This window comes from Mesorhizobium sp. M0227, from assembly GCF_040321855.1.
In the GTDB taxonomy this organism is placed as follows: Bacteria; Pseudomonadota; Alphaproteobacteria; order Rhizobiales; family Rhizobiaceae; genus Mesorhizobium.
In genome coordinates this window covers 286,012-400,733 of the sequence record NZ_JAMYSJ010000001.1, presented here as the reverse complement: position 1 = coordinate 400,733, position 114,722 = coordinate 286,012, and the positions used below count along the sequence as shown (strand labels likewise).

General features: G+C 62.9%; 103 protein-coding genes (2 of these 103 only partly in view). 43 read left to right on the top strand and 60 right to left on the bottom strand.

The features are described 5' to 3' along the window. On the top strand, window positions 1-285 hold the final stretch of the coding sequence (locus NKJ00_RS01755; protein ID WP_128302361.1) for a Tim44 domain-containing protein. 702 nt of this gene lie to the left of the window's left edge; the window shows 285 of its 987 coding nt (coding positions 703-987); its start codon lies beyond the left edge, outside the window; the stop codon is at window positions 283-285. 49 nt (window positions 286-334) lie between these two features. On the opposite strand, the gene NKJ00_RS01750 is transcribed toward NKJ00_RS01755, so the two are convergent. Next, window positions 335-1,435, bottom strand: coding sequence for a lactonase family protein (locus NKJ00_RS01750; RefSeq protein ID WP_352609314.1), 1,101 nt, complete (start codon window positions 1,433-1,435; stop codon window positions 335-337). A gap of 199 nt (window positions 1,436-1,634) precedes the next feature. Here NKJ00_RS01750 and NKJ00_RS01745 point away from each other — a divergent pair, with 199 nt between their 5' ends. The 8 genes from NKJ00_RS01745 (at window position 1,635) to NKJ00_RS01710 (ending at window position 9,203) form a co-directional block, all read left to right on the top strand. After that, window positions 1,635-2,186, top strand: coding sequence for a MaoC family dehydratase (locus NKJ00_RS01745; protein ID WP_023808855.1), 552 nt, complete (start codon window positions 1,635-1,637; stop codon window positions 2,184-2,186). Window position 2,187: 1 nt separating this feature from the next. Then, window positions 2,188-3,348 carry a CaiB/BaiF CoA transferase family protein gene (locus NKJ00_RS01740; RefSeq protein WP_023808856.1) on the top strand — a complete coding sequence of 387 codons (1,161 nt, stop codon included), beginning with the start codon at window positions 2,188-2,190 and terminating at the stop codon, window positions 3,346-3,348. Next, complete coding sequence (locus NKJ00_RS01735) at window positions 3,345-4,514, top strand: extracellular solute-binding protein (RefSeq protein WP_352628479.1); 1,170 nt, start codon at window positions 3,345-3,347, stop codon at window positions 4,512-4,514. Before NKJ00_RS01740 ends, NKJ00_RS01735 begins: the two co-directional genes overlap by 4 nt. Before the next feature lie 26 nt (window positions 4,515-4,540). Further along, entirely contained in the window at window positions 4,541-5,728 is a 1,188-nt protein-coding gene (locus tag NKJ00_RS01730) for an ABC transporter substrate-binding protein (RefSeq protein WP_023808858.1), read from the top strand. 66 nt (window positions 5,729-5,794) lie between these two features. Then, on the top strand, window positions 5,795-6,532 hold the full coding sequence (locus NKJ00_RS01725; protein WP_352440084.1) for an ATP-binding cassette domain-containing protein: 738 nt from the start codon (window positions 5,795-5,797) through the stop codon (window positions 6,530-6,532). After that, window positions 6,525-7,283, top strand: a complete 759-nt coding sequence (locus tag NKJ00_RS01720) for an ATP-binding cassette domain-containing protein (RefSeq protein WP_023808860.1) — start codon at window positions 6,525-6,527, stop codon at window positions 7,281-7,283. Before NKJ00_RS01725 ends, NKJ00_RS01720 begins: the two co-directional genes overlap by 8 nt. Continuing rightward, window positions 7,280-8,230, top strand: a complete 951-nt coding sequence (locus NKJ00_RS01715) for an ABC transporter permease (protein WP_023808861.1) — start codon at window positions 7,280-7,282, stop codon at window positions 8,228-8,230. Before NKJ00_RS01720 ends, NKJ00_RS01715 begins: the two co-directional genes overlap by 4 nt. Before the next feature lies 1 nt (window position 8,231). Continuing rightward, a complete protein-coding gene (locus NKJ00_RS01710) occupies window positions 8,232-9,203 on the top strand; it encodes an ABC transporter permease (protein WP_352628477.1) in 972 nt (323 codons plus the stop codon). Window positions 9,204-9,212: 9 nt separating this feature from the next. Here the strand turns inward: NKJ00_RS01710 and NKJ00_RS01705 are convergent, their stop codons facing one another. After that, window positions 9,213-10,052 (bottom strand): amidohydrolase family protein, encoded by an 840-nt coding sequence (locus NKJ00_RS01705; RefSeq protein ID WP_352609312.1) that lies wholly within the window; start codon window positions 10,050-10,052, stop codon window positions 9,213-9,215. Between the two features lie 65 nt (window positions 10,053-10,117). Then, on the bottom strand, window positions 10,118-10,903 hold the full coding sequence (locus NKJ00_RS01700) for an IclR family transcriptional regulator (RefSeq protein WP_023808863.1): 786 nt from the start codon (window positions 10,901-10,903) through the stop codon (window positions 10,118-10,120). Window positions 10,904-11,072: 169 nt separating this feature from the next. Here NKJ00_RS01700 and NKJ00_RS01695 point away from each other — a divergent pair, with 169 nt between their 5' ends. The 8 genes from NKJ00_RS01695 (at window position 11,073) to NKJ00_RS01660 (ending at window position 18,368) form a co-directional block, all read left to right on the top strand. After that, on the top strand, window positions 11,073-12,392 hold the full coding sequence (locus NKJ00_RS01695; protein WP_023808864.1) for an ABC transporter substrate-binding protein: 1,320 nt from the start codon (window positions 11,073-11,075) through the stop codon (window positions 12,390-12,392). A 133-nt stretch (window positions 12,393-12,525) separates the two neighbouring features. Next, window positions 12,526-13,422, top strand: a complete 897-nt coding sequence (locus NKJ00_RS01690; protein ID WP_023808865.1) for a carbohydrate ABC transporter permease — start codon at window positions 12,526-12,528, stop codon at window positions 13,420-13,422. Beyond that, complete coding sequence (locus NKJ00_RS01685; RefSeq protein ID WP_023808866.1) at window positions 13,422-14,288, top strand: carbohydrate ABC transporter permease; 867 nt, start codon at window positions 13,422-13,424, stop codon at window positions 14,286-14,288. Before NKJ00_RS01690 ends, NKJ00_RS01685 begins: the two co-directional genes overlap by 1 nt. Window positions 14,289-14,292: 4 nt before the next feature. Further along, a complete protein-coding gene (locus tag NKJ00_RS01680; protein WP_352628475.1) occupies window positions 14,293-15,390 on the top strand; it encodes an ABC transporter ATP-binding protein in 1,098 nt (365 codons plus the stop codon). A gap of 5 nt (window positions 15,391-15,395) precedes the next feature. Continuing rightward, the gene (locus tag NKJ00_RS01675; RefSeq protein ID WP_023808868.1) at window positions 15,396-16,508 is read left to right on the top strand and encodes a mandelate racemase/muconate lactonizing enzyme family protein; all 1,113 of its coding nucleotides are present in this window, start codon (window positions 15,396-15,398) and stop codon (window positions 16,506-16,508) included. 9 nt (window positions 16,509-16,517) lie between these two features. After that, on the top strand, window positions 16,518-16,847 hold the full coding sequence (locus NKJ00_RS01670) for an L-rhamnose mutarotase (protein WP_023808869.1): 330 nt from the start codon (window positions 16,518-16,520) through the stop codon (window positions 16,845-16,847). After that, window positions 16,840-17,916 carry a Gfo/Idh/MocA family protein gene (locus NKJ00_RS01665; RefSeq protein WP_128302350.1) on the top strand — a complete coding sequence of 359 codons (1,077 nt, stop codon included), beginning with the start codon at window positions 16,840-16,842 and terminating at the stop codon, window positions 17,914-17,916. The genes NKJ00_RS01670 and NKJ00_RS01665 overlap by 8 nt, the downstream gene beginning before the upstream one ends. Then, window positions 17,916-18,368, top strand: a complete 453-nt coding sequence (locus NKJ00_RS01660) for a MaoC/PaaZ C-terminal domain-containing protein (protein WP_128302349.1) — start codon at window positions 17,916-17,918, stop codon at window positions 18,366-18,368. Before NKJ00_RS01665 ends, NKJ00_RS01660 begins: the two co-directional genes overlap by 1 nt. A gap of 29 nt (window positions 18,369-18,397) precedes the next feature. On the opposite strand, the gene NKJ00_RS01655 is transcribed toward NKJ00_RS01660, so the two are convergent. The 5 genes from NKJ00_RS01655 to NKJ00_RS01635 form a co-directional block, all read right to left on the bottom strand. Then, a complete protein-coding gene (locus tag NKJ00_RS01655) occupies window positions 18,398-19,036 on the bottom strand; it encodes a GntR family transcriptional regulator (RefSeq protein WP_502895155.1) in 639 nt (212 codons plus the stop codon). Between the two features lie 244 nt (window positions 19,037-19,280). Beyond that, entirely contained in the window at window positions 19,281-19,862 is a 582-nt protein-coding gene (locus NKJ00_RS01650; protein WP_023808873.1) for a hypothetical protein, read from the bottom strand. Between the two features lies 1 nt (window position 19,863). Beyond that, window positions 19,864-21,546 (bottom strand): SWIM zinc finger family protein, encoded by a 1,683-nt coding sequence (locus NKJ00_RS01645; protein ID WP_352628473.1) that lies wholly within the window; start codon window positions 21,544-21,546, stop codon window positions 19,864-19,866. Further along, window positions 21,543-21,947 carry a DUF3024 domain-containing protein gene (locus tag NKJ00_RS01640; RefSeq protein ID WP_245273055.1) on the bottom strand — a complete coding sequence of 135 codons (405 nt, stop codon included), beginning with the start codon at window positions 21,945-21,947 and terminating at the stop codon, window positions 21,543-21,545. Before NKJ00_RS01640 ends, NKJ00_RS01645 begins: the two co-directional genes overlap by 4 nt. A 119-nt stretch (window positions 21,948-22,066) precedes the next feature. Further along, entirely contained in the window at window positions 22,067-23,497 is a 1,431-nt protein-coding gene (locus tag NKJ00_RS01635) for a DHA2 family efflux MFS transporter permease subunit (protein WP_245486006.1), read from the bottom strand. A gap of 395 nt (window positions 23,498-23,892) precedes the next feature. Here NKJ00_RS01635 and NKJ00_RS01630 point away from each other — a divergent pair, with 395 nt between their 5' ends. Beyond that, window positions 23,893-24,909, top strand: a complete 1,017-nt coding sequence (locus NKJ00_RS01630) for a Zn-dependent oxidoreductase (RefSeq protein ID WP_128302346.1) — start codon at window positions 23,893-23,895, stop codon at window positions 24,907-24,909. 6 nt (window positions 24,910-24,915) lie between these two features. Here NKJ00_RS01630 and NKJ00_RS01625 read toward each other — a convergent pair whose 3' ends face one another. From NKJ00_RS01625 to NKJ00_RS01600, 6 genes are all read right to left on the bottom strand, one after another. Beyond that, window positions 24,916-25,620, bottom strand: coding sequence for a cyclase family protein (locus NKJ00_RS01625; RefSeq protein WP_352628470.1), 705 nt, complete (start codon window positions 25,618-25,620; stop codon window positions 24,916-24,918). Next, a complete protein-coding gene (locus tag NKJ00_RS01620; protein WP_023808879.1) occupies window positions 25,617-26,555 on the bottom strand; it encodes an ABC transporter permease in 939 nt (312 codons plus the stop codon). The genes NKJ00_RS01625 and NKJ00_RS01620 overlap by 4 nt, the downstream gene beginning before the upstream one ends. Then, window positions 26,552-27,457, bottom strand: coding sequence for an ABC transporter permease (locus tag NKJ00_RS01615; RefSeq protein ID WP_031212319.1), 906 nt, complete (start codon window positions 27,455-27,457; stop codon window positions 26,552-26,554). The genes NKJ00_RS01620 and NKJ00_RS01615 overlap by 4 nt, the downstream gene beginning before the upstream one ends. A gap of 61 nt (window positions 27,458-27,518) precedes the next feature. Continuing rightward, window positions 27,519-29,009 carry a sugar ABC transporter ATP-binding protein gene (locus NKJ00_RS01610; RefSeq protein WP_023808881.1) on the bottom strand — a complete coding sequence of 497 codons (1,491 nt, stop codon included), beginning with the start codon at window positions 29,007-29,009 and terminating at the stop codon, window positions 27,519-27,521. Window positions 29,010-29,022: 13 nt separating this feature from the next. Beyond that, a complete protein-coding gene (locus NKJ00_RS01605) occupies window positions 29,023-30,099 on the bottom strand; it encodes an ABC transporter substrate-binding protein (protein ID WP_023808882.1) in 1,077 nt (358 codons plus the stop codon). Window positions 30,100-30,161: 62 nt separating this feature from the next. Further along, window positions 30,162-31,409 carry an enolase C-terminal domain-like protein gene (locus NKJ00_RS01600; RefSeq protein ID WP_023808883.1) on the bottom strand — a complete coding sequence of 416 codons (1,248 nt, stop codon included), beginning with the start codon at window positions 31,407-31,409 and terminating at the stop codon, window positions 30,162-30,164. A 149-nt stretch (window positions 31,410-31,558) separates the two neighbouring features. On the opposite strand from NKJ00_RS01600, the gene NKJ00_RS01595 reads away from it, so the two are divergent. Continuing rightward, window positions 31,559-32,320: a GntR family transcriptional regulator gene (locus tag NKJ00_RS01595; protein WP_128302340.1), complete on the top strand. Its 762-nt coding sequence runs from the start codon at window positions 31,559-31,561 to the stop codon at window positions 32,318-32,320. Window positions 32,321-32,395: 75 nt separating this feature from the next. Here NKJ00_RS01595 and NKJ00_RS01590 read toward each other — a convergent pair whose 3' ends face one another. The 7 genes from NKJ00_RS01590 to NKJ00_RS01560 all read right to left on the bottom strand — a co-directional run bounded on the left by NKJ00_RS01590 (window position 32,396) and on the right by NKJ00_RS01560 (window position 40,867). Further along, window positions 32,396-33,274: an SMP-30/gluconolactonase/LRE family protein gene (locus NKJ00_RS01590; protein ID WP_023808885.1), complete on the bottom strand. Its 879-nt coding sequence runs from the start codon at window positions 33,272-33,274 to the stop codon at window positions 32,396-32,398. 34 nt (window positions 33,275-33,308) lie between these two features. Further along, window positions 33,309-34,271 carry a 3,5-dioxohexanoate:acetyl-CoA acetone transferase gene (gene kce / locus NKJ00_RS01585; protein WP_023808886.1) on the bottom strand — a complete coding sequence of 321 codons (963 nt, stop codon included), beginning with the start codon at window positions 34,269-34,271 and terminating at the stop codon, window positions 33,309-33,311. Next, complete coding sequence (locus NKJ00_RS01580; protein ID WP_023808887.1) at window positions 34,268-35,215, bottom strand: 3-hydroxyacyl-CoA dehydrogenase; 948 nt, start codon at window positions 35,213-35,215, stop codon at window positions 34,268-34,270. The genes kce and NKJ00_RS01580 overlap by 4 nt, the downstream gene beginning before the upstream one ends. 10 nt (window positions 35,216-35,225) lie before the next feature. After that, window positions 35,226-36,032, bottom strand: coding sequence for an SDR family oxidoreductase (locus NKJ00_RS01575; RefSeq protein WP_292694483.1), 807 nt, complete (start codon window positions 36,030-36,032; stop codon window positions 35,226-35,228). A gap of 13 nt (window positions 36,033-36,045) precedes the next feature. Further along, window positions 36,046-38,130, bottom strand: coding sequence for an ABC transporter permease subunit (locus tag NKJ00_RS01570; RefSeq protein WP_352609310.1), 2,085 nt, complete (start codon window positions 38,128-38,130; stop codon window positions 36,046-36,048). After that, a complete protein-coding gene (locus NKJ00_RS01565) occupies window positions 38,127-39,659 on the bottom strand; it encodes a sugar ABC transporter ATP-binding protein (protein WP_352609309.1) in 1,533 nt (510 codons plus the stop codon). The genes NKJ00_RS01570 and NKJ00_RS01565 overlap by 4 nt, the downstream gene beginning before the upstream one ends. Window positions 39,660-39,739: 80 nt before the next feature. Beyond that, a complete protein-coding gene (locus NKJ00_RS01560; RefSeq protein WP_023808891.1) occupies window positions 39,740-40,867 on the bottom strand; it encodes a sugar ABC transporter substrate-binding protein in 1,128 nt (375 codons plus the stop codon). A 218-nt stretch (window positions 40,868-41,085) separates the two neighbouring features. Here NKJ00_RS01560 and NKJ00_RS01555 point away from each other — a divergent pair, with 218 nt between their 5' ends. From NKJ00_RS01555 to apnL, 8 genes are all read left to right on the top strand, one after another. Continuing rightward, window positions 41,086-41,760, top strand: a complete 675-nt coding sequence (locus NKJ00_RS01555) for a GntR family transcriptional regulator (protein WP_013533053.1) — start codon at window positions 41,086-41,088, stop codon at window positions 41,758-41,760. Between the two features lie 290 nt (window positions 41,761-42,050). Further along, a complete protein-coding gene (locus NKJ00_RS01550; RefSeq protein ID WP_023808892.1) occupies window positions 42,051-42,878 on the top strand; it encodes a phosphogluconate dehydrogenase C-terminal domain-containing protein in 828 nt (275 codons plus the stop codon). 327 nt (window positions 42,879-43,205) lie between these two features. Beyond that, window positions 43,206-44,147: a D-ribose ABC transporter substrate-binding protein gene (locus NKJ00_RS01545; protein WP_352609308.1), complete on the top strand. Its 942-nt coding sequence runs from the start codon at window positions 43,206-43,208 to the stop codon at window positions 44,145-44,147. A 95-nt stretch (window positions 44,148-44,242) separates the two neighbouring features. Then, window positions 44,243-44,887 carry a DUF2291 family protein gene (locus NKJ00_RS01540; protein WP_352609307.1) on the top strand — a complete coding sequence of 215 codons (645 nt, stop codon included), beginning with the start codon at window positions 44,243-44,245 and terminating at the stop codon, window positions 44,885-44,887. Further along, on the top strand, window positions 44,884-46,440 hold the full coding sequence (locus NKJ00_RS01535; RefSeq protein WP_023808895.1) for a sugar ABC transporter ATP-binding protein: 1,557 nt from the start codon (window positions 44,884-44,886) through the stop codon (window positions 46,438-46,440). Before NKJ00_RS01540 ends, NKJ00_RS01535 begins: the two co-directional genes overlap by 4 nt. Continuing rightward, a complete protein-coding gene (locus tag NKJ00_RS01530; RefSeq protein ID WP_023808896.1) occupies window positions 46,433-47,497 on the top strand; it encodes an ABC transporter permease in 1,065 nt (354 codons plus the stop codon). The genes NKJ00_RS01535 and NKJ00_RS01530 overlap by 8 nt, the downstream gene beginning before the upstream one ends. A gap of 2 nt (window positions 47,498-47,499) precedes the next feature. Then, window positions 47,500-48,534, top strand: coding sequence for a Gfo/Idh/MocA family protein (locus tag NKJ00_RS01525; protein WP_352628468.1), 1,035 nt, complete (start codon window positions 47,500-47,502; stop codon window positions 48,532-48,534). Then, window positions 48,531-50,369, top strand: a complete 1,839-nt coding sequence (gene apnL / locus NKJ00_RS01520; protein ID WP_352628466.1) for a D-apionate lactonase — start codon at window positions 48,531-48,533, stop codon at window positions 50,367-50,369. Before NKJ00_RS01525 ends, apnL begins: the two co-directional genes overlap by 4 nt. 2 nt (window positions 50,370-50,371) lie before the next feature. Here the strand turns inward: apnL and NKJ00_RS01515 are convergent, their stop codons facing one another. Continuing rightward, window positions 50,372-51,085, bottom strand: a complete 714-nt coding sequence (locus tag NKJ00_RS01515) for a transcriptional regulator NanR (RefSeq protein WP_352440098.1) — start codon at window positions 51,083-51,085, stop codon at window positions 50,372-50,374. Between the two features lie 185 nt (window positions 51,086-51,270). On the opposite strand from NKJ00_RS01515, the gene oiaX reads away from it, so the two are divergent. From oiaX to dhaL, 4 genes are all read left to right on the top strand, one after another. After that, entirely contained in the window at window positions 51,271-52,521 is a 1,251-nt protein-coding gene (gene oiaX, locus NKJ00_RS01510; protein ID WP_023808900.1) for a 3-oxo-isoapionate-4-phosphate decarboxylase OiaX, read from the top strand. A gap of 4 nt (window positions 52,522-52,525) precedes the next feature. Beyond that, window positions 52,526-53,860 (top strand): four-carbon acid sugar kinase family protein, encoded by a 1,335-nt coding sequence (locus NKJ00_RS01505; protein ID WP_023808901.1) that lies wholly within the window; start codon window positions 52,526-52,528, stop codon window positions 53,858-53,860. 131 nt (window positions 53,861-53,991) lie between these two features. After that, on the top strand, window positions 53,992-54,999 hold the full coding sequence (locus NKJ00_RS01500) for a dihydroxyacetone kinase subunit DhaK (protein ID WP_352628464.1): 1,008 nt from the start codon (window positions 53,992-53,994) through the stop codon (window positions 54,997-54,999). Between the two features lie 27 nt (window positions 55,000-55,026). After that, the gene (gene dhaL / locus NKJ00_RS01495; RefSeq protein WP_352628462.1) at window positions 55,027-55,668 is read left to right on the top strand and encodes a dihydroxyacetone kinase subunit DhaL; all 642 of its coding nucleotides are present in this window, start codon (window positions 55,027-55,029) and stop codon (window positions 55,666-55,668) included. A gap of 20 nt (window positions 55,669-55,688) precedes the next feature. On the opposite strand, the gene derI is transcribed toward dhaL, so the two are convergent. The 34 genes from derI to NKJ00_RS01325 form a co-directional block, all read right to left on the bottom strand. After that, window positions 55,689-56,126: a D-erythrulose-4-phosphate isomerase gene (gene derI, locus NKJ00_RS01490; protein WP_013533067.1), complete on the bottom strand. Its 438-nt coding sequence runs from the start codon at window positions 56,124-56,126 to the stop codon at window positions 55,689-55,691. A gap of 33 nt (window positions 56,127-56,159) precedes the next feature. Next, on the bottom strand, window positions 56,160-56,927 hold the full coding sequence (locus NKJ00_RS01485) for a triose-phosphate isomerase (protein WP_023808904.1): 768 nt from the start codon (window positions 56,925-56,927) through the stop codon (window positions 56,160-56,162). 66 nt (window positions 56,928-56,993) lie between these two features. Then, window positions 56,994-57,932, bottom strand: a complete 939-nt coding sequence (locus tag NKJ00_RS01480; protein WP_352628461.1) for a sugar phosphate isomerase/epimerase family protein — start codon at window positions 57,930-57,932, stop codon at window positions 56,994-56,996. Next, window positions 57,932-59,449, bottom strand: coding sequence for a glycerol-3-phosphate dehydrogenase (locus tag NKJ00_RS01475; protein ID WP_352628459.1), 1,518 nt, complete (start codon window positions 59,447-59,449; stop codon window positions 57,932-57,934). The genes NKJ00_RS01480 and NKJ00_RS01475 overlap by 1 nt, the downstream gene beginning before the upstream one ends. Then, entirely contained in the window at window positions 59,446-61,005 is a 1,560-nt protein-coding gene (locus tag NKJ00_RS01470) for an FGGY-family carbohydrate kinase (protein ID WP_352628457.1), read from the bottom strand. Before NKJ00_RS01470 ends, NKJ00_RS01475 begins: the two co-directional genes overlap by 4 nt. A 95-nt stretch (window positions 61,006-61,100) precedes the next feature. Continuing rightward, the gene (locus tag NKJ00_RS01465) at window positions 61,101-62,042 is read right to left on the bottom strand and encodes a D-ribose ABC transporter substrate-binding protein (protein ID WP_013533072.1); all 942 of its coding nucleotides are present in this window, start codon (window positions 62,040-62,042) and stop codon (window positions 61,101-61,103) included. A 38-nt stretch (window positions 62,043-62,080) separates the two neighbouring features. Beyond that, complete coding sequence (locus NKJ00_RS01460; RefSeq protein ID WP_128302320.1) at window positions 62,081-63,214, bottom strand: ABC transporter permease; 1,134 nt, start codon at window positions 63,212-63,214, stop codon at window positions 62,081-62,083. A 26-nt stretch (window positions 63,215-63,240) separates the two neighbouring features. After that, window positions 63,241-64,782, bottom strand: a complete 1,542-nt coding sequence (locus NKJ00_RS01455) for a sugar ABC transporter ATP-binding protein (RefSeq protein ID WP_352628455.1) — start codon at window positions 64,780-64,782, stop codon at window positions 63,241-63,243. Continuing rightward, a complete protein-coding gene (locus tag NKJ00_RS01450; RefSeq protein ID WP_352628454.1) occupies window positions 64,779-65,435 on the bottom strand; it encodes a DUF2291 family protein in 657 nt (218 codons plus the stop codon). Before NKJ00_RS01450 ends, NKJ00_RS01455 begins: the two co-directional genes overlap by 4 nt. 33 nt (window positions 65,436-65,468) lie before the next feature. Then, complete coding sequence (locus NKJ00_RS01445) at window positions 65,469-66,479, bottom strand: sugar-binding transcriptional regulator (protein ID WP_352609302.1); 1,011 nt, start codon at window positions 66,477-66,479, stop codon at window positions 65,469-65,471. A 423-nt stretch (window positions 66,480-66,902) separates the two neighbouring features. Next, on the bottom strand, window positions 66,903-68,615 hold the full coding sequence (locus tag NKJ00_RS01440) for a glycerol-3-phosphate dehydrogenase/oxidase (protein WP_502895791.1): 1,713 nt from the start codon (window positions 68,613-68,615) through the stop codon (window positions 66,903-66,905). Then, window positions 68,612-69,388, bottom strand: a complete 777-nt coding sequence (locus NKJ00_RS01435; RefSeq protein ID WP_352609301.1) for a DeoR/GlpR family DNA-binding transcription regulator — start codon at window positions 69,386-69,388, stop codon at window positions 68,612-68,614. The genes NKJ00_RS01440 and NKJ00_RS01435 overlap by 4 nt, the downstream gene beginning before the upstream one ends. Then, complete coding sequence (locus tag NKJ00_RS01430) at window positions 69,385-70,920, bottom strand: FGGY-family carbohydrate kinase (protein WP_352609300.1); 1,536 nt, start codon at window positions 70,918-70,920, stop codon at window positions 69,385-69,387. Before NKJ00_RS01430 ends, NKJ00_RS01435 begins: the two co-directional genes overlap by 4 nt. A gap of 390 nt (window positions 70,921-71,310) precedes the next feature. Beyond that, the gene (locus tag NKJ00_RS01425; RefSeq protein WP_352609299.1) at window positions 71,311-71,841 is read right to left on the bottom strand and encodes a flavin reductase family protein; all 531 of its coding nucleotides are present in this window, start codon (window positions 71,839-71,841) and stop codon (window positions 71,311-71,313) included. 81 nt (window positions 71,842-71,922) lie between these two features. Beyond that, the gene (locus NKJ00_RS01420) at window positions 71,923-73,143 is read right to left on the bottom strand and encodes an acyl-CoA dehydrogenase family protein (RefSeq protein ID WP_128302315.1); all 1,221 of its coding nucleotides are present in this window, start codon (window positions 73,141-73,143) and stop codon (window positions 71,923-71,925) included. Window positions 73,144-73,169: 26 nt separating this feature from the next. Beyond that, on the bottom strand, window positions 73,170-73,958 hold the full coding sequence (locus NKJ00_RS01415; protein WP_352609298.1) for an alpha/beta fold hydrolase: 789 nt from the start codon (window positions 73,956-73,958) through the stop codon (window positions 73,170-73,172). 11 nt (window positions 73,959-73,969) lie between these two features. Next, window positions 73,970-74,986, bottom strand: a complete 1,017-nt coding sequence (locus NKJ00_RS01410; protein ID WP_128302313.1) for a zinc-dependent alcohol dehydrogenase — start codon at window positions 74,984-74,986, stop codon at window positions 73,970-73,972. 14 nt (window positions 74,987-75,000) lie between these two features. Then, a complete protein-coding gene (locus tag NKJ00_RS01405; RefSeq protein ID WP_352440104.1) occupies window positions 75,001-76,026 on the bottom strand; it encodes a branched-chain amino acid ABC transporter permease in 1,026 nt (341 codons plus the stop codon). Continuing rightward, window positions 76,023-76,886 (bottom strand): branched-chain amino acid ABC transporter permease, encoded by an 864-nt coding sequence (locus tag NKJ00_RS01400; RefSeq protein WP_352609297.1) that lies wholly within the window; start codon window positions 76,884-76,886, stop codon window positions 76,023-76,025. Before NKJ00_RS01400 ends, NKJ00_RS01405 begins: the two co-directional genes overlap by 4 nt. Further along, complete coding sequence (locus NKJ00_RS01395) at window positions 76,873-77,601, bottom strand: ABC transporter ATP-binding protein (protein ID WP_128302310.1); 729 nt, start codon at window positions 77,599-77,601, stop codon at window positions 76,873-76,875. The genes NKJ00_RS01400 and NKJ00_RS01395 overlap by 14 nt, the downstream gene beginning before the upstream one ends. Then, window positions 77,598-78,326 carry an ABC transporter ATP-binding protein gene (locus NKJ00_RS01390; RefSeq protein ID WP_352440119.1) on the bottom strand — a complete coding sequence of 243 codons (729 nt, stop codon included), beginning with the start codon at window positions 78,324-78,326 and terminating at the stop codon, window positions 77,598-77,600. The genes NKJ00_RS01395 and NKJ00_RS01390 overlap by 4 nt, the downstream gene beginning before the upstream one ends. A 25-nt stretch (window positions 78,327-78,351) precedes the next feature. Beyond that, window positions 78,352-79,659, bottom strand: coding sequence for an ABC transporter substrate-binding protein (locus NKJ00_RS01385; RefSeq protein WP_128302308.1), 1,308 nt, complete (start codon window positions 79,657-79,659; stop codon window positions 78,352-78,354). Window positions 79,660-79,722: 63 nt separating this feature from the next. After that, on the bottom strand, window positions 79,723-80,541 hold the full coding sequence (locus tag NKJ00_RS01380; RefSeq protein ID WP_128302307.1) for an SDR family NAD(P)-dependent oxidoreductase: 819 nt from the start codon (window positions 80,539-80,541) through the stop codon (window positions 79,723-79,725). Beyond that, on the bottom strand, window positions 80,541-81,431 hold the full coding sequence (locus tag NKJ00_RS01375) for an intradiol ring-cleavage dioxygenase (protein ID WP_128302306.1): 891 nt from the start codon (window positions 81,429-81,431) through the stop codon (window positions 80,541-80,543). Before NKJ00_RS01375 ends, NKJ00_RS01380 begins: the two co-directional genes overlap by 1 nt. A gap of 10 nt (window positions 81,432-81,441) precedes the next feature. Then, complete coding sequence (locus tag NKJ00_RS01370) at window positions 81,442-83,196, bottom strand: FAD-dependent oxidoreductase (RefSeq protein ID WP_128302305.1); 1,755 nt, start codon at window positions 83,194-83,196, stop codon at window positions 81,442-81,444. Continuing rightward, window positions 83,196-84,245, bottom strand: a complete 1,050-nt coding sequence (locus tag NKJ00_RS01365; RefSeq protein ID WP_023808928.1) for a branched-chain amino acid ABC transporter permease — start codon at window positions 84,243-84,245, stop codon at window positions 83,196-83,198. Before NKJ00_RS01365 ends, NKJ00_RS01370 begins: the two co-directional genes overlap by 1 nt. Before the next feature lie 7 nt (window positions 84,246-84,252). Continuing rightward, window positions 84,253-85,116, bottom strand: coding sequence for a branched-chain amino acid ABC transporter permease (locus NKJ00_RS01360; protein WP_352556025.1), 864 nt, complete (start codon window positions 85,114-85,116; stop codon window positions 84,253-84,255). A 67-nt stretch (window positions 85,117-85,183) separates the two neighbouring features. Then, on the bottom strand, window positions 85,184-85,885 hold the full coding sequence (locus NKJ00_RS01355) for an ABC transporter ATP-binding protein (protein WP_352628452.1): 702 nt from the start codon (window positions 85,883-85,885) through the stop codon (window positions 85,184-85,186). Next, window positions 85,885-86,601, bottom strand: a complete 717-nt coding sequence (locus tag NKJ00_RS01350) for an ABC transporter ATP-binding protein (protein WP_352556029.1) — start codon at window positions 86,599-86,601, stop codon at window positions 85,885-85,887. Before NKJ00_RS01350 ends, NKJ00_RS01355 begins: the two co-directional genes overlap by 1 nt. A gap of 59 nt (window positions 86,602-86,660) precedes the next feature. Next, window positions 86,661-87,935 (bottom strand): ABC transporter substrate-binding protein, encoded by a 1,275-nt coding sequence (locus tag NKJ00_RS01345; RefSeq protein WP_352628450.1) that lies wholly within the window; start codon window positions 87,933-87,935, stop codon window positions 86,661-86,663. A 27-nt stretch (window positions 87,936-87,962) separates the two neighbouring features. Beyond that, on the bottom strand, window positions 87,963-89,027 hold the full coding sequence (locus tag NKJ00_RS01340; protein ID WP_502895790.1) for a maleylacetate reductase: 1,065 nt from the start codon (window positions 89,025-89,027) through the stop codon (window positions 87,963-87,965). After that, window positions 89,024-89,683, bottom strand: coding sequence for an alpha/beta hydrolase (locus tag NKJ00_RS01335; protein WP_023808934.1), 660 nt, complete (start codon window positions 89,681-89,683; stop codon window positions 89,024-89,026). Before NKJ00_RS01335 ends, NKJ00_RS01340 begins: the two co-directional genes overlap by 4 nt. After that, window positions 89,680-90,639 carry a VOC family protein gene (locus tag NKJ00_RS01330; protein WP_023808935.1) on the bottom strand — a complete coding sequence of 320 codons (960 nt, stop codon included), beginning with the start codon at window positions 90,637-90,639 and terminating at the stop codon, window positions 89,680-89,682. Before NKJ00_RS01330 ends, NKJ00_RS01335 begins: the two co-directional genes overlap by 4 nt. Window positions 90,640-90,642: 3 nt before the next feature. Further along, complete coding sequence (locus NKJ00_RS01325; RefSeq protein WP_023808936.1) at window positions 90,643-91,548, bottom strand: dioxygenase family protein; 906 nt, start codon at window positions 91,546-91,548, stop codon at window positions 90,643-90,645. A 93-nt stretch (window positions 91,549-91,641) separates the two neighbouring features. Between NKJ00_RS01325 and NKJ00_RS01320 the strand changes: the two genes are divergently transcribed. Together NKJ00_RS01320 and NKJ00_RS01315 are read left to right on the top strand one after the other, a co-directional pair. Beyond that, window positions 91,642-92,592 (top strand): LysR family transcriptional regulator, encoded by a 951-nt coding sequence (locus NKJ00_RS01320; RefSeq protein WP_023808937.1) that lies wholly within the window; start codon window positions 91,642-91,644, stop codon window positions 92,590-92,592. Between the two features lie 504 nt (window positions 92,593-93,096). After that, a complete protein-coding gene (locus NKJ00_RS01315; protein WP_352628448.1) occupies window positions 93,097-94,122 on the top strand; it encodes an NAD-dependent epimerase in 1,026 nt (341 codons plus the stop codon). A gap of 399 nt (window positions 94,123-94,521) precedes the next feature. On the opposite strand, the gene NKJ00_RS01310 is transcribed toward NKJ00_RS01315, so the two are convergent. Beyond that, window positions 94,522-95,898, bottom strand: a complete 1,377-nt coding sequence (locus tag NKJ00_RS01310; RefSeq protein WP_023808938.1) for an HlyD family type I secretion periplasmic adaptor subunit — start codon at window positions 95,896-95,898, stop codon at window positions 94,522-94,524. Continuing rightward, window positions 95,891-97,642, bottom strand: coding sequence for a type I secretion system permease/ATPase (locus tag NKJ00_RS01305; RefSeq protein WP_031212338.1), 1,752 nt, complete (start codon window positions 97,640-97,642; stop codon window positions 95,891-95,893). The genes NKJ00_RS01310 and NKJ00_RS01305 overlap by 8 nt, the downstream gene beginning before the upstream one ends. Before the next feature lie 562 nt (window positions 97,643-98,204). On the opposite strand from NKJ00_RS01305, the gene NKJ00_RS01300 reads away from it, so the two are divergent. The 7 genes from NKJ00_RS01300 to NKJ00_RS01270 all read left to right on the top strand — a co-directional run bounded on the left by NKJ00_RS01300 (window position 98,205) and on the right by NKJ00_RS01270 (window position 109,619). Beyond that, window positions 98,205-99,824 carry a calcium-binding protein gene (locus tag NKJ00_RS01300; protein WP_352628446.1) on the top strand — a complete coding sequence of 540 codons (1,620 nt, stop codon included), beginning with the start codon at window positions 98,205-98,207 and terminating at the stop codon, window positions 99,822-99,824. A 512-nt stretch (window positions 99,825-100,336) separates the two neighbouring features. Further along, window positions 100,337-101,545: a glycosyltransferase family 4 protein gene (locus tag NKJ00_RS01295; RefSeq protein WP_023808941.1), complete on the top strand. Its 1,209-nt coding sequence runs from the start codon at window positions 100,337-100,339 to the stop codon at window positions 101,543-101,545. Beyond that, complete coding sequence (locus tag NKJ00_RS01290; RefSeq protein WP_352440666.1) at window positions 101,542-102,801, top strand: O-antigen ligase family protein; 1,260 nt, start codon at window positions 101,542-101,544, stop codon at window positions 102,799-102,801. Before NKJ00_RS01295 ends, NKJ00_RS01290 begins: the two co-directional genes overlap by 4 nt. Further along, entirely contained in the window at window positions 102,801-104,798 is a 1,998-nt protein-coding gene (asnB, locus tag NKJ00_RS01285) for an asparagine synthase (glutamine-hydrolyzing) (protein WP_352440667.1), read from the top strand. The genes NKJ00_RS01290 and asnB overlap by 1 nt, the downstream gene beginning before the upstream one ends. A 1-nt stretch (window position 104,799) precedes the next feature. Further along, on the top strand, window positions 104,800-107,031 hold the full coding sequence (locus NKJ00_RS01280) for a GumC family protein (RefSeq protein ID WP_023808944.1): 2,232 nt from the start codon (window positions 104,800-104,802) through the stop codon (window positions 107,029-107,031). Window positions 107,032-107,331: 300 nt separating this feature from the next. Next, a complete protein-coding gene (locus NKJ00_RS01275) occupies window positions 107,332-108,582 on the top strand; it encodes an oligosaccharide flippase family protein (protein ID WP_245486033.1) in 1,251 nt (416 codons plus the stop codon). Beyond that, window positions 108,579-109,619: a glycosyltransferase family 2 protein gene (locus tag NKJ00_RS01270; RefSeq protein ID WP_023808946.1), complete on the top strand. Its 1,041-nt coding sequence runs from the start codon at window positions 108,579-108,581 to the stop codon at window positions 109,617-109,619. Before NKJ00_RS01275 ends, NKJ00_RS01270 begins: the two co-directional genes overlap by 4 nt. A gap of 82 nt (window positions 109,620-109,701) precedes the next feature. Here the strand turns inward: NKJ00_RS01270 and NKJ00_RS01265 are convergent, their stop codons facing one another. Continuing rightward, window positions 109,702-110,409 carry a helix-turn-helix transcriptional regulator gene (locus tag NKJ00_RS01265; protein ID WP_031212340.1) on the bottom strand — a complete coding sequence of 236 codons (708 nt, stop codon included), beginning with the start codon at window positions 110,407-110,409 and terminating at the stop codon, window positions 109,702-109,704. Window positions 110,410-110,619: 210 nt separating this feature from the next. Between NKJ00_RS01265 and NKJ00_RS01260 the strand changes: the two genes are divergently transcribed. Then, window positions 110,620-112,362 carry a PAS domain-containing protein gene (locus NKJ00_RS01260; protein ID WP_023808948.1) on the top strand — a complete coding sequence of 581 codons (1,743 nt, stop codon included), beginning with the start codon at window positions 110,620-110,622 and terminating at the stop codon, window positions 112,360-112,362. Here the strand turns inward: NKJ00_RS01260 and NKJ00_RS01255 are convergent. Then, window positions 112,355-113,029, bottom strand: coding sequence for a LuxR C-terminal-related transcriptional regulator (locus NKJ00_RS01255; RefSeq protein WP_023808949.1), 675 nt, complete (start codon window positions 113,027-113,029; stop codon window positions 112,355-112,357). The genes NKJ00_RS01260 and NKJ00_RS01255 overlap by 8 nt on opposite strands. A 507-nt stretch (window positions 113,030-113,536) precedes the next feature. On the opposite strand from NKJ00_RS01255, the gene NKJ00_RS01250 reads away from it, so the two are divergent. Then, the gene (locus NKJ00_RS01250; protein WP_023808950.1) at window positions 113,537-114,259 is read left to right on the top strand and encodes a nucleotidyltransferase family protein; all 723 of its coding nucleotides are present in this window, start codon (window positions 113,537-113,539) and stop codon (window positions 114,257-114,259) included. Between the two features lie 39 nt (window positions 114,260-114,298). Then, window positions 114,299-114,722, top strand: partial view of a DegT/DnrJ/EryC1/StrS family aminotransferase gene (locus NKJ00_RS01245; protein ID WP_023808951.1) — the beginning only. It continues 713 nt past the right edge of the window; only the first 424 of its 1,137 coding nucleotides appear in the window; the start codon lies at window positions 114,299-114,301; its stop codon lies off the right edge, out of view.

Here is a 114,722-nt window from a genome sequence, read left to right as displayed (position 1 = left end):
TCCTATCTGTCGGAAGAACTGGCCGACAACGCCCAGAAAGGTCTCAGGAACGAGGTAACGGACATCACCTTGCTGCAGGCCGACGTCGCTGAAAGCTGGCGCGAGGATGACCGCGACTATGCCACGGCCGCATTGCGCTACGAGTCTCGTGACGTGACGCGCGAACGGGCCAGCGGCAAGGTCGTCGAAGGCGACGAAGACCATTCGACAGAGACGACCGAGCTGTGGACCTTCGTGCGTGAGAATGGATCGAGCTGGAAGCTCTCCGCAATACAGCAGGCTTGAGCCCGGCCGGTTTCGCCCGAGGCCTCGATGCGGATGTGGTTGCGGTCGTTTAGCGCACGATCTTGACGCACATCGGCGTGCCGATCTCGATGGCGCGCCCGGTGTCGATCAGCATGCCGCTGTCGGCGTCGCGCGCGAAGATCGAGATGCGGTCGGCATTCTGGTTGGCCGAGAACAAATGGCCGCCTGACGGCGTCAACGCCAGGTTGCGCGGCGTCGCACCGCCGCAAGGGACATAGCCGACCAGGCTCAGCGCGCCGGTGTTCTGGTCGACCGCCATGATGACGACGCTGTCATGGCCGCGGTTGGAACCGTAGACAAAGCGGCCATCCGGCGACATCTGGATATCGGCGCAATGATTGCTGTCGCGCGCCTCGGCCGGCACCGCCGGCTTTGCGTCGATGATGGACAGCTTGCCTGATGCCTCGTCCAGCGCCATCGAGACAATGGTCGAATCCAGCTCGTTCATGACAAAGACGAAGCGTCCGTTCGGATGCAACGCAAGATGGCGCGGACCGGCGCCCGGCGGCAGAGCGGATTCAGCGAGCTTGCTGAGCTCGCCATCTCGCCCGATGCGGTAGGACACCAGCCGGTCGATGCCGAGGTCGGCGACGATAGCCATGCCACCACCGGCAATGGTTTCGGTGACGCTGTGGGCATGCGAGCGTTCCTGCCGCGCCGCATTCGGGCCGGTGCCGGAATGCGATACGCTGGCCAGCGGCGCCGACAGCGCGCCGTCCTTTTCGAAACCATAAACCGCCACGGCACAATCCGGACCGCCCTCGCCCATGCCATAGTTGGCGACCAGCAGCCTCGTCCCGTCGCGGGTGATGGTGTTGTGGGCGGTGATGCTGCCGAGCGACGGCTGCTTGTTCAGATAAATGAGCGTACCAGAAGCTCGATCGAAGCTGTAGGCGGAGACGGTGCCCTCGCGCCAGGTGAAGACTTCCGAATTGGCATAGATGTGCGAGCCGTCTGGCGTCACCGACAGGAATGTCGGATTGTCGACATCGTTGGTCTCGGCCAGTTTTCGTGTTTCCAGCGTCGTCTCGTCAAAGCTGTAGACGCCGAGACCGACGCCCCGAGCGCCCTGAAAATACGGCGCCTCGCGGTTCAGGCTGCCGACAAAGACCAGACAATCCTTGCGCATGATTTCCTCCCCTGCCCGCCTGCGCTTCGGCGCGCGGGAGCAGCCAAAATTTCGCCTGTTCACGCTTGCAACGCAACCCCATATGTGAAAATACTATTTACAAAAGAAGATTGACGGGAGGAGACGTCTTGCATTTCGACGCCTTGATGCGTTTTCCGGCAGCTGTGACGTGCCCCATACAAGGCTGGCGGTGCCGGCCATGAACGATTTCGCGCCCACCGTCGGTGTCGCCTCGACGCATCCCAAGAACATGCCTGGGGATCACGCCGCGCTGCCGGTGTGGAACGCCGAAAACTGGTTCTATGAGGATTGGCCGGTCGGGCAGAAGATCCGCTCGTTGCGACGGACCATGGCCGAAGGCGATAGCCATTTGTTCAACACGCTGGTGCTCGACATCCACCCCTATGTGCAGGACCAGATATTTGCCGAGAGCGAAGGCGTTTTCGGCAAGCGGCTGATCGCCGGCGCCTTTGTCTTCTCGGCTGGCCTCGGCCTGGTCGCCACCAATTGCGTCAACGCCTTTTCCTATGGCTACGACAAGCTCCGTTTCATAAAGCCTGTCTTCATTGGCGACACGATCTATTCGATCCGCTCCAACCTCGACAAGAAGCCCCGCTACAAGGAGATGGGGCTGATCCGCGCCAGCTATGAGGTTTTCAAGGGCGAAGGCGAGCTCGTTCTCTATTGCGAGCATCTGCAGACGGTGAAGTACCGCAACCCGGCCGACTTCGTCGGCAAGACGGAGAAATAGCATGCCGGCAGCAGCCGAATTGCCGCTCGCCGGTCTCGTCGTCGTCGACATGAGCCAGTTCCTGTCGGGCCCGTACTGCTCACTCAGGCTGCTCGATCTCGGCGCCCGCGTGATCAAGATCGAGCGTCCGGATGGCGGCGACCTGTCGCGCCGGCTCTATCTCAGCGACACCGAGATCGGCGGCGATTCCACCATCTTCCACGCCATCAACCGGGCCAAGGAAAGTCTTGCCATCGACCTCAAGAACGAGGCCGATCTCGAAGCGTTGCGCGGCCTCCTGGCCAGGGCTGACGTGCTGATCCAGAATTTCCGGCCGGGCGTCATCGAACGGCTCGGCCTGGACTATGAAGCGGTCCGCAAGATCAACCCGCGGCTGGTCTATGCTTCGATCAGCGGCTATGGCGAGGATGGGCCATGGGTCAAACGGCCCGGCCAGGATCTCTTGGCGCAGGCGCGTTCCGGCGTGATGTGGCTGAACGGCGACGAGGATCAGGGACCGGTGCCGTTCGGCCTCGCCATCGGCGACATGCTGGCTGGTGCCGCCTGTGCGCAGGGCATTCTGGCCGCACTGGTGCGGCGCGGCATCACCGGTCAGGGCAGCCATATCGAAACCAGCCTGCTGGAAGCGCTGGTCGATTTCCAGTTCGAGGTGCTGACGACGCATCTCAATGACGGCCGCCGGCTGCCCAGGCGCTCCAGCTTCCGCAGCGCGCATGCCTATCTGTCGGCGCCTTACGGTGTCTACCCGGCCAAGGACGGCTATCTCGCCATCGCTATGACGCCGATCCCCAAGCTGGCCGACCTCTTGTCGCTCAGCGAGTTGGCACCCTATCGCGACAAGCCTGCATCGTGGTTCACCGCGCGCGACGACATCAAGGCGATCATCGCGCAGCGGATCGCCACCAAAACCATCGACGAATGGCTTGATATCCTCGAGCCGGCCGACATCTGGTGCGCCAAGGTACTGACCTGGCCCGAGATGCTGGCAAGCGAGGGGTTTCAATCGCTCGATATGCTGCAGACGGTGACGCGCGAGGATGACGTCTCGATCCTCACGACGAGTTCGCCGCTCCGGGTCGATGGCATCAGGGCCAAGGTCGATCGGGCGGCGCCGCGCATCGGCGAGCACAGTGCCGCCATCCGCGCGGAGTTCGGCCTGTGAGCGTGCCCAAGCTCAAAGGCATGACCTGGAGCCATCCGCGTGGCTACGATCCGATGGTCGCCTGCTCGGCGCTGTGGCAGCAGAAGACCGGTATTGCCATCGAATGGGACAAGCGCTCGCTGCAGGATTTCGAATCCTTCCCGGTCGAGGAACTGGCGCGCGCCTGTGATCTCATCGTCATCGACCATCCGCATGTCGGCCAGATCACGGCCGAAGGCTGCCTGGAGCCGCTGGATGTCGCCGGACGCGAGGCGGAACGCACGGCCCTTGCCTCGGGCAGCGTCGGCCAGTCCTATCCGAGCTACAACTGGCAAGGACGGCAATGGGCTTTCCCGATCGATGCGGCAACCCAGGTCCAGGCATGGCGGCCGGATGCGATCGAGGCGCCACCGGCGCGCTGGAGCGAGGTGCTCGATCTCGCCCGGCAAGGCCGTGTGCTGCTGCCGCTGCGGCCGCCTCACGTGTTGATGGTGTTTTACACATTCGCAGGCAATCTCGGCCGTCCTTGCACCACCGATCCATCCCACGATCTCATTGATGTTGACGCCGGTAGCGAAGTGTTTGAAGCAATGCGCGAGATTGCAGCGCTCGTTGATCCGGCTTGCTTGGAGATGGATCCGATTGCCGTCTCGGAGCGCATGGCGGAGGCCGGTTCCAGGTTCGTCTGCGCGCCACTGATCTATGGCTATGTTTCCTATGCGACGACTGGCTTTCGGGCGAACCGGCTGGCCTTTGCCGATGTTCCGGTCATCGGTTCCGGCGGCCCGATCGGTTCGGCGCTCGGCGGCACCGGCATAGCCGTATCAGCCTTTTCCAAAGCCAGGGATGCCGCGATCAACTTTGCCTATTGGGTCTCGAGCGGCGATGTCCAGCGCGGCGCCTATGCCGCCGCCGGCGGCCAGCCCGGCCATGCAGCGGCCTGGGAAGATCAGGCCGTCAATGAAGCGACCGGCAATTTCTACCGGGACACGCGCGCGACACTGGCGGGTGCATGGGTGCGGCCGCGCCATGACGGCTACATGGCGTTCCAGCAGGCCGCGTCCGAACGCATCCTTTCCGGCATGACCTTCCGGCATCAAGCCCGACAGGTCGTTGCCGATCTCAATCGCCTGTTTCGGGAGAGTTCCCCGGTGCAGGTGTCCGGCGCTGCCGGTGGAGGAGCCTGAACCAAACCGAACGGAGGAGAACAAGAATGACAGGAATGATCCGCGGCCTGCTGGCCGCAACGGCGCTTGCCTCGCTTGCAACGGCCGCCTTTGCACAGGATGTGCAAGGCGTCATCGGTGGACTGCCGACCGAACTCAAGGCGCAGTATGACGGAGCGCCCCAGAAGGTATTGCCTTCGGCCTGGGAGAATTTCAACGCGCCGCCAAAGCCGTGGAAATGGTGCCACTCGGAATCCTACCAGGGCAACCCGTGGCGGGTCACGGTGACCAAGGAGTTGAAGCGTCTTGTCGACGGGCTGATCGCCGACGGCACCGTCTCCAGCTTCGAGGTGTCGGATTCCAACAATGATGCCAGCCAGCAGATCAACCAGATCCGCGCCTTCATCGACAAGAAATGCTCTATCATCACGTCGGTGCCGGGCTCGGCGACGGCGCTCGACGATGCCATCGACGCTGCCGCCAAGGCCGGCATTCCGTTCATCACCGCCGCCGGCTCGGTGACCAGCCCGAACGCCATCAATGTCGATTCCAACTATGCGCGCTGGGGCTATGACATGATGACGGCGATCGGCAAGGCGCAGCCGGACGGCGCCAGCATCCTTCTGGTCGAAGGCATCGCCGGCCACCCGATCGTGGTCCAGGAACGCCAGGGCGCGGACAAGGCGCTGGCGGAAAATCCGAAGCTGAAGATCTCGCGCAACGTCAACGGCAACTGGACAGCCAACGTCACCAAGACCGTGGTGCTGCAGGCGATCGCCACCAACCCGGCGCCGATCGATGCGGTGTGGACGACAGGCAGCGAAAGCCGCGTCGTCGCCGAAGCCTTCGCGGAAGCCGGCCGGCCGGCGCCATTGATCACCGGCTCGATCACCGGGGACGCGCTGGGCTACTGGAAGGCCAACCCCGACAAGTACCGCTTCGAAGGCCATGCGGTGCTGCCGCACTGGACCGCGCAAACACTGTTCCGCGTCGGCGAGCGCATGCTCGACGGCCAGAAGCCGAAGCTGAACACGCTGCTGATCCCGATCCCGCCTGTCCACACCGCCGATCTCGGTGCCTGGTACAAGGACTGCATGACGACGGATGCCGTGTCGATCTTCCCGATCCCGCCGAAAGATCCGATGCCGGAGGAATGGCTCGACGCCTATTTCTCGAACCCGGCGCCGACCAAGGGCTGGGATTATTCGAAGGTGCCCGATGCCTGTGCAAAGTGACGCCTGCTAGTCTCTCAGCAGGCCGGCTCCTTTCAGGGAGCCGGCCTGCCAGCATCGAAACGCGACATGCTTGAAATCAAAACCATATCCAAACGCTATGGCGAGACGATCGCGCTCGCGGACGCATCGATCGCGTTTCGGGCGGGAACCATCCACACCATCCTGGGCGAGAACGGTTCGGGCAAGAGCACGATGGTCAAGCTGCTGTCCGGCATCGTCCAGCCGGACAATGGCGCGATCCTGCTGCACGGCAAGCCGTTTTCGGGTGCCAAGCCCTCGGCCTTCCAGGCGCAAGGTTTTGCCACGGTGTTCCAGGAGGTGCTGATCGCGCCGGACTGCAGCGTCATCGATAACATCCTGCTCGGCCTCGACGGGCTGGTCCGGCGCGCTGTTCCCCGCAACGAGCGCCGTGACCGGGCGAAAGCCGCGCTGAAGCGCTTCGCGGTTACCGACGTCCCCCTCGACAAGCCAGCCGGCCTGCTGCCGCTTGCCGCGCAGCAATTGGTCGTTCTCGCCCGCGCGATCGTGCGCAACCCAAAGATCCTGATCCTCGACGAGGTCACCGCCGCGCTCGACTTCGCCGATCGCGAATCCGTCTTTTCCCTGATGCGCGCGCTGGCCGGCGAAGGCTGCCTGATCCTGTTCATCACCCACCGCATGGACGAGGTGATGTCGCTGTCGGATCGCATCTCGATCCTGCGCGGCGGCAGCGTCGTGCGCACCGAGGAGCGCGGCGCTTCGACGCCGGCTGAACTTCTCAAGGCGATGGCGCCACGCACGGCGGCGGAGCTGCAGCATGGCTGATCGCGCCGCCCTCGATTTTGGTGGTCTTGCCGTTCGGGACCTTGTCATCGCGCCCGGCGCCAGCCCGATCACGCAGGCAATCGCTCCGGGTGAGATCGTCGGGCTTGCCGGTCTCGATGGTCATGGCCAGGAGCTGTTTCTCAAGATGCTTGCCGGCCTGGAACCGCCCCATGGCGGCTCGATCGAACTCGGTTCATCGGATGCCTCCCGAAAGATTACCGGGTTTCGCAAGGCTGTCGCCAGCGGCATCGCCTATTTGCCGCGCGACCGACGCGCCAACGGCATTTTCCCGACACAGTCGGTGCTCGACAATTTCGCCGTCTCGACCTTGTCGCGCGACACGCGGCTCGGGCTAATCAGCCCGTCGGCACGCAAGGCGCGCTACGACTTCTATCGCGAAAAACTCTCGATAGTGGCGCCCCGGCCCGATGCGCCGATCACCACTCTTTCGGGCGGCAACCAGCAGAAGGTGCTGTTGGCGCGTGCCTTGGCGCTGGAGCCCGCGATCCTGCTCCTCAACGATCCGACGCGTGGCGTCGACGTGGCGACGCGGCATGTGCTCTACGACGTGTTTCGCGGGCTGGCGTCCGACGGCATGGGGCTCGTCATCCTATCCAGTGAAATCGAGGAGATTCTTCTCCTGTGCCAGCGCGTGCTGGTGTTCCGTGAGAATGAAGTCGCGGCCGAGATCTCTGGCGACGCGCTCACCACCGACAGCGTGATATCAGCCATGTTCGGACGTGCGGCATGAACCCTGTTGCGCGCCTCCTGTCCCTTGGGCGAAATTTCGGCTTCGCGGTGGTGCTGCTGGTCGTGCTGCTTGCGATCAATCTTATCCTCAGCCCCGGGCGGTTCCAGCCGGGTTCCTGGGGCGCGCTGGTCGGATTGGCGGCGCCCTTGATCGGTGCGGCCATTGCGTCCACGCCTGTCATCCTCGCCGGGCGTGGCGGAATCGACATCTCGGTCGGGCCATTGATGGGCTTCGTCAACGCTTTGACGATCCAGGTGCTGTTCCTCGGCACCGGCATCTCATCGCCCCCGGTGCTCGTTCCGGCTGCATTGCTCGTCGGGGCGCTGGTGGGTGCTGCGAACGGCTTTCTGGCGACAATCGTGCGCATTCAGCCGATCGTCGCGACGCTCGGCACCTATCTGATCCTCACCGGCGTGACGTTAACAATCCTGCCGGCGCCGATCGGTCCCGCACCGGCCTGGCTCAAGGCACTGTCCGGTCCGCTGTCGATGCTGCCGCTGGCGGCGATGTTCATCGTCTGGTGGCTGGTGCGGCGCACCCCTTACTACGACCAGCTTATGGCGGTGGGCAGCGACGACCGTGCCGCCTACACCGCCGGCGTCGATGTCACGCGCGTGCGCTTCATCGCCTATATCATGACCGGCATCCTTGGCGGCTGCGCCGGATTGATGCTGACCGCGCTGATCGGCTCCGCCGATCCGAACATCGGGCCAACTTACACACTGATCGCCATCGCCGCGGTAGCGCTCGGCGGCGTCAGCCTTGCAGGCGGCCGTGGTGGGGTGGCGGGTGCCGCCATCGGCGCCATCGACATCTTCCTGCTGCAAAGCGTGCTGACGACGTTCAACGTCTCGACCTTCGTGCTGCAGATCGCCTACGGCGCGATCCTGGTGCTGGCCGTGATGCTGACAGCGCTGCAGGAACGTCTTGCTATGGGGAGACGCTGACATGGTTTTGCGCCAAAACCTCTTCGCCACAACCAACGCTCGCGTCGTCGGCGCCTTCTGCGTCGCCGCCCTTCTGCATCTCGCCGGCACGATCCTCATTCCTGGCTACTCCGCGCCGTTTGCCATACGCGCCATGCTGGTGCTCGCCTCGCTGCTCGCCGTGGCCTCGATCGGGCAGACGCTGGTCGTCATCATGGGCGGCATCGACCTGTCGATCCCTTTCGTCATTGGCTTTGCCAATGTCGTGGCGGCGCAGCTTTATGGCGATGGCTGGCATTTTGTCCTGGTCTGCGGCCTCGTCAGCGTACTGGCGATCATCATCGGCGGGCTGAACGGGCTGATCTCGCGCAGCCTCGACATCCAGCCGCTCATCGTCACGCTCGGCATCGGCATGGTCGTGCAAGGGCTGGTGCTGTTGTGGACGGCGGGTTTCCCGTCAGGCTCCGCACCGCAAGCGGTATCCAGCTTCGTCTCGATCGGCGGATCGGCCGGACCGCTGCCGGTGCCGTGGCTGGTGCCGAGCCTTGTCGTGCTGGCGGCACTCGTCGTCCTGGTGCTGGAGCGAACGCCCTATGGCCGCCGGCTTTACGCGCTGGGCAGCAATCCGGGCGCGGCGCCGCTGGCGCTGATTGACCCGGTTCGCATGTGGGTCATCACCTATGCGGCAAGCGCTTTCTTCGCCGCCGTGGCAGGAGTGCTGCTGCTCGGCTTCACCGGTTCGGCCTATGGCGATGTCGGCCAGCCCTATCTGTTCCAGACCATCGCAGCCGTTGTCGTAGGAGGTGCAGCACTTGTCGGCGGCCGGGGAAGCTATCTCGGCACGATCGCCGGCGTGCTGGTGCTGACCGAGATCAACACGCTGCTGATCGGCCTCGGCTTCCAGCCCGCAGCGGTGCAGGCCGCGCTCGGCTTCGTCATCGTGCTGCTGGTTTCGCTCTATGGCCGCGAACGGCACGTCTCGACAACCATCTGAAAGGACCAGTCAGTCGAGCCGCCACAGCTTGCGGGCATTGCCGGACAACAGCCTGTCGCGCTCGGAGATGCTGCAGCCCGAGAGCAGTGCATGGGTCGCCGCCACCCAGGTCGACAGACCGCCGCCTAGCGTGCAGACCGGCCAGTCGCTGCCCCAGACGACACGGTCCCAGCCGAATGAATTGATGGTGTGCTCGACGTACGGCCGCAACGTCTCAACCGTCCAGCTGCCGGCATCGGCATAGGCGACGACACCGGAGATTTTGGCCATGACATTCGGGCGCCGGGCGATGTCGCTCATATGCTCGCGCCATGGATGTTCGCTCTTGCCTTTGATGTCGGGGACGCCGCAATGGTCGAGGACGAACGTCACATCGGGTGCCAGGTCGGCAAGCACGATCGCCCTGGGGATCTGGTGCGGCAGCACGACGAGATCGAAGGTCAGGCCGGTGCCGCCAAGCCGCTTTATGCTGGCGCGAAACACCGCACCTTCCGAGAGCTCGTCGGGCACGACGTGGAGGACGCGGCGAAAGCCTTTTACGAACGGGTTTGCCCGCTGCCGTTCGAGATAGGCCGCGAAGTCCCCTTCCTCAGGACGGCAGGACGCGATCACCCCGGCCAGCATGCTGCTGGGCTGCCGTGACAGGCCTTCGACCCGAGCGGTTTCAGCCTCGATGTCGGCCGCATCGACATCGACCTCCATATGCAGCACGCGCTCGACGCCGACACGCTGCGCCTCCACGGCGTAGTCCTCATAGGAGAAATCGCGGTTGAGCGCCGGCACGCCGGCGAGCCAGGGATAGCGCAGGGCCGAGCGATCGATGAGATGCAGATGGGTATCGATGATCATGGTGAGGCTCCTCCCTCTGGCTTTTCAAATCATCTCACGGGGGAATTCTTCATTCAAATAAGAATTCACACCGATGAGCCTACTGCTGATCCAGCAAGGTGCGACAGCTTTTCACACGTTGCCAGCAACAGTTCGATCGTCCTGGTGATGTCGGGCGCGGAAGGCGCGTTGACCACCGTGATGTAGGGAATCGACAGCGCGGCGATCGCCTTGCCGTCGGAACTGCGCACCGGGGCGGACAGGTTGAAGACGCCGGCTGTCTGCATCGAGGCCATCATCTCGTAGCCACGGTCGCGGATCTGGTCGAGACGGGTGAAGAACTCGGTCGATTGCGCCGTCTTGTCGGTGCTGCGGACGTGTTCGGAAATCATCATCTGGCGCTCTTCCGGTGAGCGGAAAGCGAGCAGCACATGTCCCGAGCCGGTGTCGAACAGACTGATATGGGAGCCGACCCGGATCGATATGCCCCAGTAGTTCGGTGCTTCTTGCTGGCCGATGACGACGGCAGAACCGCGATCAAAAACAACGAGTTGGTTGGCCTGCTGCGATGTCTCGGCAAGCTCACGCATCAGCGGCGTCGCATAGGAGACCAGCCGCCGAACCGGCGCGTGCAACTGTGCCAGACCGAACAGCTTGAGCGTCAGCGAATAGCGGTCGCCGTCGAGCCTGGTGACATAGCCGCGCCGCACCAGCCGGTCGAGCATACGGTAGAATTCGTTGGGGCTGCGGTCGAGTTTCTTGGCGATTTCTGCCTGGGTCAGGCCGCCGTCGACGCCCGCCAGCAGTTCAAGGATATCGAGCCCCTTGTCGAGCGCCGGCGCGCGATAGCGCTCGTCTTCGCTGTCGTCCATGGGCTCATCCTCCAGTGAATTTCACCCTTCATATATGCAGGAACGTGCGCGGCGGAAACAAATTTCGCCTTGACGTGTCTATGAATGTTTTGTTTGTATATGAATGTAGCACTTCTTGTCATCAGACGAGTTGCGGTCGCCGCGGAGGCGGCACCAAGGGAGGATACCGATGAACAGACTGCTGTCCGGCGTGTGCGCCGGTGCATTGTTGCTCGCGTCAGGTGCGGGCGCTGCCCTTGCCGGCGACCTGCCCGGCAAGTTCGAAGGCGTGACCGTCGACGTGAAGCTGATCGGCGGCCAGCAATATGAAAAGCTCTACGAGCGCATTCCCGAATGGGAGAAGGCGACCGGCGCCAAGGTCAACATCCTGACCAAGAAGAACGGCTTCGACATCGACAAGGAGCTCAAGTCCGACATCGCCTCGGGCAGCACCAACTGGTGCGTCGGCTGGAACCATTCGTCCTTTGCGCCGCAATATACGGGCCTTTACACCGACCTCAGCAAATTGCTGCCCAAGGAAGAGATCGACGCTTTCGTGCCGTCGACGATCACGTCCGCAACCATCGACGGCAAGCTGGAGATGCTGCCGCGTGCGCAGTTCGACGTTTCGGCGCTCTACTACCAGAAGAGCCTGTACGAGAACGCCGACAACAAGACCAAGTTCAAGGCGAAGTACGGCTATGATTTGGTGCCGCCGGACACCTGGAAGGAAGTGACCGACCAGGCCCAGTTCTTCGCCAACCCACCCAATTTCTACGGCACGCAGTTCGCCGGCAAGGAAGAGGCGATCAACGGCCGCTTCTACGAGATGGTTGTCGCTGAAGGCGGCGAGTATCTCGACAAGGACGGCAAGCTGGTCTTCAATTCCGAGGCCGGCATCCGGGCGCTCGACTGGTTCGTCAACCTCTACAAGGCCAAGGCCGTACCGGCCGGAACCACCAACTATCTCTGGGACGATCTCGGCCAGGGCTTTGCGTCCGGCACCGTCGCCATCAACCTGGACTGGCCGGGCTGGGCTGGCTTCTTCAACGATCCGAAGTCGTCGAAGGTCGCCGGCAATGTCGGCGTGAAAGTCGCGCCGAAGGGCTCGTCCGGCAAACGCACCGGCTGGTCGGGTTTCCATGGCTTCTCGGTGACCGAGAATTGCCCCAACAAGGAGGCCGCGGCTTCCCTGGTGTGGTGGCTGACCAACGAAGACAGCCAGAAGCTCGAGGCCGCCGCAGGCCCGCTGCCGACCCGCACCGCGGTGTGGGACTGGGATTTGAAGCAGGCCGAAAACGATCCTTACAAGAAGGAGGTTCTTACCGCCTTCCAGGAAGAGGCCAAGCACGCGTTTGCCGTGCCGCAGACGCCTGAATGGATCGAGATCTCGAACGCCGTCTATCCCGAATTGCAGGCGGCGATCCTCGGTGACAAGACCTCCAAGCAGGCACTGGACGATGCGGCCGCCAAGGCGACGCAAATCCTCCAGGACGCCGGCAAGCTCTAGAAACGGGCTCCCAAGGCTGCCTCCCCCATCGGAAATGGGGGAGGCGATCGTGTTTCGCGGCCAGCGATTTACGCTAACCCATCGCCCCCGGCCCACTCACGGCCGTCCAAATGCAAACACCTCAAGGATTCTGATGAAGGGCTTCAAGCCATCCGCGCCATTCCTGCTGCTGCTTCCGGCCATGATCGTGCTGGCGGCGGTTGTCGTTGTGCCGTTGCTGTTGTCCCTTTACTCCAGCTTCACGCCGTTCCGCCTGACGCGGCCCGAAACGTTCTACGTCTTCATCGGCATCCGGAACTATCTTTCGATCCTGTCCAACACTGATTTCTGGTGGGCGTTCGGTCGCACGGTGCTGCTGCTGACCATCGCGCTCAATCTCGAAATGCTGCTTGGCCTTGGGCTTGCCATGCTGGTCGAGAAAGCGACACGCGGCCAGCGCATCCTGCGCACGCTGATGATGTTTCCGATGATGTTTTCGCCGATCCTGGTCGGCTTTCAGTTCAAGTTTATGTTCAACGACAATATCGGCCTGGTGAACAATGCGCTGCAGTCGCTCGGCATCACGCAAGACGCCATACCGTGGCTGATCGAGGGCCATCTCGCCTTCATCGCCATCTCGATCGCCGAGATCTGGTCGTCGACGGCGATCTTCGCCATCCTGATCCTCGCCGGCCTGCTCGCCATGCCCAAGGAGCCGATCGAGGCGGCGCGGGTCGACGGCTGCACGCCGTGGCAGACATTCCGCTATGTGACGTGGCCGTTCGTCATGCCTTTCGCGTACATCGCCATGACCATTCGCTCGCTCGACGTCGCGCGCGCCTATGACATCGTCAAGATCATGACCGATGGCGGACCGGCGGGCCGCACCGAACTGCTATGGACCCTGGTGGCCCGCACCGCCTACAGCGACGGGCGCATGGGCATGGCCAACGCCATGGCCTATTTCTCGATCCTGCTGTCGATCGCCTTCACTGTCTACTTCTTCAACAAGCTCGCCGCGGCGCGCACGCAGATCGGTGCGGAGTGGTGATGGACGAGAATTCTTCCGCCCGCCTGAAGCGCCGGCTGCTGGGCGTCGTCTATCGCATCGGCCTGTTCCTGGCGATGCTGACCATCTGCCTGCCGGGCCTGTGGATCGTCATCTCGTCGCTGCGGCCGGCGGTCGAGATCATGGCCAAGCCACCGGTGTGGATCCCTCAGGAGATCTCGTTCGACGCTTATGTCGCCATGTTCTCAGGCATCGGCAAGGGCGGCATCCCTGTCATCGAATATTTCCGCAACTCGCTGATCATCTCGGTGACCTCGACAGTCATTGCGGTGGCCATCGGCATGGCCGGCGGCTATGCCTTCGCGCGCTACCGCTTCCGCGGCAAATCCAGCGTCTTCCTCAGCCTGATGCTGACGCGCACCGTGCCGGGCATTGCGCTCTCGCTACCGCTGTTCTTCCTCTATGTGCGGCTTGGCATCATCGACACGCATTTCGGGCTGATCCTTGCCTATGTCGCGCTCAACGTGCCGTTCACCATCTGGCTGATCGACGGCTTCTTCCGCCAGGTGCCCAAGGACCTCGCGGAGGCGGCGCAGATCGATGGCTGCACGCGCTGGCAGGCGTTCTGGCAGGTCGAGTTCCCGCTTGCCGGACCGGGCATCGCTTCGGCCGCCATCTTCGCCTTCCTGACCTGCTGGAACGAGTTCGCGCTGGCCTCGCAGCTGACCCGCTCGGTGAGCGCCAAGACGCTGCCGGTCGGCCTGCTCGATTACACGGCCGAGTTCACCATCGATTGGCGTGGCATGTGCGCGCTGGCCGTGGTGATGATCATTCCGGCGCTCACCCTCACCTACGTCGTCCAGAAACACCTTGTCGGCGGCCTGACCTCCGGCGCGGTGAAAGGCTGATACCATGGCAACCGTTACCCTCACCAAGCTGACCAAGCGCTACGGCAACATCGGGATCGTGCACGGCATCGATCTCGACATCGCCGACCGCGAATTCATCGCGCTGGTCGGCCCGTCCGGCTGCGGCAAGTCGACGACGCTGCGCATGATCGCCGGGCTGGAAGAGATCAGTGCCGGCTCGATCGAGATCGGCGGGCGCGTCGTCAACGACCTGCCGCCGCGCTCGCGCAACATCTCGATGGTGTTCCAGTCCTATGCGCTCTATCCGCACATGACGGTGCGCGAGAATCTCGGCTTCTCGCTGAAGATCGCCGGTGCCGCCAAGGAAGACATGGACCGCCGTGTCGCCGAGGCCTCGGCCATTCTTGGCCTCGACACACTGCTGGACCGACGCCCCTCGCAACTCTCCGGCGGTCAGCGCCAGCGCGTCGCCATGGGCCGCGCCATCGTGCGCGATCCTGACGTCTTCCTGTTCGACGAGCCGCTTTCCAATCTCGACGCCAAATTACGCACGCAGATGCGCACCGAGATCAAGAAGCTTCATGCCAAGGTGCAATCGACGGTGATCTACGTCACCCATGATCAGGTCGAGGCGATGACGCTTGCCGACCGCATCGTCATCATGCGCGACGGCCATATCGAACAAGTCGGCACGCCCGACGAGGTGTTCCGGCAGCCGGCGACGCGCTTCGTCGCAGGCTTCATCGGCTCGCCGCCGATGAACCTGCATGAAGCCACGATCGATGATGGCCAGATGGTTTTCGCCAGCGGCGAAAAGCTGCCGCTGCCCGCCCAGTTCAATACCAACGTCGCCACCGGCGACAAGGTCGTGTTCGGGCTGCGGCCGGACGACATCTATCCGACCGGCCATGGCATCAGCTCCGGTGGTGCGGCCGATGTCCACCAGATCGAACTGCCGATCACGGTCACCGAACCGCTCGGCAACGAGACACTGGTGTTCGTCGAATTCAACGGTACGGACTGGGTGTCGCGCATGCTGAACCCGAGGCCACTGCGGCCGGGCGAGCGGGTCGCCATGAGCCTCGACATGTCGCAGGCGCACCTGTTTGCCACCGAGACCGGAAAGACATTGCGGAGCTGATCGGCATGGCCAAAATTGAGAAAGTCGACCTTCGGATGGTGGACCTTGTGCCCAAGGTCAAGCGCACCGACGCCATCCAGAGCTTCGTCAGCCAGGAAACGCCTATCGTCACCATCACCGATTCCGACGGTGCGGTCGGCACCGGCTACAGCTACACGATCGGCACCGGCGGCTCGTCGGTGATGCGGCTTTTGTCCGACCATCTGGTGCCGCGCCTGATCGGCCGCGACCCCGACATGATCGAGGCAATCTGGCACGATCTCGAATTCGCCACGCATGCCACGACCATCGGCGCCATCACCGCCATCGCCATCGCGGCCATCGATACAGCACTGTGGGACCTACGGGCAAAGAAGCAGAACCTGCCTTTGTGGAAGCTGGCCGGCGGCGCCAAGGACCGCTGCCCGCTGTACACGACCGAAGGCGGCTGGCTGCACATCGAGACGCAGGCGCTGGTCGACGATGCGCTGGCCGCCAAGGCCAAGGGCTTTCGCGGCTCGAAGGTGAAGATCGGCAGGCCGCACGGCTCGGAAGATCTGGCGCGCCTGTCGGCGGTGCGCAAGGCGGTCGGCGACGGCTACGAGATCATGACCGACGCCAATCAGGGCTTTTCGGTCGACGAGGCGATCCGGCGCGCGGCAAGATTACGCGACCTCGACCTCGCCTGGATCGAGGAGCCACTGCCGGCCGACGACATTGACGGGCATGTGCGGTTGTCGAACTCGACGCCGACGCCGATTGCCATCGGCGAGTCGCTCTACTCCATTCGCCATTTTCGCGAGTACATGCAGAAAGGCGCCTGCTCGATCGTGCAGGTCGATGTCGGCCGCATCGGCGGCATCACGCCCTGGCTCAAGATCGCGCACGCGGCGGAGGCCTTCGACATTCCGGTCTGCCCGCATTTCCTGATGGAGCTGCATGTCAGCCTGACCTGCGCTGTTCAGAACGGCCGATATGTCGAGTACATTCCGCAACTCGACCAGTTGACCGGCAAGCGCCTCCGCATCGAGGATGGCCAGGCGCTGGCGCCCGACGAACCCGGCATCGGCATCGATTGGGACTGGGACGCGGTCAAGGCCATGAGCATCGCCGAATTCACCACGGCGATCACGAAATAGGAGAATGATATGCAGCGGATGGGAATGGTTCTGGGGCTGAAGCCGGAAAAGGTCGAGGAGTATGTCCGCCTCCATGCCGCCGTCTGGCCCGACGTGCTGGCCATGATCTCCGCCTGCAACATCAAGAACTACTCGATCTACCTGAAGCGGCCGGAGAACGTGCTGTTCAGCACCTTCGAATACCACGGCAGCGACTACGAGGCCGACATGGCGAAGATGGCGGCCGATCCGAAGACGCAGGAATGGTGGGCGGTCTGCATGCCGTGCCAGGAGCCGCTGGCGACGCGCAAAGAGGGCGAGTGGTGGGCCGAGATGGATGAGGTCTTCCATCATGACTGAAGGCGGTTTCGACCCTGCCTTGCTCGTTCAATCCTGGCCAAAACCCTCCAAGCCCCGGCAGATCGTCACCTTCGGCGCCGGATCGATCGTCGGCGACGCGCATTTCCCGGCCTACCGGAAGGCCGGCTTTCCGGTTGCCGGGCTTTATGATCCTGATCATACCAGGGCCGAAAAGCTGGCCAGCCAATGGGGCGTGACGGCCTTTGGGTCGGTCGAAGAAGCTGCTGCCGTCGAGGGCGCGATCTTCGACCTTGCCACCCCGCCGTCGCGTCATGCCGATGTGCTGAAGTCCTTGCCTGATGGCGCGGTGGCGCTGATCCAGAAGCCGATGGGCAGCAATCTTGCCGAGGCGACCGCGATCCTCGAGATCTGCCGCGCCCGGAAGCTGCACGCAGCGGTGAACTTCCAATTGCGCTTCGCGCCGATGATGCTGGCGCTCCAAGATGCCGTCGGCAAGGGCTGGCTCGGCGAGATCGTCGACTTCGATGCCTGGCTGGCGCTGGCGACACCGTGGCAGCTTTGGGAATTCCTGCTCAAGGCGCCGCGCGTCGAGATCGCCATGCATTCGATCCACTATCTCGACCTGATCAGGCAATTGCTCGGCGACCCCAAGGGCGTGCACGCTAAGACGCTCGGCCATCCCAATCATGCCGTGGCGCAGACGCGCACCAGCGCCATTCTCGACTATGGCAACACCATGCGCTGCGCGCTGTCGATCAACCACGACCACAAGTTCGGCCGCCGGCACCAAGCCTGCGAGTTCCGCATCTGCGGCACCGAGGGAGCTGCCTATCTCAAGTTGGGTCTCAACCTCGATTATCCCACAGGTGAGCCGGATGTGCTGGAAATCTATCCGAAAGGCGGGACGGACTGGATCGCAGTGCCCTTGGCCGGCGAGTGGTTTCCCGACGCCTTCGTCGGCCGCATGGCCAATGTCCAGCGTTTTGCCACCGGAGAAGATGCTACGCTGATCAGCCCGGTCGAGGACGCGTGGAGCACGATGGCGCTGGTCGAGGCGGCGTATCAGTCGAGTGCGGCACCGGCGACGCCGATTGCGGAAAGACCCTGATGGAACGGATTCAGTATTTCGAAGACTATGAGATTGGCGCGTCGCGCCTGACCAGCGGCCGCACCATCACCGAGACCGACTTCATCGTCCATGCCGGCCACACCGGCGATTTCTTCCCGCACCACATGGACGCCGAGTTCATGAAGACGACGCCATTCGGCCAGCGCATCGCGCACGGCACGCTGGTGTTCTCGGTCGGCATCGGGCTGACGGCAACCGTCATCAATCCTGTTGCCTTTTCCTATGGCTATGACCGGCTGCGCTTCATCAAGCCGGTGTTCATCGGCGACACGATCCGGACGCGCACGACAATTACGGCCAGGGAAGACGACCCGAAGAGGCCGGGGGCGGGACGGGTGATCGAACGCTGCGAGGTGATCAACCAGCGCGGCGAAGTGGTGCTGGCGGCCGACCACATCTACATCGTCGAACGCAGGCCGGCGCAGGGCTGAAGCCCATCGCATGCCCATGAGCCACGCCGTCAGGATTCTCGCGACAGGCCATCTTCCCTGATCGCGCGGACCAGCGTCTCGCTTCCTTCGCGAAGATGCTGCCTCAGAATGCTTATGGCCCTGTCGCCGTCGCGCCGCCGGCAGGCGGCCAGCAGCTCGCGATGCTCCGTCTGCGAGCGGCTGCGATAGTCCAGGTTCGACAGCAGGATGCGGACGTAGCGATCGGCGGCATTGTGGTGCGCCTCGATCAGGCCGAGCAATCGATGGTTGCCACAGGCATCGTAGAGAGCCAGATGAAAGGCACGGTTCAGCGCACCCCATCGGCCGACATTGCGCTCCGCGTCGATCTGGTCGAGCACCTGTTCGGCCTCGTCGAACTTCGCGCCGGAGAGGCTGGGTACCGAAAGCCGGAGCGCCTCGCTTTCGAGCAGCTCGCGTAGCGCGTAGATTTCACTGATCTCGGCGCCGTCCATCCGGGCGACCTGCGCGCCTTTTGTGGGATGAATGGAAACAATACCTTCGGCTTCCAATTGGCGAAGGGCGTCACGAATTGGCATGCGGCTGAAGCCAAACTGCTCGGCCAATTCATCCTGGCGCAGCGGCGTGCCCGCCCTGATGGTTCCACTGGCAATCGCTTCGCGCAGGACATTGGCGACCTGTTCGGCCACGGTCCGCGGCCCCTGCATCACGCTTTCCGCAAATCCTCGCAATCGATGCTCCCCGTTTTCACACAGCATCGAGCCTAATTGAAAAACCCATGCGGATATAGGTATGCCCGTATACACACTGCCCGCGCCAAGCAGACTTCCTCCGCAAGACGCCACCCGCCTCCGCAAGGCAACGTCCCGATTCGCGCATATGAGACGATCGTCTGAAGCACTGAAGGCGCGGCTCGCCCAGCCCTGCGGGCTTTCAGCCAGTCTGCGGCAGGTCAAGCGCGGAGCGCATCCGCCCGACACCACGCTTGTAGAGCATCGCGCCTTGAGCTGGGGCGAGCAGATCAGCATGCGGCGTGAAGTCGGCAACGCACTTGTTGAAGGCGATCTCGCCACACCCGGGAACCAGGCAGTCGAGCTTTCCCTTCGGACACTGACTGAACTTGCAGAGCCGGCCCAGATATCTGTCGCTGCCGGGTTCGATCAGAAAAACGTCTAGCTGGTGATCGGCAACGCTGATCCCTGTTCCCTTCTCAAACGCCTCACGCAGGGCAAGAGCGGCGGCGCGACGCAGTTCGCCTAGACGAGCCTGCGAGTCAAGCCAAAGCGCCAGGTCGAGATCGCTACATTCATGCCAGACCTCGATCCGAGCGCGCCGGAATTCGCTGAAGCGCGGCACCTCTTTCCAAAGCGGCTTCGCGACAGAGCCGATAACGGCCACCGCCCCCACCTCTCGAAAACGCGTCCAAGCATCGGTGACGACATCCGCCGCCGCGCGGAACTGCTGCTGGCGTTCCAGCATGTAGCGATTTTGCTCGTCAATCGCCGCGCGCCGCATGTCAGGCCAACAGTTTCATGAAATTGCGCTTGCGGCCGAAGCGGTCTTTCACATCCGCCAGATACGCGGCATGTTCGGACGCGCCGCGCAGGCCGGCCATACGGCCGATCAGGGTTGACGCTTCTGCATAGGCGCCGTTACCGCCAAACTGGGCCAGTTGGTTTACGCGTTCCGCATAGATCTTCAGTGCCTCGCGCGGATGCGTGGCTTCACTGACCTGCGCGAGCTTTTCCTTCAGTCCTTCGGAAGCGCCATGTGCGCGCGTGTTCGCCCACGCCAGATCAAACTGCTTCTCCTCAATCAAGATGCTGATGAGCAGATCGGCCGGATAATGCCAGGCGGACGGCTTCTCGCGCGCTAGCCTGGACTGGAGGCGCTTGATTACTCGATCGCGCGTCGCCGTGCCCGTCTTGCACAGCCGTTGATACAGTCCGAAGCTCGGTGCCTTCTCGAATGCGCGCCACAGATGCGCTTCGGCGTCCGCATCGCGACCGGCCGTGGTCAGCAGGTCGACTACAAAGGAAATGAGCCGCTCGTCGGGTCGATCATCCTCGAACACCCACAGGCCGTCCTCGGCCCTGCGCAAAGCCTCTTCGGCGCGACCGTGCGAGAGGCAGAATTTGGCGACTTGCAGATAGGCTTGCTGTGAGGACAGATGCTTGGCGCGAAGGGCGATGCGTGCCTCGAGGTCGCCATCGCGGTCAGCAAAGAAGTCGAGGATTTCCTGCAGCCTGAAATGGTCGCCGGACAGTCCGTGACCTATCCGATTCTTGCCGGCGGTTGCGGGCAGTTCATTCCAGGCTTCGTTGGCCAGGCGACGGTATTCGGCCAATCCTTCCTCGCCGAGGATATCGCCATAGCGCTCAGCCGCGCCACCGAAGGTGTCGTAGCCACCATTCATCTCGCGCGCGAACAGGTCACGCGCCAGGGACAAGGGTTCGCAAGGCGCCTCCGAGACAGCGTTGCAGTGAATTTCGCATGCCCGGTCGAGAAGTGGGGCGCAATGGCCATCGGAATCGTCCACGACCTCGATGGCAGCCTCGATCCGATCGATGGCTCGCATAGCGAGCCGTATAACGATGCCCGCATGCTTGCTCGAGACCGAGGCGATCACATCGAGCGCCTCGTCCACACCTTGGGCCCAGTCGGGCGCCTCGCGGTAATCTATGAAGCCATTCGTGGCGGTTGCGCCGTCGATCATCTTGCCGAGACGCGCCTCGATGGCCGCCTCGTCGCCGTCTTGCGTAGTCAGCGTGGCCATTTCCAGCCTACGCAACAGGATAGGATCGCGCTCGACGACATCCATGATCATATCGACAAGCGCCGCCTTGTTCTTGCCTTCCAGATGTTCGCGTATACGCGTGAACACATCGATGCTTTGCGCTTCCGTGTCGCTGCCCATCGCGTTTGCCGCCAGCGCCGTCGCCACCAAATGCTTGCAATAGCCCCAGTCGCCGAAGGCGCGGCAGGAACACGAACCGTCGACCGACTCGCCACGCCCCGTCAGTTCAACACGGTAGTCCTCCGTGCCGGCAACCTGCGCCAGCACGCGCTTGGGCCCAACGGTCAGCAGTTGCACCAGCCCGTCACGCCAGTAGGCCTCGCCGCGCGAGTACACCTTGGTGCCGACAAGATCGCGCAGGGCATCGACATCGAAACGGGGTCGGCTGTTCTTGCGGTTCATAGTGGCGGCTGGAGCCTCGAGTCAGCCGAGATGAGACGCAGGGCTTCGTCCAACGTAACGGTCGCATGCAGCCGCCCACATGCTCCGGTGTGCCTGTGCCACATGAGGTCGAACCGGGTCTCGGCGAGATGCTCCTCCACATGATCGAGCCGGGCGAAGGGAGCGTTGAATTCTTCACCGTCATCCGAACGGTAGCGCGCTGAGAAACCGTATTTGCTTCCTCGCCACTTGCCGAAAATGTCTAGCGGATGGTCGAGCCGATTCGGCTGGCCGTGGATGAACCGAGGCTTCAGAACCTCGGCGATGAAACGCTCGCAAGTGGCAGCCATGGCCAGCTTCTCGTCAGCCGAAGGCTTCTTAACCCACACCATCGCGTTTTCCCGTTTCGCCAGCGCGATCATTTCCCACTATCCGCCGCCAAGAGCGCTGTGGGGCTGCCCTCAGCCATACGGTATCGCCGTTCATGATAATCGACCGATCCGGCGAGGCAATCCTTTTTGAACGCAGAATGCATCTGGCATCATTTGCGAGAATTACCCGATCGAACATGACCGCTGACCTGCACGCCGTCCTCGGCACGCAGGTACAGGAAGCCGGGGACGGACAGCAACGGGATGACCGCGGTCAGCAGGAACACCTGGTGGAAGCGTTCCGCTGTCACGATGTGGGTTTCTCCTGCGACAAGGCCCAGCACCATGGCGGCGATCGAAACGCCCAGGGAAACGCTGAGTTGCTGCAGGACGCCGCCGAGACTGGTGGCGCGGCTGAGCTTGTCGGCCGGCAGGTCGGCGTAGGAAAGCGTGTTGGAGGTCATGAACTGCGCCGACCGGATGACCCCGAAGACAAAGGCGTAAAGGCCGATCATCCAGTGCGGCGTATCGGCTTCGATCAAGGCGAAGCCCCCGACAGCGGCGGAACCAACCACCGCGCTGCCGATCAGCACGACATTGAAACCGAAGCGCCGCAACAGCGGCGACAGCAGCGGCCGAATGAGCAAGGCGCCGAAGCTGCCGACGAATGTCAGCGAGCCCGAGGTGACCGGGCTCATGCCAAAGCCGACCTGCAGCATCAGCGGCAACAGGAAAGGCACGCCATTGAGGCCAACGCGGCACAGGCCGCCTGCGAGCGTACCGACCCAGAACGAGCGAAATCGAAACAGTGTCAGATCGACTGCCGGTGCAACGACGCGGCGCGCATAGCGCCCGAAGGCGAGCAGCAGCAGGATCGCCGCGGCCAACACCAACGCTGTCGCCGAAACGGAGATGATTGGCCTACCGATGCTTTCCAGTCCGAACTGCAGCAGCGCGACTCCGCATCCGACCATCAGGAACCCGGCAAAGTCGAAGCGTTGCACCGCTTCCTCGCGGAAATCGTCGACGAAGCGCAGCGCCGCCAGAATGCCGAGGCAACCGAATGGCACGTTGACATAGAATATCCAGCGCCATGAGGCATAAGTGGTCAACAGGCCGCCGAGCAGCGGCCCGATCACAGGCCCCATGATGGCGGGCAAGGTCGTGTAGGTCATGGCGGTGATCAGCCCGCTGCGTGGGAAGCTGCGCAGCAGGATCAGCCGCCCGACCGGCGTCATCATGGCGCCGCCCAGCCCCTGCAGGGCGCGCATCGCCAGCAGCATGCCGAAACTGTTGGCCATGCCGCACAGCGCCGAGCCGAGGGTGAAGGTGAAAAGCGCCAGCGCGAACACTTTTCGCGCACCGAACCTGTCGGCGAACCAGCCGCTGACGGGAATGAATACGGCCAGCGTCAGAATGTAGGTGGTGATCGCCAGGTTCAGCCTGACGGGCGTCGTGTCGAGACTGCGTGCGATGGCGGGGATCGCGGTGGTGATGATGGTGGAATCGAGCTGCTCCATCAGAAAGGCGATGGCGACGATGATTGGGATGATCAATCTCAGCCTCGGGTCGCGCTCGGTGGCAAATTGAGGCTGTTCCAATTCTATTGCCAATTCCGTCATGCAAGCGGCTGCTCTATTCCAGGTGGCGCGTCCGCGTTCAAAGGCAAGGTCGCCTTCCGTGCGGCAAGCCAGCCGAGGCCCGATCACACGGCCTGTCTTATGGTCCGACAAGCAGGCAAGCGGTAGTCATTTCCTCTTTGATGGAAGTCAACAAATTTTGACTGCCGACCCCTTCGAGAGGAGATCGGCAGGACAGCGCATTGGGAGTCCGAACTGCCGTCGCCAGGCACATTTGCGTTTCAGCGGACGCCCGTCCCGATTTCGTGAAGGAACGTGTCAGGTAAGAGGCCGTCTTACCGCCGCCATGAGCGCTTGCGTCTTGACGGCACAGCGAGATTGAGCCACTTGTCGACTAGTATACAAGTGGTGAGGCCATGCTTGAAGTTCTCGTTCGCGCACCGCAGTCGCTGGAAGTCCGGCAGGGCGCCATGCCAGAGCCCGGCACTGGCGAAGTCGTCGTTCATGTCAGCCGTGCCGGCATCTGCGGCTCCGACATTCACATATTGCACGGCTCCAATCCGTTCGCCGTCTATCCGCGCATCATCGGCCATGAATTCGCCGGCACCGTAACAGCGCTCGGACGCAATGTGACCGGCATAGCGGTGGGAGACCGCGTGGTGGTCGATCCCGTGGTGTCGTGCGGCCACTGCTATCCCTGCCGGGTCGGCCGCTCCAATGTCTGCGCCAACCTCGAAGTGATGGGCGTTCACCGCGACGGCGGTTTTCGCGCCTTCGTGGCGGTGCCGGCGGCAAATGTCATACCGGTTCCAAGGGATATGCCGTTTGGGCTGGCGGCACTGGCCGAGCCGTTTTCCATCGCCGCCAATGTGCTTGATCGTACCGGTTGCGGACCCGAGGACACGGCGCTGATCTATGGCGCCGGCACGGTCGGCGTCACTGTCCTGCAGGTCGCCAAGCTCAAGGGCGCACGCTGCATCGTTGCCGATATCGACGAAGCCCGCCTGGAGCGAGCGCTCCGCTTCGGCGCCGACAGGGTGATTCACTCCGTGCGCGATCCCGTGCCGGCCGCGGTGCGCGGTGAAAATGACGGTCTTGGCCCGACGCTGGTCATTGACGGCGCCGGCATTCCCGCACTTCTTGACGAGGCTTGCCGGCTGGCCAGCCCGGCGGGCCGCATCGGCCTGCTCGGCTTTTCGGACGCCCCATCCAACCTCAGCCAGCAGGAAGTGGTGCGCAAGGAACTGACCATCGTCGGCTCGCGCCTGAACCGCCGGCTGTTGCCGCGCGTCGTCGAATGGCTGGCCGACAAGCGGCTCGATCCGCAAGGCATGATCACACAGGTCTTCGCGGCGACGGAGGCGCGCGCCGCCTTCGACCTGATCGAGAAGGAACCTCAGCGCACGCTCAAGGTCCAGCTGGATTTCTCTTGAGCCGGTTTAGCCCTCGACCAGCGCGATGGCGCGCAGCGGTGATCCGGTGCCGCCTTCGATCGCCAGCGGCAAGCTGATCAGGAAGCACCGAGGCGGCAAGTCACCAAGCCGTGCGAAATTCTCGCCGATCAGGATGCCGGCTGAAAGCAACGTATTGTGCGCCGGGAAATCCTCGCTGCCGAAACAATCGATCGACAGGCAGTCCGAACCGACGATGCGCGCACCGCGCTCGACCAGCAATTCGCTTGCTTGTCGCGACAGGCCGGGCCAGTCGGCGAGAAACGCGGCCGGATCGTCCCAGAACCGGTCCCAGCCGAAACGGAAGAACACGGCGTCGCCCTGCCGTACGCAGCCCTGTTCGGCCTCGAAAGCGAAGATAGAACCCGGCTCAACCGCCTGCCGGGGCGCGCAGTCCCGCGCATCGATCGTCACCATGCGGCCGAAGAAACGCTCGACCGGAATGTCCGAGATGGCAGCACCGCCGCGGATGAAATGGACCGGCGCGTCGAAATGCGTGCCGGTGTGCTCGCTCATAGCCAACGCATGGTTGCAGGCGACGTCGCCGCGGTCATAGGATTCCACCATCTCCTGGCAGTAATGCGGGTGCGTCGGCCACACCGGCATGCCGGGCTTCATCGGATGCGTCAGGTCGACGAAGGAAACTGCCTTTGTTTCGAACAGCCCGGCGAGCGTATCGGTGGCGGGTGTCATCTGACGCGAGGCCTCGGCACGAGAGCGACGATCAGGATGATCAGCACGCCGGTCAAAAGGAAGCGCACGCCTGCCTGGATGCCAAAGGTGTTGAGCATGGTGGACATCAGGTTGAAGAACAGCGCAGCCCCCCATATGCCTACCGCGTTGGCCTGTCCACCGGCGACGCTGGTGCCGCCAAGCACCACCACGGCGATCGATTCCATCAGATAGGCGTCACCCATGTTGAGTGCTGCCCCGCCGCTGAAGCCGGCAAGCAGGAAGCCGGCGAGCGCTGCCGCCGTGCCGCACAGCATATAGGCAATCAACCGCACCCGGGCGACGTTGATGCCGGCGAGCCGCGCCGCCGGTTCGCTCTGGCCGGTGGCCAGCAATTGCCGGCCCCAGACCGTGCGTTTGAGGACGACCATGGCGACCAGCGTCAGCACCATCACCGCGATCGGCATGAATTGGACACCGCCAAGGTTCATCAAGGTAAACCGGGAAAGGCCGGCCGGCGGCTTCAGTGTCGCCTGGCCGCCGAGATTAAAGGCAAGCGACTGGAAGACGAAGCTCCAGGCGAGCGTTGCGATGATCGGCGGCAGCCTGAGCGCGACGATGGCAAGGAAGTTAGCGGCACCCGCGACGGCGCCGACGGCAAGTGCTGCAAGCAGGCCAGGCAGCAGCATGCCGTCGGACCCTTGCATGACCGTTATCGATACATAGGCGGCCAGCGTCAGCACGGATGGCACGGACAGGTCGATATTGCCCGGCCCGGAGGCGACGACGAACATCTGCCCGGTTCCCACCACAACGCTGAAGGCACCGAAGGCGAGCGCCCCCGAGAGCGTGGCGCCGGCGCTGTCGATACCGGAATAGGCTGATGTCACCACCCACATTGCGAGCGCCACGATGAAGCCGTAGGTCCACGGCGCGAGGCTCAATCTTCGGGTCATCGCGCCCGCTCCGACAAAAGCACGCGCCCGGCCAGCACGAGAAACAGGATAACGCCCTGGGCACCAATCTGCCATGTCGGCGGCACCTGCAGGAAAGACAAAAGCGAGCCCGCGAGCGACAGCGTCAGAGCGCCGACCACCGTGCCGACCGGCGAGACGACGCCACCGGTGAAAGCGCCACCGCCGAGGATCACCGCGCCGACGCCGAGCAGCGTATAGGCCGGCGCGACATTGGCGTCGCCCGATGTGGTGAGGCCGGTCAGCGTCAGCCCGGCCAGACAGGCGAGCAGGCCGGCGGCGGCATAGACAGCGACGCGGATGCCGACAACGGACCAGCCGGCGCGCTGGACGGCGCGCGGATTGCCGCCTGCGCCGCGCAACACCACGCCATAGGAGGAGCGTGAGATGACGAGATGGCCGGCAAGCGCCGCCAGTGCCGCCAGCCAGATCGACAGCGGCATCAAAGGCGGCTGCCAGCTCATGAAGGCGGCAAGCCATGCGGGTGCCGAGCCACCCGGTGCCGGCAACAGGATGACGGCGATGCCTAGCCAGATGAAGGACATGCCCAGCGTCACGATGATCGAGGGCAATTGCCGAGCATGAATAAGCAGGCCTAAACCGGCATAGGCGGCGATCAGGACCAGGTAGCACAGCGCCGCAATTGCCGGCGCATCCCCGAGATAGAGCGCCGTGATGCAGGTGATCAGCCCGACAAAGGCGCCGTTCGACAGGTCGATGTCGCCCAGCATGATCACCATCATCTGCGCCAGTGCGGCAAAGACCAGCGGCACCGAGAGCTTGAACAGCAGATGGAAGCCGAAATAGCTCATCGCCGCCGGGCGGATGCTGAAGATGATGGCCAGCATGACCAGCAGCGCGATTGCCGGCAGGCCGACCTGCATCGCATTGAGCAAGGCCGAGCGCGGATTGGAAGGAGAACGGGCCGGAACTCGGGCAGGCGCGTCAGACATGGTCGCCTCCGAACGACGCCTGCAGGATACGGCCGGTCTCGATGGCCTCGCCTTCCAACCTGGTCACGGCGCGGCCCTCGCGGAAGACATAGATGCGCTCGCAATTGGTCAGCTCTTCGAGTTCGGTTGTGTACCAGACGAAGGCGCGTCCGTTCTCGGCTTCCGCGCGGATCAGCCGGTAGACCTCCTGCTTGGTGCCGACATCGACGCCGCGCATCGGATCGTCGAGGAAGATCACCTCGGCGTCCGACGACAGCGCGCGGGCGAACAGCACCTTCTGCTGGTTGCCGCCGGACAGCGACAGGATCGGCGTGTCGATCGAAGGCGCCTTGACGTTGAGCCTGTTCGACCAGGTCTCGGCCAGCTTGCGGGCGGCGGCGCCTGAAATCATGCCGCCCCGCGTCAGTGCATTCAGGCTGCGGATGGTCAGATTGTCGGCGATAGACCACAGCGAAAACACGCCTTCCGAGCCGCGGTCGCCGGCGACATAGGCACCCGGCAAGGCCTCGCGTTGCCGGCGCGAGGCATAAAACATCGCGCGCAGCCGCTCGCGCTGGCCGTGGCCGTCGAGCCCGGCGAAGCCGATGACCTCACCCTTGCCGACGTCGATGGTCAGATCTGTGGTGTCGCGACCCGCATGCCGGATAACCGGAGCTTGCACCGAGGCCACCTTGCCGGCCGTGCGCTCACGCGGCCGTTCGATGCTTCCCATCAACTCGACCAGCGCGGCGCGTGACAGGCCGGCGGTCGGCCGCTCGGCGACGACCTTGCCGTCGACCATGACGACGGTGCGGTCGCAGACGGCGAGGATCTCGTTGAGGCGATGGGTGATCAGGATGCAGGCGATGCCACGCCCTGCGGCACGACGAATGTGGGCGAGCAGTTGTTCCGTCGCCTCATGGCCGAGCGCCGAGGTCGGCTCATCGAGAATGACGGCGCGCAATTTGATGCTGGTCTGCGTGAAGGCGCGGGCGATCTCGACCATCTGTCGCTCGCCGATCGGCAGGTCGGCGACCTTCCTGTCGAGATCGATGCCGTGGCCAGGGAAGATCTCGTCCAGCACCGGACCAATCACCTGGCGCGCGCGCCGCCGCCAGCCCAACCCACGCAAGGACCTGTGCACGATGCGGGTGTTTTCCGCCGACGTCAAATTGGCGCAGAGCGACAGTTCCTGGAAGATACAGCGCAGACCGGCCTGCTGGGCACTGGCCGCACTCCAGGCACCGATCTCACGTCCGCCGAGGCGAAAGCTGCCGCTGCTGCGCTCGATGGTGCCGGCCAGCACGTTCATCAGCGTCGACTTGCCGGCGCCGTTGTGACCGACAAGGCCAACGACCTCGCCGGGTTTGAGATGAAAATCCACGCCGCCCAGGGCATGCACGGCATCATAGTGCTTGCGGACATCGCGCACCTCGATGAGGAGGCCGTCGGCATTGACCGTCTCTGCTGCGTCCCTTTTGGGCGACGTGGGATCGTTCATCATTCGGCCATGCTGCTCATTTCGGCGCGGGAACGCCCGGCAGTGGCTCCTTCTTCACGTTGGCGTCGATGATCTTGGCCACCAGCTCCTGCGGGTATTCGGCATTGACCACGCCGCCTGCGGGAACCGTCTTCAGCCAGGCGTCGAGGTCAGGCTGATTGATCTGCAGGAGCGGCACCTCGACGAATTTCGGCACCTGCTTGCCGGCCAGGATCTGCTGCGCGACCCAGAACGCGACCTGCGAGACGCTGGGCGTGGCGCCCAGCGAGAAGGTTTCGTAGCCGCCGGCATCATGCTCCTGCTTCCACAGCGCCAATTCGTCCTGGCGGTTGCCCATGATGATGATCGGCAGCGGCCGGCTGGCGGCCTTGAATGCCTGCGCCGCGCCATAGCCGTCGCCGCCCTGCGTCAGCACCGCATCGACCTGAGGCAACGACGGCAGGATGCCCGACACTTCCTTTTGTGCCACGGTGGCCGTCCACTGACCATAGACCTCGCCGACAGCCTTGTAGCTGGCGTGCGCCTTCATCGCTTTCTCGACGCCCTCATGCAGGCGCTTGTCGAAACCGTCGCCGGCCATACCGCGGATCTCGAGGATGTTGGCCGGCTTGTCGCCGAGCTTGCTGGAGATGAAATCCAGTTCGGCCTTGGCATAGGAATCGAGGTTGTAGTCGACGACATAGGCGCAAGGCTCGGTGACGCCGCTGGCGAAGGCGACGACCGTGATACCGGCATTGCAGGCATCCTTGATGGCGCCATTGAGTGCGGTGTCGGAGCCGGCAAGGACGATGATCGCATCGTAGCCCTGCAGGATCAGGTTCTCGATCTGGCTCGCCTGTTCGGTCACCGAATTGTTCGAGCTGACGACGGCTGTTGCGGCGATCTGCTTGTCGGCCACGGCCTTGGCGCCCATTTCCTCGAAGCTCTTGATCATCACCTGGCGGAAGGAATTGCCGGCGTAGGAATTGCTGAAGGCGATCTTCTTGGCCGAAGTGTCGCCCTTGGCGACGCCTTCATAGGCGCGCGCGTCCAGCGCTGCAAAGCTGGTGCAGCCGAGCATGGCTGCAATGAATAAGGCTGTGGTCTTGCTCATTGTTGTTCTCCTCCGGTTGAAAGTCATAGCGTCCTCCCGACGATCCTTTCGAACGGAAAATGTCAGCCCAGCCCGAGATCAGGCACGGCATCGTTCAAATGGTCGGCGAAATTAGTGTTGGGCAGCAGCGGATACCAGCCCGGACGGCCGGGATCGCGGTCGTAGGCATAGCCGCCCAGCGAGCGATAGAGTTCGGCATAGGTGGCGAGTTTGTCACGATCGAGTTCGACGCCGAGGCCCGGTGCCTCCGGCACCGCGATCGCACCATTCTCGTAGAGCATCTTGCCGCCGACGATGATGTCGTCGGCAAGGTGGTGATAATGCGCGTCGGCGGTGAAGACGAGGTTGGGCAGCACTGCGCCAAGATGCAGCATGGTGGCGAGCTGGATGCCGAGTTCGCCAGAGGAATGCACCGCAATACCGAGACCGAACGTGTCGCAGATCTGCGCCGCGCGCACGCAGGCGCGGATGCCGCCCCAGAAGGTGGTGTCGAGCAGGATCACGTCAACCGCAGGGTCGCGCACATTGGTGGCGAGCTGTTCGAAATCGATGACGATGGTGTTGGTGGCCAGCGGGATGGAGAGCTTCTCGCGCAAGCGGCGCATGCCGGCCAGGCCCCAGGTCGGGTCCTCGAAATAGTCGTTCCTGAGATCGGAGATGGCTTGGCCGAAACGCAGCGCCTCTTCGACCGACAGGGCTGCGTTCGGATCGTAGCGCAGCGTATCGGCAGGAAATTCGGCGGCGAGCGCCCTGAAACATTCCAACTCATAGTCGGGGTGAAACACGCCGGCCTTGAGCTTGTGGGCGTGAAAACCATGTTCGGCCTTGAGCGCGCGGGCATGCTCGAGCAATTGATCGATGGTGCGGACTTCGCCCTTGCCGCTGCGGCGGTCGGCATAACGGAAGAACAGATAGGAGGCGAAGCCGATCCGGTCGCGCACGCGCCCGCCAAGCAATTGGTAGACCGGCACGCCGAGCTTCTTGCCGATGATGTCGAGACAGGCGAATTCCAGCGCTGCGTGCAGCTGCGTGCGGTTGTTGTAGAGCGACGCCGTCGGATTGCAGATGGCGTAGCGCATCCGGTTGAGATCGAAAGGGTCATGGCCGACCAGGTAGGATTTCAGGCCGGCGAAAGCGAGTTCGGCGCCGGCGCCACCACCGCCCATCTCGCCGAGCCCAACAATGCCTTCGTCGGTCTCGACCTCGACCACGGTGCGGACAAAGCGTCCCCAATGCGTACCGTTGCTGTGCCGCAATGCTGCTTCCAGCGGAACGGTGATGGTGGTCGCCTTGATGTCCGTGATCTTCATGCCGGCTCCTCTCCCCTAGCCTGCTGGCGTCATACACACTACCATGGTAGTATGTCAACACAGCTTCAATCCTGCTTGCCGCTTGAGTTGGGACGTGCGCGGTGTCATGACCGGAGCAGTGCAGCGCCATTCACAGCAACGGATTCGTCATGGGGACCAAGCTTTCGGGGGCGACCAGATTTTCAGGCAGTGCTGCCAGGCTGAAAACCGCCGGTCAGCGCGAACCCTCGCGGGTGCTGGAGCCGGTCAACAATCGCATGCCGATCTCACCGCAGATCTACGAGCGCCTGCGCCGCGCCATCACGACGCTGGCGATGTTGCCGTCGGAAGCGCTCAGCGAACAGGACCTAGCCCAGCAGCTCGGTGTCAGCCGGACACCCGTGCGCGAGGCGCTGATCCGGCTTGCCGATGAAGGGCTGATCGACATCCTGCCGCAACGCGGCAGCTTCGTCGCGCCGATCCGGCTAAGTGACGTCGAGGAAGCGCAGTTCATTCGCGAGGCACTCGAGGTCTCCGTCGTGCAGAAGCTGGCCGGACACGGTTCGAGCGCCTTCATCGCGGCAGGCAGGGTGAATCTTGCCCAGCAGGCCAAGGCAGTGGCCGAGGGCGACCGCGAGCTGTTTCTTGAGCTCGACGAGGGCTTCCATCGTAGCCTTTGCGAAGAGGCCGGCCTGCCCAAGAGCTGGCGGGTGATCCAAGTGGTCAAGCTGCAGATGGACCGTGTGCGCTATCTGAGCCTGCCCGAGCCGGGTCACCTCGAAACGCTGCTCGCTCAGCATGTGGCGATCTTCGAGGCCGTGGAGACCGGCGAGGCAAAGCAGGCAGGCGCGCGTATGGCGGCGCATCTGCGCGAAGTGCTGCGCACGGTGCAACGGCTCAACGTGGCTCGCCCGGACCTGTTTGGCCAATGATCCGTTGACCGCTCATTGGGATGCCTGCGCGAAGGCCTGATCCGCGTATGCTACGGGCGCTTCGCTTGTCTGGCGTCAGCTGCCGAAGCGGGGCTCCGCAACGCCTTTGACGCCAAGGCCCGTGATGGCGAACAGGCTGCCGCGCAAAACGCCGTCGCCGGGAAAACGCGGCAACGGCGGCTTGGCCATCGAGGTGACGTAAAGGATATCTAGCTTCGGTCCGCCGAACATGACGCTGGTGATCTTCTTGACCGGCATGTCGATGATGCGATCGATGCTGCCATCGGGCGCATAGCGCACCAGTCTTCCGTCATAGACCAGCGCATTCCACAGATAGCCCTCGGCATCGACGGTCGAGCCGTCCGCCGCACCGCCCCGGCTGGTGTCGACGCGCACGAAGGTACGCCTGTTGGTGGCGGCACCGGTGGCGATGTCGTAGTCGTAGGCCCATATCTCGCCGGTCCAGGTGTCGGCGAAATAGAAGGTGCGGTCGTCGGGGCTCCAGCATGGACCGTTGGAACAGATGATGCCGGAATCGATCCGGGTGACGGAGAAATCCGGATCCAGCCTGTATAGACCGCCGGACGGCCCCTCTTCCATCGTGTCCATCGAGCCGGCGAAGAAGCGGCCGCGCCGGTCGACCTTGCCGTCGTTGAGCCGGTTCATTGGCCTGTCCGGCTCGGGATCGTGGATCAGCGTCACATCGCCGGAGGCGAAATCGAGCAGATGGAAACCGCGCTGCAGCGACACCACGGCGCCGCTACCGTCCTTGCGTAGCGCCATTGAGCCGATCTTCATCGGCACGTCCCATGACCGGATCTCGCGTCCGTCGGCGGTCGCCCGAAACACGCGCCCGTCGAAGCTGTCGATCCAGTAGAGTCGTTCCTGTTCGACGTCCCACAGCGGTCCTTCGCCCAGTGTGGTCTTCACGTCCACCACGACTTCGATCTTCATGCCGTCCTCCTCGGAATTGGCGCCACGCAACGATTTAGAAAGCGACCTTGTCGCCGCCCTTCAATGACAGGATTTCGCGCGCCTCGTCGGGCGTCGCCACCTCCATGCCGAGCCCCTCGATGATCTTGCGTGCCAGCAAGACCTGTTCGGCGTTCGATTTGGCAAGCTTGCCCTTGCCCGCCCAGAGACTGTCCTCCAGCCCGACGCGGATGTTGCCGCCAAGTGCGGCCGATTGCGCGGCGATGCGCAGCTGGCTGGCGCCGGCGCCGAGGACCGACCAGCGGAACTGGTCGCCGAACAGCCGGTCGGCGGTGCGCTTCATATGGGCGACGTCTTCCGGGTGCGTGCCGATGCCGCCAAGCAGCCCGAACACCGACTGCACGAAGAAAGGCGGCTTCACCAGCCCGCGGTCGGCGAAGTGCGAGAGGTTGTAGAGATGGGCGATGTCGTAGCACTCGAACTCGAAGCGCGTGCCGTTGTCGTAGCAGGTCGCCAGAATGTACTCGATGTCCTTGAACGAGTTGCGAAAGACGAGGTCGCGGGTCGCTTCCAGATGCGGCTTTTCCCAGTCGAACTTGAAGGTCTCGTATTTGTCGGCGAGGTGATAGAGCCCGAAATTGATCGAGCCCATGTTGAGCGAGGCGACTTCCGGTTTGAACTTGGCGGCCGGGCGCACGCGCTCCTCGACCTTCATGTACGGGCTGCCACCGGTGGTGATGTTGATGGCGGCGTTGGTGCCTTGCTTGACGCGCGGCAGGAAGCGAGCGAAGGCCTCCGGCGTCTGGTCGGGCTTGCCGGTTTCCGGATCTCGCGCATGCAGATGCAGGATTGCGGCACCGGCTTCGGCAGCCGCGATCGCCTCAGAAGCGATCTGGTCAGGCGTGATCGGCAGATAGGGCGACATGGTCGGCGTGTGGATGGCGCCCGTCACCGCGCAGGTGATGATGACCTTGCCCCTGGTCTGCGCAGCACTTGGCTTGCGGCTCGTTTCGATCATTGTCCGTACTCCTGGTCCGATTTTTTCTTGTGTGCCGCCAGCGCCATCAGCCGACGATCGCGCCATACCTGCCGTTCGCCGAGGTTTTCGCGTGGCAGGCGCTCGCGGCGGTCGGCTTCGACGGTTTTCATCACCTCGCCCGCCCAGTCGACGCGCCGCAGCATCTGCGGGAAAATGTTCGAATAGATCGACTGATAACGCTCGACATAGTCGCGCACGCCGCCAGGTGCATTGAGATCGATGGTCTCGAACGGACCCATGAACGACCAGCGCAGCGCCAGTCCGTCACGGATACCGATATCGACATCCTCGACGCTGGCGTAGCCGTCGGCGACAAGCCGGAAAGCCTCCTCAAGCAATGCGCCTTGCAGGCGGTTCATGATGAAGCCGTCGAGCTCGCGCTTCATCACCAGGGGCGCATGACCGGCGTCGATGAGGAAGGCGCAGGTTCTCTCGACCGTCTCGGCGGACGTCCATGGCGCCGGCACGATTTCGGCCGCCGGAATGAGATAGGGCGGATTGATCGGGTGCACGACCAGACAGCGATGCCGTCCTTGCAGATGGTCGGTGAATTTCGACGGCAACAGCGCCGAGGTGGAACTGGCGATGACTGTCCGCGGATCGGCAAGCGTGTCGATCAGCGAGAATACCTCCCGCTTCACCTCGAGGTTTTCAGGCGTGTTCTCCTGGATATGGACCGCACCCGCCAGCGCCTTTGCCAGCTCCGCGACAATGGTGATCCGGCCAAGCACAGTGTCGACGGACTGACCGCGCAGCAGGTCGTTTGCGGCAAGGTCACCGAGCACGCCGGCAATGTAGTCGCGGGCGCCGCCGGTCGCAGCGGGCGACTGATCCCACATCCGCACGTCATGGCCGGCACGGGCAAAGCTGATTGCCCAGGCCCGCCCGATAAACCCGCTTCCGACGATCGCGACATTAGCCATGGCTTGTTCCTCAAAGTGTTTCGACGTTGCCGTCGACGCCGAGCGACTGGCCGGAAATGTTGATCCCCGCATCGGAGAGCAGGAAGGCGACCATCGACGCCACATCATAGGGGCTGGTCATGCGGCGCAGCGAGATGTTCTGCAGATAGCGTCCGGTCATCTCCTCGTGGCTGATACCGACCTGCTTGGCGCGCGCCGAGATAACACCTTCGATGCGGGGCCCCTCGATGATGCCGGGCAGGATGGCGTTGACCCTGATGGCGTGCGGCCCGAGCTCCTTGGCGAGACTCTGCGTGAAACCGATGACACCGAACTTGGCCGCCGAATAGGGTGTGCGGAAGGCGTAGCCATGGCGGCCGGCGGCAGACGACATCGAGACGATCGAACCACCGCCCGCCGCCTTGATCAGCGGCACGGCGCGACGGGCGCACAGAAACTGGCCGGTCAGGCAGATGTCGATACAGCGCCGCCAATCGGAAGGGTCGATCTCGTCGACACCGCCGGTCGGCCCGGCAATGCCGGCATTGTTGATCAACGCATCGAGCCCGCCGAGTTTTTTCTCGACCGCCTCGAACAGGCGGTCGACGTCCTCGTCGCGCGAGACATCGGCCTTGACCGCAGCGACAAGGTCGATCTTGCCGGGAGCAGCGGCCAACGCCTCGTCGGAAACATCGCAGACGACGATGCGAGCGCCGAGGCGTGACAGCGTGTCGGCTATGGCAAACCCGATGCCGCCGGCGCCCGCCGTGACCAGCACGCGCTGGCCTTTCAGCCCGGTCAGAAATTCGTCCGCCGATGCCGGCGCCCTTGTGCTCATGGTCCTGTCCTTTTCATTGCAGCCGCCGTTCGCGCAACGCCATGACGGCGCCCAGAACGACCAGTCCGTAAAGAATTGCCCTCGTGGCATAGGGAAGCGTGGTGCCGGCGAGCAGCATCTGCAGTGCCGTCAGCAACAACACGCCGCCGAGCATGCCGAGATAGTGGCCGCGTCCGCCGGTGATCAGCGCGCCGCCGACCACCACCACGGCGATCGACGGCAACAGATAGTCGTCGCCCATGCCAAGGCTTGCCTGACCCGAAAAGCCGGTCAGCATGATGCCGACAACAGCCGCGCAGACGGCCGAAAGCATATAGACCAGGATCAGCGTGCGCTCGACGCCGATGCCCGACAAGCGCGCCGCGCGCAGCCCATTGCCGATGCCGTAGACGCGTCGTCCGAACGGCGTGCGGCCAAGCAGCAGTACCGCCGCGACGACAAAGACGACCATCAGCAGGACGATTGGGGTCAGCAGGCCGGCAAGCTTGGCCGTCATGACCCAGCGCAGCATCGGCGAGGAAAACCCGGCCGGCGTTCCCTGCGAATAGAGCAGCGCACAGCCTTGCAGAATGCCGTTGGTGGCAAGCGTCATGACGATCGGCGATATGCCGAGATAGACGATGCCGAAACCATTGGCGAAGCCGATGGCGCAAGCCATCACCAGAACGACCGGCAAGGCGTAGACAAGGGCCGCGTCGGAGCCGTTGACCATGCCGGCCAGGATGATGCCGGAGATGCCGATCGTCCACGGCACGGAGAGATCGAGGCCGCCGGTCAGGATGACGGTTCCCTGCCCGAGCGCTAGGACGGCGAGGAAGGACGACAGCACCAGCAGCGAATTCCAGTAACCCGGATTGAGGATGGCGCGGCCGAGCCAGACCTGCGTGACGACCACGATGAGCAACAGGCAGACATAGGCGGGCAGCGCATAGCGCAACGTTTCCGCGTTGCGTAGATGGAAGGCAGGGCGCGGCGATGCCGGACTGCGCTGGGCATGGGCTGGTTCGGCGGTCTTGAGACGCCGGTCCACGCGCTCGAGTTGCGAGGGCAGTATGCCGGCGCGCCAGGCGGCGAGCCGGGCACGCGCGGCGCGCAACTGCACGGCAAGCACCGATGCGTGCGAGATGGAGCCGGCAAGTGCTGCCAGCACCAGAATGGTGCCTTCGGCGATGGTCGCATAATAGGCCGATACGTTGAGCACCAGTAGGATGTTCACCACGATCATCAGGATAAAGGCGCCAAAGACAGAGCCCACCGGGCCGCCCTGCCCGCCGCCGAGGCGCGTGCCGCCGACGACGACCGCCGCGAACATCGACAACAGCAGCGGATTGCCGACCAGCGGATCACCGCTGCCGGTCTGGGCGCTGATGAAGACGCCGGCAAGGCCATAGCAGCCGCCGGCGATGACATAGACGGCAAAGCGCACCAGCACGACATTGATGCCGACGGAAGCGGCCGACTCCGCATCGCTGCCGACCGCATAAAGTGCTGTGCCGAAGCGGGTTCCCTTCAGCCAGAACCAGGCGAGCAGGACGACGCCGATCCCCACCAGCGGCATCGGCAGCCAGCCGGCGATCGCGTCGCCAAGATAGAAGGTACCGAGATCGGGCGACACGAAGCCGCCGGGCTTGTCCATCACCAGCAGCGTCACGCCTTGCAGGATGAACATGGTCGACAGCGTCACCACGATGGGCTGCATGCGCAGCACAGCGATGAAGAAGCCGTTGAAGGCGCCCACGGCCATGCCGACGCCGATGCCGACGGCGGTCCACAAGATGATGCTGGCGCCTGGCGCCATTGGGTCCATGCTCGATGCCAGCACGGCATTGACCAGCGATATCACCGCGCCTGCGGACAGGTCGAAGCCGCCCGACAGGATGACGATGGTCTGGCCGATCGCCGCGAGCGCCGAGGTGGCGCCGCCGCTCGACAGGAACGACACGTCGAAATATGTCAACGGCCCGGCGCTGATCCAGTCGACAACGAAGAGCAGGATCGCCAGGACGGCCGCGGCGATCAGCGCGCCGCGATTGCGCATCAGCGCACGGCGCAGTCCGACGCCGCCGGTAGCGGGGGATGAGGCTGCTGCGCTGCTCATGCGGCGGCTTCCCCGGCATGCCCGAGCGCCGGGCGCATGATGGCCGGTTCGGTGATGGCGTCGCCTTCGAGTTCGGCGGCGATGCGCCCATCGTAGAGAACCAGGACCCGGTCGCATTGATGGACGAGTTCGGGAATCTCGGTCGAGTGCAGCAGGATCGAACCGCCCGAAGCCACGTAGTTTCGCATCATCACATAAAGCTCGTGCTTGGTGCCGACGTCGATGCCTCGGGTGGGATCGAACAACAGCAGGATGCGGCTCTGCGCCACCAGCCATTTGGCGATGGCGATTTTCTGCTGGTTGCCCCCGGAAAACGCACCGGCCCGCGTCCAAAGCGCGCGGCGGTCGACCTCGACAGTGGCGAATGCCGCCTCGACGGAGCGGGTCTCGGCTTGCCCGTCGACAAGACCTAGCCGTGTGAAGCGCGATATCACGGGCAGAGTGGCGTTCTGGCTGCCCGACAGTTTCAGGAACAGGCCTTCGGATTTGCGGTCTTCCGGCACCAGGCCGATGGCCATGTTGGGGCGCAAAGCATCGGCCGGCGAACCGAGCCAGACCTTGCGGCCGTCGACGAGGATGTGGCCGCGGGTGATTTCGGCCATGCCGAAGCAGGCCAGGAATAGGTCCTGCTGGCCCATGCCCTGCAACCCCGCGACGCCGAGGATTTCGCCCTTGCGCAGATCGAAGCCAGCGCCGTCGAGCTTGCGCCCGACCTTGAGATCGCGCACGCCCAGAACCGGCGGGCCGAAGGCCTGGGCGCTGTCCGGCTTGGGCGGGAAGGTCTGCTCGATGCTGCGGCCGATGATCTTTTCGATGACGTCGCCATCCGAGACATCGGCAACCGGCGCGGTGACGATGTGGCGGCCGTTTCTCAGGATCGTCAACGTCTCGCAGAAGGCACGGACCTCGCGCATGCGATGGGTGATGAAAACGATGGTGGTGCCGGCCGCCTTCAGCCTGGCGATGATGTCGCCCAGCCAGTCGACGTCGCGGCCGGCGAGCGTCGAGGTCGGTTCGTCGAGCAAAAGGATGCGCGGCTTGCGGTAGACGGCACGCGCGATCTCGATCTTCTGGCGCACCGAAAGCTCGAGCTCACTCACCTCGGCATCGAGATCGACGGAAAAACCGAGATCTTCGATATGGCGGCGGACGGCCTTGCGGGCGGCACCGCGGCGGATCAGGCCGGAGATGCCGACGGGGGCGTAAGGCAGCATCATGTTGTCGAGGACGGAGAGGTCACGCACCAGGGTCATCTCCTGGAATGCTGTCTGCATACCGAGCGCATGTGCTGCGCGCGGTGCGCCGCAAGCGATCTCCTTGCCGAAGACACGGACATGGCCTTGGCTCGGCCGGACCAGTCCGGACAGCAGCTTCACCAGTGTCGACTTGCCCGCTCCGTTTTCACCGAGCAGGGCATGGACGCTGCCGGGCGCGATCGCAAACGACACGCCGTCCAGCGCGACGGTCGGGCCGAACGCCTTGCTGATACCGTCGATCTCGATGGCGGGGAGCTCGGAATGTTCTGTCATTGTCCTCGATCGCCGGGCTTGGCATGGATTGACGATGCACGGACAACAGTCCGTGCATCGTCACACGCGCCTTGGGAGGCTTAGTTCTCCGGTTGTCCGACGAGGGCAGCATTAAGGCCGACCTCGGGTGTCTGGTCCGAGAAGATCGAGGCAAACCAGCCCGGATTGGAGACCAGCGACGGCTTGAAGGCGTTGCAGCCGGCCTTCATCTCCGCCCATGTGCCTTCGTCGCACAGCTTGATCGTCTCATTGGTGACGAGCGGCAGCGGCAGGATGGTGGTCTTCGGCACGTCCTTGCCTTCGATCGCCTCGACGGCAAGCTTCAGCGCCAGCGCACCCGAATAAGGCGGCGAGGCGTAGGAAATGCGTTGTGCGCCGGCCGGCGCGTAAGGGGCGGCCGCACCTTCGACTTCGGTGCCCTCCGGCAGCATCTGGATGCGGCCGCCATTGGAACCTTCGCCGGCGCAAGGCAGGAGTTCGCTTGTCTTCTTGCCGGCCTCGAGCTGCATCGAGTTGGCGGTGAAGCAGCCGACCTGCATCCACAGCCCGTTGATGTCGTCCCAATTGCGGGTGGCCAGGATTTTCGAAAGTTCGGTGCGGGCGACCGCCTGGCTCCACATGCCGACAGCCTCGCCGACGATCTTGATATCAGGATATTTGGCGAAGACTTCCTTGGCGGCTTTTGTCCGCTGATCGTCGACGGATGTTCCCGGGACACCCGTGATGGCGATGATGTTGCCCTTGCCGTTGAGCTTCTTGACCAGCCATTCGGCGGTCACCCTGCCGGCTTCCAGCTGGTCGATGTGGACGTTGTAGGCACAAGGCTCGGTGATCTCGGCGTCGTAGGCAAAGACCTTCACGCCCTTGTCGCAGGCATTCTTGACGACCTGGTTGAGCGCGGTCGGCGAGATCGGATATACGACGATGGCCTCGGCGCCGCTTTGCACCATTGCGTTGATCTGCTGAATCTGGCGTTGCGCGTTGGGGCCAGCGACCTGGACCTGCAGGTCGACCTTGTCGGCCAGGCTCTTGTGAGCGGCCATGGCCTTGACCATGTTGGCCGCCTCCGCTTGCCAATCATTGCCTATGTAGCTCATGCTGAGAAAGATCTTGTGCTTCTCGGCTGCCTGCGCGGCGGACAGGCCGAAGGCGCATGCAGCCATCCCAGCCAGCAGCGCGAGCCGCCGGACTTTCGATCCGATACCCATGTGAAACTCCTCCCAAACAGAACGACCGAATGCCTCCCAAGGGCACAAAACGTAACCTTTGCCATTCGATGCCAGCGACCGTAACATGATTTGATCAAATATCAATGATGAAATCGTTTATATCAAAACGGCTATGTCAGCCGCTTGACGTGGCACCACGAACCTTGCATTCCGACACAAGCAATAGTGTCGCCCTTGGGCGGGAAGGTTGACCGGAGATGGCTGGATCGGCGTTCAGGAAGCCTGGTGTCGAGATCATTCCACTGTCCAAGGAAACTCTGCAGGACCGGGTCTATAATCAGGTCACCGAACTGATCCTCGACGGCAGCATCGTACCGGGCGAGATGGTCACGGTTCAGAGCCTCGCCGACGCCTTTGGCGTCAGCCCGATGCCGGTCAGGGAAGCGCTGCGGCGCCTGACGGCAGCCAACGCGCTGACCGTGGTATCCGGGCGCTCCATTGGTATTCCGGCGCTCAGCCGCGAGCGGCTCACCGATTTGCGCAATGTACGTTTTGAGATAGAGGCCATCGCCGCCGGCTGGGCCTCACAGAACCGGAGTGATGCGGATCTTGCGATTTTCGCGCGCGATCTGGACTCGCTGGAACGCGCGAATGGCGCGGACGACGTAAAGGCCTATCTGAGGGCGAATTACACCTTCCACTTCGCAATCTACCGAGCAGCAGGATCCGAAACCCTGCTCAAGATCATCAAGGACCTATGGCTGCAGATCAGCCCCTATTTCAATATGCTGCATGGGTCCTACTCGACCGCGAACACATACCATCAACAGATGTTTGCGGCCCTGCGCGACCGGGACGAGCAGGCAGTTCAGGCGGCGGTTCGCGGCGATATCGATGCGGCTTTCGACATGCTGGTCGACCTTTTGAAGTAGCGCCCGGCCCCACCTCCAACCCCCAACAGATGCCTCCTATTTCTAGGGATGGCAGAGCAGCGCCCATGCGCACTCAGCGGGCAAGCGCGGGCTTCTTCTGGTGATCTAGAAATCGTATCCAGAGCGCGCCATCCATGGTTCTCGTGCTGGAGCTTGCCGTCGGCAGCCGATGACGCGGCGCACGCATCGCATGGTCATTATCAGATTGCCAAAATCTGGTAGCGTGATTATACCAGTTGATCAGTTGACGACGGGCGATGCCGTCGGCGAAGAACAGGAGTGGTGACCAGATGACAACGATTGCGCTGTTCGGGGCTGGCGGAAAAATGGGCTACCGCCTGTCGACCAACTTTCGCGGGTCGCCCTACACGATACGCCATGTCGAGGTCAGCGATGCCGGCCGCGAACGGCTGAAGACCGGACTGGGTTTCGATACGGTCAGTGCCGACGAGGCGCTCAAGGACGCCGATGTGGTGATCCTGGCCGTTCCCGACACGCATATCGGCAAGGTAGCGGCCAGCATCGAGAGCAAGCTGGTATCAGGCACGATGGTGGTGGTGCTAGACGCGGCAGCACCCTTCGCCGGCCATCTGCCGAAGCGGCCGGACCTCACCTATTTCGTCACCCACCCCTGCCATCCGCCGATCTTCAATGACGAGACGGACATGGCCGCGAAGAAGGACTATTTCGGCGGCGTGAAGGCCAAGCAGCATATGGTCAGCGCCCTGATGCAGGGGCCGGAAGAGGACTACGCCAAGGGCGAGGCGATCGCGAAGATCATATGGGCGCCGGTGATGCGTTCGCACCGCGTCAGCGTCGAACAGATGGCGCTGCTCGAGCCTGGCCTTTCGGAGACGGTGTGCGCCTCGTTGTTGGTGGTGATGAAGGAAGCCGTCGACGAAGTCGTGGCGCGCGGTGTCGACAAGCAGGCGGCGCTCGACTTCCTGCTCGGCCATATGAACGTGCTCGGCGCCGTCATCTTCGGCGAGACCAAGGGCGTTTTCTCGGACGCCTGCAACAAGGCGATCGAGTTCGGCAAGCCGGTGCTGATGCGTGACGACTGGAAGCGGGTGTTCGAACCGGAAGAGATCGCCGCCAGCATTCAGCGGATCACCTGAGAGAAGACAGGTGCTTGACGCAGCACCTCGAGGGCCCGGCCTGTCATTGCCGACCCTCGGTTTTGGTAGCTCATCAGGTACATGTCACCTGAATTAGTGGTTGACTCATCATACCAGTTGGCTTAGCTGTTCATGGCTCGGATCGACAGGGTTTCGCAGGGAGTTCGAAGCCTGGCGAGTGGAGGATGGCTGGGGAGCAACGATCCGCCTGGGGTAAGCCGGCAACGGTTTTTTGACCCAAGCGATCCGCGGCCCGCGCTGCCTGACGAGTTCGGATGCAGACGAAGCCATTGGCCGATCAAGGCAATTTTCAAACGGGAGGACTTCATGAAACTCACACGCAGAATGACGCTTGCGGCTTTCGCCGGCATGCTGGCGCTTGGCACGGCCGTGCCCGCCTACGCGGCGGATCTCATCGCCATCATCACGCCCTCGCACGACAATCCGTTCTTCAAGGCGGAAGCCGTCGGCGCCGAAGCCAAGGCCAAGGAACTCGGCTATGAGGCGCTGGTGCTGGTCCATGACGACGACGCCAACAAGCAGTCCGAGTTGATCGACACCGCAATCGGCCGCGGCGCCAAGGCGATCATCCTCGACAATGCCGGCGCCGACGCCACCGTCGCCGCCGTGCAAAAGGCCAAGGACGCAGGGATTCCGTCCTTCCTGATCGACCGCGAGATCAACGCCACCGGCGTCGCCGTGGCGCAGATCGTCTCCAACAACTACCAGGGTGCCCAGCTCGGCGCGCAGGAGTTCGTCAAACTGATGGGCGAGAAGGGCAATTTCGTCGAACTGGTCGGCAAGGAATCCGACACCAATGCCGGCATTCGTTCCAAGGGTTATCACGACGTCATCGATGACTATCCGGACCTGAAGATGGTTGCCCAGCAGTCGGCCAACTGGAGCCAGACGGAAGCCTATTCCAAGATGGAATCGATCCTGCAGGCCAACCCCGACATCAAGGGCGTGATCTCCGGCAACGACACGATGGCGATGGGCGCCTATGCGGCACTTGCCGCGGCGAACCGCAAGGACGTCATCGTCGTCGGCTTCGACGGATCGAACGACGTGCGCGACTCCATCACCGCCGGCGGTGTCAAGGCAACCGTGCTGCAGCCGGCCTTCGCGCAGGCGCAGATGGCGGTCGAGCAGGCCAACGACTTCATCAAGAACAAGAAGTCGCCGGCCAAGGAAAAGCAGTTGATGGACTGCGTTCTGATCAATGGCGACAATGCCGCCAAGCTGGAGACCTTCGCGCTGACGAACTGAGTCAGCGTGATTTCAATAGCGAGGGGCGAACATCGGTTTTCGCCCCTTGCCGCCATTTTCCGTGGGCCGCCCACGATGCTGAACGACAGGCCGCCATGCTGAACACCAAGCCGAACTGGCCGATCCTTACCGTGATGGTCGGCATCAGCCTGACCGCCTGCAAGATCCTGCCTACGAAATCGGAAGCCGGAGACAACGCTCCCGCCTTCAATCCAGACAAGATGGTCGAAGAGACATGGGCGGCAAAGGTCGTGCCCTATCTCCAGCAGAAAGCCGGACCGTTTGCGCAGGTTCACACCCTGGCGACAACCGATCCATCGGCTGCCGGCGCCAAATACGGCAATCCGAACAAGCAGGCGAATTCGCCTTGGACTTTCGCGGTTCGCCTGGAAGGCAAGATCGTCGCGGCCAACACGCAGTCGCGGGCGGCAACCGTCGACGTCGATGTCGACGGCGACGGCAAGGCCGATGCACGGGTGCAGATCGGACCGGCGGTGCGCGGCACCGCGCTGCGCGACAGCCTGGACTTCATCCAGTTCAACGACTTCACCAACCAGATCGACTTCGCCCAGTTCGGCAAGGCGTTCAACAGCTACACCGACAAGACGGTGCTGTCCAAGCTGCCGCGCGAGGCGCTGGAAGGCCGCAGTGCCAAAGTGCTGGGCGCCTATACGCTGGGGAGCGGCCAGGACCTGCCGCTGGTGACGCCGGCGGAGGCAGAGATCGGGCCGAAGCCATGAGCGCGACAGCAGAGCGCGAAATCATCCTGAAGCTGGAGGACGTCTCCAAGGTCTATTCTGGCACCGTTGCGGTCAAGCGCGCCAATTTCGAGGTGCGCAAGGGCGCGGTCAACGTGCTGGTCGGTGAAAACGGCGCCGGCAAGTCGACGCTGATGAAGATCATCGCCGGTGTGGAACGGCCGACCGCCGGCCGCATCCTGCTGGAAGGCGAAGAGGTTTCCTTCTCGTCATCCGGTGATGCGGTGAACCGTGGCATCGGCATGGTGTTCCAGGAGTTGAACCTGTTCGGCAACATGAGCGTCGCCGAGAATATTTTCGCCACCCGGGAGATCACCAACCGCTTCGGCAAGATCGACCGCAAGGAACAGGAGCGCCGTGCGGCTGAATTTCTGGAACGCCTGCAAGCCGGCATACGGCCCGACATGCTGGTCGAGGATTTGCGCATCGGCCAGCAGCAGTTGGTCGAGATCGCCAAGGCGGTTTCGCTCGATGCGCGAATCCTGATCATGGACGAGCCGACCTCGGCGCTGAGCGCTGCGGAGGTCGAGATCCTGTTCAAGGTGATCGCCGACCTCAAGGCGCGCGGCGTGGCCATCGTCTACATCTCGCACCGGCTGGAAGAGCTGATCCGCATCGGCGACTACATCACCGTGCTGCGCGACGGCCGCATCACCGGCCAGGAGGAGATGAAGAACGTCGACACGCAATGGATCGTTCGCCAGATGATCGGTTCCGACGCCAAGGATTTCGCCAAGGCTGACGGCCATCTTCCGGGCGAGGAGATCTTTCGAGCCGAGGACATCTGCCTGCCGCGCGCTATCGGCGGGCTTGCCGTCGACCATGTCTCGCTGTCGCTGCGCGCCGGCGAGATCCTCGGCATCTACGGCCTGATGGGCGCCGGTCGCAGCGAATTGTTCGACTGCATCATGGGCCGCCACGGCCATTCGACAGGCGCGATCTTCATTGGCGGTAAAAAGGTCAAGGAGCGCGACACGACGCGGCGCATCCGGCGTGGCCTGGCATTGATCCCCGAGGATCGCCAGCGCGAAGGGCTGGTGTCGATCCTCTCGGTCGCCAGCAATCTGACGCTAGCCAGCCTGTCGCGATTTGCCCGCCTGTTCCATATCCGTGGCGCCGACGAAAGGCAGGCGGTGACGCAGATGGTGCGGGAACTGGCGATCAAGGTCGCCGACCCGGCGCAGGAAGTGTCTTCGCTGTCGGGCGGCAACCAGCAGAAGGTGGTGATCGGCAAGGCGCTGCTCACCGAACCCAAGGTGCTGCTAATGGACGAACCCAGCCGAGGCATCGATGTCGGCGCCAAGGCAGACGTCTTCCGCACCATGCGCAAACTGTCCCGCGACGGATTGGGGATTTTGTTCGCCACCTCCGACCTCGATGAGGTGATGGCGCTGTCCGACCGCATCGCGGTGATGAGCAACGGAAAACTGACCGGCATGTTCGACCGTGCCGAGGCGACGGAGGCGGCACTCGTCGCTGCTTCGGCGCTTGGCCACGGACCGGTCCCACACACGGAGAGCACCGCCCATGACTGACATCCCAGCCAAGGCGGCCGCTCATTCCGCTTCCAGCGGCTCCGTGCTGTTGACGCTGATGAAGCTCAGGACCTTCATCGCGCTTATCGCCGTGCTGATCTTCTTCTCGATCGCGGCGCCGAATTTCCTGTCGACCGCCAATCTGATCCTGATGTCGAAGCACGTGGCGCTGAACGCGTTCCTGGCGATGGGCATGACCTTCGTCATCATCACCGGCGGCATCGACCTTTCGGTCGGCTCGATCGTCGGCCTGTGCGGCATGGTGGCCGGCTATCTCGTGCTCAATGGCATCGACCTGCAGATCGGCTACACCATCTATTTCAACGTCTTCGAGATCGCGCTGATCACGCTTGCCGTCGGCATATTGATCGGCGCCGTCAACGGCTTGCTGATCACCCGGCTGAACGTCGCGCCGTTCATCGCCACGCTTGGCGTGCTCTATGTCGCGCGCGGCCTGGCGCTGCTGTCGTCGGATGGCCGCACCTTTCCCAACCTCGTCGGCAAGCCGGAGCTTGGCACCACCGGTTTCGGTTTCCTCGGTGCAGGCCGGCTGCTTGGCCTGCCGGTGGCGATCTGGATCCTGATCGTCGTTGCACTGGGAGCCGCCTATCTCGCCAAATACACACCGCTCGGCCGCCATATCTTCGCCGTCGGCGGCAATGAACGGGCGTCGCGGATTTCGGGCGTCCGTGTCAACATGGTGAAGATGTTCGTCTATATGTTCTCCGGTTTCTGCGCGGCGATCGTCGGCCTGATCATCTCGTCCGAGCTGATGGCCTCGCATCCGGCAACAGGCGAAAGTTTCGAGCTCAACGCCATTGCGGCGGCGGTGCTCGGCGGTACCTCGATGTCGGGCGGGCGCGGCACGATCGGCGGCACCATCGTCGGCGCCTTCGTCATCGGCATTCTTTCGGACGGGTTGGTGATGATGGGTGTGAGTTCGTTCTGGCAAATGGTGATCAAGGGTCTCGTCATCATCGTCGCCGTTGTCGTCGACCAGGCACAACGCCGGCTTCAACAGCGCGTCACCTTGATGCAGATGGCGAAGGCGGGTTGAGCATGGCGGAGTTGCGTGGAGCGCTGATCGGCTGCGGCTTCTTTGCCGTCAACCAGATGCACGCCTGGCGCGGCATTGCGGGCGCTTCGATCGTTGCTATCTGCGACCGTGACCCGGAACGGCTCAAGATCGTCGGCGACCAGTTCGGCATAGCGAAGCGCTATACCGATGCGGCGGAACTTTTTGCCGGCGAAAGCCTGGACTTCGTCGACATCGCCACCACCGCGCCCAGCCATCGTCCGCTTGTCGAAATGGCGGCCGCTCATCGCGTTCCGGTGATCTGCCAAAAGCCGTTCGCGCCGACGCTCGCCGACGCCAAGGCAATGGTCGGGGCATGCGCGGAAGCCGGCGTGCCGCTGATGGTGCATGAGAATTTTCGCTGGCAGTCGCCGATCCAGGCGGTGCGCGCCGTGCTCGACAGCGGCGAGATCGGCACGTCTTTCTTCGGGCGCATCTCCTTCCGCTCCGGCTATGACGTGTTTTCCGGCCAGCCCTATCTAGCGACGGGAAAGCGCTTCATCATCGAGGACCTCGGCATCCATATCCTCGATATCGCCCGCTTCCTGCTCGGCGACGTCTCGACCATCACGTCGCGAACCGCCCGCGTCAATCCTAGGATCGCGGGCGAGGATGTGGCGACGATGCTTCTGGACCACAAGAGCGGCGCGACCTCCGTGGTCGACTGCAGCTATGCGACGAAGCTTGCCACCGAGCCGTTTCCCGAGACGCTGATCGAGATCGACGGCAGCGACGGAACGATCCGGCTGGCGCAGGGATACCGGCTCACCGTCACCGGCAAGAACGGCACGGTCGTCACCGACGTCTCGCCGCCGCTGCTGCCATGGGCGTCGCGGCCCTGGCATAACATTCAGGAAAGCGTCGTCGCCATCCAGCAGCATTGGGTAGACTGCCTGGCGAAGGGAATCGAACCGGCGACCTCGGGCGCCGACAATCTCAAGACGTTCGCACTGGTCGAGGCGGCTTACACCGGTGCCGCGAGCCGGCAACCGGTGCAGCTCGACGCCTTGCTTAAATGACCGCCGACGCATTCCTGCTCTACGGAACGCATGCCGTCGAGGCCGAACCAATCAGGCTACGCGCAGGCGCGCTCAGCGCCGACTTCGTCAACGGCAATCTGCGCACCATCCGGCATGGCGGCACCGAGGTGCTGCGCGCCATCGCCTATATCGTGCGTGACCGCGACTGGGGCACCTATGAGCCAAATTTGACGGACCTGATCATCAACCAGGCGGCCGACGCTTTTTCGGTCAGCTATTCGGCAAGCTGCCTGGCCCCCGATGGAAGCCGGCTCGGCTTCCGCGCCACCATCAAAGGCTCTGCCGATAGCCATCTGGCCTTCGAGGTCAGCGCCCTTCCCGAAAGCGATTTCGAAACCAACCGCTGCGGCTTCTGCATCCTGCATCCTATCGCCGACCTCGCCGGCAGCCCGGTCAAGGTCGAGCATACGGACGGCAGCGTGGAGGCGACAAAGCTTCCCGAACTGATAGACCCCTGGCAGCCTTTCAAGGATATCCGCGCCATCACCCATCAGGTTCGGCCTGGCGTCACCGCCGAATGCCGGATGGAAGGCGATACTTTCGAAATGGAGGACCAGCGCAACTGGTCTGACGCATCCTACAAGACCTATGTGCGGCCGCTGGCGCTGCCATGGCCGTATGTGCTGCCTGCCGGCCAAACCCTGCGCCAGACGATCAGCCTGCGCATCGCAGGTGAAGGCAAAGCACCGGCTGCCACCGTGACCAGCGAACCGGTCCGCGTTGGACTCGGCGAGGTCGGGCCAAGGCTGCCCGATGTCGGCGTGGTCATCTATCCCGAGGATGTCGAGACGGCGCTGGCGAACCTCTCCACGCTGGCGGCACTCGGCCCACAACAGCTGCTGTTTCACTACGATCCGACGCGTGGCCACGGGCTCGACGCCTTGCGCGCTTTCGCCCGACTGGCAACTGCCTACGCAGCCGAAACGACCCTCGAATGCGTTGTTGCCTGCGCTGGCGATCTTGACGCCGAGCTGTCAGGCGTCGCCGACCTGGTGCGCCGGGCCGGACTGAAACTCTCGGTCATTGCCGTGTCGCCTTCGGTCGACCGGCAGTCGACGCCTCCGGGCAGCGCGTGGCCGGACTGCCCGACGCTCGAAGACGTCTTTGCGGCTGCGCGGCGCGCCTTTCCCGATATCCGCCTCGGTGGCGGTATGTTCAGCTATTTCACGGAACTCAACCGCAAGCGCGTGCCAGCGGCCCAGCTCGATTTCGTCACCCATTGCACCTGTCCGATCGTGCACGCCGCCGACGACCTGAGCATCATGCAATCGCTGGAGGCGCTGCCTTTCATCACCCAATCGGCACGGGCGATCTTCGGGGCAAAATCCTACCGGATCGGTCCGTCGACGATTGCCATGCGGCAAAACCCCTATGGCGGCGCGACCAAGCCCAATCCCGGGGGACAGCGCATCGCCATGGCCGACCGAGACCCGCGCCATGCCGGCCTGTTCGCAGCAGCATGGACGATCGGCTATGCAGCACGCGTCGCGCCCGCCGGACTGGAACAGCTCACGCTCTCCAGCTTCACCGGACCGTTCGGCGTGTTGGCGTCATCCGGAGAACCCATTGCGGCAGGATCGCCCCGGCCACTCTTCGGGGCTATCAAGGGGCTTTGCGAACTGGCCGGCCTTACGCAGGTGGCGGCAAGGACGAGCGATGAAACCAAGGTGCTGGCGTTGGCCGGACGCTCGGCCTCGGACGAGACGGTCGTGTGGCTGGCAAACCTGACGGCGGACGACGTGCCGGTCGACATTTCAGCTTTTGGCCGCGGCCATCTCGTGATGACGCCTTACGCGATCACCCGGCTCGGCTGAAGCTACTTTTCGGAGTTCATCACATAGAGCGCGCGCGAGCGTTCGAGATGCTTGATCATCGCCTTCTCGGCGCCATCCGCATCCTTTTTCTCGATGCGGCCGATGATCTCTTCGTGCTCGGTTAGCGTGAACTTTTCCTTGCCGGTCCAGATCAGCATTTCGGTGTGGTATTCCTTCAGCCAGCCGAGCATCGCCTCACTAACGGCGACATAGATCGGATTGCCTGAGATCGCGGCGATCTGGGTATGGAATTTCATGTCGGCGGAGATGAAGGCTTCGGAATCGCCACGGAAGCCGCGCTGTTCGGCAACGGTGGCCCTGAGGCGCTGCACATCCTCGGCGGTGGTCTTTTCGGCGGCTTCCCTGACCATGCCGCGCTCGAAGAAGATGCGCGCGGTCTTCAGGTGCTCAAGCGTGTCCTTCGATGACGACAGGATGATCTTGGCGGCGCCATCGACCTGCTTGATGATCGACTTTGCCGTGAGCTGCAGCACCTTGGCGCGCTCGCCATGCGAGATCGCGACCAGGCCCATATTGCTCAGCGCCTGCATCGCCTCGCGAATCGCCGGCCTGCCGACCTCGAAGCGCTCCATCAGTTCGCGCTCCGACGGCATGTCGTCACCCGGCATCAATTCGCCGCTGGTGATCAGGCGCTTCAGCCGCAAGAAGACCTCGTCGGAAAGCTTGCGCCGGACAATCGGTTCCGAACGGTTCATCGTCGCGAATCACTCCCTTGAGCCGGCCCTATCTAACACTGCCGCCACATTTCCCGGAAATTGCCGCCTGTCGATCTGCCTAAAACTTCTAGCCGGATATGCCTTGCAATACTTATGTACTCATTATACCAGATTTAGAACACCGGTGAACCTTTTTCGAACGCCTCGGCTTAAGACAGCAGACCATGATCACCCTCACCTATCGCATCGAAACGCCTGGAAGCATCGAAGCGCTGGCCGCCAAGATCGCCAGCGACCAGTCGACCGGCACCTTCGTCGCGCTGCCCGGCGAGACCGAAGAGCTGAAGGCCCGGGTGGCGGCGCGCGTGCTGGCGATCCGGCCTCTGCCCGATGCCGAGCGGCCGTCACTTCCCGATGACGGCAGCGGGCCGTTCAAACGCGCCGATGTCGACATCGCCTTTCCGTTCGATGCCATCGGCACCGACCTTTCGGCGCTGATGACCATCGCCATCGGCGGCACCTATTCGATCAAGGGTCTCACCGGGATCCGCGTCGTCGACATGAAGCTGCCGGAGGATTTTCGCGGCGCGCATCCCGGCCCACAGTTCGGTGTCGCCGGCAGCCGCCGACTGACCGGTGTGACGGACCGCCCGATCATCGGCACCATCGTCAAGCCGGCGCTCGGGCTGCGGCCGCACGAGACGGCGGCAATGGTGGCGGAACTGATCGCCGCCGGCGTCGATTTCATCAAGGATGACGAGAAGCTGATGAGCCCGGCCTATTCGCCGCTGTCGGAGCGGGTGAAGGCAATTATGCCGCTGATCCTCGACCATAAGCAGAAGACCGGCAAGAAAGTGATGTATGCCTTCGGCATTTCGCATGCCGACCCGGATGAGATGATGCGCAACCACGATCTGGTGGCGAAGGCCGGCGGCAATTGCGCTGTTGTCAACATCAATTCGATCGGGCTCAGTGGCATGGCGTTCCTGAGGAAGCGCTCCAGTCTGGTGCTGCATGCTCACCGCAACGGCTGGGACATCCTCACCCGGCACCCCGGGCTAGGTATGGGCTTCAAGGTCTGGCAGCAATTCTGGCGACTGCTCGGCGTCGACCAATTCCAGATCAACGGCATCGCCTCGAAATATTGGGAGCCGGATGACTCCTTCGTCGAGTCGTTCAAGGCGGTGACGACGCCGATCTTCTCACCTGAGGACTGCGCCTTGCCGGTCGCCGGCTCCGGCCAGTGGGGCGGGCAGGCGCCCGAGACATATGCGCGGACCGGCCGGACCGTCGATCTTCTCTATCTCTGCGGCGGTGGCATCGTCAGCCATCCGGACGGGCCGGGCGCCGGCGTGCGTGCCGTGCAGCAAGCCTGGCAGGCGGCGGTCGACGGCATTCCGCTTGCCGACTTCGCCCTGAACCACCCTGAACTGGCGCGGTCGATCGAAAAATTCGGCGACGGCAAGGCAGCCTGAAGCCATGCAGAACCTGCTTCTCAGCTATTATGGCGACGACCTGACCGGCTCGACCGATGTCATGGAGGCGCTTGAGCTCGGCGGCGTGCCGACCGTGCTGTTCATGCGCCAGCCGGACGATGCCTTGCTTTCGCGATTTGCCCATTGCCGGGCGATCGGCCTCGCCGGCACCAGCCGCAGCGAGACGCCGCAGTGGATGGACATGCATCTGCGCGATGCCTTTGCCTGGCTGAAGACACTCAACGCCGCGATCTGCCACTACAAGGTTTGCTCGACCTTCGATTCCAGCCCAACGGTCGGCAGCATCGGCCGGGCCATCGAGGTCGGCCGCTCGGTGTTCGCGCAGGATAGTGTGCCGCTGCTGGTCGGCGCGCCGCAGCTCAAGCGCTACACCGCCTTCGGCCATCTATTCGCCGCCTATCGCGACCAATATTTCCGCATCGATCGCCACCCTGTGATGAGCCGCCATCCGACGACGCCGATGGATGAGGCCGATCTCCTGATCCATCTGTCGCGGCAGACGGCGCTGAGCTCCGGGCTGATCGACCTTGCAACGCTGCAGTCCGCGTCGCGATCGGCCGCGTTCGATCGCCTGACCGGAAACGGCACCCCCATCGTGCTTCTCGATGTCGACAATCTGGAAACGCAGGCTCTGGCCGGCAAGGAGATCTGGCGCGTTCGCAAGCCAGGCGGTTCTTTTGTCGTCGGCTCGTCCGGGGTCGAGTATGCATTGCTGGCCGAATGGGCGTCGAATGACATTGTCGGCGCTGGACAAGGTTTTACGCCGCCGGGCGCAGCCGAGCGGATAGCCGTCGTGTCGGGCAGTTGTTCGCCGACCACCGAGCGGCAGATCCGGCATGCCCTGACCGACGGTTTCGACGGCATCGAGGTCGATCCCGTCGAGCTGGTTTCGGAGTCTTCGCAGCAGGCGATCGCGCGCGCAACGGCAAGCGGCCGTGCCAGTCTGCAAGCCGGGCGCAGCGTCATCCTCTACACCGCGCTTGGCCCCGATGCCGACAGGGGCGCCGAAATCGACCGGCAGGAAGGCGCCCGCCACAGGCTTGGCCGCGGCCTTGGAGAAATCCTTCGCAGCCTGACGATCGAACAGAATTTGCGGCGCGTGGTCATTGCCGGCGGCGACACGTCGAGCCACGCACTCGGCGAGATGGGTGTCGATGCCCTGACAATTCGCATGCCGCTGCCCGCTTCGCCTGGCTCGCCGCTCTGCGTTGCCCACTCGCGCGTCAAGGCGATCGACGGCTTGGAGGTCGCGCTCAAGGGCGGCCAGGTCGGAACCGATCGCTATTTCTCAGCCATCCGCGACGGCCTCGGCACTTGAACCAGCCGACACCTGGATTTCAGGAGCCGCTGTGCGAGAGCACTTCAACACGCGAAATGCGCCTTGCCGGGTGGAAATCCCGGTAACACCCGGTACTATCTGCGAAAATGCCGAAATCGGGAGGACGTCGGGTGCAGACCAAGAAGATCATCAACGATGGCAACCGCGCCGTTGACGAGATGCTGGAAGGCATCCTGGCAGCGCATCCCCGCCATCTCAAAAGCGTGGACGGCAGTCCACGCTCCATCATCGCCCGCGACGGACCGCGCCAGGGCAAGGTGGGCCTCGTGATTGGCGGCGGTTCGGGCCACGAGCCGAGCTTTCTCGGCTTTGTCGGCAAGGGATTGGCTGACGCTGCGGCCATCGGCAATGTCTTTGCCTCGCCGCCGCCGGACCCGATCCTCGAATGCGCCAAGGCAGTCAGCGGCGGCGCCGGCGTGCTCTTCATGTACGGCAATTATGCCGGCGACGTGATGAATTTCGACATGGCGGCCGAGATGGCCGCCATGGACGACATCGAGGTGCGCACGGTGCTGAGCACCGACGACGTCGCCTCGGCACCGCGCGACCAGCGGCACAAGAGGCGCGGCGTCGCCGGCAATTTCTTCATCTTCAAGGCGGCCGGCGCCGCCTGCGACCGGATGTTGTCCTTCGACGAATGCGAGCGCGTCGCCGGCAAGGCCAACGACCATACCTTCACCATGGGCGTGGCGCTGTCGCCCTGTTCGCTGCCGCAGACCCGCCGGCCGAATTTCGAGATCGGCCCGGACGAGATGGAGATCGGCATGGGCATCCACGGCGAGCCCGGCATCGCGCCCGAAAAGTTGAAAACAGCCGACGAGATCACCGACGAGATGCTGGACAGGATTCTCGACGAGATGGCGCCGGCGCGCGGCGACAAGGTCGCGGTGCTCGTCAATTCGCTGGGCTCGACGCCGCTGATGGAACTCTACATCATGAACCGGCGCGTGAAGCAGAGGCTCGATGAGATCGGTGTGTCCATACACGCAAGCTGGGTCGGCAATTACTGCACCTCGCTCGAAATGGCCGGGGCCTCGATCACTCTGCATCGGCTGGACGGCGAGTTGCAGACGATGCTGGACCACCCCTGCGACTGCGCCATGTTTCGCGCCGGCTAAACCCACTTCTGTGGCAAGGACTAAGACATGACGACAATCGACACCGCCCGCCTTGTCGCGATGTTCGCGGCGATCGCAACCGCCATGTCGGCCGACAGGGACCGACTATGCGCGCTTGACGGAGTTATCGGCGACGCCGACCACGGCATCGCGATGGAGCTTGGATTTTCCGCGGCACGCGATGCAGTCGCCGCACTGGACACCGAGGCCACTGATCCGACCACCTTGCTGAGCACGGCGGCAAAGTCGTTCCTGAATGCGGTTGGCGCCTCCTCCGGTCCGCTCTATGCGACCGCGTTCATGCGCGCCGCGGCAGCCGTCAAGGGCAAGACGACGCTCGACGACGCGGACGTGGTCACTCTGTTCCAGGCGATGGCCAAAGGCATTCAGGATCGCGGCAAGGCCGAGCCAGGCGAAAAGACGATGATCGATGCATGGGCGCCGGCTGCGCAGGCGGCGGGCGAAGCGCTGACCTCCGGCAAGGATCTGGCGGGCAGTCTCGAAGCTGCTGCACAAGCGGCAAACGCCGGCGCGGAGGCGACCAAGTCGATGGTCGCCACCAAGGGCCGGGCATCGCGCCTCGGCGAACGCTCGCTTGGCCACATGGACCCGGGCGCCGCCTCCGCCGTGACCGTGATCGAGGCGATGCGGGTCGCCTTGACCAGTTAACTCAGCAGCAGGCCCTCGCGTCAGCGCTTGGCGTCGAGCTTGTCGATGGCCTGCACGTTTGTGGCGGAGGGGCCATTCGGATCGAACTCCGAGGCCAACCATGCGTCGGCGATCGATTTCGCCAGTTCGGGACCGATGACGCGGGCGCCCATGGTGATGATCTGGGCGTTATTGGACTTGGCGGCGCGCTCAGCGGAATAGGTGTCGTGGGTCAATGCGGCGCGAATGCCCGGGACCTTGTTGGCGGAGATGCTGACGCCGATGCCGGTGCCGCAAAACAGGATGGCCCGGTCGTAATTGCCGTCGAGAATTTCGTGGCCGACCGAGGCGGCGATATCGGCGTAGAATCCGGCCTGGCTTAGGTCGACGACCTGCAGTTCCGGCTTGGTGGCGAGATGCTTGGCGATGACGTCGAGCAACGGCTTGCCGGCGCTGTCGGCTCCGAGTGCGATCTTCATGATGATGAGCTCCTTTGCTTGGTCTTTTAGCGGTCAGCGCGCGATGGCGGCCGACGCCTTTTTCAGAATGTCGATATAGCCTTCCGCTTGCCACGCCGAGCGGCCGATGAACAGGCCATCGATATGCGGCTGGCCGATGAGTTCGGCCGCGTTGCCGGGATTGACGCTGCCGCCGTAAAGCACAGGCGGGGCAGCCGGCAGCCGGTCGGCGGCAACCTGCTTGATCAGCGCCTGCTGCCTGTCGGCATAGTCGGCGCTGGCGGGAATGCCCTTCTCGCCGATCGCCCAGACGGGCTCGTAGGCAAAGAGGATTTCAGCCTTCAGTTGATCGCCGCTCAGCTCTTGCAGCGCGCCGAGAACCTGTGCCGTCAACACCGCCTCGGCGCGGCCTGATTCACGCTCAGCCAGCGTCTCGCCGACGCAAATCAGCGGCACGAACCCGTGCCTGACAGCGGCCGCCGTTTTCAGTCCCACAGTCGCGTCCGTTTCGCCGAAATGCTCGCGACGCTCGCTATGGCCGAGTTCGATCACATCCAGCCCACAGTCTTTCAGCATCACTGGCGAGATCTCTCCCGTCCAGGCACCGGCGTCGGCCCAATGCATGTTCTGGGCGCCGACTTTCACGCGGGTGTTGGCCAGCGCCGCTTTGACCTGGCGCGCGGCGGTGAACGGCGGAATGACGAAAGGCTGTATCGCCTGATCGAAGTCAGGCACGAAGGCCGCCAACGCATCGGCGAACTGCAGCGCCTCGGCAAGCGTCTTGTTCATCTTCCAGCTCGTGCCGACCCAATATGGGGTCATTCTTTTCTCCTTCAACGCGCGTTTTTCCTGGCCACCATCGGTGCCGGCGTCTAGCCAGCATTTCACTCAAGCCCGAGGCTTGAGACTGTCGCGGCCACTGTCGATGTAAGGCGCCCAGAAATCCACCGACTCGCGGATCATCTCGATAACCTGATGGTCGACTGGTTCCCTCTCCCTGAAGGAAAGTTCAAGGCAAATTTCATTGTCGGTTCCACCGCCCTGCCTAACCGCGTCCAGCAACTTCTGCGGCACTATGCGGCCATCCTTGTTGTAGGCGGCCGTGAACGGCCAGTGCCCGCCCTTATTCATCGACGACTGCTTGATGTGGATGATCGGCGATTGCAAGGGAAACGCTTTCGCCCAGGCATAGGGATCGGTGTCGGCAGGGTTGGGCGAAGTGACGTCGCCATGGTCGATGTCGACCATCATATGCATCGGTATGGGCAGCTTCGCCGCATCGATAGCGCTTTGAAGCGTGACGCAGCTTTCGATCGTGTGGCCGAACTCGCGGCCGACCGACATCGGTTCCCAGAACAGGTATGTCAGACCCGCCGCCTTGGCGTGCTCGGCCACCTCGCGCCAGCATTCGAACGCGATGTCCAGCAGTGCCGCCCGCCGTTGCGGATCGTCAAAATCCTTGTAGGTGAAGATGGCGAACTGCGTGCCCATTCCCGATGCGCCGAGTTCGGCGGAAATGTCGGCGAAGGTCTTGAACCAGTCGACATAATAGCGCCGGACATCCGCATCCGGGTGGCCGAAATGGTTGAGCCGGCCATAGGGTCCTGTCATGCCGGAGGTGATCCTGACGCCGGTCCGCGAAAGCGCGCTGTTGAACAGGCGCAGGAATTTGGCGATCGTTGCCGCCGGCCAGCCCGGATTGACGAATTCATGCGTCAGCTGCACGTCGCGGATTCCGATGCCATAGGCAATCGCGTCAATCAGATCGTCTGGATCGGCGAAGCGATTGACCAGCGGATTGGTGTTGAGGGAAAGCGTGAAGGCCATCAGTCTGCCGTCGCCATGATGTTACCGAACCAGTCTTCGAAAAATTTGCGCTCGGCCGCATCGAGATGCAGGCCATGTTTGGTGCGGCGTTCCAGTATATCGGCTGATGTGCCGGCCCATTCGGTCTCGACCAGGAACCTTGCCTCCCGCTCATACAGGTCGGGACCGAAGCGGCGGCCGAGATCGGCTTCGCGCTGTGCGCCGGCGAGCAATTGCCTGGCACGGGTGCCGTAGCTTCGAGCGTAGTGCTTCACCAGCGACGGGCTGAGCCATGAAAACTCGGAATGCAGATCGCTCAGGAACTGCTCGAAGTCCGCATTGGGCAGGTCGCCTCCCGGCAAGGGGATTTTGGCCGTCCAGGCTTTCTTCATCATCGGAAAAAACGGCTGGATCTTTTCCAGCGCATGTTCCGACAGCTTGCGGAAGGTGGTGATCTTGCCGCCGAACACCGACAGCAGCGGCGCGTTGCCATTGGAGGCGTCGAGTTCGAAAATATAGTCGCGCGTCACCGCGCTTGGATTGTCGGCATTGTCGTCATAGAGCGGACGCACGCCTGAGAAACTATGGACCACGTCCTGTGGCGTCAACTGTCGCTTGAAATAGCGATTGACCACCTTGATCAGATAGTCGACTTCGCTTGCCTCGGCCGCCACTTCCTCGGGCCTGCCTTCGTAGGGAATGTCGGTCGTGCCGATCAGCGCCAGATCGTTCTCGTACGGGTTGACGAAGATCACCCGCTTGTCGTTGTTCTGAATGAGATAGGCCTGCCGCCCCTCCCAGAATTTGGGCACGACGATATGGCTACCCTTTACAAGCCGAACATTGCGCGTGGAATTCTGGCCGGCGACGCGGCTGACAATGTCGTTGACCCAGGGGCCTGCCGCGTTGATCAGCGCCCGCGCCCGGACCTTCGTCACCGCACCCGTGCGACCATCCTGCATGTCGATCGACCACAGTCCGTTTTCGCGGCGGGCCGCGACACAGGCGGTGCGCGTGAGCACTCTGGCACCGCGCTGCCTGGCATCCAGGGCGTTGAGCAGCACCAAGCGCGCGTCGTCGACCCAGCAGTCGGAATATGCGAAACCGCGCTTGAATTTGTCCTTGATCGGCGCCCCTTCGGGCGCTGTCCTGAGGTTCAGCGTTCGCGTCCCCGGCAGTCGTTTGCGGCCGCCAAGGTGGTCGTAGAGAAACAGCCCGAGCCGGACCAGCCATGCCGGCCTGTCTTGCGGGCTGTGCGGAAGAACGAAGCGCATCGGCCAGATGATGTGCGGCGCCGCCTCGAGTAGCACCTCGCGTTCGATCAGTGCTTCGCGAACCAGCCGGAATTCATAATATTCGAGGTAGCGCAGGCCGCCATGCACCAGCTTGCCGGAGCGCGAGCTCGTGCCTTGCGCGAGATCGTCCTTTTCGCACAGGATGACGGACAGCCCGCGACCTGCCGCATCACGCGCTATGCCGGCTCCATTGACGCCGCCGCCGATCACGAAGAGATCGACGACATCTGTTGTATTGCTCAAGATCTTGCTCCTGTGCGGTGCGCCATGCCCTTCCACACCGGCCGAAGCGCCTGACGCGCTGCAACGAAGGAAGGGAAGAGGGCATCGTAGGTATGCGAAAGCGCCTCGTCATAGGCATCGCAGTCGCCGAGAAGCGGCGTCACCCATTCGGCGGCGCAGTCTTCCATCGAGCCATAGACGCCGAGGCCGACGGCCGCCATCATCGCGGCGCCTGCCGCGCCGGCTTCCTGGCGACTGCTGGTGCGCACCTGCGCCCGGGTCGCCGCCGCGATGATGCGGCGTAGGGAGGGGCTGCGCGCGGCGCCGCCCGACAGGCGGATCTCGCTCGGCACGGCGCCCATCGCCTGGTAGCAATCGCGTGCGGCGAAGGCCAGTCCCTCGAGGACGCCGCGTGCCAGATCGCCAAAGCCGTGCTTGACCGAAAGGCCGATGAAGCCAGCGCGTGCGTCAGGATCGACGAACGGTCCTCTTTCACCGGCCAGCGATATATAGGGCTGGTAGATCAGCGAACCAGGCTCCGATGCTTCCACCCAAGCGTCGAGGGCCTTCAGCAACTCGTCATGAGAAGGCTTGCCGCCAGCCGTCGCGAGCACGTCGCGCGCAAGGCCAAGCACCCAGTCTATGTTGAGCGTCGCCGCCATGTTGGATTGCAATTGTGCAAAGGCGCCTGGAATAGGCATGGCGATCGTGTAGCCGGAGCCATCGTCGTTCAGCACGACATCGTCGGGAGTGGCGGCAAAGCGTGTGTGTATGCCGGTCGAGCCAATGACCGTGCAGCCGACATTGCCCGAGGGATCATAGAGGCCGGCTCCGAGCGCCGTCATGACCATATCGACGTAGCCGAGCACCACCGGCGTGCCTTCGAGCAGGCCAGTCTCTGCCGCCGCCGATCGCGACAGCGGATGATGGTCGGTAGTGCCTTCGAGCATGGGAGGCAGCAGGCGGCGATGCATCGTCAGATCCAGGATGTCGAGGGCTTCGTCGGAATAGGTGCGCGACCGAAAATCGCCGAAGGTGAAGGTTCCCTCGGAAGGATCCGTGGCGCGTTCACCCGTCATCTTGAAGTAGAGCCAATCCTTGCAATGCAGTGCGGTCGCCGCCCGCTCCAGCATGTCGGGATGGTTCTTTTTCATGAAGGCAAGCTGGGCGCCTTGCTGGCAGGAATTCAGCCCCGTGCCGGTCAGCTCGAACCGCCTGCGATCCCGGGGATCGGCGCGCATCTCGTCCACCAGATGTCCGGCGCGGGCATCGAGCCACAGCCAGGCGCGCGAGACAGGCAAGCCGTCGCCATCGATCAGCCAGGTTCCGTCGCCCTGCCCGGTGATGGCCACCGCTGCGGTTCGTTGCACGAGGTCGGGAACCCTGGCCGCGAGATCGCGAACGGTCCGCGCCATGTCGCGCCAGGTCTGGTCGAGGTCCTGCTCGGCGCCGCCGCCTTCCAGCGTGACGAAGCTGTTGGGCACCGACGTCATGGCGAGCTGCCGCCCGGACAGGTCGAAAGCGATCGATTTGATCACCGACGTTCCCGCGTCGATGCCGATCAGCAGGTCTTTCATGCCGCAAATTCCGGTTGGTTGCGAAGGCAGTTCACGAGGGCAGTCATTTCGTAGAAGAGGCAGGGGGTGTCCGCGAAACACCCCCTGTACAGGTATTACTCAGACAGCACGAAGGGTGCGGTGTACTTGTCGACATTGTCCTTGGTGATGAGAAGGCAATCGAACAGCTGCTTCTCGGTCGCTGCACCGGTGGCACCTGTCTTGATAAACGAGTCCGCCTGCTGCACGGCCTTGGCCGAGAAGATGGCGACCGGCTGCAGCACGGTGTACTGCAGTTCGCCGGACTTGATCGCCGCAACCGCATCCGGGGAGCCGTCGAAGCCACCGACCTTGATGCCGGCGAGCTTGCCGGCTTCCTTCAGCGCCGCAACCGCGCCAAGCGCCATCTCGTCATTGCCGCTGATCACGGCGATGATGTCGGGATTGGCCTGCAGCATGCTCTGCATCTTGTCGTGGCCCTGGGTACGATCCCAATTGGCGACCTGCGAAGCAGCCTTTTCGAGATCCGGGTACTGGCTCAGCACAGTCGCGTACCCGTTCGAGCGCGTAGCGGCGTTGTTGTCAGACGGGGCGCCGAGCAGTTCGACATATTTGCCCTTTTCGCCGACGGCCTGCACCCACTGCTGGGCACCGAGAGCAGCACCCTGCGCGTTGTTGGAAACGAGCTGACCCTTGGCGAGGCCTTCCTGATTGATCTCGGCATTGACGAGGAACACCGGGATGTTGGCTGCAATCGCCTTCTTCACCGCACCGACAGAGCCGTCAGCGTTGGCCGGATCGAGGATGATCGCCACCGACTTGTTGGTGATGGCGGTGTCGATCAAATTGCTTTCGGTATTGGTATCGCCCTTGTGGGCGCCGACATTGGCCGTATAGCCAAGCTTCTCGGCCTCGGCCTTGGCGACGTTGCCCTCAGTCAGCCAGTAGGGGTTGGCCGGATCGTTGACGATGATCGAGATCAGGCCCGCGGCTGACGCGGCGGCCGTGAACCCGACGACCATCGCGGCGGCGAGCAGACTTTTCAGCATGGTTTTCATGTACATTCCTCCAATGATTACGCGGTGTTGCTGCCAGTTCACCTGGCAGTCTTCCCTTGGGCAGGATTGGCCGGTTCGGCCTTCCCCCGTTTCTGAGAAGTCGGTTGGCCACCTGACGCGCTTGGGAGCTTGCTACGGCGGCGATACTGAACGGCATTGAGGAGCACGGCGAGCACGATGACCGCGCCCGTGAACACTGTCTGCCAGTAGGATGAGATGCCGATGATCACCAGACCGTCGGACAGGAAGCCGATGACGAAGGCCCCAAGCAGGGTTCCGCGGATGTTGCCGCGCCCGCCGGTCAGTGCCGCGCCGCCGATGACGACGGCCGCGATGGCCGTCAGTTCGTAGGTGGTGCCGGCGGTCGGTCCAGCCGACGTCAACTGCGAGGACAGGATCAGGCCGGCGATGGCGGCACAGATGCCCGACAGCACATAGACGGAAATCTGCACCGTCTTGACCGGAACGCCGGAGAGTTCGGCCGCGCGCTCGTTGCCGCCCGAGGCGTAGAGCCAGCGCCCGAAAGCGGTGCGGTTCAAGACGATGCTGCCAATGAGCGCGATGACCACGAGAACCACGACGCCCGTCGGCACGCCGAACAAGCGGTTGAAGCCAAGCGCATCGAAGCCGGTGTTTCCGAGCTCCGGCTTGCCGCCGAGATTGTTATAGGTCAGGCCGCTGGTCATCAGCAGTGCCAGGCCACGCGCCATGTACATGACGCCGAGCGTGGCGACGAAAGCCGGAACCTTGAAGCGCGCGATGAGCACGCCGTTGATCAGTCCGACGACGGCGCCGAGCATGCAGGCCAACACCGCGACCACCCAGACCGGCGGATAGAGAACGACACCCAGCCAGGTCAGCGTCACGCCTTGCATCAGGAACCCGGCAACGACGCCGGCCAAGCCCAGCGTCGACCCCACCGACAGGTCGATACCGCCATTGAGGATGACGAGCAGCATGCCGATCGCGAGGATTCCGAAGATGGCGACATGCGAGGCCATGGTCAGGAAATTCGCCACCGAGAGATAGTAGGGCGACAGGATCGAGAACACGACGATGATGACGATCAGGGCAAAGAAAGCGCGACCCTCGAGCAGCAGCTTGGCGAGATCGAAGCCTTCGCCGCCCGCGCTTGGACTGGACTGTTTTCTGGCCTGGCTGACGTCGGTCATTGGTCTGGGCTCCGAAATTCTGGTGATCAGGCGACCACGGCTTCGCCAGAGGCGGCCATGATCTGCTCTTTGGTGGCGTTGGCGCCGAATTCAGCTGAAATCCTGCCACGCCGCATGACGACGATGCGGTGGGCAATGCTGAGGCATTCGTTGACCTCAGAGGTCGAGAAGACGACCGCAAGCCCTTGCGCGGCGCGTTCGCTCAGCAAGCGGAAGACCTCGGCCTTGGCGCCGACATCGATGCCACGGCTCGGTTCGTCGAGAAGGATGACTTTTGGGTTGGTCGTCAGCATCTTGCCGATGACGACCTTCTGCTGATTGCCGCCCGACAGCGATCCGATCATGGCATTGCCGCCTGCGGTCTTGACGGTCACCTTGCGGATCGAGTCTTCGACCAGCTCTCGCTCTCTCGAACGGGACAGAAACAGCCCCTTGGCGAACGCTTCGATGCTGGCGAGCGAGAGATTGCGGCCGACGGTCATCGTTTGCACCAGCCCGTCGCGCTGGCGGTCCTCGGGGACCAGCACAAGCCCTCTGGAGATGCGCTGCGCAATGCTCAGTCCGGAAACGTCCTCGCCTTCCAGAAGCGCGCGTCCGCCCGCCATCGGCACCCGTCCGGCGACGGCTTCCAGCAATTCCGTGCGCCCGGCGCCCATCAACCCGTAGATGCAGATGATCTCGCCTGCCCGGACGTCCAGCGACAAGTGGTCGACGACGGAATAGCCTGAGCCCGAAGTGTCGAGGACGCTGACATCCTCGATCGAAAGGGCGACCTCGCCGAACGCATGGCCGGTCGGCGGCGAGCCGAGATCGAAATTCTCGCCGACCATGTTGCGCACGATCCACTCGAGATCGATATCCCTGGCTTCGGCCGTTGCCGTTATCGCGCCGTCGCGCAAGACAACGGCGTAGTCGGTGATCTGCAGCGCCTCTTCGAGGTGATGCGATATGTAGACGATGGAGACGCCGCGGCTGGTCAGGTCGCGGATCACCTTGAACAGCACCTCCACCTCTGTTGCGCTGAGCGCCGAGGTCGGTTCGTCCATGATGAGGATGCGGGAGTCGACCGACAGTGCCCGTGCGATCTCGACGATCTGCTGCTGGCCCAGGCGCAGATCCTCGACCAGCGTCATCGGGTCAATATCCTCTTCGAGGTCGGCCATCAGGGCGCGCGCCTGGCGCGACTCCTCGGCGAAGTCGAGACCGGTCCTGGTGCGCAGTTCGCGCCCCATGAAGATGTTGTCGCGAACGCTGAGGTTCGGCGCCAGGCTGAGTTCCTGGTGGATGATCGAGATGCCGCGATCGCGTGCGTCGGAGGACGAGGAAAAGCTGACGAGGTTGCCGTCGAGCACGATGTCGCCGGATGTCGGCGTGACCACACCGGACAGGATCTTCATCAGCGTCGACTTGCCGGCGCCGTTCTCGCCGAACAGCGTGGTGACCTTGCCGCGATGGATGTCGAAATTGACGCCCTTGAGTGCATGGACGCCGCCATACGACATGACGATGTTGCGCGCCGAAAGCACGGCGTCACCAGTCGCGGGTCCGGTGTCGGCAGTCAGATTCATTTGACGTCCAGCCTCACGGGAGTGACGAGCCAGCTCTTCGGATTGACCAGCTTGAACGCGCCGACCACCGATATCGTCTTGCCGGTCAAGGCGCTCGTATCGAGCTTTGCCAAGACTTCCTTCTTCATCTCGTTGTTCAGCGCCGAGCCGGCGTCCTGATACTCGATCTGGTTGGTGAACTGGCCGAATGTGATCTTGCCGGTGGCGTCGCGCAGCTCCGTTCCGTTGATCGCCGGCCCGGTCTGCACGCGGATCATCAGCGTATCCGGCACGCCCTCGACGGCGACCTTGTAGATGCCCGATTTTCCTTCGCCGACGACGCCGCTGAACTTGACGGAAATGACAGGCCCGACACCCGCAGGCACGCCGTATTCCTTCTCTGCCGTCGCCCTGTCCTTGGCGATCGCCGTCGCCACCGTCACCGCGTCTGCGGCACGCGCTTCGACATCGGCCTGCACCTTGGGAAACTCCGACTTGCCGTAGTCGGCCGCGGAAAAGACGGCGCTGCGGACATCGCCGGCAGAGCCGATCCTGACCACGTTGGTGTCGAGCGCCATGGCGCCGAGCAGGACGACAACCGCAGCGCCGGCAAGTACCCGACGCAAGCCGGGCGAAGCCGGCCTGGTTGGTGCGGTGGCAGCCTTCGCACTCATGACGCAACCGCCGGCAAAGCTGATCTGCGCTTGTCACGCATTTGACGATCCTCCGTTCACATGGCGCTTGGCACCATTGGATTGGTTCTGTTCGACAAGGGCACGGGCAGTGCTTTCATCGGTGATCAGGCCGCTCAGGTAACGGCTTTCGAGCACCGCCTTGATGGCACGCACTTTGATCTTGCCGCCGGCGACGGCGACGATCCTGCGGCCTTTCAACTGGCCCCGCGGAAGCGCCAGAATTCTTTCCGAAAGCGCTGTTTCCACCGGGCGCCCCTTATCATCGAAGAAGTGGGCGAGCAGCTCGCCGACGCCGCCATCGCGTTTGACCTCATCGATTTCGGAATGCTCGATCATACCGGTGGCGACCAGCGAGGCTTCCCGCTCGGCGGTCCCTATCCCGACGAACATCAGGTCGGACCGGCTTGCCAGATCGAAGACGTCGCTGATGCCGCGCTGGCCAAGCAGCACCTCACGGTCCTCGGCGGTGTTGGCGACGAAAGGCACCGGCATCACATAGGCCTGCGCGCCAGTCCGCTCGGCCAGACGATGCATGACGTCGTGCGGGTTGGCCGCGAATTTGCGCGTCACGCCGCCAAGCAGCGAGACGAAACGGATATGGGCGGCGGCTGTGCGCGTCAGATACTCGACACTTGCGGCAAGGGTACGGCCATGGCCGACGCCGATCAGCATATCCTCGCCGCGATCGATCTCCCGCTTCAGAAACTGAGCGCCAGCGATGCCAAGCGCCTTCAGCGGCAATTCGTCCTGATCGAGATCAGGAACGACCTCACAATAGTCGAGCCCGTAAGCATCGATCAGCTGCTGCTCGAGGTCGATGCATTCGCCGACGTCGCCGTCGATGATCACTCTGACAAGGCCATCCTGGGTGGCCCGTGTGATGAGCCGATGCGCCTTGAGGCTGGTCAGGCCGAGCCGCTTGGCCACCTGGGCCTGTGTGAGCCCCCCGGCATAGTGAAGCCAGGCCGCGCGCGTGGCGAGGCTGGACTCATGGTCGCGGTTAGCGGTTCCGCCGGATTTCAAGCCATCTCCTCCCCAGGATGATATTATTATCTCTGTGTGCAAAAATTTTCACATCCCGGCATCGCTGTCAATCCCTCGTCGAGTTTGGCGCATTCGCATGCGGGGAATTCACAGTCTCGCTTCTTCCCGAAACGCCGGTCTGCCGGCGTTTCGGCAGGCAATATCGACCCATTAGGAGGTACGCATGTTATCCGATCATACGACTGTGTTAATTTAACGTCAATCTGTGTTATCTCTTACCGGAACCAGCAGTATTGCACAGCCATTGGCCATACAATTTTTCATTAACTATTTGTTTTTAATGTGTAATACCTGGTATCAGCAAATTCCCAATCTGCCTGTGAGTTGGGCGATTTTGCGCATGCGGAGCTTCCGTGGGCAACCAACCGGATTGCCTTGGGAAGAGCAGCGGCGACGGAGTGATCAGTCCAGCCGCATCAGGTTCCGGCCCTTGAGTTCCACAATTGCGGCCTTGACTTCCTCTGCAAGACGCCCGGCGCTCCAGCCCAGAGCCCGTCCGGTAATCGCGGCAATCTGCTGCAGATCCCGGCCTGTCAGAGAACCTGATATCGCCAGGGTGCTGCGGCGCATGACGATATCAGCCAGATGTTCGACGAACTCGTTGCGAACGATGTAATCAATTTCCGACCGGCTGTAGCTTGCTGAATCCGGCAGTCGATGCTCGTCATCCGGCCCATGCGTGGCGACCTGCGTGGCTCTGGTGCCATATCGCGACAGCAGCTCATCGAGACGTCGTTCCTCAGCGCCCGTCTCCGAGTGAGCCTGCGCTAGCCAATTTGCTCGCGCTGCGGCATCGGCAGGAAAATCCTTGCCGCCGCCGATCGGCATGGCTTGCGTTGATACCTTGCGGCTGCGCTGCAGACGACCGAGCACGGTGTCGGCGACTTCCTCGGCAAAGCCACGAAAGGTTGTCCATTTGCCGCCGACCAGCGAGATGACCGCGAAGGGTCTGCTGGGAGCTGGCTCGGCGACCGGCGCCGAGTGATCGCGGCTGATCAAGCCGGGCAGCGATGCATCCGAGGCTGGCAGCGGCCTGATGCCGCTATAAGCATAGACGATCTGGTCGTGCTCGAACGCCATCCCCGGCAGTAGCGTCCGCACGCTGTCGAGCAGGTATTCGACTTCGTCAGGCTCGCAGCGCACCTCGTCGGGATTGTCGGCCTTGATGTCGGTGGAGCCGACCAGCGCCAGGCCGAGATAGTCATAGACAAGGCAGATGCGGCCGTCATCAGCTTCGAAATAAAGCATGCGCCCGGCAAGGCCTTTGACCAGTTCGTCGTGCTTCAACAGGATGTGCGAGCCCTTGGTGCCGCCGATCATCTTCGACGGCGCGCCAAGCAGATCGTTGACGGCATCGATCCAGGGACCGGCGGCATTGACCACCAGCTTCGGCCGCACCGAAAAGACCGCGCCGTTTTCCGGCTGGAAGGTCAGCACGCCATTGGCGGACTTCACCAGCGCCGTGTAGTTCGCGCTGGCCGAGGCCGCGTTTGACTGCAGCCCATCGAGGATCAGTTCGAGCACCAGCCTTTCGGGGCGGCTTATCTTGGCGTCGTAGTAGGTGCCGGTAGCGACGATCGAGGGATTGAGTGCTGGCATCTCACTGAGCGCCTGCCGCCGCCCGACCATGCGGTGGCGCGGCATGACCTGGTTTCGCGAGCCATAGAAATCATAGATCATCAAGCCGATCTTGATCAGGATGGCGCCGCGGCTACGCGGCGCGCTGGTCGAGCCGAACAGCGTCCGCAGCGCCGCCAGCATGCCCTTGCTCCAGGAGAAGATCGGGATGACGGTCGGCAGCGGGCTGACATAGTGCGGCGCGTTTTTCAGAAGCAAATTGCGTTCGAGCGTCGACTGCGCCACCAGCCCGAACTCGCCGGTTTCGAGATATTTCAGACCGCCATGAATGAGCCGCGATGGCGCGGCGCTGGTGCCGGAGCCGAAATCCGCCTTGTCGACGATCAGGCAGTTCACGCCCTGCGCGCACAGGTCGCGAAACAGCCCTGCTCCGTTGATGCCGGCGCCAAGGATGACGACGTCGACCTCGCCGGTCCCGGCCATGGCGGCCAAACCCCCGGCGGGGTTTTCCGTACGTGTTCCTTCGCTTGAGCTCATGGCGCTTTCGTCTTGACGATGCGCAGCTTCACGCCGGCCCGTTCTAGGGCTTGCGCCCGCACATCGCCCAGGCCTTCGGTTGCCAGTACGACGTCGAAGCTGGTCAGATCGTCGAAGACGTGCAGTGCGATCCTGTCGAACTTGGCATGGTCGATCAGAAGGATGCGCTTGACCGATGCGGCCATCATCGCCTGCTTGACCCGCACGACATTGGGATCCTGGATGAAGGCCGTGGTTCCGGTGATGGCCGAAGCCGAACAGATCAGCACATTGGCGCGCAGCTGCGCCACGGCGTTCTCGCAGACGATGCCGATATAGGCGTTGTAGGTGTTGTGGTACTGGCCGCCGAGACAGATGAAGTCGAGTTCGTCGACATTGGTCAGCAGTGCAGCCGTCGCCACTGAGTTGGTGATGACGGTCAGCGGCTTGACGTCGAGCAGCAGCGTGGCGACGGCGTTTGCCGTCGAGGAATCGTCCAGCATCACCACCTGGCCGGCTTCGACATAATCGAGTGCTGCTCGCGCCAGCGCATCCTTCTCGGCCCGGTTGACCGTCACCCGGTAGCGAAAGGCGCTTTCGTAGAGGCCGGAAGGCTGAACCGTCACCGCACCGTGCAGTTTGCGCAGCACGCCCTGCTGCGCCAGCCGGTCGATGTGCCTATGGATGGTCATGCGCGATACGCCGAAATGCTCGACGAGATCGTCGATGCGCACCTGGCCGAGCTTGATCACATAGTCGGCGATCTCTTCGCGCCGTTCGTCGGCCTTGATCATGCGCTTACCCCAATGTCTTGCCGCGCCAGCTTCTCGATCTCCGGCCAATGCGGTTCCAGCGCACCGGCAATGCGGCCATAGAGGGAAAAACGCTCGTTGAACACAGCACTTGAGGCCGGCACAGGCTCGTATTGGCGTGCCGTCATGCCGACCTGTCTGGCGCCTTGTTGCGGCGTCGCGAAGATGCCAACCGCGGCACCCGCGCAAAGGGCAGCGCCAAAGGCCGCGGCCTCGTCGGCCGAGGTGACGGTGACCGGGGCGTTCAGCACATCGGCAAACATCTGGACGAAGGCCGGATTGCGCGAGCCGCCGCCGGTGAGGCGGATTTTGCTGATGGCAAAGCCCTCGCGCAAGGCTTCGACATGGGTGCGATGATTGAAAGCAATGCCCTCCAGAACCGCCTTGAGCATATCGCCGCGATTGTGCCAGCCATGAAGGCCGACAAAGCTGCCGCTGGCGACGTCGCCAAAGGGGGAGCCGAACAGATAGGGATGAAACAGGATGGTCGAGGGCTTCTTCAGCGCCGCGTCGATCTCCGCGGCCAGCAAGTCGTGGACGGAGCCTCCATCGGCACCTGTCTTGTCCTGCTCAGAACGGCAGAACGTGTCCAGAAACCAGTCGTAGTTTGCGGTCGAGGCGGGCGAGATCGCCATGTTGTTCCAACGGCCTGCGTCGATGGCGTTGCGGCAGAACCAGCGCGGGTCGACGCGCGGCTCTGACGAAACGACTTCGTTGATGGAATAGGTCCCGGCGACGATGGCGAGCACGCCCTCCTCATGGCCGCCCATACCAAGCGCCGAGGCGGTCACGTCATGCAGCCCGCACGCGACCGGTGTTCCCACGGCAAGGCCGGTCATTTCGGCGGCCTCGGCGATAACGTGACCGACGATTTCAGCCGAATGCGCCACCGGCGGCAGCGCGTCAAATAGATCGTCCAGTCCGAAGATGCGCATCGCTTCCGGCGCGAAAGCTTGCGTGCGGAAATCCGTGAATGAGGTGCTGGCCTCGGTACGGTCGGTACCGATCGTGCCCGACAGGCAAAAGCGCAGCCAGTCCTTGCAGGCCAGTATATGCCCGATGCGCCCATAGCGGTCGGGTTGGTTCTTCCTGATCCAGGCCAGCAGCGCCGACGGCGCGGACACGTGCGGCGTCTGGCCCGTGCGCGCCAAGGCGTCTTCGAAGACCCGATCCGCCGACCATCGTTCGACAATCTCGCCGGCGCGGCTGTCGAGCGACAGGATTCCGGGGCCTAGCGGCCGACGATCTTTGTCGAGCAAATAGAGACCGTCGCCATGCGCGGTTGCCGCCACCGCCCTGATGTCGTCCGCCGGGCGGCCGGACAGCGCGATCGCCTCCTTGATCGCGTCGGCGGTCGCTTGCCAGAGGCCGGCCATGTCGCGCTCCACCCACCGCGCATGGGGCATCGACTGCGGCACCCGCCGGCGCGCCACGGACAACTGCGTGCCATCGGCGTCGAAGATCACCGCCTTGGTGACCGTGAGACCGTTATCGATTCCGAGCAGACTGGGCATGGGCGCCGCCGCTTTCAGCAACTGGTGAAGGGCGCTGCAAGGCTAACCTGCAGGTTGGGATAGGGATGACAGACATGACGACAATCAACGAGCAACGGTGATACAAAAGCGACGCATCCGACGCGGTAAACAGACCATAATAGCATGTTAAGTTAACGTCAACATGTGAGATATTTTTGCGGAAAAGTCTGACGTCATCTGCGACAAAAATTGCCATCCACTCGTACCGCATCCGATGCGGGACGAAGTTCCGGCCAATGCCCAACTGACCGGATGACCCTCAACCCTGCGCGGCGAGCCAGGAGCGCGGTACGACTGACGCCGAACGCGCTTCGACTGGCTTTGCAAGTCCCGTGCGCAACGACCGGACAACCCGCGCTTCGGCGCCGTTCAAAGAAAACGCGACGACTCAAGAAGCTCAGCCACCCCGTCCAGTTCCTTGTGCAGGCGATGCCAGCGACGGTCGAGATAAACAAGCGAATGCGCCCCCGGGGGGACCTCGTCCGGCTGCACCTCGCCGTCAAGGAGTTCGGCCGCGACCAGCGTCGCGCCCTCGATCGGCAGGATGCCGAGCCGACGGGCGCGGAACCAGGTCGAAACGCCGGTATAGCGCGGTTCGCCCGTAGGCAGCCGCGCCCAGGCGCCTCCCGGCGGGAAACGTTCCGCGCCGCTCGACGCGCAGAGCTGCGCCAGGTCGATATCGGTGAAGCGCAGCAGGTGGATCACCATGGTCTCGGCCCGTAGCAAGGGCTCTGACGAAGTCGATTTCATCGACAGCGAGAAAGCGACGACCGGCGGCGCAGCACTTACCGAGATCAGCGAGGATACGGTCATCGCCACCGGTCTGTCGCCGGGATCGGCCGTGATCACGGCAACACCGGCCGGATGGTGGCGAAAGGCTTCGCGGAAGGCGTTGGTCATCGGATGCGGGAAGCTCATCGACGTCTCTCTTCTGCAGCGTGAATAAGGGCCGGACGGCGTCCGCCGTCCGGCCCTTGCGGACTACTTCTTCTCGATCAGGTCGTAGAACTGCCAGGTGCGATCGCTCCACAGGCCGCCGATGTCGCGACCGGCCGAGGTGACGATCGACGGCGCGATCGTGAAATGGTTGGCCGCCACCATCATCTCGCGGAAGGTGCGCTGGATCACGCCGGCGCGCAGCGACGCGCCGCCGCCGGCGCGGTAGGCGAAGTTGCAGATATCGACGCCAACCTCGTGAATCTCGGATTTGGCCAGATGGACAAGGCTGATCTGCCGCGTCGATACGCTGTTGCCGGCTTCGACCGTCGCCTCGATGTCGCGCCAGACTTCGAAGACAAAGGCGCGGGCAGCGCGATAGCGGGCTTCGGCGCGGCCATAGTCGTGCCAGAACTTCTCGCTCTCGCCGATCAGCCCAGCGCGGCCTGACTTCGTGCGGGCGAACTTGGCGATCTCGTCCAGCATCCGCCGCCCAGTGCCGAGAGCCCAACCGGTATGCCCGATTGCGGCGAGGCCGACGACACCGAGACTGAAGAACTCCTTCTGACGCAGCGGCGGTGCGGTCAGGATCGGGAAAACGAGATCGTCGGCGATGAAGACGTCCTCGGCCGCATAGTCGATGCTGCCGGTGCCACCGAGGCCCAGAACGTCCCAATTGCCGAGCTGCTTGTGCTGAGAGATCGGGGCATGGGCGCACATGATGATCAAGTTGCCCTTCTCGTCCTTGGCGGGCTTGCCGGTGCCGTCGTCGACAAAGGCGGCACTGTGGCTGTAGGTGGCGTGGCTGAAGCCGCTGCCATAGCTCCACTTGCCATTCAGCCGGTAGCCGCCATCGACTTTCTTCAGCATACCGAGCGGCGCGCCCTGCCCCGAGAACCGGTTTTCGGTGCCCGGCGCGAAAAGCCGCTCGACTGCGCTGTCCGGCAGAAAGGCAGCCGACATCGCACCGATGCAGCAATGCACCATGGAAACCCAACCAGCCGCCCCGGAGTGCCAGGTGATCGCCGCCAGCAGTTCGAGACCCTGGGTGGGTCGCAGCTGCGCACCGCCGAGGCTCTCCGCGGCGAAGATATGCGACATGCGCAGCGGCTTCAGCAGCTCGAACGTGGCCGCAGTCAGTTCGCCATTCTCCTCATCGGTGGTGGCGTTGGCTTCCAGGGCCGGCCCGATCTCCGCGATCTTGCTGAGCAAGTCGCGATAGTCGGTGGTCGTCCCCCACGAGCCGTGCTTGATGGGTTTGTTCATTGTCTTCTCCTCCTTTTCAAATGCGGTCAGCCGGCGAGGAAATCGCCGATCTTCCTGAGTGTTTCGGGTTTCTCCAGCATGACGAAATGGCCGGCATCCTCGACCAGGATCAGGCGTGCGTCGGGCAGGGCTTCGACGAAGAGCGGCGCCTGGCCAGCTGGCAGCAGACGGTCCCTGGTGCCCCAGACGACCAGCGTCGGATTGGCGATGCGCGCCAGGAAGCGCCGCAGGTTCGGATGGCCCATGCCGAACGGCGCCAGCAACCGGCCGAGCGTCTCTCCTTCGCGGGCGCGATCGGCGCCGAAGGCCTCCGCAAAGGCGGGATCCGAGCCGTCCGGGAAATAGCGCAGCGCCACCGAGACGTCATGCGCCAGATAGGCCGGCAGCTCCTGCGGCGCGACCGCGCCCAGATCGGTGGCCGGATGCGCGGGGTCGTTGAGCCCTGCCGGCGCGATCAGCACCACCTTGTCGAAACGCTCGCGCGCAAGGCCGGCGAGCTCCGTCGCCATCCAGCCGCCCATGGAAAAGCCGATGAGATGAGGCTTCTCCGGCAGGTTCAGAACATCGAGCAGGTTCAGGTAGTGCAGAACCATGTCGGACATCCCGGTCACATGCGGCGCAGCGCCCGAAAAGCCGAAGCCCGGATGGCTCGCGCAAAGCACGCGGAAACGGTCGGCGAGGCCTTCGGCGAAGTCGAAACCTTCAAGCGTCGAGGCGCCGTGCAGGAACAGCACGGGCTTGCCCTGACCGATGGCCTTCACCACCGTTTTCGTGCCACCGACATCGTATTCGAGCGTTTCGAATTGAACGGCCATATTCACTCTCCTCAAACAAGGTCCGGCTGGATCAGCACTTTGCATTGCGTGGTGCGGCGGCGAAGGCTCTCGAATATCTGCGGAACCGGCGAGAGGTCGATCCGATCGGTGATCAGCGCCTGCGGTGCGAAAGGTCCGCCGCGCAGCGCATCGAGGGCGACGCCGAATTCGTTGCGCTGATGGAAGAAGACCGAGAAGAGCAGGTTCACTTCCTTGGTCAGCGCGACGAACGGATCCCATTCGTCGCCGCCGATACACAGGCCGACGCCGACCACCGTGCCCTGCAACCGGACCGCCTTGACCGCTGCGTCGATGAGGCCGCGCTTGCCGACGCATTCGAAGACGATATCGGTTGCACCGCCGCAGAGATCGGCAAGGTTCTCCGCCAGCCTGTTGCCCGATAGCGCGAAACCGGTCGCGCCAAGCGCAAGCGCACGGTCACGCTGATGGCTGTGGATATCGGCCACGACCACACACGACGCTCCCAGCCGCCGCGCCCAGAAGGCGACGAGCAGGCCGATCGGCCCGGCGCCCAGGATGGCGACCCGGTCTCCCGGTTTCATACCCGAGCGGATGATGCAATGCAGCGCGACCGAGAGCGGTTCGGCCAGCGCGCCATCCTCCAGCGCAACGTCGTCGGGCAAGACATGGCACTGGCGCGCGGCGACGGCCGCGTATTGCGCATAGCCGCCACCAATCAGCACCATGTCGGGACAGCGGCCTGGATCGCCGCGCCTGCAGGCCTGGCAGTGCCCGCAGCCGTGCATCGGCACGACGGCCACACGCTCACCGATCCGAAGGCTCGCCACCCGTGATCCCAGCGCGATGATGTCGCCGGCGAATTCATGGCCAAGAACGAAACCTCCACCGATGCCGAAAGGCACCGGATCCTCGGTGATATGCAGGTCGCTGCCGCAGATGCCGCAGGCTGCGATGCGCAAGACGACCTCATCCGGCGCCGGCGTCGGATCCGGCACCGTGCCGATCCGCAGCGGACTGCCGACCGTATCGAAGATGGCTGCTTTCATAAAAACCCTCCCTCTCAGCGGTTCGGATCGACGAGCCTGCGTCGGATCGGGAACCATGGCGCATCCCACCGTTTCGAGATCAGGCCCCAGATGCCGGTGCGGGCGTAGAGCGCCACCAGCAGCGTCATCAGGCCGAGGACGACGAAATAGCTCGCGCCGTATTCACCGAACCAGCGGTCCGCGATGAAGAAAATCAGGGATCCGATCAGAACGCCCTCGATGGACCCTATCCCGCCGACCATGACGATGAAGATCGCGACGTTCGCCCACATCGGATCAAAGGCCGAACCCGGGGTGATGCGCAGTTGCGCCATGAAATAGATGGCGCCCGCAAGGCCGCAGCCGACCGCCGACGCGACGTAGATCAGGAAGCGCAGCTTGACGACATTCACGCCCTGGCTCGCGGCCGCGACCGGATTGTCGCGCATGGCGATCAGCGCAAGGCCGAAGCGCGAGCGAAGCAGCCAATAGCTGCCGCCCAGCGTGACGAGCAGCATCCCCGCGCAGAGCAGCGACATGGCGACATTCCGCTCGAAGGCCGAATAGTCCTTCATCACGCGAAGCGACATCCCCGCGCCGGAATTGACGAGCGGGAGATTCGAGGCGGCCAGCCGGAATACCTCGGCCACCACCCATGTGCCGATCGAAAAATAGGGGCCATCCAGGCGATGCAGCAGCAGGTAGATCGGCACGGCCAGCGCGGCCGGCGCCAGCAGCGAAAGGAAGACCGCCACAAACGGATTGATGCCGTAAGTCTGCGCCAGCACGAAAAGCGCATAGCCGGCAGCACCCATGAAGGCGTGCTGGCCCACCGAGACGAGGCCGGCATAGCCGGCTAGCAGGTTCCACATCTGCGCGACGGCGATGTAGCAGCACAGCACCAGAATCGACCGGATCGTGCCGGTCGAGGCCCACCACGGCATGGCGGCGACACCGATCAGCGCCAGCACAGCCAGCGTCATCGCGATGCGACCGGACCGGGTCTGGCGCTGGACCAGGACCTCAGGCACCTCGGTTGCCACATAGGGGATCGCACTCATGACAATGCCTTTCCAAACAGGCCCTGCGGGCGGGTCGCCAGCACGATCAGGAAGACGATGTGTCCGGCGAGCACGCCGAAGCCCGGATCGATGCGGAAGCCGACGGCCTGCGAGATGCCGAGGACCATCGAGCCGGCGAAGGCGCCCCATACCGTCCCCATGCCGCCGATGATCACCGCTTCGAAGGCGTAGATCAGTTGGGCAGGTCCGTCGGCCGGCGCGACGGTCGACCGCAACGCCTGGAAGACGGCTGCAAAACCGAGGATGCCGACCGCTGCCGCTGTCGCCATCGCATAGACGGCGCGCGGATTGATGCCGGTCATTGCCGCTGCCTCGACATCCGCCGACGCGGCGCGGAGCGCCCGGCCGAAGCGCGTGCGCTTCAGCGTCAGGTCGAGGCCTCCTGTCAACCCCGTGGCGACGGCCAGCACGATCAGCGGCAGGAGGCCGACATAGATACCGCCGATCTCGATGGATTGACTCTCGATTCCATGGCCGGGCAACGATCGGCTGTTCGCGGACCATATCTGCAGCATCAGGTTCTGCAGCGCGATCGACAGTCCGAAGGTCGCGATCAGCGAGGGCAGCGGATCGCTCCCTACCACCCGGTTCAGCACGGCCTTCTGCAGCACCCAGCCCATCAGCACCGCGAGCGGCACCAGTACGATCAGCACAGGCAGCGGCCCCAGACCCCAGGCCGTGGCGATCGAGATGCCGATCAGCGACAAAAGGATCACAAGATCGCCATGGCTGATGTTGACGATCCGCATGACGCCGAACATGAGCGCCATGCCGAGCGCATACTGGGCATACATGCCGCCCAGCAGGATCCCTTGCACCAAGGCGTCAAACCACTCCATGGCCTGCTCCAAAATAGGCTTTGCCGATTTGTTCGCGCGTGATTTCGGCGGACCTGCCGGTCAGGGTCACGCGCCCCTCGAGCATGCAGTAGAGGCGGTCCGAGGCGGACCGGGCGAGGCCGACATCCTGTTCGACCACGATCATCGCCGTTCCCGTGGCGCGGATTTCGGGCAAGGCGGCATAGATCTCGCGGATCACCTTCGGCGCAAGACCAAGGCTGATCTCGTCGCAGAGCAGCACGCGCGGCTGGCAGAGCAGCGCGCGGCCGATCGCCACCATCTGTTGCTGCCCGCCCGAGAGGCTCTGGACCTGCGTGCGGGCCTTCTCCTTGAGGATCGGGAACAGCTGATGCAACCGCGGCAGCGTCCATCCGCCCTTGGCGCCTATGCGCGCGGCCTGGTCGATGGCGACGCGCAGATTGTCCTCGACCGACATGCCGGTGAAGAGCCGGCGGCCCTCCGGCACGATGGCGACACCCTTCTGCACCATGCGGTCGGTGGTGGTGCCGCCAACGGCCTCCCCGTGCAGCAGCACCATCTCGCGCCGGACCGGGAGCAGGCCCATGATCGAACGCAGGAGTGTAGATTTTCCTGCCCCGTTGGCGCCGATCAAGGCCACGGCCTCACCCTGGTGCAGCTCGATGTCGACGCCGTAGAGCGCCTGGAAATCGCCATAGCGGGCCAATAGCCCGTGGGTGGAAAGAACGGCCGTCATGCCTCGATCCCCATGTAGACGCGTTGGACCTCGGGCAGCGCAATCACTTCGGCGGGCACGCCTTCAGCGATCTTCTCGCCGAAGTTCAGCACCAACAACCGGTCGGCCACCGCCAGCAGCGCGTGCAACACATGCTCGATCCACACGATGGTGATGCCACGGTCGCGGATGCGGCGCACCAGCGCTACCAGCGCCTTCGATTCATCGTCGGTCAGCCCACCCGCGATCTCGTCCAGCAGCAGCAGCTTCGGATCCGACGCCAGCGCGCGCGCCAACTCCAGCCGCTTGCGATCGAGCAGAGTGAGAGCGCCGGCCGAGACATTGGCCTTGTCGGAGAGCTCGCAATCGCGCAGGACCTGGGCGCAGAAAGCATAGCTCTGCTTCTCGGACCGGCCGCCCCCTAAAGCGGCGGCGACCAGCAGGTTTTCGAAGGTGGTCATGCCGGAATAGGGACGCGGGATCTGATAGGTCCGCCCGATCCCCATCTGGCAACGCCGGAAGGGCGGCTCGCCGCGAAGCGCGGTGTCGCCGAGCTGGATCTCGCCGCCGGACGTCTTCAAATCGCCGCTGATCATGTTGAACAGCGTCGTTTTGCCCGCGCCATTCGGGCCTAGGATGCCCAGGACCTCGCCCCTATGCACGTCGAAACTCACGTCATGCAGGACGCGGACAGCGCCGAAGGACTTCGACACGCCGTGCGCTTTCAGCAGGATTTCCCTACCCATAACTCTGCCCGCGTTCCCGCTCATGTCACCAGGCGATCGGCTGGATAGCCTGCTGCGGCGCGAAGAGCTGATTGACCGTGTTGTCGACGATCTTCAGGTCATAAGGCCATTTCTCACCCTTCACCCACTGGCCGCCGAAGATCGGCGTCTTGCAGATGTTCTTGTGGGGCGAGCCGTCGAACTTGATATGACCGACCAGCGTCTGCAGATCGGTAGCGACCAGAGCGTCACGATTGGCCGCACGGTCGAGCGGATTGGAAGAGCGCTTCAGGATGTCGAGCGCGACCTCGAGCAAGGCATGCGAATAGCCCAGCGGCTGCGTCCACTGGCGCTTCGAATCGGCCTCCCATTGGCTGGCGATGTCGCTGCTGATCTGCCCGGTCAGCGACGACTTGAACGGGAAGGCCGGGGTCCACCAGACCTCCGAGGACATGCCGTTGCCAAGCGGCCCCATCGCCTCGACACCGCCCGGGAACAGGAGCGCCGCCGCCACCGTGACCGCCTTCGGCTTGAAGCCCTGCTGGTTGCACTGGGTGACGAACGTCTTCAGATCGTCGGGATAGGTGATGCCGCCGATGATCTCGCAGCCCTGCTTCTTGAACTCGGCGATCTGCGCGGAGAAATCATTGGTGCGCGGCTGGAAATAACCGGGCACCACGACCTCGTAGCCGGCCTTGCGGGTCGGCGCCGGCAGGCCATATTCGTCGTTGCCCCAGGTCTCGCCGTCGATGTTCTGGGGAAACAGCATCCCGACCTTCTTGTTGGTCTCCAGATGGTTCCAGAGTCCGACGAAGGTGTTCAGCGCCTCGTCGAGGCCCCAGAAGAAATGATAGGTCCAGTCGAAGGTCTGCTTGCCGCCGCCGCGCGGCATGATCACCGCTTGCCAGGGAGCGCCGGAGGAAATGCAGGGCGTTTCATAAAGCTCGGCCTGCTCGGCCGCGGGCAGGATCGTGTCGGTGGTCGAGGCCGGCACGAGCAGATGAACCTCGTCGTTCAGGATCAGATTGCCGGCGATTTCCGATGCCTTGTTCGGATTGGACTGGCTGTCGCGATCGAGGATCTCGATCTCGTAAGTATTGCCGTCGGCGCATTGCAGCTGGCCGCCGAGCAGGGCGCGGATCTTCTGCAATGTGTAGCCATCCGTTTCACCAAAAAGGGCGAGCGGTCCGGTCGTGGGGCTGAGGTAGCCCAGCTTGATCTTCCCCGCCGTCGCGGCGCGCACATAGGCCGGCATGCCCAGCGTGCTGGCGGCAACGCCGGCTCCAATCCCCTTCAGCACGCTTCGACGGCTGGGCCGCAAGCCCGATTTCACCAGTCTGTTGTAGTAGCTCATCGTCGGTTCCTCCCTGGGTTAAGTTTCTCCGGCCCACGGGACCGGTCTCAGTTCAAAGCGTGTTCAGGTCATCCGCAGCAGCGAGCCGCCATCGATGACGATCAGCGAGCCCGTCACGTAGGAAGCGGCAGGCGACGCCAGATAAAGCGCCAGGCCCTTGATCTCTTCCGGGTCGCCGATCCGACCGAGCAGCGACTGGGCCTCGAAGGCCTCGCGGTCCGCCGGATTGCGCAGCCGACCGCCGGCGATGTTGGTGATGAACGGTCCGGGCAGGATGGCATTGATGCGGATGTTGTAGGCGCCAAGCTCCATCGCCATGTGGCGAACGAGATGGTTCACCGCGGCCTTGGCGGGCATGTAGGGCGTGCCCACGATGCTCTCGTTGATCAGCGATGCAATGGACGACGTGACGATGATCTGGCCGCCGCCATTCGGCTTCATGTGCCGGACGGCATGTTTGATCGTGGTGTAGACCGAGGTCAGGTTGATCTCGATCACCTTGTCCCAGTGCTCGTCGGGCAGGTTCTCGATGGCGCCCTCGGGGTTCCTTTCGCCCGTCGGGGTGTTGAAGCCCGGTCCGGCATCAATCCCGGCATTGGCGAACACCACGTCGATCGAGCCCGCTTTCCCGGCCACCTTGTCGAAGGCTGCGGCCATGGCCGCACGGTCGCCGACGTCGACGGCCTCGCCCCAGACATCGCCACCCGCCGCCTTGATCGCCGTCACGGTCTTCTCCAGCCCCGTTGGGTTCAGGTCGAAGATGCAGACTTTTGCCCCATGCTCGGCCATGATCTCGGCATAGGCCTGTCCGATGCCGCTGGCGCCGCCGGTGACGATCACCGACTTGCCCCTGACATCGAACATCTTCTCAAGTGCAGCCATCAGTTTCCTCCCTTGCGCGACAGCACGAAATCGAACTCCACGTCGTAGAACGGGGACGCAACCTCGACCCTGGCGGCAGCTTCGGCGTCCTCGACCTTGCGGAATTCGGCGAGCAGGCTCTTCTTCACGCCGAAGACGGCATCTGAATCGATGTACGGGTCGTCCGGGTCGAAGATGTGCGTGGTCAGCGCTTCGAAGCCCTCGGCCTCGACGATGTAGTGGAGATGCGCCGGACGATTGGGGTGACGCCCCAGCGCGCCCAGCAGCTTGCCGACTGGGCCATCATCCGGGATCGGGTAGTATTTGGGCTTCACGCCCCGAAACCAGTAGCGCCCGTCCGTGCCGGTGCGAAAGACGCCGCGCAAGTTGAAGTCGGGCTGGATGCCCTTCTGCTGCACGTCGTAGAAGCCCTCGTCATTGGCCTGCCAGACGTCGATCTTGGCGCCTGCGATCGGGTTGCCCTCGGTATCGAGGATGCGGCCATGCACGAACATGGGCTCGCCCTTCTGGTCGAGGCAGATGTTGGAGCCCATCGGCAGCTCGGGGGCGTCGGCGACGTGGAAGGGTCCCAGCACCGTCGATTCCGAGGCGCCCGACGGCTTGCGGTTGTTGATCGCATCGACCAGCATCGAGATACCGAGAACATCCGACAACAGGATGTATTCCTGCCGCCACTCGTTGCAGATCTGGCCTGTCCGCGTCAGGAACATGATCGCGCCGAACCATTCCTCCTGTGTCGGCTCGATCTCTTTCACCGCCTCGTGCAGCTTGCGGGTGATGACCTCCATCACCTCTTTGAGCCGCTCGTCCTTGGCGTTCCTGTTCCGCGCCACCACGACCTCGGCCGAGTTCGCTTCGGTGAAATAGCCGGATTCGTGTTCGTCGATCATGCGATCCTCCTCAGCGCGCCAGAACGGATTTGAAGATCCGGCGCAGTTCGGCCGCCGGCTCGGCCGCCAGCGTTTCGGAGCGCCAGGCGACGTGGTGGTCGGGACGGACGATCAGGCAGCCGGTGTCGCGGATCTCCCGTGCGCCGGCCCAGTCGCCGGTATGATCCTCGATCGCGCGGCGCGGGCCGATCACATGGCTGCGGATCGGCAGACCGAGCTCCGCGCCCACCGTCTCCGCCGCGGCGACCCACGCCTCTCCGCCAATGCCGGTCAACAGCGTGAACTCGCCATGCCCGCAAAGATCGAGCGTCGAGACCTTCCTGCCCGAGCGCTCGAAGACCCAGACATGCGGCAAGCGCGCGCCCGGCCAGGTTGTCGGCGCATAGTGCAGCTCGCGATCCTTCTCGAAGGCCGGCTCGCGCTGGCCGTCGGTCACCACCGCGCCCGAGGCATAGCGCTGGTTCATCTCGACGCCATGGGCGTCGAACTCGTACTTCTTGAAGGCGATGGCCTTGCGGAGCGCCTCGCGCTGCGCTTCGGCGACGGGCGTCGCATCGGCGCGAGCCTCCATGTTCCTCTGGATCTTGTCGTGATCCACGCCGCCGTCCATGCCGAGCGCCTCGAAGATCGGTCCGAATTCGGCGATGGACTGGTTCGCCCGTGTCACGATCTGGCGCGCGATCGGTGCGCGCTCGGCCGAGAAGCTGTCCAGAAGCCCGACCCCCGCCTGCCCCTTGATGACCTTGGCAAGCTTCCAGGCGAGGTTGAACCCGTCCTGGATCGATGTGTTCGAGCCGAGCCCGTTCGAGGGCGGATGCCGGTGCGCGGCATCGCCCATGATAAACACCCGCCCCTTCTGCATGTGCGTGGCGAAGCAGTTGTTCACGGTCCAGGTGTTCGCGCCCAGGAGCTCGATCTCGAGCGCGGGATCTCCGACCAGTTGACGCGCGACGCTGGTGGCCAGTTCCGGCGTCACGTCCGGCGGCGGCTGGTTGATGTCGTAGCCCCAGACGATCAGCCACTCGGTCCACGGCCTCACCATGCGAACCAGACCCATGCCGATGCCGCCGACATCGGCGCCGGGCTGCATGACCCAGTAGAGGACGCTCGGTCGGTGGGCGACATACTTCGAGAGATCGGCCCTGAACAGGATGTTCATCGACCCGCCGACGCCCATCTTGCCCTCGAGCGGCAGGCCCAGATGCTCGGCCACCAGCGAGTTGCCGCCGTCGGCACCGACGAAGAACTTCGACCGCACGGTGAAATCCTTGCCCGACAGCCGATCGCGGCAGGTCGTGGTCACGCCGTCCCCGTCCTGGACATGGCTGACATATTCCGTGCTCATGCGTGCTTGCGTCCCGTGGGCACACGCCGACTTGAACAGGATCGGCTCCATGAAGGTCTGCGGCAGATCGTTCATGAGGCAGGGCGACGACAGGAGATGTTCGGCCTTCGAGAGCGGGTGGATGCCCCAGCTCTTCATGCGGCCGATCTCCTCGCCGGCCAGGCTTTCGCAGAACACGTTCTCGCCCATCAGCTCCTGCGGCGAGGCGTGCATCATGGCCTCTGCCTCGACATCCGGACCGAGGTCGCGCAGCACTTCCATCGTGCGCTGGTTGGTGATGTGGGCACGCGGCGTGTTCGACAACCAGCGATAGCGATTGACGATCATGTTGGCGACGCCGTAGCTGGACAGCAGCGCGGCGGTGGCCGAGCCGGCTGGGCCAGTGCCGACGATCAGCACGTCGGTTTCGATATCCGCCATCAAATTCCTCCCTTGATCTTCGGACCGGTCAGCCTGCGGCGGACCGGAAACAGGTGCAGGCCCTTGCGGGACGCAATCAGCCCCCACAGCCCCTTTGGCGCAAAAAGCATCACGACGACGGCGATGAGGCCGAGCGTCATCAAGTACCAGCTGCCGTAATCGGCCAGCGCCGAGCGCAGCGCGAAGAAGACCAGCACACCGAGGATCGGCCCCTCGATGGTGCCGATGCCGCCGATGACGACAATGAAGATGACGTTGGCGGTCCAGTCGGTGACGGCAAAGGCCGCGCTCGGCGAGATGCGGGCCGTCTGCAGGAAGATCAGCGCGCCGGTCAGCCCGGTGGCGGCCGCGGCGATCAGAAAGACCGCCCATCTGAGCCGGCCGGTATCGACGCCCACCGATTGCGCCGCGTCGACATTGTCGCGCACGGCCGCCAGCGCCAGCCCGAGGCGACTGCGCAGCAGCCAATAAATGCCTCCCGTCACGGCCACGAGCAGCGCCAAAGCCAGCCAGTAGGCCATAACATCGCGTGCCGCGGCCTCGCGGACCCCGAACAGCGCCCGGACCGCATCGGTGCCCAGGATACTGCTCGTCGCCTCGCGCGGCAGCGAGGTGCCGGTGCCGCCACCGAGCGCCTTCCACTGCGCGACCAGCAGTCGCGTCACTTCGGCGATCACCCAGGTGCCGATGGCGAAATAGGCGCCCTGCAAACGGAACGCGAAGAAGGCCGTCGGAACCGCCAGCACCAGAGCGGCAAGGCCGCCCAGCGGGATCGCCAGGACCGGATTCCAGCCGAGCAGGATCACGCCGGCGAACATCGCATAGGCGCCGATGCCAACGAAAGCCTGCTGGCCCACCGACACCAGGCCGCCATAGCCCGCCAGCAGGTTCCATATCTGCGCCAGCGTCAGCATGGTGAGGATGAAGAAGAGATCCTGTATGACGCCACGCGAGGCCACGGCAGGCAGCGCGAGCGCGGCGACGATGAAGATCGGCACGATGATCGCGGTCACGGTTCCGGCGCGGGTGCGGGTTGTCAGTCGATACATGCCGCCCTCAATCCACTGCGCGCGGAAAAAGCCCGCGCGGCTTGAGCAGCATCACGGCCAGGAAGGCGATGTGGCCGGCCAGGATCTGCCATTCCGGATTCAGCGCGGCGCCAAACGTCTGCGCCACGCCGATGATGATCCCGCCGGCAAGCGTTCCCCACAGGCTGCCGAGGCCGCCGATGATCACCGCCTCGAAGGCATAGATCAGCCGCGCCGGCCCGATCGAGGGGTCGAAGTTCGCGCGCATGCCGAGATAGAGCGCCGCCAGCGTCACCACGACCATTGCGATCCCGGTGGCGATCGCGAAAATCCGCTTCGGCTCTATCCCCATCAGCCCCGCCGTCACGGCGTCGTCCGAGGTGGCGCGGAAGGCACGGCCGAGGGCGGTGTGGTAGAAGAGCCCGTTCAGGGCAATGATCATCACGATCGCCGACGCAAAGGTCATCAATGGCATGATCCCCACCGTGACCAGCCCGAGATCGAGCGATGCCCCCTCCAACGCGCCCACCGGGATGCGGCGGCTGTCGGCGGAAAAGAGCTCGAGCAGCCCGTTCTGCAGGGCAACCGACAGGCCGAACGTGACGAGAAGCGGCGGCAGGATGTCCTTGCCCAGCACGCGGTTCAGTATGACTGTCTGTAGCAGCCAGCCGAGCGCGAACATCACCGGCATGGCGATCAGGGCAGCGATCCATGGCGACAGGCCGAGCAGCGTGACGCCCATCAACACCAGATAGGCGGCAAGAATGATGAGGTCGCCATGGGCGAGGTTCACCAGCCGCATGATGCCGAAGACGAGGCTCAACCCCGCTGCGAACAAGGCATAGAGCCCGCCCAGCAGAATCCCCTGCACGAGGGTGTCCAGCCAGATCATCGCCGCGCCACCTCGATCACGCCATAAGAGCACTGCGCGAGCAAATGACGGAGCCTCGGTTGCCGCGTCATGCCGCCACTCCGAAATAGGCGGAATGGGTGTCTTCGCGCGTGACCTCGGCCGCCCTGGCGGCCAGCGTGACGCGGCCCTCCATCATGCAGTAGACGCGATCGGCCACCGCCAGCGCCTTGCCGATATCCTGCTCCACCAGCACGATCGCGGCGCCTCCTTCGCGGATCTTGGGAAGGGCTGCGTAGATATCGCGGATGACGACCGGCGCCAGGCCTAGGCTGATCTCGTCGCAGAGCAGTAATTCGGGGTTCGACATCAGCGCCCGGCCGATCGCCACCATCTGCTGCTGGCCGCCCGAGAGCGCTGTGCCGGGGCTCTTGCGCCGCTCGCGCAGGATCGGAAAAAGGTCATAGACGGCGTCGAGGCTCCACGGCCCCGGCACCTTGCGCGCCTGCCCGCCGACCAGCAGATTTTCCTCGACGGTCAGCGAGGGGAACAGCCGGCGTCCTTCCGGCACCATGGCGATGCCGCGCTTCATGATCTCGGCCGAAGACAGCGCGCCGATCGGCTCGCCCCGGTGCAGCACCATGCCGGGCTCATTGCCGATCACGCCCGTGATCGAGCGCATCAGCGTGGATTTTCCGGCGCCGTTGGCGCCGATGATCGCCACGCATTCGCCCACCGCGACAGTGATATCCACACCGAACAGCGCCCGGAACTGGCCGTAATTCGCGGTGAGGCCGCGCGTTTCCAGCATCAGACCTCGAGCCCCAGATAGATTTCGCGAACCGCCTTCGAGGCCATGATCTCATCAGGCGCACCGATCCCGATCACACGCCCGAAATCCAGCACGAGAAGCCGCTCTACCACCGAATTCAGGGCGTGCAGCACATGCTCGATCCAGATGATTGTCGTGCCCCTGGCATGGATCGCCTTGATCGTCGCGACCAGGGCCTTGCATTCGCCCTCCGTCAGACCGCCGGCGATCTCGTCCAGAAGCAGAAGCTCAGGGCCTGTCGCCAGGGCGCGGGCGAGTTCGAGGCGCTTGCGGTCGAGAAGGCTCAGCGAGCCGGCCACGAAATTGGCCTTCCTGAGAAGCTCCGTCTCCTCGAGGATACCAGCGCAATCGTCGACCATCTCGGCCTCGCGTCCGCCGCGGCCGAAGGCGGCAGCGGTCAAGAGATTTTCGAACACGGTCAGCCCCTCGAAAGGCTGCGGAATCTGGAAGCTGCGGCCAACGCCCATGCGCGCCCGCTCCATCGCCGGAGCACGGGTCACGTCGCGGCCGAGCAATTCGATGCGACCCTCATTTGCAAACAGATTGCCGGTGATCAGGTTGAAGAGCGTCGATTTTCCGGCGCCGTTCGGGCCGATAATGCCCAGCGCTTCGCCGCGCGGCACGCTGACGGTCACGGAATCCGCAACCTTCAAGGCGCCGAAGGACTTCGAAACGTTTTCCAGCCTGAGTATCATCACTGTCATCCTTGGGTCGCGCCGAACGAGGGCGGCGGTATCAGCCGCCCTCGGCAGCGTCAGGCCAGGGCTTCCATCTTGCCGGCGGTGGGTATCTGGGAGGCGCCGGCGTTTTCGACGATCACCAGATCGAAGCCGCCACTGGCCTTCTTGCGCCACTGCCCGCCAACGAGCGGCGTCTTGCAGACGTTCTTCGCGGCGAAAGGTGGCAATCCCGCACCGCTCCAGGCCACCTTGCCCACTACCGTCGTCATGTCGGTGGCCGCTATCGCCGCCGCGATCGCCTCGGCATTGGTTGGATCCGACACGCGGCCCATGACATTGGCCGCCACCTCGAACAGCGAATGGACAAAACCGATCGGCTGGGTCCAGGGACGGCCGGTCTTGGCGGTGAAATCCGCAGCGAGTTCGGCCGAACTCTCGCCCGTCAGCGACGATTTGAACGGATGCGAGGCCGACCACCAGACCTCGGACGAGAGGTTGTGGCCGGCGTCGCCGAGCGTCTCGACCGATTGCGGGAAAAGGATCGCCTTGGCCACCGTCACCGCCTTGGGCTTGAAGCCCTGCTGGCGGGCCTGGTTCCAGAAGGTGGTGAAGTCGGGCGGAATGACCACCCCGGTAACGATCTCGGCATTGGCGGCTTTGAAGGCGTTGACCTGCGCGGTGAAATCGTCCGAAAGGTTCTGATAGCGGCCAGGATCGGCAAGGCTGAAGCCGGCGGCGTCGAGGCCGGGCTTCAACCCATTCTTCGGGTCGCCCCAGGCATTGCCGTCGGCATCGTTGGGGAACAGCCCGCCCACCTTGCCGTTGGTGGAAAGCTGCTTCCACATGCCGGTGTAGACGGCGATGATGTCTTCGAGACCCCAGAAATAATGATAGGCGAAGTTGAAAGGCTTCCACGAGGCCGGATCGGCCGGACTGCCCTGCTGGCCGATGAACCAGGGCTGCCACGGCGCCATCGTCGAGATGACCGGCACGCCCTCCGCCTCGCAGGTGGTGGCCACTGGGTTGGTGTTCTCGGGCGTCGAGCCGACGAGCATCAGGTTGATCTCGTCATCGACGATCAGGCTCTTCGCCACCTCGGCCGCGCGATTGGGGTTCGACTGGCTGTCCTTGACGATGACCTCGAAGTTCTTGCCTGCCTCGGAAGCGAGGAAGGCCTTGATGTTGTAGGCATCGCTCTCCGCGAAGCCGGCAAGCGGCCCGGTCTGCGGCGAAACATAGCCCAGGCGGATCTTGGCGCCTTGCGCGATGGCCGGCGTCGCCAGGCGCGAACCGGCCAGCGCCAGGCCTGTCGCCGCCGAGGCTTTCAGTAGGCTACGTCTTGTGATCATGTGTAGTTCCTCCCTCTTGTTTTATTCTCAAGCCCCCGGACGGCGTCCCTCCCACGCCGCCTGAAGGAGTTCCCTTATCGATCCTGGATCGATTGGCCTCGGATTCGCATAGGCATTCTTGACCGCGATCGCCGCCGCGCGGTCGAGATCGGCCTCCTCGATGCCGATCGCCTTCAGGCTCAGCGGGGAGCCGACCGACTGTGCGAAATCCCAGAGCCCGCCGCCCGCCGAGCCACCACCGAATGCCCCAGTGATCGGACGCAACAGATCAGGCACCGCCGTTTCGTTGAAGGCGGTCGTGTACGGCAGCAGGATGGCGTGGGTCTCGGCATGCGGCGCATCGAACGAGCCGCCGAAGACATGCGCCAGCTTGTGATGCAGCGCCATCGAGACATAGCCGAGCGCGGTCGAGCAGCACCAGGCCGCATAGAGCGCCTGCGTCCGCGCCGCGCGATCCTGCGGGTCGCGGATCAGCCTTGGAATGCCGTCCTTGAAGGCAATCATGGCATCCCTGCACATGAGCACGATCACCGGGTTGCGATCGGGGGCATACAAGGCCTCCATCGCATGAGCGATCGCGTTCATCGCCGAGGTGACGGTGAGACTTACCGGCAGGCTCAGTGTCAGATCGACGTCGTAGATCACCGTCTCGGGGCGAATGTCCGGCGAGCGGCGGGTAGTCTTCTCGCCGGCCGCCGTCTCGCCGAGGATGTCGGTCATTTCCGAGCCGGCATAGGTGGTGGGAATGACCACCTGGTCGGCGCCCGTGCGCACGGCAATGGCCTTGCCGAGCCCGGTGGTCGAGCCGCCGCCGAGGCTGACGACCGCCGAAGCGCCGCTGCCGCGGAAGGCACCGACGGCCTTTTCCGTGACCTCGACAGGGGTATGCATGACCGCGCCGGCAAAGATCCCGGCGGCGAGGCCACCAAGGCTTACGGCCAGTCTTTCCGCATCGCCCATCTGATGCGGTGTCGAAAGCACCATCACCTTGTCATGGCCGAGCCGCCGGACTTCCTCTTCGACGCGAGCTATGGTGCCGGCACCGAAGACCACCCGTGTCGTCAGGCCCGGAAAGGTGAAGCTGTCCATCATCGCGCCGCCTCCATGCGCGGGCCGCGCCCGGCCGCGAGGTCGTCGAGGATCGTGCCCAGCATGACGATCTCGGCGTCCGAGACCTCATGGCCCCGTCCCGGGAAGAGATCGGCCCGCAGGCTCGCGCCAATGCGGCCCAGCGACTGCGCGGCATCGGCAAACGCCGAGACTGGTATCCAGGGATCGGCATCGCCGCCGGAAAGATAGATCGGCATTCCGGCCGGCGCGGCCTCGGATCTTTCGTCCGCCGGAACGCCGACACGGCAGCCCGTGAAGGCCGCCAAAGCATCCGGCGGCGGCAGCCCCGCGCAGAGGTATTCGATCGACAGACACGCCCCTTGCGAGAAGCCCGCGAGAAGAAGCGGCAGTCCGGGCAGTTCGGCCCGCGCCGCGACCATTGCGGCCGCAAGGTGGTCGAGCGCGTCGGAAAGCTGCGCCCGGGCGACCGGCGTCAACGGGTCGACGGCACGCGCCTCCCACCACATGCCGTGTGGTGCACGCGGCAGGATAAAGGCCACGGCGGTTGCGGAAAGCCGCGACAGCACATGGGACTGCATCTCTTCGGGCGATTGGCCACGGCCGTGGACGAAGACGCAGATCGCCTTCGCCTCCGGGCCTCTTGGCCCAAGCCGGAGCGGACCGCTGCCTGAACTCACGTGAAGTCCGCCTCTTCCAGGCCGACCTGCAATTCGCTCTCACGATCTTTGAACCACGGCGGGAAGACCAGCGTCTTGCCGATCTGGCCCGGAGGCTCGTCCTTGGCCCAGCCTTCCGGCGTGGTCCAGGCAATTTCGAACAGCGCGCCGCCGGGCGAGCGGACATAGCAGGACTTGAAGTAGTTGCGGTCCTTCTGCTCCGATATATCCGTGAAGCCGAGACCCTCGATATGAGCGCGCAGTTTCAGCTGGTTCTCTTCGTCGCCGGTGTTGAGGGCGAGGTGGTGGATCGTACCGCCCGCCAGCGTCCAGGTGCCCTGCGGGCTGTCGCGGTCGACAATGACCTCCACGCGCTGAGCGACGCCGGTCGCGTCGGGCACGCGGAACACCAGTCCCTCATGGTCGTCAGCCTCTTTCTCCAGCGGCAACGCGATGGTCAGGAAGTCGTCCATCGCAGTGCGGTCCATCACCGCCACCACGGCGCCGTATATTCCCTTGATGCCGTGCGCCTTGCCGATGCCCTGCGCCTCGTTGGTGATCGGCGCGCGCGTATCCCTGTCGCTTTCCACCAGCTCGTGCGGAATGCCGCAGGGATGTGCGAAAGCCGCACGGTCGGCGCCAAAACGAGTGATCTTGATGGCCTCGATGCCGCGCGCGTTCAACCGGTCGACCCAGAAATCCGCGGCCCCCTTGGGAATCGACTGCATGATGGTGCGCGACTGGTTGGACCCGCGGCGGCCATAGACGCCTGGCTTGCGGAACGGGAAGGTGGTGATGATCGTCGAGGCATCGCCGTTGGGCGAGCCGTAATAGAGGTGATAGACAGGGATGACGCCGTCGAACAAGACGGTGCGCTTCACCGAATGCAGGCCCAGTGCCTTGGTATAGAAATCAAAATCTTCCTGAGCGCTGTCGGTCGAGAGCGTCAAATGGTGGTAGCCGCTGACACGTGCCATCGGTCATCTCCTCCCAGAGGTTTCGGTTTCGCCCCGCCGCTGTGGACAGAGCACGAGGTTGAGGTCGAGCGCGTGCTTCCGTTTTCCTCCGTTGGGCGGCAGCGCGCGGAACTCGGCCATGAGTTCGGGTTTGACCCCGAAGATGGCATCCCGGCCGATCGCAGGGTCCGACCGGTCGAAGATGTGGGTCGTCAGCGTCTCGAAGCCCTCCGCCGAGACGCGAAAATGGATATGGGCCGGCCGCTCGAGGCCAAGGCCAAGCGCCGACATCAATTGACCGACCGGTCCGTCCGATGGCAGCGTGTAGCCCTTCGGCTTCACCGTCACGAAGACGAAGCGTCCCTGCGGATCGGTGCGGAACCGTCCACGCAAATTGAATTCCGGCTGCCTGTCGGGTTCCTGGTTCTCGTAGAGACCCTCGGCATTGGCCTGCCAGATCTCGACCATCGCATCGCCGATCGCATCGCCGTCGAGCGCGACGATCCGGCCCGCAACCTCCAGCGGCTCGCCCTTGTGATCGCGCGAGATGTTCGCGCCGAGCGGCATCACCGGCACGTCGGCCCGGTAGAAGGGGCCGGCCAGGGTGTTTGGGGTCGCCCCAACAGGGCGCGGGCTGTTCTGATCCTCGATCAGCGACGACACGCCCAGGACGTCGGCGAACAGCACCCATTCCTGGCGCCGCGCATCGGCGTAGTGGCCAACCTCGGTCAGAAAATCGATCGCCTGACGGAACTCCTCGCCCGAGGGTCGCAGCTCGACGATCAGCGCGTGCAAACCGTCGACGGCTGCCTGCGCCGCCGCCGCCAGGCGGGACTGGCCCATTGCCGTCAGGCGCCGTGAGAATTCCTCGGCCTGCGTCGAGATCGCCTTGGGGAATTCATCTCGCTTCGGGTCGTGCTGGCCGTGCATTCCGCCGGGGCCTCCCTTCCCCTTGCCAAGCGGGATAGCACGGCCCGACGCGATGCTTGATGAGATGTGGCGTCCCTTGTATAGCGTTTTGCTATGAAGCTGAACGAGCGCCACCTCATGCAGCTCGCCGCGGTGCTGGATGCCGGCGGCGTGTCGGAAGGAGCCGCTATGCTGGGCCTGACCCAGCCGGCGGTCAGTCGATCGCTGGCCATGCTGGAGGCGCGGGTGGGCGAGCCGCTTTTCCTCAAGGGTCGCCGGCCGCTGCAGGCGACACCGCTCGGCTTCCAGTTGGCGGCGCAGGGCCGCACGATCATCACCGCGTCGCGCAAGGCGTCGGATGCGGTCCAGGGCTTCATGAAAGGCACGAAGGGCGTCGTCCGTGTCGGCGGCGTGCCCTTCTTCATGGATGCGATGATCAGCCGGATGATCGGAGAATTCCAGAAGCTCGAACCCGAGGTCACCGTTCAGCAAAGCTATATGAACCTGCCCGAGATGGTCGCGGCGCTGGAGAGCAACCAGATCGATCTCGGGATCGTGCCGATCGGCGTGCTCGACCTGGGACCCGGCTTCGAATTCACCGAAATCCTGCCCGGACGCAACGTCGTGGCTTGCCGGCCCGACCATCCCCTGCTGCGAAATCGCCGCCTCAGGGCGCATGACCTGACCAGCTTTCCCTGGGTAGCCCCCCTACCCGGCTCTCCGCTGATGTCGGACCTGCAGATGATCCTGATGAGCATCGGCATGTCGGACCTCAACGTCCGCTATTCGGGAGGCTCGCTGATGAGCGTGATCAACTTCCTTGCCGAAACCGATGCGCTGGCGGTGCTGCCATTCTCCGTGGTCTTCGCGCAGCGCAAGGAAAACCGGGTGACGGTGCTGCCCTATGAAATTCCGCAGCCCAGCCGCTCACTCGGCATCCTGCGCCGGGTCAGCGGACCGCGCTCGCCGGCGGCAGAGCGCTTCGCCGGCCACGTCACGACCGCCTTCGAGAATCTGAAGCACATCATCAAACGGCACGAGAATGCCGTCGTCTGGGGGCGGTAATCCAGCCGACATGGCACCCCTTACAGTTCCAAGAGCCAGGAGCGGACGTTTGGAGCAGCGAGACGATCGGGCGTCCATTGGCCAGTCTCGTTTTTCCCGAACGGGATCCCGATTTGAGGAGCTGAAGGGCACGCCGGTGAGCGCCAGGATCAGCGAAGCTGGTTCATGGCGCCTATTCAGCATCGCCAGCAATGAAGTGCGGCTCTCCCACCCCATTCCGTGCAGGAATGGAACTCCCGTGCCTGTATTCGGTTGGGTACAAAGCCGGCGTCCCACACGCGCAGACAAGGGTGCGCTGAGGTGACAGATGCTCGACGACGAAGAGACCGAAGGTTTGTAAGTGCGAATATCGATCTTGGTTGAGCCTCCTATCACCGGTTTGCCTTCACCTCACGGCGAGGGTAACTCCGCGCGACCAGATCAGCTAATGTCCTCCAAGACCCCGGGCGTCATCTACGACATCAAGGGTCTGTTCCCCAGGCATGTTACGGATGGGCGCTTCTGATGAGGGTTCTGGTCACCGGCGCGGCCGGCTTCATAGGGTATCACGTAGCCAAGCGGCTGCTGGAGCGCGGCGACGAGGTCGTCGGCATCGACAACGTCAACGACTACTACGATCCGCAGATCAAGGAGGCGAGGCTGCGGCTGCTGGACGAGGCGAGCCGCAAGACCAATGCCGGCTATCATTTCATCCGCGGCAATCTCGCCGACAAGAGCGTGGTCGACGCCTGCTTTGCCGACCATGCATTCGACCGGGTGATCCATCTCGCCGCCCAGGCCGGGGTTCGCTACAGCCTGGAAAACCCGCATGCCTATGTCGAAAGCAACATCATCGCCTACACCAACATGCTGGAGGCCTGCCGCAACAGCGCCGTCGCGCACCTGACCTATGCCAGCACGTCGAGCGTCTACGGCGCCAACACCGACATGCCGTTTTCCGAACATCGTCCGGCCGACCATCCGCTGCAGTTCTACGCCGCGACCAAGCGCGCCAACGAGCTGATGGCGCACAGCTACAGCCATCTGTTCCGATTGCCGACGACCGGGCTTCGCTTCTTCACGGTGTATGGTCCCTGGGGTCGCCCGGACATGGCGCTGTTCCTGTTCACCAGGAACATCCTGGCCGGCGAGCCGATCAAGCTGTTCAACAACGGCAATCACACGCGCGACTTCACCTATGTCGATGACATCGCCGAAGGCGTGATCCGCGCCAGCGACAGCCCGGCCACGGGCAATGCCGCCTGGGACTCCAGCCGTCCCGATCCGGCCACAAGCAGCGCCCCCTGGCGCATCTTCAACATCGGCAACAACAACCCGGTGAAGCTGACCGCCTATGTCGAGGCGCTGGAAAACGCGCTGGGCCGCAAAGCCATCGTCGAACTCTTGCCGCTGCAGCCCGGCGACGTGCCCGATACCTTCGCCGACACCTCGGCGCTGGAGCAGGCGGTCGGCTACCGCCCGACGACGACAGTGACCGAAGGGGTGGGGCGGTTCGTCGAGTGGTACCAGGCATATTTTGGACGGGGATAGAAAAGTCTTTGCAAGATCACGGCTGGCAAACTCGCCTCAGGCCACCGTCCAGTGATGCTCGATGGCTGCGCAAGCTCCTGCCAGCACGACGCCCACGGGGATTGGCCGCCCCCGCAATTCGCACCACAGCAACATTGATCTTTGATGGGTAATGTTGCGGTTCCGCTCGCCCGCCATCCGCCATTCGCGTTCGTTCATTTCATTGGGCAAAAAACTACCGACAGCGGACAAACTGCCTCGCTATTCGAATGATGCGGTAGCGGCACATAACGCGCATGTTTCCTCCAGCCGGAGGCGCTTCATCCCCGCGCCGCCGGTTAGGCTCGACGGCCGCCCGCCCCCAAAAAGCCGTCGGGCCGCCAGAAATCCCGATATCCTACTCGCCTCGCCTCCTCGCCATCACTGCGTAAACGCCTTGGACATCTGATCCGCAAAGGGTTTCAACAGATAAGACCAGACATTGCGTTCATCGGTGCGGATATGAACCTCGGCGGGCATACCTGGCCTCAGCACCTTCGCTTCGGTCAGGCAATTCGATTTGCTTTCGACCTTGATCCGCGCCGAGAAATAGGAAAGCTGACGTTGCGGATCTTTAATCAGATCTGCCGAGATGTGTTTCACTGACCCTTGGCAGACCGGAGTGGTTCCCACGTCGAACGCCGGAAAACGGATCGATACCGGCTGCCCTGGCCGGACGTCGTCGACCCGCGACGGAGGGATCAGCGCGTCCACCACAAGATCGTCGGCATCAGGCACGATGGTCATGAGCATCTCGCCAGGCGCGATAACGCCGCCGACGGTATGGACAGCCGATTCCTGTATTGTTCCGGACTGCGGCGCGCGGATCGTTGTCTTGGTCAATTCATCCTGGGCCACAATCCTCCGTTCGTTGAGTTCGGTCTGCTTGGCTTCCGTCTCGCGGAGTTCGGTCGTCACGTCAGTGCGCCTTTGGTCATCCAGCTGCAGCATCTGCAACCCCGTTTCGCTAATGCGCGCCTGCGCTTCAGCTACTGCGGCAGCGAGGCGCCCCGATTCTCCCCTGGCCCGGGTGGCATCCAGCCTGATGTTGCTCACCCTCTCCTTGGAGACGAGTTTTTTGGCGTAGAGGGAATCAACGTCGGCGAAATCCTTATTCAGCAGAGCAACCGATTCATCCACCGCGCTCTGTTGCGCTTTGAGGCCGTCGATCTGACGTTCAAGTTGCTGGGATTGGCTTCTCAACTGTGCCTTCTGTCCAGCCAAAGCCGAAGCGCGCGTTTCAAAGAGCGCGCGCTCGCCATTGACGAGCGCAGCCAGCTCCGGCTGGTTCATTCGCGCCTTCAGGCCGACCGGCAGTTGCATTTCCGCTAGGCCCGTTCGCTCAGCCTCCAGCCGAGCGAGCCGGACGGTCGCGCGATCGAGATCCTCACTGATGATTTGCAGGTTCGCGCGAGTCAGCGTGTCATCCAGTCTGACCAGCACGTCGCCGGCTCGTACATGATCTCCGTCCTGCGCGAAGATCCCGCCCACTGTGCCTCCGGTTTGATGCTGGACCTTCTTGACGTTGGTTTCCACCACCACGGTGGCCGGTGCAACCACAGCGCCGGCGATGTTGGTCAACCCCAGCCACAGGCCGCCGCCAAGGACCAGCAGACCTGTAATCACCAAACCGAATATCAGGTTGGCCCGTATACCGTCCGACAGATCTGGCGCGCTCACGGCAGCCCGTTTGCTGCCACGAAGGGTCCGAGCATACGATGAGAAAGCGACGAATGTTTCGAGCAGAGCTTCATGCATGTCCGGCAACACCCGGTATCGGCGCCAAAGAAGATGGCCGAGGTGAAACAGGCGGTGAAGGTCGGAGCACGTTCGCCAAGACCTGCTCGCGCGAGCCAAAGGCATGAACCGTCCCATTCGACATAACCAGCACCTGATCGATATTCGCGAGTGCCGAAGGACGATGCGCAACGACAATGACGATGCCCCCGCGCTGACGCACTGTCCGTATGGCGCCGGCCAGGGCAGCGTCTCCGTCCACGTCGAGGTTCGAGTTCGGTTCGTCGAGCACGACAAGAAACGGCTCGCCATAAAGTGCTCGGGCGAGACCCACGAGTTGCCTCTGCCCTGCCGACAGGGCCGCTCCGCCCTCGCCTATGCGGGTCTGAAATCCCTGAGGGAATTGCATTATCATTTTCTCGACGCCGGCTGCTCTTGCCGCCGCAAGGACGCCTTTTGGATCCGTCTTGCCTCGGAACCTCGAAATGTTGTCTGCTACCGTGCCGTCAAACAACTCCACATCCTGCGGCATGTAGCCGATATGGGCGCCGAGCTGTTCCGAGTTCCATTGATCGAGAGAGGCGCCGTCCAATCTCACCGAGCCATGGAGCGGCTTCCACACTCCGACCAACGAACGCACCAAAGTTGTCTTGCCGGAACCGCTTGGGCCGATTACGGCCATCCCAGCGCCTCTCGACAGATGGAAGCTCACATTCACCACGGTTGGCTTTGGCAAGCCGGGCGGCGCAATGGTCAATTGCTCGACCGCAAACCGCGCCTGCGGCCGAGGCAACTCCATTGGCTCGTCCTGGCGGCCGAATGCCGCCATGACCGCTGCCAGCTCGGAATAGCTGCGCCGGGCCGACAGAAAGCCTCTCCAGTTTGCGATCGCAGCATCCACCGGGGCCAAGGCGCGGCCAAGCAAAATGGAAGATGCGATGATCACCCCAGGTGAAGCCTCGCCGCCGATCACCAGGTAAGCGCCGAGACCGAGAACACAGGACTGCAACGCCATCCGCAGGGCCTTCGACAGCGAACTGGCGCCACCAACGACGTCAGAGAGACGTTCCTGCTGGGCGAGATAGGCTCGGCTGACGTCGCTCCAGCGTCGAGCCAGTCGACCAGACAGCCCCATTGCGTGAACGACTTCGGCGTTGCGCCGGCCGGAATCGGCAAGCGCCCGCTGCGACAGCAGCTCCTCCGAGGCACGCGCGGCGGGGCCTCGGCTAAACACTTCCGCGATCGCTGTTAAGAGGACCACAGCGATCGCGCCGACCGTCGCCAGCAGGCCGAGCGAAGGATGGAGCAAATAAATGATCAGCAGATAAAAGGGGATCCACGGGGCGTCGAAGATGACCGTCGGTCCCGTTCCGGAGAGAAAGCCGCGCAGTCGGTCAAGATCGTGCAAAGGCTGCAGACGGTCCGCATCACGCCCTGCCTTGAGCGGCAGGGACAGGGAGATGGAGAACACCTTTTGCTGCAAATTCCTATAGAGACGGCTGCCGATGCGGACCAACACGCGAAGCCGCACGAAATCCAGAAGCCCATGGACCGCATACAGACCCAGCATGCCGATCGTGAACCCCACCAGGGTGGGAACGCTCTGCGACGGCAGAACGCGATCGTAAATCTGCAACATATAGACCGAACCGGTCAGAGCGAGAATGTTTATCACTGCCGAGAACAGCGCCACGCCAAGCAGCCCAGGCATGCAGGCGAGAATGGCGGAACGTAGCTCGGGAGAACCAGCCCCCGATGTTTTCATGACCAGCGGTCGTTCGCGCGACACTGCCGCGCCGTTACTTCCGTAAGTTGTGATGGCTCAAACCTTTCTTGATGCGCATAGCAGCCGCTATCCGTCGCCCCCCTTATTACGCTCTGCTTACATACGTCGACTTTGAGGAAAATGCAGCGGATTCGTGGCATGAACCGGCGAAACGCGGCCGCCGACGTCTCCCTGTCTGGGGATAACTTCACGAAAAATGACGATTTTCGCTAAAGGAACTGGTCAGAACGGAGCCGGCAAAAGAGGCGTATGTCCTTGCTCCCAAACACTTTCAAAGGTGCCACAGTCGGCTGAGCAAAATACCTGCTACTGAGCAACAACTTAGATCAATCAAACATTCTATCTCGCTGTGTTTCGTATTTGATTTCATCCTAATGTAGCAATCACCTAAGCAGACGCGGGGCATAAATCGAATCAACCAAAGGATCATTGGATGACACTCCATTATGCGTCCGGTGGATCAGCCACCGAAGTCGCAACCGCCGGGTTCAACCTGGTCGATGTTCAATATCTCTCGCAGGTCAATGCTTTGCCGGACGGCATGAAAGGCCTCGTCTATCTCGGCGCGCATGACGGCGTCACCTCCTCCTTCATTGAAAAAGTTACACCATTTCTGAACAACCCGAAGGTGTTCGGATTTTTCCTGATGGACGAGCCAGATCCCACCGGCCGGTGGGGCACATATGCAACTGCCGAAAACCTGAAAGCGGAATCGGATTGGATCCATTCCCATTTTCCGGGCGCCAAGACCTTCGTCACCATGATGAATATGGGGTCTCCTACAAATCCGGATTTTTCCAACACCTATAATCCGGCCAATACAGGCATCGACTATTACGGGTTGGACCCGTACCCGGTGCGCGATGACGTGAGCACGGTCGACTACAACATGATCGACAGGGCCGTGGGCGCGGCAGTGAAGTCCGGCATCCCGATCGACAAGATCATTCCGGTCTACCAGACTTTTGGCGGTGGCAACTGGACGACCGACACGGGCGGGAAGCATCAGATGCCAACGACGGAACAGATGCAAACGATGATAGATCATTGGGCAGCACTGGTTCCGTCGCCTGCCTTCGATTATGCCTATGCCTGGGGCTCGCAGAACGGAGACACAGCTCTGGAGAATTCGCCGGCACTGCAGGCCTTCTTCCAGCAGCACAACCTCCAAAGCACCGGTGGCTCTGCCGCCCCTCCAGCAAGCGATCCGATCGATACCCCGACCACGCCGCCAAGCGACGCCGGCGCCCCTGCTCCCGCCGCGCCGGCCTCGTCGGACAGCGATCATATATTCCATGGCACGCGCGGCGCAGACGTTTTTCACGCGACCACGGGCAATGACAAATATCTCGTCAACAATGCCCATGACAAGGTGATGGAAGCGCCAAGCGGCGGGGTCGACAAGGTCGTGGCCTCGGTGAGTTACGCTCTTACGGCGGGCTCACATATCGAGCAGCTCTCCACCGCCAGTTCGGGTGGCAGGGCGTCCATCAACCTGACCGGCAACGAATTCGGTCAAGCCATCTATGGGAATGGCGGCGCCAACAAGATCAATGGTGGCGGTGGCGCCGACAAGATGACCGGCTATGGCGGCAATGACACCTATTACGTCGACAATGCCCACGACAAGGTGGTGGAGCAGAGAGGAAGCGGCGCCGATAAGGTTCTTGCCTCGGTGAGCTTCGCTCTTTCGGCTGGCTCGCATATCGAGCAACTCGCAACCACCAAGGCATCCAGCAAGGCCGCCATCAATCTGACCGGCAACGAATTCGGACAGACCATTCAAGGCAATGCCGGTAGCAACAAGATCGACGGCGGCGGCGGAGCCGATACGTTGAGCGGGCGTGGGGGCAGAGATGCCTTCGTGTTCAGTACCGCCCTTGGTGCTGGAAACGTCGACAAGATCACTGATTTCAACAAAGCCCAGGACAAAATCCACCTCGATCATTCCATCTTTGCCGGTCTCGATCAGGGGGGCCTCTCGTCGGACGCTTTCTTTGCCGGCAAAGCCGCGCATGACAGTTCCGATCACATTATCTACAACAGTTCGACGGGAGCTCTTTCTTTCGACAGCGACGGCGTCGGAGGCGCAAACCAGATCCATTTCGCGAGCCTCTCTCCGCATCTGTCGATTACCGCATCGTCTTTTCTGGTCACCTGAACCAGCCCAGCGAAGAAACGCTTTAAGAAGTCGGCGAGGCCCTTGGACCTCGCCGACAGATGTTCCGGATGTGTGGACCAACAGCTGACGTGCGGGTTCCGTCCTGAAGACCGGGCGACGCAGGCCGAGGGCCGGCTTGACGGCCCAGCGCAACCACGCGTCAAAAACTTTTTGCCATCAGCGAGCCGCGGAGCTCAGGCACCACGCCGCCGCAATTGGACACTCGAAAACCTTGGACAACCAAGGTGATGCAGACCAGCCACTCGTACCGGCTCAGGCGAACACCGCGCTCATCCCGCAAGACACGAGTCACATGAACGCTCCGGCAATCGCGAGGGAATCTCGCCTCGCTGGTCGCTACCCTTCCAAACATCACGGGTGTCATTCAAACGGACGAGGACAGGCACCTGGTGTCCCCCTAGCGTGCACTCGGGCGGCATGCGCTCAGAGGTGATGAAACCGGGCCATGGCAGCATGAGAGCCAATCGGCCATGTGCGCTTGGGAGAGGCAGATGAACCCGCACCTGGTCTGCGTAGGAGGCGAGGATCACGCCTTGAGAGTTCCCTTCCTCATCGCGCTGCGAGAGAAAGGCTTTCGCGTTACGGCGGTCTCGAGCGGTTCTCCCGTACCGTTTTTACGGCATGACATTTCGCATCACAGGTTCTCCTTCGACCGCTTTGCAAGCGGAGGCGGGGAATGGCGCACCCTCGGAACGATGCGCCGCTTGATGCAGGAGCTTCAGCCTGACATCATCCAGAGCTTCGACACCAAGCCAAATCTGTTAACGCCCCTTTCGGTACGGGGAACTGTTCCGGTCATTCGCACCATCAACGGACTGGGGTGGACGTTCTCATCGCTGGAGCCTCGAGCCCTGGCGTTGCGTCCGGTCTATTGCGCACTACAATGGCTTGCGTCTTCCTGGACGGCTGCGACCGTATTCCAAAATAGCGACGACCAACTGTTCTTCGAGCGCTTTCGGCTGATCGGTCGCGGAAGTTCGCGACTGATACGCAGTTCCGGAATCGATGTCGACGCGTTCGCAACGGTGCGCCATCTCGGGTCCTCAGCAACGAAGATGCGAAAGGACCTCGGCCTTCAGTCCGCCGAAGTGGTGATCTTCGTCGGCCGTTTGACGCGCCAGAAAGGCGTGGCGACCCTTCTCAATGCGATCCCTCGCATCCTGTCCGCAAGGCCCGCGGCACGGTTTGTGCTCGTCGGCCCACGAGAATCCGAAGGCTCATTCGCAATCGACAAGTCGGAGCTTGATCGGCATGCACCTCATGTGCTGGCCTTGGGTCCACGACGCGATGTCGCCGATCTCCTTGGCATGGCCGATGTATTCGCCTTTCCCACTCAGTATCGCGAGGGGGTTCCGCGTGTATTGCTCGAGGCGGGGCTGGCGGGACTGCCCATCGTGGCCTCAAGGATGCCAGGCTGCAGCGACGTCGTCGAAGACGGATGGAACGGCTACCTGGTTGCGCCGCATGATGCCGAAGCCCTCGCCTCGCGAACAATAGACTTGCTGTCCGACCGCGCGGCGGCCAAGGCGATGGGCGCCCGTTCTGTTGAACTTGTCCGGAGGCGATTTGCCCTGCCACTGGTGGTCGACCAGTACTGCGACCTTTACGACAACACACTCCGCGCGGGGCACATGCGACCGCTCCCTGCCGTTGGGCTTGGAGGCGGCCTCGCAAATCACCGAGGCGGGGCACATCAATGATCCGGGACGCCTTGCTCGCCCTGGGGGTTGCTATGTCCTATGCGACGCAACTAGGCGTTCCGGGATTGCCGCTCGGCTACGGCGAATTGTTCATCGCGATCTGGATCGTGCTGGCGATTGGACGAATACTCGCTGGCGGTCGTCTCCAGCTCACACCCGCTTTTGTCCAACTGGCGAGCTTCTGGCTGCTCCTGTCGCTCGCTTTGGGGATCGGCACGATCGTCGGTTACCTGACCACCGTTCTTTATCTGACCGGGTTTGTACATGACATTATGGCATATGTGTTGCTGGCAAGCTTTACGTGCCTGGCCGCGGCGGAGCCGGACGCCGATCGGCATCTGCGCCGCAGCGCATGGTACGTGGTCGCGTTTGCCAATGGAGCCTTTGTGATACAGCTTGGCTTGGCTTATGGTGCGATCCACCAATCCGGCGTCGATCCCTGGTATTGGGACCGGTTCCGCGGCTGGTCAGAGAACCCGAACCAACTCGCGCTCTATTGCGCGCTCTTTGGCCCGCTGGCTTTGCATCTTGCCACGACCACGCGCAACCCATGGGCTCGTTTGCTAGCATTCTCATGCCTGCTCCTGACGTTCTATGTCGGCCGACTGACGAAGAGCGACACCTATCTCTATACCAGCATCCTGAGCTGCCTCATCTTCATCGGATTGCGGCTTCGTGCATGGATAGCAACGAGCGGCCGCGCCAGCATGCCCCGCCTGGCGGCAATTATGCTGTTGGCAGGCTCCTTCCCTCTAGCGCTTGCAATGACGCCGTACGCGCTCACCGAAGAGACCAGCGTCGCCAATTTTGCGAAGAGCCTTACCAAAGACGAAGGCGGGGAAGCGACCGTCGAAACGTTCGAACTCCGGCTTTATCTGTGGCAGGAGGCTGTGGAAAAAGGATTGAAATCCGGGTCCCTGGGACTGGGCCCTGGCCCCCACCTCGAGCGGCCTCCCGTGGCCGACCGTCAATTTCTACAGCGACCTTTCGAGGCGCATAACACCGTTCTCGACCTTTACCTGCAGGGCGGATTGCTTGCCGTGATGGCGTTGGTCTGGATCGTGGGCGCCGCCATGTCCTCCGCCTGGCGAGCGGGATTCGACGCCCTGCTGGTGCTCGGGGGATCGACGATAATCTTCAGCATGCCTCACCTGATCATCCGCCACCCGATCGTGTGGTTTTCGCTGGCTTTCTGCCTCGTTGCCGGAAATCCGACCGCACTTCGGCGGCAGCTTGCTGAACCGAGGGTGGCCTAATGTGTGGGATCGCGGGAATTCTATTGGCTTCGGACGCTCTGGACATAAAGCCGCTTGGAGCGATCGGGCGGATGACTGCATCGCTGCGTCACCGGGGGCCGGATGGCGAGGGGCTCTGGATCGACCGCGAAGCTGGAATCGCACTGGGCCACAGGCGGTTGGCAATTGTCGACCTGTCAGCCGCCGGGCACCAGCCGATGCATTCCGCCAGCGGTCGGTACGTGATCACCTTCAACGGTGAGATATACAATTTTCGCGATTTGCGTAGCGAACTCGAGTGTGCGGGCCAAACCTTTCAAGGTGCTAGCGACACCGAAGTGATGCTCTGCGCAATCGAGCATTGGGGGCTTGAGGCCGCCCTCAATCGCTTTGCCGGTATGTTCGTCTTCGCATTGTGGGATCTCAAGACAAGAACCCTGCATCTGGCCCGCGACAGAATGGGCAAAAAGCCCCTCTATGTCGCATCGACCCGAGATGCGCTGGTTTTCGCGTCTGAGCTGAAGGCGATCAATTGCTTTCCGGGCTTTTCTCCTGACCTTGATCTTGATGCCGCCGCGGCAATGCTTTCGACGGGATGGGTGCCGGACCATCGCTGTATCTGGCGAAGCGTGTTCAAACTGCCGCCTGGTTCTGTCCTTTCCGTCACGGCGGCGAATTTTGCCGAAGACCGCAGCGCGGACCGTCTTTCCCGATGCGTTCACCGCTGGTGGTCGCTGGCTGCCGTCGCTGCCGATGGGCGACGGAATCCCGCCATCGGCACCGACGAAGATCTGGTTGACGAACTGGACAACCGGCTTCGGCTGGCTGTGCGGGAACGTATGATCGCCGACGTGCCTCTGGGCGGCTTCCTGTCGGGCGGGATCGACAGCTCAGCCGTGATCGCCTTGATGCAGGCCCAATCCTGCAAGCCGGTTCGCAGCTTCACGATCTCGTTCGGAGAGGGCGGCTTTGATGAAGCTCCATACGCAGCGGCCGTTGCCCGTCATCTGGGTACCGACCACTCCGAACTTCACCTCTCGCCAAGCGCCGCACGTGACGTCATTCCCGAGTTGCCCCAGGTCTGGGATGAACCCTTCGCCGATGAATCACAAATACCGACCTTGCTCGTTGCCAGGCTCGCTCGTCAGCACGTCACCGTAGCGCTGTCGGGCGACGGTGGTGACGAATGCTTCGCAGGATACGGCCGCCACTTTATGGCGGAGCGGCTGAAACGGCACCTGCGCCTGCCCCGACAACTGCGCCGAACCTTGGCGGCAGGGGCAGGGTTTTTCGCACGCGCCGGACGTGACGATGCCGTTGGCAAACTGCCGCTCTCTGCGAGCGCGAGGCATTTTATCCGGAGCGACCGAATGGAACGCCTCGCCCGGCTGCTCACGGCATCGAACGAAGACGAATTGTTTCAGCGGCTGGCGCGGCCACAAGCTGAAAACCTTGGATATCAGCGGCCGACCGAACCAACCCACGGCTACGGCGGTCCGCCGCTTGACGACCTGCTCTCCCGTCTTCTGTACGATGACATGGCGGGCTACTTGCCTGGCGATATCTTGGTGAAGCTGGACCGTGCCACCATGGCCAACAGCCTTGAGGGTCGGTGTCCTCTGCTTGACCACCGCGTTGTCGAATTCTCCTGGCGGCTGCCATCCAACATGAAAGTTCGTGATGGCGCCGGCAAATGGATCCTTCGCCAATTGCTACGCCGCTATCTCCCGCAGCACCTGATCGAGCGTCCGAAACAAGGCTTCGATGTCCCTATCGCTGCATGGCTGCGGGGTCCGCTGCGCAACTGGGCCACCGATCTTCTCGCCGACATGCGAACCGAAAGCAGTGACGTATTGGACACCGCGAAGATCGACGCCTGCTGGCGCGATCACATTGATGGCCATAACCGCTCGCGCGAATTGTGGTCCGCGTTGATGTTCCAGGCCTGGCGGAGCAAGGCCAATCGGCAAGCACAGCAAACCGGCCCAACTCATGAACGCGACCTGGCAGGAGTGTAAGATGGTAGGTTCCGCAATCAGCCCGATCCAGCTGCCACGGGTCAATCAACTACCAGCACCGGTTCTCGAAGGCAGAGTGCCCGTGCGGTCATTGCGTGAGTATGTCGAGCCGCCCACCGCGTCGCGCCAACTCTTCGTGATTCTGGCAAGGAGAAAATGGTCTATTGTTGCCTTCGCTGTGTTGGGCGGCTTGTTGGCGGGGTTGCTGGGAAGCCTTCGACCAGTTCTCTACGAGTCAACAACCCAGCTTATCGTCGACGCCCCCTCGCGCGGTTCACTGCCCGTCGGCGCCCCGTCTTCGCAGGACCTCGTTGATTCAAGCATAGATGACCACATCACGATGTTATCGTCGCAAGATCACCTGCGCCGCGTCATGGCGGCACTGCGCAAGACAGGTGCGGCGGAAACCGGACAGGACAATTCCGCGAGCAGGAATTCCCGGCTTGAACCGTCTGCCACCCCTCCCCCAAGGACACGCTCACTTGCCGGCGGTCTACTGGACTGGCTGTGGCCAGGGGCGGACCAGGTAGCCAACGGTCCACAAGCCGAGGATGCCTCCGAGTTGAGAGCTTTGCGGCGAGGCATGCGGGTCGGGCAGGAGCTGCGATCGAGAGTAATCTCCGTCGCTTTTGCCGATGACAGCCCCGCGCGGGCGGCGCTCGTGGCCAACACATTCGCTCAGGTTTATGTCGACTCCCTAGCGAAGAAAAGGCAGGCATCCGACCAGCAAGAGCTCGATGCGATCACCGCCAGTTTGCCCGGGCTGCAAAATGATCTGCAGGCAGCGGCAGACCGCCTTGAGAAATATCGGCTGAGCCACGGAGCCATCGACCAAGGCTCGGCGGACAATGCAGCCAGGGAACGGGCCGACCTCAGCCAGCAATTGTCGATGTCAAAGGCGGACCTCGCCGCTGTGGAATCTCGGCTTCGATACGTCCAGGGGCTTCGAGAGCATGGGGCCTCTCTCACCGCCTTGGCCGAAGCTATTGGCGCGCCTGAACTTGCCGACCTTGCGGCTCGACAGGCTCTCGCGCCGGCAGACCAGGAACTCAGAGCCACGACGCAAAGCAAGATCGAACAAGGCGTCGACAAGATTGCTGCCGATGCAAACATTTTCCGTGCACAGATCGCCGCTCTTGAAAGCCGAAAGAACATCCTGGATGCGGTCATGGCCGACACCGCCAGCCGGCTTTCCGGTTTGCGGGCTCTCGAGCCGCAGGTCAGCCTGCTGACCCAGCGATATAACGAACTCCTTGGTCGACAACAGGATTTGACGCGGCGTATCGGAGTTCCCTCAGCTGGAATTTCCATCCTGTCCGCTGCTTGGCCGCCGACTATCCCGCAGACCTTGCCAGCCATCTTCCTTGTTCCCCCTGGGATGATCCTATTCGCCATTCTGGGGGCGATGTACGTCACGATGCGCAATCATTTCGACCGGACTTTCCGTGGCGAGGCCGAGGCAGAAGCGGTGCTCAAGGTTCCCTGTGTGGGGCAGATTCCCGAAGCAGGCGGAATGCATGCCAAACAACTGCGAAACCTCGTGCTGGGGGAGCGCAGGTCCGCATATAGCCGCGCCGTGACGTCGTTGCTGATTGCGGCGGCACCAAATGCGCTAAGGGCTCGTTCGTCGTACACGGCGCTTGTCACCTCCAGCGTGCCGCAGGATGGCGGGACCGAGCTCGCGTGGAGCCTGGCGCTCGCCGGCACGCGACTGGGCGGTCGAGTTCTGTTGGTCGATCTTGAACGCAAGGGCGTTCAGCTCACGCTCGAGTTCCTGCACCAGTTCAGCGAACGCAAGAACCGCCATTCCTTCGCTGACTATGTTTGCAATCGCTGCGACCTGGAAGGTGCCGTTGCCAGGCTGCATGAAATCGGGATCGACGTAATGACCGCCGCTCCGTCGGACGACCTGCTGGCGCTGCTATCATGCGAGGACGGAGGCAAAGTGATGGCGGATCTGCACGCGACCTATCGCATCGTGATCATAAACCTGCCGTCGGCGCTGGGGCAGCCGGAAGCCAAATTTCTGCCAGGATGGGCGGACGTGGTTCTTTTCGCCATCCGGTGGAGGAAAACGCCACGCACCCTCGCTCGCGGGGTGCTGGAACTCCTTCAGGGCAACGGTTCTCTTGCGATACCTGTTGGCAGTGTCCTCACGCGAGTGAATCTGAAAAAACATGCCGGATATCGGCTCGAGGACAGCGCTGACCTCTTGCGCGAGCAAATAGCATGACGGCCACAGGCTCGTCCTTGGGCTACGGACGATCCTGGGGCGGTTCATCCAGGGAGCGGCCAGGACGATTCACGGTGCAGCCTGTCAGCAGAGCGCGTCATTCAGGTGAATGATGGCAAGGTCCGGTGTGCATCGTAGGCTGCGGCAATCCCCGATATTTGCCTCCCTCGGAAGCGCGAACCGATGGCACCAAGCGACCTTCTGAGACCCAAGACGGTTCCTGCGGCAGGCACAGCCATCATCGTTGTTCGGCCGAGCCCGATCGGCTCGATCATTCGTGCAGCAAGCGGAGTGTCGGCAATGGCGATTGTCGGCCAGCTCACCCTTCTTGCCGCAATCCCGGTTTTGGCGCGGCTCTATTCGCCGGCCGATTTCGGCATCTTTACGATTTATCTGTCGATCGTGAACATACTCGCCGGGGTCGCGGCATTGCGCTTCGAGGCTTCGCTCTATGGGGTCAAGGGGAACGCGCAGGCCTATGTGACGGTCAAGCTTATTCTCTTGGCTGTGTTCGTGACGACCGTCCTGGCCTTTTCGGCCGGACAGATGCTGTCGAACCTTGCTCCCAATCGCCTCGGCTCGCTCGCCTGGCTCATTCCGATTGGAATGGGAGGCGCAGGTCTGGTCGAAGCCATGAACTGCTGGAGTCTGCGTGCCGGGCTTTTGCGCGATTTTGCTCTCGGGCGCCTGATCCTGCCGGCAAGCATGGCTGCACTGCAATTGGCTTTCGGCATCGCCGAACTCGGCGGTGAAGCGATGATCCATGCCCATATTTTAAGCCAGTTCGTCTTCATCGGGGTGATCGGCTATCGGGTGATGAGTTGGGAGGATTTGCGTGGCATCGCCTGGGCACCTTGGCGTGCGGTATTGGAAAAGGCTCGGCGGGAATACAAATTTCCTCTGTTCGATATTCCCGCAACGCTCGCGAGCATAGCAATCAACAATCTTCCAGCAGTCCTTGTCGGCGGGCTGTTCGGCACCGCATTTGCCGGATATTTGGGCGTGGCCGCGCGGCTGGTCACCGGTCCGGTGACGCTGATCGCCACACCGCTCAGCAATGTTTTTGTCGCCGAAGCAAACCGGAACAGCAATCGTGGACACCTGCTTGGTGTGGCGCGCGGGCTTCTCCTGCTGGCCGCCGCCTTTACCGCGGTGCCGATCTTGCTGCTCGGCCTCGCCGCGCCCTATGTGGTCGTTCCGCTTCTGGGCGAGCCTTGGATGCCCACTGCGGAAATCATGACCGCACTGGCGCTGATGGGCGCGGCACAGGCGTTGTCGACTCCGCTCAGCGACGTTCCCGCTCTGTTACGGCGGCAAGGAACAAGACTGGTCATCGACCTCGCACGGGCGGTTCTCGTGTTTGGCCCGCTGCTCGCCGGCGCCCAGGCGGGCTGGCAGCCAGTCACCGTCATCTATTTCATGGCCGCCGGCGGCGCGTCGGGTTTCGCTCTGAAAATGGCAGCATCACTGTATCTGTTGACCCACGACCCTCAACCAGCAGGCGCTGCAACGTGCATCCAACATGAATGTCTCGAGGAAAAAACACCATGAATTCGTCGTCGGTTGACAACCTTCAAGCGGCAGTTGCGGTCACCCAGCATGACCGGGCCGATCTCTCGTGGTCACGCCCTTTTATCTCGGTCGGGATACCAACCTTTCGTCGACCGGATACGATCCGCAGGGCGATCGACAGCGTCTTGGGCCAGGATTACTCCGATTGGGAGTTGGTCGTGAGCGACGACGAGGGGCCGGAGGGCGAGACCTGGGCTATCGTGACCGACTACGCACGGAGCGAACCTCGCATCCGCATCATCGAAAACAGTCGAGGTCGCGGTCAGGTGGAGAACACCAACAACGCTATGCTGGCTTGCTCCGGACGATGGATCAAGTTGCTACATGACGATGACTGGCTTGCGCCAGGTGCACTCAGGACATTCGCCGAAATTGCCAAACAGTACCCCTCAGTCGCCTTCATGACGTCAGCCGCAAACATAATCGAGGACAAGCGAGTGCGATTTCGCCAAGTCCCCAAGCAGCAGGAACCGATCTCGCTTTATTCCAGCCAGCAGTGCCTGATGGACCTCTATCTGGTGCGCGCGACACGCTGCCTGGGGATTATTCCATCCACATTGTTGATCAACAGCGACGTCATTCGTGCCGGCTGCTTGATGCGCACGCACAAAGAGATTCCGGCCGGAGTGGATCAACTGTTCTTCGTGGATCTAGCCAGCCATGGGGACATGGTGGCGATAAGCGATCCGCTTACCTTTTACGATGCAACGAACCATCCAAGCATTACAACGTCAAAGAGTTTCCGCGAGGTCGACGAAGTGACCCTCGCCGTCAAACAGCTTAACTGGAATCTCATCAAGGACCGCAACCATCTCCCGCCTCCCGAGACATTGCTGCGGGCATTGCGGGTTGCTCGTATTCCCATGAGGTTCCACCAGCAGTCCTGGTTGACCACGTTCCTGGACGGGATTCAGATCTTCCGGCCTTCCGTCATGAAGGTGGCGGGCTGGCACGTGCTTAACCACGTGTTTGCAATCCGCCCAAGATTGGGCCGGGTGCGCACACGACGGCGGTAGGGTGAGGCTGGCGGACAAGCACGCCGGCAACAGATTGCGCGCGCACAAGCCTGTTGCGCGCGCGCATGGTACGGCCGTTACCTCACGGCAAGACGCATATGCGCCCAAGAAGAGCTACCAGTTCCGCCTGGCGCCGTGTTTCGGTCTTGGCGAAGAGCGACGCCAGCTGTGACCTTATCGTGGTCCGGCTCAAGCGCCGCTTGCGGGCTATCTCCAAAGGGGCATCGCCCTGCGCCAAGCGCAGCGCGAGTTGCGTTTCGGCACTCGTCAGACCAAACATTCTTTGCAGCGTCTGGGGATTTGGCCCGGACCTGTTTTCACGATCCAGCAGCGCCACGATACTCGTCGCGTCAGGCGTTGCTATGCCCTTCTCGTTCAAAATCAAGGGCCTGTCGCCCATACCGCGGATCACCACCCATGAAAGCGTGCCAGGAAGAAAATTCCCCGGCACGTTTGCGATCAGCCGCCTCAGAGCAACCGACACCTTGCCGGCCGTATCAGCTGCCTCGCCCTCGCGCTCCAAGGTGTTTTGAGCGGCTGAATTCCACTCCATGACCTTCCTGTCGCTGTTCAGGATCAGATAGCCACACCCGATGCGATCAAGCATTCTCACAACAGATGCAAGGCTGCTCTGCTTTGGCTCGACAGCCACGCCGTCGAACCTTTGTGGTGCTTGGTGCCAGGCGGAACTATGGCCACCCTGCGTTCTCAAGGCCGAGACGGGCTTTCCCCCGAAACTTCCATATTGGCGACCAAGAATTCCATCATGCTGCCTACCAACCAGTGCCATTTTCTTACCTCCCGCAAAACGGCAACGCCTCCCTGTCAGGAGGTGCCTTAAACATGTCAGTCAGGTCGCTTGGAGAGTTGCGGTCCGATCCGCCCCCGACAACGGACAAAATGCGCGCTACAATCCCGGGGAACAATCCTGCGGTCGGACTAGTCTGTACGCTTTTCGGTCTAATCTCGACGGACTAGTCAGAAGGTTATAGTCTGGCACATGCGTTTGCATTCGCTCAGTTTGCATCCGAACAGCTCAGGCAAGTTGCTAACCCACCTTGCCTCGATGTCGCTCCTGGTCGCGACACTTGCGGTCGAGACAGCGCTGCCCGCCTCCATGGCATACGACATCGGCTTTTTTGAGTTTGTTCCCACCATTATTGCCATCTCATATCTCGAAGATCGCCTGATTGCCCTTGCGGCAACGTTTGTGATGGTGACTGTCGGCTTGTTGGCGCGGGATGTCCTTCACAATCCAACCGACGTCGACGTTTGGATTAGGGCCATCCTGCTGCTGGTTGCAGGGGGGATGATCGCCCTGACTTTCCACCGGCAGAGGCAGGACTACCGCACCCTTTTGCGGGTTGCAGAGGCTAGACTCGTGGCCTTGGAGGCGACCGAAAACAGTTATCGCTGGGCATTTGAACGTGCCGCTATCGGCTTTGCCAATATGAGCGAGAACGGAGAGTTGCAACGATCCAACAAACGTCTTTGTGAGATGACAGGGTATGCCGAGGAGGAGCTTTCTAGTTTGCCAGTCAGGGCACTCGTCCATCCTGACGACAACCACACTTTGGCGGAAGCATTGACTCGCCTCAAAGACACGACTTCGTTCGGCTCGGAGATCCGTCTCCTGAGAAAGGACGGCACGGTTTTGTGGACAAGATTGGCGCTGTCTTTGGCCGTGCCAGCTGATGCTCTCCCTCAAAGCATCTTTGTAATGGTGGACGACATATCGGGAGAGCGAACCGCCCGCGAGGCACTCCGGGCTCAGAAGGAATGGTTGGACCTGGCGCTGTCGTCCAGCCGGTTGGGAACATGGCGCATAGACTTCGAGAGCGGATCCGTGAACGGCTCGGCCGCGTTCTGGGAAATGATGGGACTGGCACCCGCGCCGAGCCGTCCGCTGCAGGAACTGGCTGCGGTCGTTCATCCAGCCGACTTGCCTAATTTGACGGCCCCGGGAGAGCTTGCATCCGGCGCCAACTATGACGCGGAGATCCGCATCAGGCGAGCTGGCGGACATATCCGCTGGATTGCTCTTCGCGGACGGGACGAATTGCGCGATGGTCGTGCACAGCGAATAGGAGTCGCCGCGGATGTCACCGATCGGCGCATAACCATTCTGCTGCGGGCTGCGGCGAAGAAGCGAGAGCGGGCCATGCTTGAACAGCGCCACAGGCTCAACAATCTGTTTCCGGTGATCACGGCGCTTGTGAATATGGTTAGTGCCCCCGACAACGATATCGCCCGCTATAAGCAGACACTGATCCAAAAAATCGGCGCACTCCAGGCGACGCATCTGCTTCTTTCACGCGATGGCAACCTGTCGGCGTCCTTGCGCGACCTCATCGTTCAGGAATTGCAGCCCTACATGGGGACGCACAACATCTCGATCAGTGGGCCCGAAGTAAAAATCGCAGAGGGTTCGGCTGAGAGCTTCGCAATGATCGTTCACGAGCTTACGACCAATTCCGTGAAGCATGGGGCTCTCGGCACTCCGGCAGGCCGGATCGAGGTCATGTGGCAATTCACAGCCCAGGAGCCCGGCGCCGACATCGTGTTTGAATGGTCGGAATCGGGAGAGCGCCGGGTCTCCACCTCGGCTCGGCGCGGTTTTGGGTCGTTGATCATTGGAGCCGACGGTGAGCCTATCGTGGGTCACTCTTCCAAGCTTGAGATGCTGGCTCACGGACTGAAATATTCGGTCCGGCTGCCGCCAAAAGCAATCGGCGCTAGTTGACGTCTCTGGCGGCCCATGTCTTCAGCAGAACCGCGGCCTCTGTCCGATTTCGTGCCCCAAGTTCGCGCAGGACGGCGGCGGCATGAATCTTCGTCGTCGCTTCTGCAATTTCAAGAGAGCGGGCAATCTCTTTGTTCGAGTAACCTTCGGCCATCAACCTGAGGACTTCCTTCTGTCTGGACGTAAGCCTGCCCAGATTGTTGACGCTGGTGGTCCTGTGGGGCATTCGCGTGGGAGCCTCGGATGGAAGGCGTACCGGCTCCTTGGACCTTTGTGAAAGAAGTGCCGGAACGTAAATACGGCCGGCCAGGATTTCCTTCACCGCCAGGACCACCTCCTCGTCCGTTTGGGACTTTACGATATAGCCATGAAGTCCAATCGAGAGGGCAGTTAGAATCTCGGCGCGTGAATCGGTCCCTGAAACAATTGCAAACCGTGTGTCGGGATGAGCCGGTAAGACGTCGCGAAGATCGTCCTGGCCGGACAGTCCTGGCATGTTCAGGTCGATGACGGCGAGATCAACGGGCGCCTGATCTTCAAGCAGGCTTATGACGGTATCAAAACACGCCGCTTCGAATATTTCCAAGTCTGGAATGCCGGCCATCAATGCCAGTCGCAGCCCACGACGATACAAGCCGTGATCATCGGCGATGATAATACGATACATGAACCACCCACCTTTTGGCAGCCCGCATGTGTCCCTAGCTGCCGAACCCTCCCTTTGGATGGACTGTACGGTGACCCAACACAGATCAGCCGCCCGCTGATCCCCCGTATGTCGACGCTCGTCGCCGCCCATCCGCACATTTCAACCTGCTAATATAGCTTACAATCGCACACATTTCAGGGCCAGATAGCAAAGTGTTTTTTTCGTACGAACGGTAGCGATGCCCTTCCGAGAAGGTCGTTACCGGCGCCGGACATGCGCACAGCAGTTGCCAATCGAGCGGCTACAGCTCCCAGCTCTGATTGACCGCCCTGCCGCGCCCATGCCCTGCCGGCTGGAATATTGAAATCAAAACGCCGGGAAAGTGCCATTCAAATGCACGACGACGCCTTCTCGGGCGCCACTTACCATCGCTGCACCCGGAGAGGCGAAACCAACACTGGCGTACCTTCCGGCCGGTGGGCTGGACCCATCACACCGCGACAGTCGTATCAATAGGAGGACGAGATGAAAGCGGTCATTCAGTGCGGTGGAATGGGAACACGCCTTCGGCCTTTCACATCCATCTTGCCCAAGCCTCTCATGCCGATCGGTGCTCGACCGGTTCTTGAATTGCTTTTGAAGTGGCTGCGACGGAACGGCATTCAGGAAGTCTACGTCACGACCGGCTATCTGGGGCACTTGATCCGCACCGTATGCGGAGACGGATCACAGTGGAATCTAAGGATACGCTATACCCAGGAGCTGGAACCTCTCGGCACTATCGGCCCGCTCTCCCTGATCAGGGAGGAACTGGACGAGCCGTTCATTGTTCTCAATGGGGACGTACTTACCGATCTCAGTCTCAGCCGGTTTGTGGCATCACACCGGACTCACACGGATCCAGTCACCATAGCCACCGCTTCCCGCGTCATCAAGATGGACTTCGGCGTCATCGACGAGATCGACAATACTGTTAAAGTATTTCGTGAAAAACCGACTCTATCTCATCTGGTAAGCATGGGTATATATTGCATGAACCCAGATGTTTTCCGTTTTATACCTGACGGTATCGCCTTCGGATTCGACGACCTCATGCTGCAGATGATGCAAAACGGCACGAATGTGCACGTCTACAAACATGATGGGCTTTGGCTGGATATCGGACGCGTTGAAGATTTTCAAAACGCACAAACCATTGCCTGGGAAGAGCAGTCCGCATCGATCGAGGTCTCGGCAGCGGCCGCTTGAGGGCCGAACGCTCGGCCGCGCCAACATGAGGAGGTCGTAATGCTCTTGGTCAGCGCTCCTATTCTTGGCTTTCCGGAAAAGGCGGCCCTGGCCAAAGTTGTCGACAGTGGGTGGCTGACGATGGGGGACCAGGTACGAGCCTTTGAAGAGGCCTTCGCGGCCGTGCATGATGCGGTCGATTGCGTCGCCGTCAGCTCTTGCACCGCCGCCCTGCATCTCATTCTCCATGCACTTGGGATCGGCCCTGGAGACGAAGTGCTGGTTCCCTCGCTGACCTTCGTGGCGACCGCGAATGCAGTGCTCTACGTAGGAGCAACACCGGTATTCGTCGACATAGAGTCGGCCGAAGTGCCACTGATGTCTCTAAGCGACGCGGAAGCCAAGTGCACCGGACGCACCAAGGCAGTCATTCTCGTCCATTTTGCCGGCTACCTCGCCGACCGGGAAGAATGGCAGAGATTTG

Bases quoted from the DNA above. Each gene is read 5' to 3' on its own strand.
- NKJ00_RS01750 (WP_352609314.1), bottom strand. From the start codon at position 1,435: ATGCGCAAGGATTGTCTGGTCTTTGTCGGCAGCCTGAACCGCGAGGCG.
- NKJ00_RS01745 (WP_023808855.1), top strand. From the start codon at position 1,635: ATGAACGATTTCGCGCCCACCGTCGGTGTCGCCTCGACGCATCCCAAG.
- NKJ00_RS01740 (WP_023808856.1), top strand. From the start codon at position 2,188: ATGCCGGCAGCAGCCGAATTGCCGCTCGCCGGTCTCGTCGTCGTCGAC.
- NKJ00_RS01730 (WP_023808858.1), top strand. From the start codon at position 4,541: ATGACAGGAATGATCCGCGGCCTGCTGGCCGCAACGGCGCTTGCCTCG.
- NKJ00_RS01725 (WP_352440084.1), top strand. From the start codon at position 5,795: ATGCTTGAAATCAAAACCATATCCAAACGCTATGGCGAGACGATCGCG.
- NKJ00_RS01720 (WP_023808860.1), top strand. From the start codon at position 6,525: ATGGCTGATCGCGCCGCCCTCGATTTTGGTGGTCTTGCCGTTCGGGAC.
- NKJ00_RS01715 (WP_023808861.1), top strand. From the start codon at position 7,280: ATGAACCCTGTTGCGCGCCTCCTGTCCCTTGGGCGAAATTTCGGCTTC.
- NKJ00_RS01710 (WP_352628477.1), top strand. From the start codon at position 8,232: ATGGTTTTGCGCCAAAACCTCTTCGCCACAACCAACGCTCGCGTCGTC.
- NKJ00_RS01705 (WP_352609312.1), bottom strand. From the start codon at position 10,052: ATGATCATCGATACCCATCTGCATCTCATCGATCGCTCGGCCCTGCGC.
- NKJ00_RS01700 (WP_023808863.1), bottom strand. From the start codon at position 10,903: ATGGACGACAGCGAAGACGAGCGCTATCGCGCGCCGGCGCTCGACAAG.
- NKJ00_RS01695 (WP_023808864.1), top strand. From the start codon at position 11,073: ATGAACAGACTGCTGTCCGGCGTGTGCGCCGGTGCATTGTTGCTCGCG.
- NKJ00_RS01690 (WP_023808865.1), top strand. From the start codon at position 12,526: ATGAAGGGCTTCAAGCCATCCGCGCCATTCCTGCTGCTGCTTCCGGCC.
- NKJ00_RS01685 (WP_023808866.1), top strand. From the start codon at position 13,422: ATGGACGAGAATTCTTCCGCCCGCCTGAAGCGCCGGCTGCTGGGCGTC.
- NKJ00_RS01680 (WP_352628475.1), top strand. From the start codon at position 14,293: ATGGCAACCGTTACCCTCACCAAGCTGACCAAGCGCTACGGCAACATC.
- NKJ00_RS01675 (WP_023808868.1), top strand. From the start codon at position 15,396: ATGGCCAAAATTGAGAAAGTCGACCTTCGGATGGTGGACCTTGTGCCC.
- NKJ00_RS01670 (WP_023808869.1), top strand. From the start codon at position 16,518: ATGCAGCGGATGGGAATGGTTCTGGGGCTGAAGCCGGAAAAGGTCGAG.
- NKJ00_RS01665 (WP_128302350.1), top strand. From the start codon at position 16,840: ATGACTGAAGGCGGTTTCGACCCTGCCTTGCTCGTTCAATCCTGGCCA.
- NKJ00_RS01660 (WP_128302349.1), top strand. From the start codon at position 17,916: ATGGAACGGATTCAGTATTTCGAAGACTATGAGATTGGCGCGTCGCGC.
- NKJ00_RS01650 (WP_023808873.1), bottom strand. From the start codon at position 19,862: ATGCGGCGCGCGGCGATTGACGAGCAAAATCGCTACATGCTGGAACGC.
- NKJ00_RS01645 (WP_352628473.1), bottom strand. From the start codon at position 21,546: ATGAACCGCAAGAACAGCCGACCCCGTTTCGATGTCGATGCCCTGCGC.
- NKJ00_RS01640 (WP_245273055.1), bottom strand. From the start codon at position 21,947: ATGATCGCGCTGGCGAAACGGGAAAACGCGATGGTGTGGGTTAAGAAG.
- NKJ00_RS01630 (WP_128302346.1), top strand. From the start codon at position 23,893: ATGCTTGAAGTTCTCGTTCGCGCACCGCAGTCGCTGGAAGTCCGGCAG.
- NKJ00_RS01625 (WP_352628470.1), bottom strand. From the start codon at position 25,620: ATGACACCCGCCACCGATACGCTCGCCGGGCTGTTCGAAACAAAGGCA.
- NKJ00_RS01620 (WP_023808879.1), bottom strand. From the start codon at position 26,555: ATGACCCGAAGATTGAGCCTCGCGCCGTGGACCTACGGCTTCATCGTG.
- NKJ00_RS01615 (WP_031212319.1), bottom strand. From the start codon at position 27,457: ATGCAGGTCGGCCTGCCGGCAATCGCGCTGCTGGTCATGCTGGCCATC.
- NKJ00_RS01610 (WP_023808881.1), bottom strand. From the start codon at position 29,009: ATGATGAACGATCCCACGTCGCCCAAAAGGGACGCAGCAGAGACGGTC.
- NKJ00_RS01605 (WP_023808882.1), bottom strand. From the start codon at position 30,099: ATGAGCAAGACCACAGCCTTATTCATTGCAGCCATGCTCGGCTGCACC.
- NKJ00_RS01600 (WP_023808883.1), bottom strand. From the start codon at position 31,409: ATGAAGATCACGGACATCAAGGCGACCACCATCACCGTTCCGCTGGAA.
- NKJ00_RS01595 (WP_128302340.1), top strand. From the start codon at position 31,559: ATGGGGACCAAGCTTTCGGGGGCGACCAGATTTTCAGGCAGTGCTGCC.
- NKJ00_RS01590 (WP_023808885.1), bottom strand. From the start codon at position 33,274: ATGAAGATCGAAGTCGTGGTGGACGTGAAGACCACACTGGGCGAAGGA.
- kce (WP_023808886.1), bottom strand. From the start codon at position 34,271: ATGATCGAAACGAGCCGCAAGCCAAGTGCTGCGCAGACCAGGGGCAAG.
- NKJ00_RS01580 (WP_023808887.1), bottom strand. From the start codon at position 35,215: ATGGCTAATGTCGCGATCGTCGGAAGCGGGTTTATCGGGCGGGCCTGG.
- NKJ00_RS01575 (WP_292694483.1), bottom strand. From the start codon at position 36,032: ATGAGCACAAGGGCGCCGGCATCGGCGGACGAATTTCTGACCGGGCTG.
- NKJ00_RS01570 (WP_352609310.1), bottom strand. From the start codon at position 38,130: ATGAGCAGCGCAGCAGCCTCATCCCCCGCTACCGGCGGCGTCGGACTG.
- NKJ00_RS01565 (WP_352609309.1), bottom strand. From the start codon at position 39,659: ATGACAGAACATTCCGAGCTCCCCGCCATCGAGATCGACGGTATCAGC.
- NKJ00_RS01560 (WP_023808891.1), bottom strand. From the start codon at position 40,867: ATGGGTATCGGATCGAAAGTCCGGCGGCTCGCGCTGCTGGCTGGGATG.
- NKJ00_RS01555 (WP_013533053.1), top strand. From the start codon at position 41,086: ATGGCTGGATCGGCGTTCAGGAAGCCTGGTGTCGAGATCATTCCACTG.
- NKJ00_RS01550 (WP_023808892.1), top strand. From the start codon at position 42,051: ATGACAACGATTGCGCTGTTCGGGGCTGGCGGAAAAATGGGCTACCGC.
- NKJ00_RS01545 (WP_352609308.1), top strand. From the start codon at position 43,206: ATGAAACTCACACGCAGAATGACGCTTGCGGCTTTCGCCGGCATGCTG.
- NKJ00_RS01540 (WP_352609307.1), top strand. From the start codon at position 44,243: ATGCTGAACACCAAGCCGAACTGGCCGATCCTTACCGTGATGGTCGGC.
- NKJ00_RS01535 (WP_023808895.1), top strand. From the start codon at position 44,884: ATGAGCGCGACAGCAGAGCGCGAAATCATCCTGAAGCTGGAGGACGTC.
- NKJ00_RS01530 (WP_023808896.1), top strand. From the start codon at position 46,433: ATGACTGACATCCCAGCCAAGGCGGCCGCTCATTCCGCTTCCAGCGGC.
- NKJ00_RS01525 (WP_352628468.1), top strand. From the start codon at position 47,500: ATGGCGGAGTTGCGTGGAGCGCTGATCGGCTGCGGCTTCTTTGCCGTC.
- apnL (WP_352628466.1), top strand. From the start codon at position 48,531: ATGACCGCCGACGCATTCCTGCTCTACGGAACGCATGCCGTCGAGGCC.
- NKJ00_RS01515 (WP_352440098.1), bottom strand. From the start codon at position 51,085: ATGAACCGTTCGGAACCGATTGTCCGGCGCAAGCTTTCCGACGAGGTC.
- oiaX (WP_023808900.1), top strand. From the start codon at position 51,271: ATGATCACCCTCACCTATCGCATCGAAACGCCTGGAAGCATCGAAGCG.
- NKJ00_RS01505 (WP_023808901.1), top strand. From the start codon at position 52,526: ATGCAGAACCTGCTTCTCAGCTATTATGGCGACGACCTGACCGGCTCG.
- dhaL (WP_352628462.1), top strand. From the start codon at position 55,027: ATGACGACAATCGACACCGCCCGCCTTGTCGCGATGTTCGCGGCGATC.
- derI (WP_013533067.1), bottom strand. From the start codon at position 56,126: ATGAAGATCGCACTCGGAGCCGACAGCGCCGGCAAGCCGTTGCTCGAC.
- NKJ00_RS01485 (WP_023808904.1), bottom strand. From the start codon at position 56,927: ATGACCCCATATTGGGTCGGCACGAGCTGGAAGATGAACAAGACGCTT.
- NKJ00_RS01480 (WP_352628461.1), bottom strand. From the start codon at position 57,932: ATGGCCTTCACGCTTTCCCTCAACACCAATCCGCTGGTCAATCGCTTC.
- NKJ00_RS01470 (WP_352628457.1), bottom strand. From the start codon at position 61,005: ATGAAAGACCTGCTGATCGGCATCGACGCGGGAACGTCGGTGATCAAA.
- NKJ00_RS01465 (WP_013533072.1), bottom strand. From the start codon at position 62,042: ATGAAAACCATGCTGAAAAGTCTGCTCGCCGCCGCGATGGTCGTCGGG.
- NKJ00_RS01460 (WP_128302320.1), bottom strand. From the start codon at position 63,214: ATGACCGACGTCAGCCAGGCCAGAAAACAGTCCAGTCCAAGCGCGGGC.
- NKJ00_RS01455 (WP_352628455.1), bottom strand. From the start codon at position 64,782: ATGAATCTGACTGCCGACACCGGACCCGCGACTGGTGACGCCGTGCTT.
- NKJ00_RS01450 (WP_352628454.1), bottom strand. From the start codon at position 65,435: ATGAGTGCGAAGGCTGCCACCGCACCAACCAGGCCGGCTTCGCCCGGC.
- NKJ00_RS01440 (WP_502895791.1), bottom strand. From the start codon at position 68,615: ATGAGCTCAAGCGAAGGAACACGTACGGAAAACCCCGCCGGGGGTTTG.
- NKJ00_RS01435 (WP_352609301.1), bottom strand. From the start codon at position 69,388: ATGATCAAGGCCGACGAACGGCGCGAAGAGATCGCCGACTATGTGATC.
- NKJ00_RS01430 (WP_352609300.1), bottom strand. From the start codon at position 70,920: ATGCCCAGTCTGCTCGGAATCGATAACGGTCTCACGGTCACCAAGGCG.
- NKJ00_RS01425 (WP_352609299.1), bottom strand. From the start codon at position 71,841: ATGACCAACGCCTTCCGCGAAGCCTTTCGCCACCATCCGGCCGGTGTT.
- NKJ00_RS01420 (WP_128302315.1), bottom strand. From the start codon at position 73,143: ATGAACAAACCCATCAAGCACGGCTCGTGGGGGACGACCACCGACTAT.
- NKJ00_RS01415 (WP_352609298.1), bottom strand. From the start codon at position 73,958: ATGGCCGTTCAATTCGAAACGCTCGAATACGATGTCGGTGGCACGAAA.
- NKJ00_RS01410 (WP_128302313.1), bottom strand. From the start codon at position 74,986: ATGAAAGCAGCCATCTTCGATACGGTCGGCAGTCCGCTGCGGATCGGC.
- NKJ00_RS01405 (WP_352440104.1), bottom strand. From the start codon at position 76,026: ATGAGTGCGATCCCCTATGTGGCAACCGAGGTGCCTGAGGTCCTGGTC.
- NKJ00_RS01400 (WP_352609297.1), bottom strand. From the start codon at position 76,886: ATGGAGTGGTTTGACGCCTTGGTGCAAGGGATCCTGCTGGGCGGCATG.
- NKJ00_RS01395 (WP_128302310.1), bottom strand. From the start codon at position 77,601: ATGACGGCCGTTCTTTCCACCCACGGGCTATTGGCCCGCTATGGCGAT.
- NKJ00_RS01390 (WP_352440119.1), bottom strand. From the start codon at position 78,326: ATGGGTAGGGAAATCCTGCTGAAAGCGCACGGCGTGTCGAAGTCCTTC.
- NKJ00_RS01385 (WP_128302308.1), bottom strand. From the start codon at position 79,659: ATGAGCTACTACAACAGACTGGTGAAATCGGGCTTGCGGCCCAGCCGT.
- NKJ00_RS01380 (WP_128302307.1), bottom strand. From the start codon at position 80,541: ATGGCTGCACTTGAGAAGATGTTCGATGTCAGGGGCAAGTCGGTGATC.
- NKJ00_RS01375 (WP_128302306.1), bottom strand. From the start codon at position 81,431: ATGATCGACGAACACGAATCCGGCTATTTCACCGAAGCGAACTCGGCC.
- NKJ00_RS01370 (WP_128302305.1), bottom strand. From the start codon at position 83,196: ATGGCGGATATCGAAACCGACGTGCTGATCGTCGGCACTGGCCCAGCC.
- NKJ00_RS01365 (WP_023808928.1), bottom strand. From the start codon at position 84,245: ATGTATCGACTGACAACCCGCACCCGCGCCGGAACCGTGACCGCGATC.
- NKJ00_RS01360 (WP_352556025.1), bottom strand. From the start codon at position 85,116: ATGATCTGGCTGGACACCCTCGTGCAGGGGATTCTGCTGGGCGGGCTC.
- NKJ00_RS01355 (WP_352628452.1), bottom strand. From the start codon at position 85,885: ATGCTGGAAACGCGCGGCCTCACCGCGAATTACGGCCAGTTCCGGGCG.
- NKJ00_RS01350 (WP_352556029.1), bottom strand. From the start codon at position 86,601: ATGATACTCAGGCTGGAAAACGTTTCGAAGTCCTTCGGCGCCTTGAAG.
- NKJ00_RS01345 (WP_352628450.1), bottom strand. From the start codon at position 87,935: ATGATCACAAGACGTAGCCTACTGAAAGCCTCGGCGGCGACAGGCCTG.
- NKJ00_RS01340 (WP_502895790.1), bottom strand. From the start codon at position 89,027: ATGATGGACAGCTTCACCTTTCCGGGCCTGACGACACGGGTGGTCTTC.
- NKJ00_RS01330 (WP_023808935.1), bottom strand. From the start codon at position 90,639: ATGGCACGTGTCAGCGGCTACCACCATTTGACGCTCTCGACCGACAGC.
- NKJ00_RS01325 (WP_023808936.1), bottom strand. From the start codon at position 91,548: ATGCACGGCCAGCACGACCCGAAGCGAGATGAATTCCCCAAGGCGATC.
- NKJ00_RS01320 (WP_023808937.1), top strand. From the start codon at position 91,642: ATGAAGCTGAACGAGCGCCACCTCATGCAGCTCGCCGCGGTGCTGGAT.
- NKJ00_RS01315 (WP_352628448.1), top strand. From the start codon at position 93,097: ATGAGGGTTCTGGTCACCGGCGCGGCCGGCTTCATAGGGTATCACGTA.
- NKJ00_RS01310 (WP_023808938.1), bottom strand. From the start codon at position 95,898: ATGCATGAAGCTCTGCTCGAAACATTCGTCGCTTTCTCATCGTATGCT.
- NKJ00_RS01305 (WP_031212338.1), bottom strand. From the start codon at position 97,642: ATGAAAACATCGGGGGCTGGTTCTCCCGAGCTACGTTCCGCCATTCTC.
- NKJ00_RS01300 (WP_352628446.1), top strand. From the start codon at position 98,205: ATGAAAGGCCTCGTCTATCTCGGCGCGCATGACGGCGTCACCTCCTCC.
- NKJ00_RS01295 (WP_023808941.1), top strand. From the start codon at position 100,337: ATGAACCCGCACCTGGTCTGCGTAGGAGGCGAGGATCACGCCTTGAGA.
- NKJ00_RS01290 (WP_352440666.1), top strand. From the start codon at position 101,542: ATGATCCGGGACGCCTTGCTCGCCCTGGGGGTTGCTATGTCCTATGCG.
- asnB (WP_352440667.1), top strand. From the start codon at position 102,801: ATGTGTGGGATCGCGGGAATTCTATTGGCTTCGGACGCTCTGGACATA.
- NKJ00_RS01280 (WP_023808944.1), top strand. From the start codon at position 104,800: ATGGTAGGTTCCGCAATCAGCCCGATCCAGCTGCCACGGGTCAATCAA.
- NKJ00_RS01275 (WP_245486033.1), top strand. From the start codon at position 107,332: ATGGCGATTGTCGGCCAGCTCACCCTTCTTGCCGCAATCCCGGTTTTG.
- NKJ00_RS01270 (WP_023808946.1), top strand. From the start codon at position 108,579: ATGAATTCGTCGTCGGTTGACAACCTTCAAGCGGCAGTTGCGGTCACC.
- NKJ00_RS01265 (WP_031212340.1), bottom strand. From the start codon at position 110,409: ATGGCACTGGTTGGTAGGCAGCATGATGGAATTCTTGGTCGCCAATAT.
- NKJ00_RS01260 (WP_023808948.1), top strand. From the start codon at position 110,620: ATGCGTTTGCATTCGCTCAGTTTGCATCCGAACAGCTCAGGCAAGTTG.
- NKJ00_RS01255 (WP_023808949.1), bottom strand. From the start codon at position 113,029: ATGTATCGTATTATCATCGCCGATGATCACGGCTTGTATCGTCGTGGG.
- NKJ00_RS01250 (WP_023808950.1), top strand. From the start codon at position 113,537: ATGAAAGCGGTCATTCAGTGCGGTGGAATGGGAACACGCCTTCGGCCT.